Below are 112657 nucleotides of genomic sequence, written 5' to 3' on the forward strand. Positions count from 1 at the left end.
CCATCTAAATGACGCTTGACAAGTTACATCCGCGATTAGTAACCTGTATAAATGCATTTTGCAGGTTACCAAAACAACAGCTGCATTCCATTTCGGGGCCTGAACCGAGCGTTTTCTTCGCTCAAAGGAGCAACAAGATGTCTCTTCGCAACGTGAACGTAGTACTCGTGCATGGCGCATGGGCAGACGGGTCGAGTTGGAGCCGGGTCATCGAGCGGCTCGCCGACCGGCATATCGATGCGGTCGCGGCGCCCTTGCCGCTGACGTCGCTCGGCGACGACACGGCTGCGCTCGAGCGCTCGCTCGCGCGAATCGAGGGACCCGTCGTGCTGGTTGGGCATGCGTACGCGGGCGCGGTGATCGGATCCGTGCGTGCCGCAAACGTGAAGGCGTTGGTGTACGTCGCGGCGTTGGCGCCCGACGAAGGCGAAACCGTGGCCGACGTGTTCTACCGCGGTGAAGCGCATCCGCAAGCGCCAACCCTCGCGCCCGATCGCGACGGCTTGGTCTGGCTCCCACGCGACGCGTTCGCCAGTGCGTTTGCGCATCAAGCGACTGCGCGCGAAGCGAGCGTGCTCGCCGCGATACAGCGTCCGATCGCGGCCGCGTGCATCGGTGAACCCGTTGGACGGCCGCTGTGGAAAGACCTGCCGAGCTGGTTCCTCATCGCCGCGCAGGATCGGATGATCGCGCCCGACACCCAGCGTTCGACCGCCCAGCGCATGGGCGCACGCATCCACACGTTCGACGTCGATCACACGCCGAGCGTCACCGCGCCCGACGCCGTCGTCGAGGTCATCGTCGAGGCGGCGCAGGCGGTCTCGGCCGGCTGAGCCTCGCCATCGCGTGAAACCTGCGTGGTCCCTGCTACCACGTCACGCGTCCGTATGTACCTCCACCATCCGCCACTTTTCGCACGGAGAGTCATCATGACCGCAATCACCTATCGCCATGCCGACGTCGACGGTTTCAAGGTGTTCTATCGTCACGCCGGCCGCGAGGACGCCCCGAAGCTCCTGCTGCTGCACGGTTTTCCAAGTTCGAGCCATATGTTTCGCGAGCTGATCCCGCGGCTCGCCGACCGTTTTCACGTCGTCGCGCCCGATCTGCCCGGCTTCGGGCAGTCCGACATGCCCGCGCGCGAGAACTTTGCCTACACGTTCGCCAACCTGGCGGAAGTGATCAGCCGATTTACCGAGGTGATCGGCTTTGACCGCTTTGCCGTCTATGTTTTCGACTACGGTGCGCCGACTGGCTTCCGGCTGGCGCTCGAGCATCCCGAGCGGATCACCGCGATCGTCTCGCAGAACGGCAACGCCTACGAAGAAGGGCTCAGCGACGGCTGGAACCCGATTCGCGCCTACTGGCGGGACGCGTCGCCGGCCAATCGCGAAGCGTTGCGGGCACTGCTCGCCTATCAGACAACGGTGTGGCAGTACACCCATGGCGTGCCGGACACGGCATCGGTATCGCCGGACGGCTACTCGCTCGACGACTTCTACCTGCGTCGCCCTGGCGCCGACGAGGTCCAGCTCGATCTGTTCCGCGACTATCGCCACAACGTCGAGCTCTACCCGGCGTTTCAGGAGTATTTCCGCACCTACCGACCGCCGCTGCTGGCCGTGTGGGGGAAGAACGATCCGTTCTTTCTGCCGGCGGGCGCCGAGGCATTCAGGCGTGATCTGCCTGATGCGCAGGTGCGTTTTCTCGATACAGGCCACTTCGCGCTTGAAACGCATGCGGCCGAGATCGCGGCGGCGATCCGCGAGTTTCTTGGCCGTTGATTCCGGGAACGCCTGGTGATTTTCACGGCCGTTGCCAACCCAGCCCCCTATCCTTCAGGAGAAGCGAAATGTCGAGCAGAGTTGCTATCGTCACCGGCGCGAGCCAAGGCATCGGACGCGCCACCGCCATCAGATTGGCGCGGGATTTTGATTCGATCGTGCTGGTTGCGCGCAATCGGTCCAACCTCGACGAGACGGCGTCTCACGTCGAGCAGGCGGGCGCGAAAGCGCTCGTCGTCGATCTCGATCTGTCGGAGCCCGATGCCGCTGGGCAAGTCGTCGCGCGCACTCTGGCGGCGTTCGGGAAGATCGACGCGTTGCTCAACATCGCCGGCGCGGTGCCGCAGATCGACATCCTCGAGATGACCGATCAGCAATGGGATCAAGGACTGGCGCTTAAGCTGCATGGCGCGCGCCGGTTAACGGTGGCGGCATGGCCCGCGTTGAAGGCAAGCGCGGGGTCGGTCGTGCTGATGTCCGGCAACTCGGCGCTGTTCCCGAAAGCGCCTTATGCAGCGGTCGGCACGATCAACGCGGCAATCGTAGCGCTCGCCAAGGCCTTTTCAGATCGCGGCATCGCGGATGGCGTACAGGTCAATAGCGTGCTGCCCGGAGCGGTGATGACCGGCCGGCGCCGCTCGTATCTCGAGCATTGGGCGCCGTTGCATGGCATGAGCGTCGAAGAGGCAACCGCGAAGTTTCCCGCCGAAGCAGGCATCTCACGCTATGGCACGGCCGAGGAAATCGCGGAGCTGATGGCTTTCGTCGTGTCGCCCGCGGCACGCTGGATGACCGGCTCGACGCTGCGGATGGACGGCGGCGAGGTCAAATCGATCTAGCTCGGCGGTTCGTACGCCGACAAAAGAAAAACCCCGCCGAAGCGTGTGCTTCGACGGGGTTTTCCAGCATTTCCAGCTACTGCTGATAACGCAATCTGGTGCCGGCTGCAGGACTCGAACCCGCCACCTCATGATTACAAGTCAAGCGCTCTACCTGATGAGCTAAGCCGGCATGAGGCCGTGATTCTACTTCATTTCACGATCTTAAGGCGAGCCCTTCCGCCGCCTTTCGAGCCATCGTCGTCGGGCTGCGGTTTGTCGTCGGCGTCGGCCTCGGTGGACAGCGCCGGGTCGGCCGGCGCGGTCTCGACAGCGTGCGGGGCCGTAGGCGTGTCGGCTTCGTCCGCGGCATCCGCGCCCGAATCCTGCGCCTCACCGCCCGCCGATTCGACCGGGAACGCCATGCCCTGGCCGTTTTCGCGCGCGTAGATCGCGAGAATATTGGCGACCGGCACTTCGATCTTGTGCGACTTGCCGGAAAACCGCGCATTGAACTCGATCCACTCGTTGCCCATCTGCAGCTGGCTGGTCGCCTCGAAGCTGATGTTCAACACGATCTCGTTGTCGCGCACGAACTGACGCGGCACGCGCGTCTGATTGTCGACGCGGACCGCGATGTGCGGTGTGTAGCCGTTATCCGTGCACCACTCGTAGAGCGCGCGCAACAGATAAGGCTTCGTGGAAATCTCTTGCATCAACAGTCCTCTTGCGGGCGCGAGCGCGCATCAGAGCGATGCGGCGCCCGCGCGCCAAAGCCAAACTCAACGGCGCATCACCTTTTCCGACGGCGTCAGCGCTTCGATATAGGCCGGGCGGCTGAAAATGCGCTCGGCGTACTTCATCAGCGGCGCGGCGTTCTTCGACAGCTCGATACCGTAGTGGTCGAGGCGCCACAAGAGCGGTGCGATCGCGACGTCGAGCATCGAAAACTCTTCGCCGAGCATGTACTTGTTCTTCAGGAAGATCGGCGCGAGCTGCGTCAGGCGATCGCGGATCGCGAGGCGCGCCTTCTCGTGATTCTTCTCAGCAGCCTTGCCCTTCTCGTTTTCGAGCGTGCCGACGTGGACGAACAGCTCTTTCTCGAAGTTCAGCAGGAACAGGCGGGCCCGCGCGCGCTGCACCGGATCGGCCGGCATCAGCTGCGGGTGCGGGAAGCGCTCGTCGATGTATTCGTTGATGATGTTCGATTCGTACAGAATCAGGTCCCGTTCGACGAGAATCGGCACCTGACCGTACGGATTCATCACGGCGATGTCTTCCGGCTTGTTGAACAGGTCGACGTCGCGGATCTCGAAGTCCATGCCCTTTTCGAACAACACCAGCCGGCAACGCTGGGAGAACGGGCAAGTAGTGCCGGAATACAGAACCATCATGTTTACGTTTCCTCAAAAAGCTGAAGGGCCAGCGCGCGGAAAAACCGTTCAGCAGGTCTTTCCTGGCGCCGGCCCCACGCCGTGTAGCGGCGTGATTATTTGATATGTTTCCAGTACGCGGCGTTCAGTCGCCAGGCGAAAAAGCTCAGGATACCGAGGAACAACAGCACCCACACGCCAAGTTGCTTGCGGGTTTGCTGCGTCGGTTCGGACATCCATGACAGGTACGACACGAGGTCGGCCACAGCAGAATCATAATCTACCGGCGACACCGTCCCCGGAGTCAGTTGCTGGAAGCCGAGGAATTTGTGTACCGTTTCGCCGGTTTTTTCGTCGGTTTCATCCCCGAATTTCGCCGCCCGCTGCCCCTGAAGCTGCCACAGCACGTGAGGCATGCTCACGTTTTCGTACACCAGATTGTTCCAGCCGGTTGGCCGCGTATCGTCGCGGTAAAAACTGCGCAGATACGTGTACAGCCAGTCCGTGCCGCGCGCCCGCGCCTCCACCGACAGATCCGGCGGCGTCGCGCCGAACCACGCTTTCGCGTCATCCGGGCGCATCGCCACGGTCATCGTGTTGCCGACCTTGTCGGTGGTGAACAGCAGGTTCGCCTGAATTTCAGTCGGCGTAATACCGAGATCGGTCAGGCGGTTGTAGCGCATCAGGTTCGCGCTGTGGCAATTCAGGCAGTAGTTTACAAACAATTGCGCGCCGCGCTGCAAAGAAGCGAAATTGTTCGTGTTGTCCGGCGCGCGGTCGAGCGGGAAATTCTCGTCCGCGTGGACCGGAGCGGCCAACAGTGCGAGCACGGTTGCGCCGACCAGCGCGCACATCGAAAGCAGTTTTTTCATCTTCTGTTCTCCTGGCTCGCGATTAGTGAGGCTTGAACCGCACCCGTTCCGGCGGCTGCTTGAACTTGCCAAGCCGCGTCCAGAAGGGCATCCCGAGGAAAAACGCGAAGTAGATCAGCGCGCAGATCTGGGCGATCAGCGTCGACGCCGGTGATGGCGGTCGAGTGCCGAGGAAGCCGAGGGTCAGGAACGCGATCACGAAGATCCCGAAAAATACCTTGTGGAGGAACGGCCGGTAGCGGATCGACCTGACGGGCGAGCGGTCCAGCCACGGCAGGAAGAACAGCGAAATCACCGCGGTGCCCATCACCACGACGCCCCAGAACTTCGATTCGGTGAACGCCATCGCGACGATCACCAGCACCGCGAGCACCGGCAAACCGAGCTTCCACTTGCCGCGGGCGCGCACCAGCGCGAGCAACCCAAGCAGCGCGATGACGATCATCAGCACGATCTTGAATGGATCGGTAGTGGCGCGCAGCATCGCATAAAAAGCGGTGAAGTACCACACCGGCGCAATTTCAGGCGGCGTCTGCAGCGGGTTCGCGGGAATGAAGTTGTTCGCTTCGAGGAAGTACCCGCCCATTTCCGGCGCGAAGAAGATGATCGCCGCGAAGATCAGCAGGAAGATCGCCACGCCCATGAAGTCGTGCACCGAGTAGTACGGGTGGAACGGAATGCCGTCGAGCGGCACGCCATCCGGACCTTTCTTCGCCTTGATCTCGATGCCGTCCGGGTTGTTCGAGCCGACTTCGTGCAGCGCGACCAGGTGCGCGATCACGAGGCCGACCAGCACCAACGGAATTGCGATGACGTGGAAGGCGAAGAAGCGGTTCAACGTGACGTCGGAGACCACGTAGTCGCCGCGGATCCACAGCGACAGATCCGGCCCGATGAACGGGATCGCCGAGAACAGGTTCACGATCACCTGCGCGCCCCAGAACGACATCTGGCCCCACGGCAGCAGGTAGCCGAAGAATGCCTCGGCCATCAGGCACAGGAAGATCAGGCAGCCGAAAATCCACACGAGTTCGCGCGGCTTACGGTACGAGCCGTACATGAGCCCGCGGAACATGTGCAGATACACGACGACGAAGAACATCGACGCGCCCGTGGAGTGCATGTAGCGGATCAGCCAGCCCCACGGCACCTCGCGCATGATGTACTCGACCGACGAAAACGCGAGCGTCGCGTCGGGCTTGTAGTTCATCGTCAGGAAAATGCCGGTGACGATCTGGTTGACCAGCACCAGCAACGCAAGCGAACCGAAGAAGTACCAGAAGTTGAAGTTCTTCGGCGCGTAGTACTCGGAAACGTGCTTCTTCCACGTGGCAGTCATCGGGAAGCGCTGGTCGATCCAACCAGCCAGTCCGGTCGTCTCTACTTCGTGTTCGCTCGCCATTACGCTTCTCCTTTTTCGTCCTTCCCGATCACAAGGGCCGTCGCCGACGTGAACATGAAGCGCGGGATGTCGAGGTTCTGCGGAGCGGGTTTGTTCTTGAAGACGCGGCCGGCCATGTCGTAGGTCGAGCCGTGACACGGGCACAGGAAGCCACCTGGCCAGTCGTCGGGGAGATTGGGCTGCGGGCCTTCCTGGAAGCGCGGCGTCGGCGTGCAGCCCAGATGCGTGCAAACGGCGACGGCAACCAGCAGATGCTTGTTCTCGGCGCGTGAACGGAATTCGTTGTTGCAATAGTCCGGCAGCGGCATCGAGAACGGATTCAGCGAGTGGGGGTCCGCGAGCTGACTATCGGCTTTTTGAACATCGGCGAGCATGCGGTCGGTGCGGTTGATGATCCACACCGGCTTGCCACGCCAGGCGACCGTCATCATGTCGCCGGGCTTCAGACTACTGATATCGACTTCGACCGGGGCACCTGCTGCCTTGGCCTTTTCGGATGGTGCAAACGAACTAACAAAGGGTACGACAACGGCAACTCCTCCTATGCCGCCTGCTACGGTCGTCGCTACCAGCCAGTTACGGCGGCTGCCATCGACGCGTTCCTCTTCTTTGTCTCGCATCACACGCCCCACTTCTGAGTTGGATTTTTCCTTCACCTCGCTTCTACCGCCGCTAGTTTGCTCGAATGGAGTCGCCATTTACAAGGGCCGATTGCCAAAAACCGTGCGAAGCCCTTGATAACTCAGGGTTTGTCCGTACCGATCGCAAACTTTTTCGCACCTCCTTTTAAGTGCCTTCTGCGGTATTCATGCCTTTTCTTTTGCTAATGCAATTCGCAATTCAAACGGGATTGGGGATATCGATAAAGAGGTGTTCGATATCGAACGATTCGGACAGATGCTTGCCCACCGCCTGCACACCGAAGCGTTCGGTCGCGTGGTGGCCAGCAGCCAGAAACGCGACGCCGCTTTCCGCCGCCGTATGCATCACTGACTCCGATACCTCGCCGGTCACGTAGACGTCGACGCCCGCGTCGATCGCCGCGTCGAACATGCCTTGCGCGGCGCCCGTGCACCAGCCGATGCGGCGTAGCTCCATATCCGGATCGCCGAATACGAGCGGCGTGTGGCCCAGCGTCTGCTCGATTTCCGCGGTCAGGTGCGACAGCGTGATCGGCATCGGCAACGTGGCGAGCCAGCCGAGATCGTTGTCGCCGAAACGCGCGTCGCTGATCCAGCCCATCTTCTCGCCGATCTGCGCGTTGTTGCCGAACTCGGGGTGATCGTCGAGCGGCAGATGGTAGGCGAACAGGTTCAGGTCGTTGGCGAGCAGTAGCTTCAATCGGGCATGTTTGCGGCCGGTGATCTGCGGAGCCTCGTTGCGCCAGAAGTAGCCGTGATGGACCAGCACCGCGTCCGCGCCCCAGTCGAGCGCGGCCTCCAGAAAGGCCACCGATGCGGTCACGCCGGTCGCGAGTTTGTTGATCCGGCGGCGTCCTTCGACCTGCAATCCGTTCGGGCAATAGTCCTTGAAGCGCGCGGTTTCAAGGAGATTGTTCAAGTACAATTCAAGTTCTATCCGATCCATATAGACCTCTAGTCTTCAGATGCTTAGACGCTTCTGGCTGTTATTTGCCCAAGCGGTGACGGTGCTGTTGGCGCTAATGTTCATCATTGCGACCCTCAAACCGCAGTGGCTGCAGCGTCAAGGACAATTCGGCAGACAACTCGCCGAACCGATCGTCGCGCTGCGGGAAGTGGCGCCGGGCATCAGCCATGGCCATGCCGAAACGTCCTACGCCGACGCCGCGCAAAAGGCCATGCCCGCGGTCGTCAACGTGTTCTCCAGCAAGGATGGCTCACTGCCTCCCGACCCGCGCGCCAAAGATCCGCTGTTCCGCTACTTCTTCGGCGACAGGAACAATCGCAAGCAGCAGGAGCAGCCTGCCTCGAATCTAGGCTCAGGCGTGATAGTGAGTTCGGAAGGTTACATTCTAACGAACCAGCACGTCGTCGACGGCGCCGATCAGATCGAAGTCGCGCTCGCCGACGGCCGCACCGCCAGCGCAAAGGTCATCGGCATCGACCCCGAAACCGATCTGGCCGTGCTCAAGGTCAATATGACCAATCTGCCCACCATCACGCTCGGCCGGATGGACCAGACCCGCGTCGGCGACGTCGTGCTCGCGATCGGCAATCCGTTCGGCGTCGGGCAGACCGTGACGATGGGCATCGTCAGCGCGCTGGGCCGCAACCACCTCGGCATCAATACGTTCGAAAACTTCATCCAGACCGACGCGCCGATCAATCCCGGTAACTCGGGCGGTGCACTCGTCGACGTGAACGGCAATCTGCTCGGTATCAACACCGCGATCTACTCGCGCTCGGGCGGCTCGCTCGGCATCGGTTTTGCGATTCCGGTGTCGACCGCGCGCAGCGTGCTCGAGAGCATCATCACGACCGGCACGGTCACGCGCGGCTGGATCGGCGTCGAACCGCAGGACGTGACACCGGAAATCGCGGAATCGTTCGGGCTCGATCAGAAGTCAGGCGCAATCGTCGCGGGCGTGCTGAAGAGCGGTCCGGCCGACCGCGCGGGCATCAAGCCCGGCGACATCCTGACGAGCGTGAACGGCCAGGAAATCACCGATACCACGCGCCTGTTGAACGTGATCGCGCAGATCAAGCCGGGCACGGCGGCGAAAGTGCATCTGGTGCGCAAGGGTCATCAGATCGATCTCGACGTGATGATCGGCAAACGCCCGCCGCCGCCGAAACAGGCGCAAGACGAAAACGGCGGCGATCAGCCGGATGACGAAGGCGGTTGACGCTAAGGCGGCGACGCCACGCAACGAAAAAGGGCAGTCCGCGATGGACTGCCCTTTTCATTTGATCGACGACATCGACTCGCGACACCTCAACTCGACGGCGGACTCGCATCCTCGACGACTACCGGCTGCTTGCCGACGATCAACCGCGCCGCGACGATGCCTGCTTCGTACAGCAGAATCAGCGGAACCGCGAGGATCAGCTGCGAAAACACGTCCGGCGGCGTCACGACAGCCGACACCACGAACGCGCCGACGATCACATACGGCCGGATCTCCTTCAGCTTCTTCAGCGTCACCACGTTCATCCGCACCAGCAGCACGACGATGATCGGCACCTCGAACGTGACGCCGAACGCGATGAACATCGTCAGCACGAAGCTCAGGTAATTGTCGATATCGGTTGTCATCTCCGCGCCGAGCGGCGCGTTGTAGTGCGCCATCACGCGGAAGATGGTCGGAAACACGACGAAGTACGCGAACGCCATGCCGCACAGAAACAGCGTATAGCTGCTCGCGACGAGCGGCGCGACCAGCTTCTTCTCGTGCTGATAGAGCCCCGGTGCGACGAACGCCCAGATCTGGTACAGCACGACCGGCAGCGCGATCACGAAGGCGACCAGCATCGTCACCTTCATCGGCACGAAGAACGAGCCGGTGACGTCGGTGACGATCATCTTGCCGTCCTTCGGCAGATTCATCATCAGCGGACGCGCGAGCAGTCTGAAGATGTCCGGCGCCCAGTACACGAGCCCGATGAACACGACGATGACGGCAAGCCCCGCACGGATGATGCGGTCACGCAGTTCGACGAGGTGGGAAATGAAGGTCTCTTCAGCGCCTTCGTTCTGGGATTGCTGGGGGTCGCTCACACCGGCCCTCGGTTAGAGATTGTCGATCTGAACATCAGAAAAACCGCGTCGGACGACGCAGGTTGACAGGTGTGTGCCGCGCAACGCGCGCGGCGCCCGACTGCACACGCGTGCGGCGCAGGCTCGCTCGCTTGTACCACGTGGGCATGGCGCTCTGCTGGACGCGCCAGTTCTTGCGTTTGGGTGTGGCGGCTGGCGTAGTGACCGGCCAGGAGGTGGCGCCGGTGCTGCCGCTGGCCCCGCCGGCGGCGTCTTCGAGCGCCCCGCCGGCGATGCTCGGCGACACCGACGTACCGCTATTCCATGCTTCGTTCAGTTCATTCTCGTGCTTGCGCAGATTGTCATGAACCGTCGTTTCCACATTGCTCGCGGCCTTCTCGAATTCGGTCTTCATGCGCCGCAATTCGTCGAGCTCGATTTCGCGCGTGACTTCGGCCTTCACGTCGTTGATGTACCGCTGGGCGCGGCCGAACAGCGCGCCGGCCGTGCGGGCGACGCGCGGCAGGCGCTCAGGCCCGAGGACGACCAGCGCGACGACGCCGATCAGCGCCATCTTGGTTAGACCGAGGTCCAGCATGAAGTGGAATGTCCGTCAGAAACGCGGGAACGGCTCGAGGGCCGCGGCTTAGCGGTAGTCGCCCGATTGCGGCGACTTTTCTTTCGCTTCGACGTCCACTGCGCCGTTGCGCGGCAGCTCGCGCTGCTGTTGCGCGTCGGCCGACGGCGAATCGGCTTCCTTCATGCCTTCCTTGAAGCCCTTCACCGCGCCGCCCAGATCGCTGCCGATGTTGCGCAGCTTCTTCGTGCCGAACACGAGGGCGACGATCAACAGAACGATCAACCAATGCCAAATGCTCAACGAACCCATGACTACTCTCCTTAACCCCGACGCCGCATCTCGATGCGGCAATTTTGCATAACCTGAAGCGCGTGCGCTTCGTCTCCATATCTCTCTACGTTACCGCAGCTCGCCCCGCCTCGCTTGCGTCGCGACCGTCGTCTGCACGGCTGCCATTGTGGCTGGACGATCGCGTCGACGTTATTACACAGCGGTAAAAAACAACGGCGGCGCTATTGTCCTCGACCAAAACTCGCGGCGGTGTGCATTCGCGACGCAGCGCGCATGACACGCGAACCCACGCTCACCCCATGCGTTGCCACGGGCGCGGTCCCGCGAGAATGTGCGCGTGCAGGTGATACACCTCCTGACCACCGCCCGGCCCGGTATTGATTACCGTTCGAAAGCCCGTTTGGCCGCCGCTGTACGCGACTCCCAATTGCTCGGCCAGGCGCGCGGCAAGGACAAGCATTCTACCAAGCAGAGGCGCGTCGCTTTCGGTGCAGTTCGACAGCGTTGCAATGTGCTTGCGGGGAATCACCAGCACATGCGTTTCGGCCGCCGGACGGATGTCACGGAAGGCGACGAACTCTTCGTCTTCATGGACCCTGGTCGACGGGATTTCGCCAGCGGCGATTTTGCAGAAAAGACAGTTCGGATCGTGACTCATCGTATTCCTGACGGGGTATGACTTAGGCGAGCGAAACCGCATGCGCCGAAGTTCGACCCGAAAGCCGGCCCGCCCATTCGGACCGGCTGGCGTTCAGACCCAACTGGCCGGATTCGCGAACGGCTTGTTATCGTACAGATACAGCCAGCCTTTGATAATACGGTACAACATCCATATGCTGACGGCCCACAGCACCGGAATGCCGATCACGACGAGCAGCAGCAACGCGCCGATCGCGTACCCGACGAGGCCCAGCCAGAACGTGCGGATCTGCCATTCGAAGTGCGCTTCGTACGGCGTGCCCGCCACGTCCGGCCGCTTGATGTAGTTGATGATGATCGCGATCAGAATGGTGAGCCCGCCGGTCAGCCAGTGGACCGCATACAGCGCGTACAGCACGTGCGTGAGCGTGCGCAGGCTGCGCTCGCGCTCAGGCTCCATCGCGTGGCGGTAGACCGGCGGCGGATAGCTTCCTTGCGGCTGTTCCATGCTTGCGTCCTCCCGAAGGTGAGGTTACCGCTATATAGGTGCCCGCGCGCGCGACTTCAAGCGGAAACGCCTGGTTTCCGCTCCAGCTGCTCAGTCGCCGTTTTCCTCGCGCTCGCGGCTCTTGCGCAGCGCCTTTTCCTCGATGCCCGACAGGCCTTCGCGACGCTCGAGTTCGGCGATCACTTCAGCGGGGCTCAGATCGAAATGCGACAGCATCACGAGGCAGTGGAACCACAGGTCCGCGACCTCGCCGACCAGCGCCTTCGGCGCGCCGCCCTGGCGCACGTCCTTGGCGGCCAGCACGACTTCGGTGGCTTCTTCGCCGATCTTCTTCAGCACCGCGTCGTCGCCCTTGTGGAACAGGCGCGATACGTACGAGAGGTCCGGATCGCCGCCCTTGCGGCTATCGATCACCGCCGCGAGGCGCAACAGCGTATCGAGCGTGGAAGCCTCGGCGGACGACGGGTTTTGCATGGATTGCGTCATTTGTAGATGTGTTCTGGGTCTTTCAGCACGGGATCGACGGCCTGCCAGTCGCCGTCGTCCACCGAGCCTTCGAATTTCTGGAAAAAGCACGAGTGGCGGCCGGTGTGGCATGCGATGCCCGACACCTGCTCGACTTTCAGCAGCACGACGTCTTCGTCGCAATCGAGTCGCACTTCATGCACGTGCTGCACGTGACCCGATTCCTCGCCCTTGAACCACAGGCGCTGGCGCGAGCGCGAGAAGTACACCGCGCGGCCGGTCTCGACGGTCTTCGCCAGGGCCTCGCGGTTCATCCACGCGAACATCAGCACGTCGTTCGTCGACGCTTCCTGCGCGATCACCGGCACGAGGCCGTTCGCGTCCCATTTGACCTTGTCGAGCCAGTTCACTGCCGAGGGATTCGTCACGTCACAACCTCACCGAAATACCCTGATCGGCCATGAAGCGCTTGGCTTCGCCGACCGTGTGTTCGCCATAGTGGAAGATGCTCGCGGCGAGCACCGCGTCAGCGTGACCGCTCTTGATGCCGTCGGCGAGATGCTGCAGATTGCCGACGCCGCCCGAGGCGATCACCGACACCGGCACCGCGTCCGACACCGCGCGCGTCAGCGCGAGATCGAAGCCGCTTTTGGTGCCGTCGCGATCCATGCTGGTCAGCAGGATTTCACCCGCGCCGAGCTCGGCCATCTTGCGCGCCCATTCAACCGCATCAAGGCCGGTGGCCTTGCGGCCGCCGTGCGTGAACACCTCCCAGCGCGGCGTCTCGCCGTCGGCGGACACGCGCTTCGCGTCGATCGCGACGACGATGCACTGCGAGCCGTATTTGTCGGTCGCATCCTTCACGAGCTGCGGATTGGCGACCGCCGACGAGTTCATGCTGATCTTGTCGGCGCCCGCGTTCAGCAGGCGCCGCACGTCTTCGACCGCGCGCACGCCGCCGCCGACCGTCAGCGGAATGAACACCTGCGAGGCGACCGCCTCGATGATCGGCAGGATCAGGTCGCGCTGATCCGAGGTCGCGGTGATGTCGAGGAACGTCAGTTCGTCGGCGCCCTGGTCGTCGTAGCGGCGCGCGATTTCGACCGGGTCGCCCGCGTCGCGCAGTTCGACGAAGTTGACGCCCTTGACCACGCGGCCCGCGGTGACGTCGAGACAGGGGATGATGCGTTTAGCTAGAGCCATGATCGTGCAATTCTGCCAATACCGCTGATGAGGCCGCTCACTTGCAGGCAAGCGGCACGGTGCCGGCGCGAGCGGTTGCGTCGCGCCGCGAGTGGTGTACTGGCCGCAAGCTGACGAGGTTCCGGTTGCGTGATCGTGCGACGCGCGCTACCGGCCAGCCTCGGTCGAGCGAATGCCGCAAGCCGAGGTGAGCGCCGCGCGGCGCACGACGCAAGCCTCCCAGCAAGCGCAGCCGACGCCGCGCTTTAAGCGTCGTCCGCTTCGCGCAGCTTGTCCGCGAGCGTCTGCGCGGCCGCGAAGTCGAGGTCGCCCGAATAGATCGCGCGACCGCAAATCACGCCTTCGATACCCTCGCCTTCGACTTCGCACAGCGATTCGATGTCCGCGAGGTTCGACAGTCCGCCGCTCGCGATCACCGGAATCTTGACCGCGCGCGCGAGGCGCACCGTCGCTTCGATGTTGATACCTTGCAGCATGCCGTCGCGGCCGATGTCGGTATAGATGATCGACTCGCAGCCGTAATCCTCGAACTTGCGCGCGAGGTCGGCCACTTCGTGGCCGGTCAGCTTGCTCCAGCCGTCGGTCGCGACCTTGCCGTCTTTCGCGTCGAGACCGACGATGATGTGGCCGCCGAACGCGGTGCACGCGTCCTGCAGGAAACCGGGGTTCTTCACCGCCGCCGTGCCGATGATCACGTACGACAAACCGTCGTCCAGATAGCGCTCGATCGTGTTCAGGTCGCGGATGCCACCGCCGAGCTGAACCGGAATCTGGCCGCCCACTTCATCGATGATCGCGCGGATCGCGTCGCCGTTCTTCGGCTTGCCGGCGAACGCGCCATTCAGATCGACGAGATGCAGACGACGCGCGCCGCGGTCGACCCAATGTCGGGCCATTGCCGCCGGTTCCTCGGAGAAAATCGTCGCCTGGTCCATATCGCCCTGTTTGAGGCGTACACACTGACCATCTTTCAGGTCGATGGCGGGAATCAGCAGCATAGCAATCGGGTGTTATCTGGGAGTGGATTGAAGGTCGGCGGCAGCGGCTGGCGAGTGATCCCGCCGCAATACCGTCTCGCTAGTTTAGTACAACTCGTTCGGCGCTCCAGTGGAGCGCCGGTCGGATGCGGGACCGCGGCACCGCGCGACGCACGCGCGGCAACGGGTTGAAGAATGGCGTTCACGGGTTCCAGTGCACGAAGTTGCGATACACGCGCAAACCCGCCTCGGCACTCTTTTCAGGGTGGAACTGGGTGGCGAAGATGTTATCCCGCGCTACCGCCGAGGTAAAGGGCACGCCGTAGACCGTCTCGCCCGACGTATGCGCCGGGTTGTCCGGCACCACGTAGTAGCTGTGCACGAAGTAGAAGAACGCGTTGTCGGCGACACCGTCCCACAACGGATGCGGCTGCGCCTGACGCACGCGGTTCCAGCCCATCTGCGGGACCTTGAAGCGCGAGCCGTCGTCCTGCACCTGGCCTTCGAGCTCGAAGCGCACCACCTTGCCGGGCAACAGACCCAGACCCGGCGTGTCGCCCTCGGCGCTCCAGTCGAACAGCATCTGCTCGCCGACGCACACGCCCATCAGCGGCTTGCTGCGCGACGCCTCGACGACCGCTTCCTGCAATCCGGACGCGCCGAGACTGCGCATGCAGTCGGGCATCGCACCCTGGCCCGGCAGCACCACGCGGTCGGCCGAGCGGATCGCTTCCGGACGACCGACGATCGCCACGTCCGCTTCCGGCGCGGCTTTGCGCAGTGCCTGGGCAACCGAGCGCAGGTTGCCCATTCCGTAATCCACAATCGCTATCGAAGTTTTCATTTCAAGTTTGGCCGCTCTGCCCTCGATCCATCGATCCCGCCGCACGGCGTAGAACGACGTGCCGGCAAATTCGGTTCTGCCCGATGAATCGCTTGAAGGTGAGCGGCCTGAAGACGTTGGAGGCGGTGAAACCCGTGTTGAAGCCTGCTATACCTGTTACGTCAGAGGCTGCCCTTGGTCGACGGAATCTGTCCGGCCGCGCGCTCGTCGAGCTCGACGGCCATGCGCAGCGCGCGGCCGAACGCCTTGAACACCGTTTCGAGCTGGTGGTGGGCGTTGATGCCGCGCAGGTTGTCGATGTGCAGCGTCACGCCGGCATGGTTCACGAAGCCGCGGAAGAATTCGATCGACAGGTCGACGTCGAACGTGCCGATGCGCGCGCGCGTGAACGGCACGTGGAATTCGAGACCCGGACGGCCGGAAAAATCGATCACGACGCGCGACAGCGCTTCGTCGAGCGGCACATAGGAATGACCGTAGCGGCGGATGCCCTTGCGATCGCCGATCGCCTTCGCGACGGCCTGGCCGAGCGTGATGCCGGTGTCTTCGACCGTGTGGTGATCGTCGATGTGCAGGTCGCCATGCGCTTCGATCTCGAGGTCGAACAGCCCGTGGCGGGCGATCTGGTCGAGCATGTGGTCCAGGAACGCCACACCGGTGGCCAGCTTCTGCTGACCGGTGCCGTCCAGGTTGATCTTCACACGGATCTGCGTTTCGCTGGTGTTGCGAACGACTTCCGCAAGGCGCATGGCAATTCCTCGAATCTGGCTTAAAAGCGCTAGTAATGTGGGGTGGGCAAACTGGCTGGCTACGCAGGGCAGCCGTTCAATGCGGCGGGTTACCGCAACACGAGTTCAAGGCCGGCGAGCAACTGGGCGTTCTCGTTCGGCGAACCGACGGTCAAACGCACGCAATTGGCGAGCAATGGATGCATTTTACTCACGTTTTTGATCAGAATCCGCGCCGTTAGCAGGGTTTCGAACATCACCGACGCATCGGGCACCCGCACCAGCAGGAAATTGCCCGCGCTAGCGAACACTTCGGCGCCCGGCAGCGCGGCCACAGCCTGCGCGAGTTTCTCGCGTTCGTCGCGCAATTGTGCGGCCTGCGCGTCGAGCACGCCGATGTGGTCGAGCAGGAAATCGGCGGCGGCCTGCGTCAGCACGTTGGTGTTGTACGGTGGACGCACCTTGTCGAACTCGGTCAGCCACGCGGGTTTGCCGACCAGGTAACCGAGGCGGATGCCGGCGAGACCCAGCTTCGACACCGTGCGCATCACGACGACGTTGTCGAACTGGTCGGCGCGCGGCAGCCAGCTCTTCTGCGCGAACGGCTGATACGCCTCGTCGATCACGACGAGGCTCTTGCCCGCCGCGGCGATGATGCGCTCGATTTCGGCGTCATCGAACAGCGTGCCGGTCGGGTTGTTCGGATACGCGAGATAGATGATCGCCGGTTCATGCTCGGCAATCGCCGCGAGCATCGCGTCGGTGTCGAGCGTGAAGTCGGCTTTGAGCGGCACGCCGACGAATTCGAGATGCGCCAGCTTCGCCGACATCTGATACATGACGAAGCCCGGCACCGGCGCGAGCACCGTCGCGCCCGGCTTCGCGCACGCGACCGACATGATGCTGATGATTTCATCCGAACCATTGCCGAGCAGCACGTCGCACCCCGCCGGCACGCCCATCACGTGACGGATGCGCTCGATCAACTGCTCGGGGCGCGGCGCCGGATAACGGTTCAGCGCGACGCCGGCGAGACGTTCGCCAAGATGCGCGGCGAGTTCCGGTGGCAGCGGAAACGGGTTCTCCATCGCGTCGAGCTTGATGAAGCCGGTGGCGTCCGGAACCGGATAGCTCGTCATTGCGAGCACGTCGCTGCGAATGATGTCTTGAGGTGTCGTCATAGCTTCGGGGGCGCAGCCGTGCGAAAAACGCCGGACCGGCGTCGTCGGCGCAGGGCGCTCGGGTTGGTCTCTCTGGTCGTTATTGAACGGGCCGGGTGGGCTCGATCCGTCGCTCGCGCGGGTGGAAGCAGGAAAATATGGAAGCCGGTCGATGCGGCGGCGCTTGCCGCCATCGCCGCTTCTCCTGCTCCCGCTCATGCCTGCTTGAGTTCCGCCGCGCGCCCGCGTGATCGGCAGTCTGCCTCAGCCGCGTTCGTTGTTGTTTTGCCGCATCCGGTATTCGGCGCTGCGTGCGTGCGCCTGCAGACCTTCGCCGTATGCGAGTTCAGCAGCGATCTCGCCGAGCGTCTGCGCACCTTCCGCGCTGACCTCGATCAGGCTCGAACGCTTGAAGAAGTCATAGACGCCGAGCGGCGACGAAAACCGTGCGGTACGCGACGTCGGCAGCACGTGGTTCGGGCCCGCGCAGTAGTCGCCGAGGCTCTCGCTCGTGTAGCGGCCAAGGAAGATCGCGCCCGCGTGACGGATCTGCTGCGCCCATTGATGCGGCTCCAGCGCCGAAATTTCGAGGTGCTCCGGCGCGATGTCGTTGACGATCGCGCAGGCTTCGGCCATGTCGCGGACCTTGATCAGCGCACCGCGGTTTTCGAGCGACGTGCGGATCACTTGCTGGCGCGGCATCGTGGGCAGCAGTTCGTCGATCGCTTCCTGCACGCGCGCGATGAACGCGTCGTCCGGGCACAGCAGGATCGACTGCGCGAGTTCGTCGTGCTCGGCCTGCGAGAACAGGTCCATCGCGACCCAGCGCGGATCGGTGGTGCCATCGCACAGCACGAGGATTTCCGACGGTCCGGCAATCATGTCGATGCCGACCGTGCCGAACACGCGACGCTTCGCCGACGCGACGTACGCGTTGCCGGGGCCGCAGATCTTGTCGACCGCGGGCACGGTCTGCGTGCCGTACGCGAGCGCGCCCACCGCCTGCGCGCCGCCGATCGTGAACACGCGATCGACACCGCCCAGCAGAGCCGCCGCGAGCACGAGCGGATTCTTCACGCCGTCCGGCGTCGGCACGACCATCACGATTTCACGCACGCCGGCCACCCGCGCCGGAATCGCATTCATCAGCACCGACGACGGATACGCGGCCTTGCCGCCCGGCACGTAGATCCCCGCGCGATCGAGCGGCGTGACCTTCTGGCCGAGCACCGTGCCGTCGGCTTCGGTGTACTGCCAGCTATGGCTGCCGCACTCGATCTTCTGCTTCTCGTGATAGCCGCGCACGCGCGCCGCCGCCGCTTCGAGCGAAGCGCGCCGCTTCGGCTCGAGACTTTCGAGCGCCGCTTCGAGCTCCGACATCGGCAGTTCGAGCGCGGCCACGCTTTTCGCATCGATGCGGTCGAAGCGCTTCGTGTACTCGAGCACCGCCTCGTCGCCGCGCGCCTTCACGTCGTTCAGAATCTGCGCGACCGCGCGCTCGATGGCTTCGTCTTCGCTCGCCTCGAACGCGAGCACCGCATGCAGCGACTTTTGAAAGTCGCGAGCGGTGGAATCGAGTTTGCGAATCTTGGTAGACATACAGGTATCCGTTTCGGTAAGGCGCGCTATCAGAGCGACGTCACATCGCCATCGTCAGTCAGGCCGCCGGGGCGCCGGCTGGCGACGACGCATTGGCGAACGCGTCGAGAATCGGCCGCAACGCGGCGCGTTTGAGCTTCAGCGCTGCCTGGTTCACGACGAGGCGCGACGAAATCTGCATGATCTCCTCCACCTCGACCAGATTGTTCGCGCGCAGCGTACTGCCCGAGCTGACCAGGTCGACGATCGCATCGGCGAGACCGACCAGCGGCGCGAGTTCCATCGAACCGTACAACTTGATCAGATCGACGTGAACGCCCTTGGCGGCGAAATGCTCACGTGCAGTTTCAACATACTTGGTCGCGACCCGCAGACGCGCGCCCTGGCGCACCGCGTTCGCATAATCGAAACCCGCCGCGACCGCGACCGACATCCGGCAACGCGCGATGTCGAGGTCGACCGGCTGATACAGACCGCTGCCGCCATGCTCGAGCAGCACGTCCTTGCCGGCCACGCCGAAGTCGGCCGCGCCGTACTCGACATAGGTCGGCACGTCGGTCGCGCGCACGATGATCACGCGCAGGTTCGGGTCGGTGGTCGGCAGGATCAGCTTGCGCGACGTTTCCGGATCTTCCGCGACTTCGATGCCGGCCGCCGCGAGCAGCGGCAGCGTTTCCTCGAAGATACGCCCTTTCGACAACGCGAGCGTGAGCGGCGCGCTCACCGCCGGCGACGACGACGTTTGCGGCATCGAACTCATGCCTCGCTCCCGGAAACGCGGCGCACCTTCGCGCCGATCGCGTTGAGCTTCGCTTCCATGCGGTCGTAGCCGCGATCGAGGTGATAGATGCGGTCGATCAGCGTCTCGCCCTCGGCGCGCAGCGCGGCGATCACGAGACTCGCGGACGCGCGCAGATCGGTGGCCATCACCTTGGCGCCGGACAGTTTCTCGACGCCGTTCACGAGCGCGGTGTTGCCGTCGATCGTGATGCTCGCGCCGAGACGGTTCAGCTCCTGCACGTGCATGAAGCGGTTTTCGAAGATCGTCTCGACGACCTGCGACGTACCGTCCGCGATCGTGTTGAGCGCCATGAACTGCGCTTGCATGTCGGTCGGGAACGCCGGGTATTCGGAGGTGCGGAACGTGACCGCGCTCGGCCGCTTGTCCATGCGCACGCGCATCCAGTCGTCGCCTTCCTCGACCGTGACGCCCGCTTCGCGCAGCTTTTCGGTGACGGCTTCGAGCAGAAGCGGACGCATCTTGCGCAGCGTGACGTCGCCGCCGGCGGCCGCGACCGCGCACAGGAACGTGCCCGCTTCGATGCGGTCCGGAATCACCGCGTGCTGCGCGCCGTGCAGCTTGTCGACGCCGTGGATCACGAGGCGATCGGTGCCGATGCCGTCGATCTTCGCGCCCATCGCGACGAGCAGATGCGCGAGGTCGACCACTTCGGGTTCGCGCGCCGCGTTCTCGATGACCGTCTCGCCTTCGGCGAGCACCGCCGCCATCAGCAGGTTCTCGGTGCCGGTCACGGTGATCATGTCGGTGACGATGCGCGCGCCCTTCAGACGCTTCGCGCGCGCTTCGATGAAGCCGTGCTCGATCGTGATCTCGGCGCCCATCGCCTGCAGACCCTTGATGTGCTGATCGACCGGACGCGCGCCGATCGCGCAGCCGCCCGGCAGCGACACGCGCGCATGACCGAAGCGCGCGACGAGCGGACCGAGCACGAGAATCGATGCGCGCATCGTCTTCACCATCTCGTACGGCGCAACGAGGTTGTCGACCTTCGACGCGTCGAGCGCGACGCGCCCTTCGCCTGCTTCGATACGCACGCCCATCTGGCCGAGTAGCTTGAGCATCGTGCGCACATCCTGCAGATCGGGCACGTTCTCCAGATGCACCGGATCGGCGCTCAGCAGACCCGCGCACAGGATCGGCAATGCCGCGTTCTTCGCACCCGAGACGACAACTTCACCGGAGAGCGGGTAGCCACCTTCAATGATGAGTTTATCCATGCCTGTCGGTTCCTGATCGGCCCGGTTCACGCCCGGACCTGCTTTGTCTGTGTTCGGCGCGCCGCTAGCGGTGTCGCGCCCTTCCTGAGTGATTCGCACTAAATTTCCAGATTACGCGTTCTGCCATTCGGCGGGCGTCAGCGTCTTCATGCTGAGCGCGTGGATTTCTTCGCGCATGCGGTCGCCGAGCGCCGCATACACGAGTTGGTGACGCTGGATCAGGCGCTTGCCTTCGAAGTTCGGCGAAACGATCGTCGCAAAGAAATGCTGACCGTCGCCTTCGACTTCGAGATGCTCGCACGCGAGTCCAGCCGCAATGTACTGTTTGACCTGTTCGGGAGTCGGCAGCATGAGAGAAGCTCCTCGTCAGTGGCGCAGCTTGTAGCCGGTGGCGAGCATGCGCATCGCCACGGCAGCCAGCACCACGAAGAAACCGGCGACGATCGCGAGGCTCACCAGCGGGTCGATATCCGACACGCCGAAAAAGCCATAGCGAAAGCCGTCGATCATGTAGAAAAACGGATTGAGCCGCGATACTTCGCGCCACACGGGCGGCAGCGTATGCGTCGAGTAGAACACGCCCGACAGGAACGTGAGCGGCATGATCAGAAAGTTCTGAAACGCGGCGAGCTGGTCGAACTTCTCGGCCCAGATGCCGGCGATCAGACCCAGCGTGCCGAGAATCGCCGCGCCGAACATCGCGAACACGATGATGTAGAGCGGCGCGGTGAAGGCGAGCGGCACGAACCAGATCGTCACGATGAACACGCCGAAGCCGACACACAGCCCGCGCGCCACGGCCGCGAGCACGTAGGCCGCGAACATCTCGTAGTGCGATAGCGGCGGCAGCAGCACGAACACGAGGTTGCCGGTGATCTTCGATTGAATCAGCGAAGAAGAACTGTTCGCGAACGCGTTCTGCAGCACGCTCATCATCACGAGGCCCGGAATCAGGAAGCTCGTGTATTCGACGCCCGGATAGACCTGCACGTGGCCGCGCAGCGCGTGGCCGAAGATGGTCAGGTAAAGCAGCGCGGTGATGACCGGCGCGAGCACGGTCTGGAACGACACCTTCCAGAAACGCAGCAGTTCTTTATAAAACAGCGTGCTGAATCCACTGTAGCCGCTCATGCGAGCCCCTCGATCACTTCCGGACCGTTCATCACCTGAACGAATACGTCTTCGAGGTCGGCCTTGCGGACCTCGATTTCTTCGAATGTACAACCGGCCGCGCGGCATTGCGCGAGGATGCGCTCGACGTCGTCGTAGCTCGTCAGGCGCAGCAGATGCTGGCGGCCACTGCCGTTGCCCGCGCCGCTTTCCGCTTCGAGCGGCCGCAGCTCGGCGGGCAATACACCCTGCGCGAAGCGCACGAACAGCTGCATGCCGGCGAAGCGCTGCAGCAGCGTGCTGGTGCGATCGAGCGCAACCACCTCGCCACGGCGCAGCATCGCGATGCGGTCGCACAGCGATTCGGCTTCTTCCAGGTAGTGCGTGGTCAGCACGATCGTGTGGCCTTCGCGATTCAGGCGCGAGATGAATTTCCACAGCGTCTGGCGCAACTCGACGTCGACGCCCGCGGTCGGCTCGTCGAGCACGATCACCGGCGGACGGTGCACGAGCGCCTGCGCGACCAGCACGCGGCGCTTCATGCCGCCCGACAGCGCGCGCATGTTGGCATCGGCTTTTTCGGTGAGATCGAGATTGGCCATGATCTCGTCGATCCACGCGTCGTTGTTGCGCAGCCCGTAGTAGCCCGACTGGATGCGCAAGGTTTCGCGAACCGTGAAGAACGGATCGAACACGAGTTCTTGCGGCACCACGCCGAGCGCGCGGCGCGCGTTGCGGAAATCGTCGACGACGTCGTGACCGCGCACCGCGATGCTGCCTTCGTCGGCGCGCGCGAGACCCGCGAGTATGCTGATGAGCGTCGTCTTGCCCGCGCCGTTCGGACCGAGCAGTCCGAAGAACTCGCCTTCTTCGACCGTGAGGCTGACGCCCTTGAGCGCCTGCAAGTCCTTGTAGCGCTTCTTGACGTTACGAATTTCTATGGCTGACATGACTATGGGCCGCGTGCGTTGCGGCGCCTGAAGTAGCCCCGATGGAGCCTGGGGACGAGCAAATGCTGGAAGAAACGGAACTTGGGCCGATTACGGGGCCAGTTCAACGCCCCAAAAAAACGTTTGATTATAGGGCAAAAACTGAGACCCCCGGCCTCGCCGGAAGGAGGGAGACGACGCTAGAGCAGCGTCAATGTCGCGCTGACGCAACCATGCTGGAGGCGCCGGAAGTGAGAAGCGTATCGACGCCGTAGGCCTGCGCGAGGCTGGCGAGACCAGCCGGCAGATTGATGATTTCGAACTTGCCGCCACGCGCCGCCGCGGCCCGCACCCACGCGAGCAATACCGCGAGCGCCGACGAATCGAACTGCGTGAGCGGCGCGCAATCGACGCCGCCCGCGCCCGCCGCGATGCGTTGCAGACCCGCCGCGAGCGCGGCCTTCGCGCTCCCATGGGTCAGTGTCGCACCGCTGTCGAAGCGGTTCGCGACCGGTTTTCGCGCGTCGTTCACGACTGCTTGCCCGCGGCGAGTTGCTGATTGCGCTGCGTGAGGAACTGGATCAGTCCGTCCACGCCCTTCTGCTGGATCTGCTCGTTGAACTGCTGCTGATATGCCTGGATCAGCCAGGCGCCGAGCACGTTGATGTCATACACGCGCCAGCCTTGCGGCGTCTTGTACAGGCGGTAGTCGAGTTCGATCGGCTGGCCGTTGTTCATCACGACCGAGCGCACCACCGTGTCGGTGTCGTCCGGGTTCATGCGGAACGGCTTGTACTGGATCTGCTGGTCGCGCACCTGCGCGAGCGCGCCCGAGTACGTGCGGATCAGCAGCATCTTGAACTGCTCGACCACCTGGTTCTGCTGCTCGGGCGACGCCGTGCGCCAGTTGCGGCCCATCGCGAGCTGCGTGGTGCGGCGGAAATCGGTGTACGGCAGGATCTTTTCGTTGACGAGCGCCGTGATGTGCGTGATGTCGCCCTGCTGGATCGACTTGTCGCCGCGAATCGAGTCCATCACCTGCTGGGTGACGGTCTTGATCAGCGCGTCGGGTGCGTTGGAATCGACAGTTTGCGCCGATGCGCCGACGCTGACGAATGAAAACAACGCGGCAAACAAAGGAATCAGGAAGAATTTTTTCATATCGAGCTCTGCCTCAAAAATAGTGCAACAGTGTGAGCGACCTTATCACGCGAGTTTGACGGCAATCCATGCGCAAACTGCGAGAGTCGTATCGATCTGTTACGGCTGCACGTTCAATGCAATCTGAAGGACGGAAAGTTGAAGCGCGTGGGCGGCACCAACTGACCGGCCGGAATCTGGGTTTCAGGGCCGCCGTTGATGTCGAGCGGCGGGGTTGCGGTGCCCGAGGCCGCCTCGGGTGCCGACGCGCCTAGCGGCGTAGCCGCCGCGCCAGATGCGGGAGCCGTCGTGGCCGCGGTACCCTGCGTGCCCGCGGCGGCCCCGGCCGCGCCAGTCGCTGCACCGGCCGGCGCCGCGGCCGCGCCAGTCGCTGCGCCCGCCGCCCCCGTCTCGCCTTCGTCGTACTTCGGCAGCGGCGCTTCCTCGTCGTAGCTCGGCAACTCCTGCGGACGCCGGCGGTTATCCGACAGCAGATACTGGCGGCGCTGCAGATACGCACTGCGCACGAACGAGTATTTGTCGAGCGCCGCGGTTTCCAGCAGGTTGCTCGCGCCGAGCAGGTTCGCGCGCGTACTGATGATGTTCAGGCCCCACAGGCCCCAGCTCAGGCCCGACGGACTGATGTAGCTGATCGGGTTCACGTAGTAGTTGCCGAGCGAGCCGAATGCGTCGCGCACCGTGCTCGGCCCGAACAGCGGCAGCACCAGATAAGGGCCCGACGGCACGCCGTAGTGGCCGAGCGTCAGACCGAGGTCGTTGTCGTGCTTGGGCAGCTTCGCGAGCGTCGCGACGTCGAACAAGCCGCCGACGCCGAACAACGTGTTGATCACGATCCGCATGATGTCGGACACGCCGTCCGCGATACGCAACTGCAGCAGATTGTTCGCCGCGATATAGATGTCGCCGATGTTCGAGAAGAAGTTCGTCACGCTGTCCCGCACCGGCTGCGGCGTCACGAACACGTAGCCCTGCGCGACAGGCTTGATCGCGTACTGGTCGATCTTGTCGTTGACGGTGAAGATCGTGCGGTTCAGCCCTTCGAACGGGTCGCCCTTGGTAGGCGTCTGCACGGTCGTGCAACCGGCCAGCAGCGCAGCCGCCACGGCGACCTTGCCGAACTGTAGGACGCGCGCACCGCTGTGCGAGGTCTGCAGTGTGGTCTGCATCGTTGTTCTCCTTGTTGGCCTCATTGGCCGGCAGCGCCGGAGGCCGGCGCGCCCGGCGCGGGGGCCGATGCAGCGGGCTTCGCCGCACCGGAATCCGCGGCCTTGCTATACAGGAACTGGCCGATCAGATTTTCCAGCACGATCGCCGATTGCGTCATCGAGATGGTATCGCCCGCCTTCAGCATTTCCGAGTCGCCGCCCGGCTCGAGCCCGATGTACTGCTCGCCGAGCAGACCCGAGGTCAGGATCTTCGCCGAGGTGTCCCTCGGAAACTGGTACTGCTTGTCGATATCGATCGTGACGAGCGCCTGGTAGGTGTTGCTATCGAAGCCGATCGACGCGACCCGGCCGACCGTCACGCCCGCGCTCTTCACCGGCGCGCGAGGCTTCAGTCCGCCGATGTTGTCGAACTTGAGCTTGACCGGGTAGGTTGCCTGGAACGACAACGAGCTCATGTTGCCGGCCTTCAGCGCCAGAAACAGCAACGCCACGAAACCCAGCACCACGAACAGGCCGACCCAGAAGTCGAGAACATTCTTTTTCATCGTCATCCCAAAGTGAATCCGCCGCGCCGCCGCCACATACCGCCGTGCAACGCGCATCATGCGCCGCCGGCAGCCGGCACGCTGCGCGGTCTTAGCTGAACATCAGTGCGGTCAGCAGGAAATCGAGCCCCAGCACCGCCAGCGACGCGTACACGACCGTGCGGGTCGTCGCGCGCGACACGCCTTCCGGCGTCGGCTTCGCCTCATAGCCCTGAAACAGCGCGACGAAGGTCACCGCGAGGCCGAACACCACGCTCTTGACGACCCCGGCGCCGACATCGCGCCACACGTCGACGCCGCTTTGCATCTGCGACCAGAACGCGCCGGCATCGACGCCGATCAGCAGCACGCCCACCACGTAACCGCCCAGCACGCCGACGGCGCTGAAGATCGCGGCGAGGATCGGCATCGACACAATGCCCGCCCACAGGCGCGGCGCGATCACGACCTTGACCGGATCGACGGCCATCATTTCCATCGCGGTGAGCTGCTCGCCCGCCTTCATCAGGCCGATTTCGGCCGTGAGCGACGTGCCCGCGCGCCCGGCGAACAGCAGCGCGGTCACGACCGGCCCGAGCTCGCGCACGAGCGACAGCGCGACCAGCAACCCGAGCGCCTGCTCGGAGCCGTAACGGTTCAGCGTGTAATAGCCCTGCAGCCCGAGCACGAAGCCGACGAACAGCCCCGACACCGCGATGATCACGAGCGAATAATTACCGACGAAGTGGATCTGCTTCGTGACAAGACGCGGTCTGCGCAGCAGCGGAAAAAATTCGAGCAAAAGGCGCAGGAAGAAGCGCGTCGCGTAGCCGGCGGTGCCGAGCCCGGTGATGACCGAGCGACCGAGCGTACTGATCATGACTGGCCCCCGCCGATGCCGAAGTCCGCCGCGAGCGGAGCTTTCGCCGGATAGTGGAATCTGAACGGGCCGTCCGGCGCGCCGTCGATGAATTGCCGCACGGTCGGATCGGTCGACGCGCGCAGCTGGTTCGGCGTGCCCTCCGCGTGCACGCCGCCGTTGGCGAGGAAATACACGTAGTCGGCGATCGCGAACGATTCCGGCACGTCGTGCGTGACCAGAATCGACGTCGCGCCGAGCGCCTGGTTCAGCGTGCGGATCAGATTCGCGGTGATGCCGAGCGAGATCGGGTCGAGGCCGGCGAACGGCTCGTCGTACATCATCAGTTCGGGGTCGAGCGCGATCGCGCGAGCGAGCGCCACGCGCCGCGCCATGCCGCCCGAAATCTCTGACGGCAGCAGGTCGCGCGCACCGCGCAGGCCGACCGCGTTGAGCTTCATCAGCACGAGGTCGCGCAGCAGTTCTTCGGGGAGATCGGTATGCTCGCGCAGCGAGAAAGCGACGTTTTCGAACACCGACATGTCGGTGAACAGCGCGCCGAACTGGAACAGCATGCCCATCTTGCGGCGCAGCGCGTAAAGGCCTTCGCGCGTCTGCGCGCCGATGTCCTGGCCATGGAACAGCACCTGGCCGCGCTGCGCGCGCACGAGGCCGCCGATCAGCCGCAGCACCGTGGTCTTGCCGCAACCCGAGCCGCCCATGACCGCGACGACCTGACCGCGACGAAAGCGCAGATTCAGATTCGACAGGACGAGCCGGTCGCCGTAACCGAAGTCGACGTCGCGCAGCTCGAGTAAGGACTCGGGGGAGGAAGGCACCAAACTGACAATCCTTTTACAGGGAAGGCCGAATTATAGGGCCATCATGCAAAAGCTGCCTTGAGGTGCCCCGTCCCTTTACTATGCCTGACGATTATCGCGTAAACCCGTGTTGCAGCGCAGAAACGGCGGCGGCCGGATCGGCCGCTTCGGTCACCGCGCGCACCACGGCCGCGCAGCCGACGCCGGTCGCGAGCACGTCGGGCAGCACCTGCAGATCGATCCCGCCGATCGCGACGAGCGGCACTACGCCGTCGAGTAGCCGCACGTAGCGTGCGAGGCGCCGCAAGCCCTGCGGAGCGGTCGGCATGACCTTCGTCGTGGTCGGGAACACCGCCCCCAACGCAATGTAACTCGGACGAAAATGCAGCGCCCTCAGCATTTCGTAGAAGCCGTGAGTCGACAGCCCAAGGCGGATGCCCGCGTCCGCCAGCGCCGACAGATCCGCGGTATGCACGTCTTCCTGGCCGAGGTGTACGCCGTACGCGCCCGCCTCGAGCGCCGCCTGCCAGTGATCGTTGATGAACACCTGGGCGTCGTGCGCGCGGCCGGCCGCCACGCAGCGGGCGATTTCACGCTTCAGCTCGTCGGCGGGTTCGGCCGATTTGCGGCGCAATTGCACCGTCTTCACGCCGAAGCCGACCACCCGTTCGACCCAGTCCGCGGTCGGCAGCACCGGGTACAGGCCGAGCTTGTCCGGGCAGCGCGGGAACGCCCTGGCGGGCGCCGGTGGCAGGCCGGTAAGGCGCGGAAACCGGCCGAGGTCGGCCGGGAACGCGTCGTCGGCGCCGGTCTCGTCGCCGTCGCGCCACGCGAGCGCGAGCACCAGCGCGTCGTGCGGATCGAAACCGCAGTCGAGGAACGCGGCCAGCGCGGGGATCCAGTCTTCCGCCAGATGGCCTTCGAGGCCGTACTTCTCGCCGCCCAGATGCAGCGTCGCGCGATTTTCCGCGGCGACGATCACGCCCGCGCCCTGCGTCAGCCAGCGAGCGATCTGCTCGCCGTGCTGCTGCGCGTCGGCGATCACGATCAGGTCGCCACCATTCGGTTCGTCCGGCGCAGTCAGGCAGATGCGCCACGGCGCGTGCGTCGGCGGCCAGTCGCCGAGCCGCGCGCGAATGCGTTCGGCGGCTTCGATGAGTTCGTCGGCTGTCGGCCAGAACAGATCGCGGTCCTTTAGCGTCAACGACTGAGTCATACGGCACCTCCATCCTGATGCCAGAACGGCATGCCGACCACAGGCGTGCTCGCGTGCGCACTCTCGCGCTCGGCCATCGGGCCCGCGAGATAGGCTTGCCGGCCCGCCTCGACGCCCAGCGCGAACGCGCGCGCCATCGCGTCGGGGTGCGTCGCCTGCGACACCGCCGTGTTCAGCAGCACGCCGTCGAAGCCCCACTCCATCACCTGGGCCGCATGCGACGGCACGCCGAGCCCGGCATCGACGATCAGCGGCACGTCCGGCAGCCGCTCGCGCAAGACGCGCAGGCCGTACGGATTGATCACACCCTTGCCGGTGCCGATCGGCGCGCCCCACGGCATCAGCGCCTCGCAGCCGGCATCGAGCAGACGACGGCCGATCACCAGATCTTCGGTGCAGTACGGCAGCACCTTGAAGCCGTCCTTGACGAGCCGTGCGGCCGCCTCGATCAGGCCGACCGGGTCGGGTTGCAGCGTGTAATCGTCGCCGATCAGTTCGAGCTTGATCCACTCGGTCTCGAAGATTTCGCGCGCCATGTGCGCGGTCGTCACTGCTTCACCGACGGTGAGGCAGCCCGCCGTGTTCGGCAGGAGCGGCACGCCGTGGCGCTTGAGCAGATCGAAGAAGCCGGCTTCGGCGTTGCCCTCGTTCATCTGCCGGCGCAGCGCGACGGTCACCATGCCGGGACGCGCGGCGTCGATCGAATCGGACAGCGATTGCAGCGACGGGTAGCGCGACGTGCCGAGCAGCACGCGGCTTGCGAAAGTTTGACCGTATAGGGTCAGCGCGTCGGCGCTCTCGTGAGAAGTCATTTGCATCATCCTGGTTTGCCGTCGCGGCGTGGATCCGACCGCGCTGGGGCAATGGGTTTTCGGCGACGGTTGTTGCGTTCGGTAAGCGACGGGCTGGCGCGAGCGCGCTCAGCCACCCGCAACCGGCTGCACGACGTCGAGCCGGTCGCCCGTTTGCAACGCGCGCGCCGCATGCTGCGTACGCGCGACGAAATCGCCATTGAGCGCGACCGCGAACGGTGGACGCGCGCCAAAGGCGGCGAGCGCATCGGCGACGGTCGCGCCCTCGGGCAGCGATAACGGCTTCTGATTGATTTGAATGTTCATGGTGTTCGAATACGGTTCAATCGATGGCGAAAGCGGCATCGCGCGCGGCACGTTGGCCGCTACGCTCAGGCCAGCTCTCGCGCGAAATGCTGCTGGAACAGCTCGCTCCAGCGTGCGTCGCGCCGCCAGCCGGCGAATGCGTCGGCATCACCGACGCGGCCGTCGAGCAGCGCGCTCGCGAAGCGCACGGCTTCATCGGCGACTTCGGGCGCGATCATATAGCCGTGCCGGTACAGGCCGTTCACGCGCAGCGTGCGCGCGCCGTCCCACAGCAGCGCGGGACGGTGATCGGGCAAGGTCGGCCGGCACTGCGAATTCAGCTCGAGGATGCGCGCCTCGCCGAAGCCCGGATGCACCGAAAACGCAGCGCTCAGCAACTCGAGCGCCGAGCGCACGCTGACGGGCGACATGTCCTCGCCCTCCACCTCGGTCGCACCGATCACGTAGAGGCCGTTCTGCTTCGGCGCGATATACAGCGGGTAGCGCGGATGCAGCAGCCGCACCGGGCGCGTCAGTTGCAGATGAGGCGCATGCACGCGCGCAACTTCGCCGCGGATGCCGCGCAGCGTCGGCAGCACCGGCTTCGCGCCGAGCCCGCGGCAATCGATCGTGATTCCGGCGTCGGGCAGCGACGCTTCGTCGATCGATGTGTTCCAGTGCGTGTCGACGCCGCGCTCGGCAAGGCCCGCCGCGAGCGCGGACAGCACCTGACGGTTGTCGAGTTGCCCTTCGCGCGGCAGCAGCCAGCCCTGGTTGAAGCGACCGGCCAATGCGGGTTCGGTGGCGCCGAGTTGCGCGCCCGAAAGCGCGATGAAGCCGCCGTCGAGCAACTCGGCTGGCGCGTTCGCACGCACGCGGCGCTCGAACAACGGCGCCTCGGTGCGATCCGCGTGATGCCAGACGACGAGCGTGCCGTTGCGCTGGAAAAACACCGGCTCCGGCAGTTCGGCGAGCACGCGCGGCCAGCTTTCGAGCGAACTCGCGCCGAGCCGCGTGATCAGCAGTTCGGCGCTCGCGGCTTCAGCCAGCGGCGCGAGCATCGCCGCGGCGACCCATGCGGCAGCCTTCGAACCGGCGGCATCGCCGCGCTCGTAGAGCGCCACGCGATGCCCGTCGCCCGCCAGGCGCCACGCGACCAGCCGGCCGCACAAACCGCCGCCGAGCACGGCGAAATCAGGTCGAGCGGAACGGTTCATCGCACACGCTCCGTTTGAATGCGGCGAGCAAAACCGGGGCGGCACGGCGCGCCCGAGGCGGCGTGACGAAGAGAAAAATACATGTCTGAAGAATAGGCGGTCATCGAGTCCTTTCCGTACGGCCAAAAACGCACGTACCCAGGACGAAACCGGCGGGTGAAGCCGGCCGGTCACGACGTGCGCATGTGAGTTGCGCTCGCCGCCCGGCGGGGAATGGAAGACGGTTGCTTCCGGAAACTTCCCGCGCCGGTATTACCCGGATCGGGTGCAAAGGGTCTCTCTCAGCCTCGCCGCCCCGGCATGAAAGTCATGCCGCTTGTGGGCGAAGCACCCCTGTTTCGTCGCAGGTCATTAGACCATAAAAGGCGCGGCGCCCGCAAACCAGCGGTCCGTCGTCGTTGCCGCGATTTTGATCTGGCACCGTCTGTCGAGATGCCGCTGCGAAGCGACCCTACGCTCTGGCACAATGCCGTGACAGGTGCCGCAAAAACGCGGCGCGCGCGGCGCTCGAGGCCGCATGCGTGGCGGCGACACCCCAGCGGACGCCGGCCCCGAAAATTAATTTTCGCTTAAGGGCGTCACGCCAGAATCGGGCGCCCGTCCGGACTCGCGTTCATCGATCGCGATGGCGCGATGCCCGGCCAGATATCGCAGACCCGCCGCAGCGGCGCCCCCGCAAAAGGGCCGGCTGTTCGGGATCGCCCGACATGGGTCAACCAGATCGGACCCGTACGCCGGAATGGCACTTCGGGTCAGCACTTCATCAGGACGCTCATGACATCACATACTTCTGCCAGCCCCGCGCTGCCACCCGACGACAAGGTCTCCGCCTGGAGCCTGATCAAGCCTTACTGGGTTTCCGAGGAACGAGGCACCGCGTGGGGGCTGCTCGTCGCGATCATCGTGATGAACCTGCTCGTCGTCTGGATCAACGTGCGCCTGAACCGCTGGAGCGCGGACTTCTACAACGCGCTGCAAGCGAAGAACGTCCACGACTTCCCGCACCTGCTGATGATATTCACCGGGCTCGCGTTCGGTTTCATCATCCTCGCCGTGTATGGACGCTATCTCCGCCAGATGCTCGGCTTCCGCTGGCGCCAGTGGCTGACCACCCGCTACCTGAACGAGTGGCTCGACGACAGCGCGTTCTACCGCATCGAGCGCGACCGCCTCGCCGACAACCCCGACCAGCGGATCAGCGACGACCTGCAGTCGTTCGCGACCACGACGCTTTCGCTGACGCTCGATCTGCTGTCGACCGTCGTCACGCTCGTGTCGTTCATCACGATCCTGTGGTCGCTCGCGGGCGCGCTGAGCATTTCGCTCGGCGGCATGCCGCTGCATATCCCGGGCTATATGGTGTGGGCCGCCGCGTTGTATGCGGTGGTCGGCTCGCTCGTTACGCAGAAGGTCGGCCATCCGCTCGTGTCGATCAACTATCAGGCGCAGAAAGTCGAGGCGGATTTCCGTTTCGGTCTGATCCGGCTGCGTGAGAACGCCGAGCAGATCGCGTTCTACAACGGCATGGAAACCGAGAAGACGAACGCGCGCACGCTGTTCGGCCGCATCCGCGACAACTGGTGGCAGGTGATGAAGTACACGAAGCGCCTGACCTTCGTGCTGAGCTTTTACGGCCAGATCGCGATCATTTTCCCGATCGTCGTCGCCGCGCCGCGCTATTTCGCGGGCGCGTTCACGTTCGGTGTGCTGATGCAGATCTCGAGCGCGTTCGGCACCGTCAGCGATTCGTTCTCGTGGTTCATCAACAGTTATACGAGCCTCGTCGAATGGCGCGCGACCGTGAACCGGTTGCGCGAATTCAAGCGTGTCGTGCATTCGCCGCGCCTGAAGGAATCGGTGTCGCCGGCCACGGAACACGGCGGCATCAACCTGCATTTCGTCGACAGCAACACGCTGACCACCGACAGCCTCAAGCTCGCGCTGCCGAATGGCAACCCGCTGTCGCGCATTCGCGATATCGCGATCCTGCCGGGCTCGCGCTGGTTGGTGCGCGGTCCTTCGGGCGCGGGCAAGAGCACGCTGATGCGCGCGCTCGCAGGTCTGTGGCCGTTCGGCGACGGCTCGATCGACGCACCGGTCAACGCGCGCATGATGTTCATCCCGCAGGTCAGCTACATGCCGATCGGCACGCTGAAGGCGGCGCTCGCGTACCCGTCGGCGGCGAACACCTATAGCGACGACGAATGCCACGACGCGCTCGTTACCTGCCATCTGTCGGAATACGCGGACCGGCTGCAGGAAACCGCGCACTGGACCCGTGTGCTGTCGCCTGGCGAGCAGCAACGCTTCGCAGCCGCACGCGTGCTGCTGCACAAGCCCGACTACCTGTTCCTCGACGAAGCGACCAGCGCGCTCGACGCGGAAAACGAGGCGCGGCTCTATCGGTTGTTCACGGAGCGGCTGCCGAAGGCGGCAATCGTCAGCGTCGCGCATCGCGAATCGCTTGCGGCGTTCCATGACGAAACGCTCGACGTCGAGCGTTCGGCCGAAGCGGTAGCGGCGTGAGCGACGCGAGCGGCGCTCACATCGGCGAAGCGCACGGCGCCGCCCCTCGCGTGGTGCTGATCACCGGCGCCGGTTCCGGCATCGGCGCGGCGCTGGCGCGGCGCCTCGCGGCGCCGCATACGTCGTTGATGCTGCACGCTCGCGGCGCCGACGACACCTCCCGTCGACGGCTCGTGCAGGTTGCCGCCGACTGCACGGCAAGCGGCGCACGCTGCGCGACCGTGTTCGGCGACCTCGCCGAGCGCGGCGCGGCGGAGCACCTGATCCATCAGACGCTCGCGAGCTTCGGCGCGCTCGATCAGCTGGTCGCGAACGCCGGCCATGCGCAGCGTCAAACGCTAGCCGCACTCGATCCCGATACGTTTAGCGCAGCCTTCGCCGCGATGCCGGCCGCCTTCGCCGCGCTAGTGCGGCGCGCGATGCCCGCGCTCGAAACATCGAAGCGCGGTCGCGTGGTCGCGCTGAGCTCGTTCGTCGCGCATCGCTATCGCGCGGATGCCCCGTTCGCCGCGACAGCAGCCGCCAAAGCGGCACTCGAAGCGCTCGCGAAAACGGCGGCCGCGGAGCTCGCGCCACTCGGCGTGACCGTCAATTGCGTGGCGCCGGGCTACACGCGCAAGGATCGCGGCCCAAGCGCCGACAACGCGGCGGTATGGGCGCACGCGGCCGAAGCGACGCCGCTCGGCCACGTCGCCGAGCCGGACGACGTCGCAGCGCTGATTGCATTCCTGCTGTCCGACGCGGCACGCCACATCACCGGCCAGGTGATTCACATCGACGGCGGCTTGACGCTCGGTTAAGCCTCGCCTGCGCGCCGGGGACGAGCCGGCGCAACATCCGGAAAGACACGAGAAGAGTTCGAAAGCACTTGCGAAGCGGGCAAGCTGTTCCGCGCTTTGAAAATGCCCGTGGGCAGCGACGATAGTCGTACCGGCCGCGCCATGCGTCGGCCTTCGTTGATGTCAGACACGCCTTTCATCGCAACCGCTCTTCGGACTCCTCGCCCATGTCATTCGCCCGCCGTGTTTCACCTTTGCTCCCGTCCTTGCTCTCAAGCATCGCGCTCGCCTGCGGCGCGGCGCTGCTGCTCACGAACGCCGCCGAAGCCGCGCAAACGGCCGAGCCGAACCAGCCCGCCGATGTTTGCGCGGCGCTCACGCACATCGTCGATGCGAGCGATTTCCGGCAACTGCCGAACGAGACCGCAGCACAGCTGCCGGGCGTCTCCGCTACTGACGATTGCCGCGCCAGCCCACACGCGTACGACTGCCATTGGCGCGCGCACTGGCAAGCCGACGGCGTCATCAACGATCCGCTCGAAGAACTCGGCGCGGATATCGCCGCCTGCTTTCCGCGCGTCGTGCACGACGTCAATACGCCGGTGCGCCAGCATTTCGTCGTAACCACCGACGCGCGCCGCGTGAACGTCACCGCGAGCGTGCAAGGTCCGAACGAACTACGACTGCGCGTGACGCGCTGAGCGCGCGGCCGTCGTTGCTTGTGACTGATCGCATGCTCTTGCGACCGCTATCGGGCGCTGCCTCATGACCTCGTCGCCGATCGTGCGCGCGCCAGCGGCATCCAGGCACTCGCGCACATGTCTGATTGCTTCGGTGATATCCCGGCGTCGTTGCGCGCGAGCTGCCCTCGCCGCCTGCGCCGCGACGCTGACGCTCGCGCTCGACGGCTGCGCGTGGACGCTGATCCAGGCAGCCGACGCGACCGGCTCGGTGATCCAGGCCGGCTACGCGATCGCGTCGAACTACTCGTCGCCGACCTTCGTCAACGGCCGTCCCGCGGATGTGCAGCACGTCTGCATCGAAGTGAATCCGACGGTGTCGGTCGGCGATTTCGTGCCGGCGCTGCAGCTCGCGCTCGAGCGGCGCGGCATTCGTTCGGACGTCTACAATCCGGGCACCTCGCCGGCCGGCTGCGAGGCGCGGCTCGTCTACAACGCCGCGATCGACTACGGTCGTCGCACGTTCAGCGACGAATCGATCCAGTACCTGTCGATCATCGATCTGACGTTGATCCAGAGCGGCCGCATTCTCGTCACCGCGCGCTATCAGACCGGCGGCCTGAACACCGATCGCTTCTCGTCGGCCTCGGTGAAGCTCGGCGGTCTGATCGAGCGGATGGTCGTCGATCGAACCGACTTTGCGCGGCAAGCGCAGCAACAGCAGACCCTGCAAACCTCGCAGGCCTTCCCGCCAACCCACTGAGTCCCAGCGGCTTTGTTCTTGCTTGCAGCGCCTTACAGGGGAAAGGATTGGAAAGCGGTATGCGCTTTGCGCGGCCCGTGCGCATCACTAAGATGACCTGAATGAACCAGACCATCCTGATCGTCGATGACGATCCCGTCGTACGCGAACTCGTCAGCGAATATCTGCACGGGCGCGGCTTCAACGTCGCCACGCTCGAAAATGGCTTGGCGTTGCAGCGCAGATTACAGCAGGAACGTCCCGCGCTCGTCGTGCTCGACATCATGATGCCGGAGCTCGACGGCATCAGCGCGCTGCGCGCCTTGCGGGTCGCCGGCGACGACATTCCCGTGATCCTGCTGACCGCGCGCGCCGATCCGATCGATCGCGTGATCGGCCTCGAACTCGGTGCCGACGACTATCTCGGCAAGCCTTTTGAACCGAGCGAGCTCGTCGCGCGGATTCGCACGGTGCTGCGGCGTCGCGGCTCGATCGCGCCGGGTGCGCCCGAGCAGCGCGCGCCCTATCATTTCGGCCGCTTCGAAGTGAACTTCCCCGCTCGCGAACTGCGCCGCGACGGCGAACGCATCACGCTGCGTTCGAGCGAATTCGCGATGCTGAAGGTCTTCGTCACGCACGCGATGACGGTGCTCACACGCGCGCAGCTGCTCGAAAAACTGCACGGCAATAGCGAAGCGCATCGCAATCGCAGCCTCGACGTGTCGATCTGGCGCTTGCGCCGGCTGATCGAAGTGGACCCGTCGGAACCGCGCTACGTGCAAACGGTGTGGGGACGCGGCTATGTGTTCGTGCCGGACGGCGAGATCGGTGCGGCCGAACGCGGGCTTGCTCCGCCGCTCGGCTAGCGGCGCACTGCCGGTCGAAGCCGAGCCATGCTTCGCATGTAACGCGCCGCGCGGCGCCGTGCGCACCGCGCTGACGCGGCTGACGGTCAAAACGTCAGCACGCTAAGAAACATTCTTTGCAGCCAGCCCATCGTCGTCGCATCGTTCACCATGCCGAGGCCCGCCTGTTCGATGCGCGCGTTCGCGACTTTGCTCGACGCAACGTAATTGCCCGCTTCGATATCCTTGGGATTGACGATGCCCGACAGCCGAAGACGGTCGCGGGTACCGCTCATCGCGATCACCTTCTCGCCCGACACGACGAGATTGCCGCCCGACACCGTGCCGATCACGGTTACGGCCAGCGTGCCCGTCATGTCGCTGATGTCGCTCAGATTGCCCTGCCCTTTGTAATCGGTGCTGGCCGAGCCGATGTTGAACAGTTTCGCGAGTCGCGCGGCGGCGTTCGTCGATTGGTCCGCCGCGGTCGCGGTGATGCTGCTCGCGCGGTTCGCCGACGCGCTCGCGCTGTTGTTGCCGCTATACGATTCCGACAGCCGGATCGTCAGTACGTCGCCAATGTGCTGCGCGCGCGGCGTCTCATACAGCAGCAGCGGCGCGCCAGCCTGATAGATCGCGCCTTGCGTGTTCACGTTCAAAGGCACGGACGCGAGCGGCGGCGCCATCGGCGTTTCGACGATCGACTGTGTCCGCGTGCTCGAACACGCCGCGAGACAGCTTGCGGCACCGAGCACGAGAGTGAGACGTAGCGCGGTCATGCTGGCTCCGTGACGAGAAAGATGAAATGGAGTTGGAGCGGGCGGCGTTAGCCGGCGCCGCCCGGTTTCGGCGTTGGGCTCGCATTGCTCAGGCATGCCAGGCAGTCGTCAGCCCGCGTCGGCGCCGCTCGCCTGCCACTGCCGCACGACCGCTTTCATCCACGCATCCGAGCCCTTCAGCAGATACGTGAGCGTGCCGTTGCGGCTGCCCGGCAGAAAGCACAGCGTGATCGAACTGACTGAGTTCTCCCAGACGTACATCGGCAGTGCGCCCGGCGCCGCGGCGTTGCGTGTCGCCAGACGCGGCGGCCCGTAACGCTCTTCGAGCGCGTCGCGCAGATCCTCGGCGGTCAGCTCGTCGATCACGAACGACATCTCGTAGAGACGCAGCGCGCCCTGCCCGTCGATGCGCGTGAAGCGCATCACGTGTTCGAGCGCCGGCGCGCCATCGACCACGGCCTGCGACACGGCCCAGCGCTCATCATCGCGATGCGCCCAGCGGCACGCGACGCTCAGGCTATCGCGCGACTTCAGCCGCATGCCGAGCGCTCCGGCCTGCACGTCCGTCTCGCAGATCGGCACGCTGCCGACCGGCGTCGCGCGTACGGCCGAGCCCGCGCGGAATTCGTCGATCGTGATGCCGAGCGCGACGCCGCGAAAGGAAAACGGCGCGTCCGGCGAGCGCCGGTGCGTGTCGGTGACAACGCCAGTCGATGCCGCACTGGCCGCCTTCGCACCGCGCGCGACGGGCTGCGCATGCGCGGCGCACGTCAGCACACCGCCGAGCAGCATCAATGCACCAACCATCGGTGTGAGCGTCATGATTCAATCGATCGCGGAAGCGCACATGTCGAACGGCGTCGCCGCCGCATGGCCGACGACCGGCAGCACTTTCAGGGTCGCCGCGGTGACCCGGCACGGCAGCGCCGCGACGCCGCAGCCGCCGAGCGGCAACAGTAGTGCGCCGGCAACGAGCCACGCCACGGCACGCCGCCGTTGCTCAGTAGTTCTTGATAAAGACACGCGGACCTCGTCAGCTCACGCAGTCGTGTTGACCAGATGGCCGACGAGCCCAGTGCCGGCTGCCGGTTGCGCGGGCTGTGCGAGCGCGGCGGCCGGCTGCGATTTCGCCGCGGCGCCGCTGGAGTTCGAACTGGCGGCCTTCTCCGTGGCAGGCGTCTTCGCCAGCGAGGAGAAAGGTGTGGAACTCAGCGTATTGTGAATCGTCATGATGGGCCTCGCGAAGGCGCGCACTGCGCACCGGGGTCGGTTGAACGCCGCGCGCCGTCGTCCGAGGCAGCGGACCTCGTTCGGGGCGGCGCGACGTGCTGCGGAACGAATCATCGCGCCGCGCGGGTGCCGACGATGGGCGAAGCAAAGCACGCTTTCGCGCGGTTGTTACGAACCGTTCCGCGCGCTTGCGAGTGCTTTCGAGTGCTTGCGAACTGTTGTTCTCGCGTGCAAGTCGTTGCGGAGAACCGGATCAGGCAGTGCTAAAGTAAGCGCTGAACCTTCTTTGATCCGCCCCCGGCGCGAACCCGCCAGCGCCACTCGGCGCACAGTAAGCGTTGGTAAGGAAATGCCCGGTCGCGCGTCGGGCGCGCCAGTCTAGAATTTCGCCATGAATCCACAGGTCCTTATCGTCGACGACGATCCGGTCGTACGCGATCTGCTTTGCAAGTTTCTGCAGTCGAACGGCTTCGATGCGTCCGTGCTGCATGACGGCACCCATTTGCAGCGTCGTCTCGAGCGTGAGCGGCCGTCGGTCGTCGTGCTCGACATCATGATGCCGAACACCGACGGCCTGCGCGCGCTCACCGCGTTGCGCGCCGCCGGCGACGACATCCCGGTGATCTTCGTGACCGCGCGCGGCACGGTGGCCGACCGCATCGTCGGCCTGTCGCTCGGCGCGGACGACTACCTGACCAAGCCATTCGATCCGCGCGAACTGCTCGTGCGCATCCAGACCGTACTGCGCCGGCGCGGGCCGTCCACCACGAGCGCGCCCGAAGCACGCAAGCGCTACCGCTTCGGTCCGTTCGAACTCGACTTCGCCACGCGCTCGCTGACCCGCGACGACGCCAAGCTGCCGCTGCGCGACAGCGAATTCGCGCTGCTGAAGATCTTCGTCAACAATCCGTACAAGGTGCTGTCGCGCGTGCTGATTCACGATCTCGTGCATCGCGACAATCTGGCGTTCCGCGACCGTAGCCTCGACGTGCCGATCTGGCGCCTGCGCCGCGTGATCGAGGACGATCCGTCGAATCCATGCTACGTGCAAACGGTGCGCGGCAAGGGCTACGTGTTCGTGCCCGACGCCAACGGCACGCCCTTCGAGGACGGGGCCGCCCCGAGCGCATGAGAAATCCGCTGAACACGCTATTCGGCAGAATGGCGTTGCTGTCGGCGGCGGTGCTGTTCGCGATTCAGGCGAGCTGGTTCGTGCTCGTGACGATGCAGCCGCCGCGCCATGAAATCGACGGCTTCGCGCGCGGCATTCTGCTCGTGCTGCAGGCGATCAACGGCGAGCCGATCAAGGGCGCCGCGCTCGCGCCCGCGATGCGCGTGCATCTGGTGCCCACCTGGAACATGCCGACCAGCGTGCATCTGCGCGAGCCGCACGAGCATATGCTGGTCGAACTGAGCCGGCATCTGCGCGAGAACCTGCCGGCTGGCACACAGATCGCCGTCGACGATCTGCGTCCGCCGCAACTGTGGGTATTGTTCCCTGGCAAATCGAACTGGGTCGTCGTGCCGGTCGACGTTCCGCCGCCGCCGCGCTTTCTGCTCGAATCGGTCTCGATGCTGCTCGCCGGGCTGATCCTGTCGTTGTTCGCGGTGTGGCAGATGCAACGGCCGTTGTCGCGCGTCGCCGATGCGTCGCGCGCGTTCGGCTCGGGCGGCCGGCCCGAACCCGTGCCGGTGCAGGGCCCGCGCGAGCTGCGCGATCTGATCGGCTCGTTCAACGACATGATGCGGCGCCTGAACGAAGCCGGCGACGACCAGGCGGTGATGCTCGCCGGCGTCGCGCACGATCTGAAGGCGCCGCTCACGCGCCTGAAGCTGCGCGCAAGCGTGCTGGTCGATGAAAACGAGCGCGCGGGCCTGATCCGCGACGTCGATTCGCTGACCAACATCGTCCAGCAGTTCCTCGAATTCGCGGGCCAATCGGCGGACGCCGGACCGCCCGTCGAAGTCGACGAGTTTCTGCGCGAACAGTTTTCCTCGGGCGATTACGCGGAGGCCGCTGAAACCGCAGACGCCGCGGACACCGCCGAAACCCCGCTATTCGCGCTCGACTTGCGCGCCGGCCCCGCGTTCACGCTGCCGCGCACGCTGCTCGACCGGCTCGTGACGAACCTCGTCGACAACGCGCTCGAACACGGCATGCCGCCGGTGGAAATCTCAACTACGTGCAACGACCGTCATTGGACGATCAGCGTGCGCGACCATGGCGCCGGCATTCCCGACGACCGCATCGCCGCGGCGATGAAGCCGTTCGTGCGGCTCGACGCGGCGCGCGGTGGCGAAGGCCATTGCGGGCTCGGGCTCGCGATCGTCGCGCGGCTCGCGCACGATCGCGGCGGACGCTGCCTCGTGCGCAACCACGCGCAGGGCGGGCTCGAAGTACGGATCGAATTGCCGGTGAACCCGGCGCTGTCGTAGGTATGCTCGCAGGCAAAGAGGCGCGGACCGGGGCACTTACCTGCCCTTACCGCATCGACTGGCGCGCGGGTTGCGGCCTTATAGTCGCCCCCGGCAACCTCGATGCCGCCCTTCTCGGTCCGCCCGCACCTCTGGGGCGGACTTTTTTTGCGCTGTCGCCGGACTTGCGGAGCGCGACCACGAAACGCGTCAATGCACGAGCCGATTGCGCAGCGCGTCGACCGTCGCGGTGGAAAGACCGAGGCCTTGCGTCAGGTAGCTCGCCATCGTGCCGTAGCTCGCCTGCACCTGGTCGAAGCCCGCCTGCAGATAATTTTCGTCGACGTCGAACAACGGCGCTCTCGCCGTCGCGATGGCCGCGCCTTCCTGCGCACGCAGCGTGGTGGTTTGCGCGGCGATTGATGGCGCGAGATAGACGTTGCTCAGCAGGTAGTCCTGCATGATCACGTCGAGCGGGACGTTGGCGATGCTGAGCAGCAGCGCCGCGACCCAGCCCGCGCGATCCTTGCCCGCGTTCGAATGGAATAGCTGCGCGCCCGTGCCGCTGGCGAGCGCGCTCAGCAACGCGCCATAGGCGGCTCGCTGCGGGGCGCCCGTCACATACGCGCGCGCCTGCGCCTGCATGAACGCGACGGCGTCGACGGGCGAATTGACCGGGGGCGCGCTGAAGTCGTTCGTGCCGAGCACGTTCAGTGTGGAAGATGTCGCGCCGTTCGGCAGCACGTCGGCGCTACGCGCGATTTCGGCGGGCGTGCGCAGGTCGTAGACCGACACGATGCCGAGCTTGTCGAGCGTCGCGGCGTCCGTGCCGCTCAGCGTCAGCGCGTTCGCGCGATAGAACACGCCGCGCCGCATCTGTTTGCCGTCGACGGTCAGATAGCCGGCACCCGCGCCGCCGACATCGCGGAAATTGCTGACCGACACGAGGCGCGGCGTAGCCGGCTGATCGGCTTCGAGACTGCCGCCGCACGCGGATAGCAGCGTGCTGCCGAAGCCCGCCGCCAGCATCGCACTCGCCGAGCCCTTCAGAAAGCGCCGCCGCGCCGCCGACGCCTCGCCAGGCATGCCGCGCTCCACGGGCACGGTCGTGCTCGCAAGGGCGCGGAAAGGCGAACGGTTTTTCGCGGTAACGGACATCGGGAGCGACAGGTGTATTGGAGGAGTAAGTGGGGCAGCCCCGGCTGCAGACGCAGTTTAACGTTGACCAATAAGTTTTGCGTTACATCGTAGTGGTTAGTAAGAAAAAAAGAGGGACGGTTGAGCACCAATGAAAGTCGCGCGGATCGCGTCGCACGGGCGCACCAGCAAGCGACGCATCCGCTTCGTCACGCCACATGCTTGCGTCACTTATTTCCGTTCGCTTGCGTTGCCTTATCGGCCGCGTTGCCTTATCGGCCGCTTTGCCTTATCGGCCGTTGTCGCAGCGATGCCATTTTTGACCCCAACTGCCCTCATCACGCCGCATCCCCGTAGAATACGGACACCCTCCCATCCAGCCCCGCAGGCAAAAGAAACCTGGAGACCACAACAAAATATGTCTTCTCTCCAATGGTTCGCCGAGCTGACCCCGCGCGAGCGCCGCACCCTGTACGCCGGTTTCGGCGGCTACGCCGTCGACGCGTTCGACTTCATGATCTACTCGTTCCTGATTCCGACGCTGATCGCGACGTGGGGCATGAGCAAAAGCGAAGCCGGCATGATCGCCACCAGCTCGCTGATATCGTCGGCGATCGGCGGCTGGCTCGCCGGGATTCTCGCCGATCGCCATGGCCGCATCCGTGTATTGCAATGGACGATCGCCACCTTCGCGATCTTCACGTTCCTGTCCGGCTTCACGCAGTCGTTCTGGCAGTTGCTGACCACCCGCACGCTGCAGGGCATCGGCTTCGGCGGTGAGTGGTCGGTCGTGACGATCATGATGGCCGAGACGATCCGCTCGCCACAGCATCGCGCGAAGGCGGTCGGCACCGTGCAAAGCAGCTGGTCGTTCGGCTGGGCGGCCGCGGCGATCGTCTACTGGGCGGCCTTCGCGTTGCTGCCGGAACAATACGCGTGGCGCGCGTGCTTCTGGGTTGGCCTGCTGCCCGCCGCATGGATCATCTATATCCGGCGCAACGTCAGCGACCCCGACATCTTTCTCGCGACGCGTCGCGCGCGCGAAAGCGGTATCAATACATCGCATTTCATGCAGATCTTCTCGGCCGCGCATCTGAAGACGACGCTGCTCGGCAGCGCGCTGTGCACCGGCATGCTCGGCGGCTACTACGCGATCACGACGTGGCTGCCCACTTATCTGAAGACGGAGCGCCATCTGTCGGTGTTCAACACGAGCGGCTATCTGATCGTGCTGATCGTCGGTTCGTTCGCCGGCTATATCGTCGGCGCGATTCTATGCGACAGGATCGGCCGGCGCGCGTCGTTCGTGCTGTTCGCGGTCGGCTCGTTCGTGCTCGGCATGGTCTACACGATGCTGCCGATCACCGACACGATGATGCTAGCGCTCGGCTTCCCGCTCGGCATCGTCGTGCAGGGCATTTTCGCGGGCATCGGCGCGTATCTGTCGGAGCTGTATCCGAACGAGATTCGCGGCTCGGGACAAGGCTTCTGCTACAACCTCGGGCGCGGACTCGGCTCGTTCTTCCCGATACTCGTCGGCACCTTCGCGCAGACGATGACGCTCGTGAAGGCAATGGGCATCGTCGCGGGCTCGGGATATCTGCTCGTGATCGTCGCCGCGTTGTGCCTGCCGGAAACGAAGGGCAAGGTGCTCGGGGCGGCCGGCTCCGCCGCTTGAGATCGTCTGAAACCGCAGTTCCCAATCATGAAAACGATCGTACTCGGCGGCGGCGTCATCGGCGTCGCCACTGCTTTCTATCTGTGCCAGCAAGGCTGCGACGTGACGGTGATCGAGCGCGAACCCGACGTCGCCCTGTCCACGAGTTTCGGCAACGCCGGCGTGATCGCGCCGGGCTACGTGACGCCGTGGGCCGCGCCCGGCATGCCGGCAAAAATCCTCAAGTACCTGTTCAAGCCCGCCTCGCCGCTGATCTTCCGGCCGACACTCGATCCGGCCCAATGGCGCTGGATCGCGCGCTGGCTGCGCGAGTGCGAGCTCGAACGCTTTCGCGTGAACAAGCAGCGGATGCAGCGCATCGCGTACTACAGCCGCGCGTGCCTGCACGAATTCCGCGGCCGTCATCCGTTCGACTACGGCCGCAGCCAGGGTTATCTGCAACTGTTTCGCAGCGAGTACGACGTCGAGCTCGCGCAGCCGGCGCTCGCGGTGCTGCGTGATGCGGGCATCACGCATCGGGAAGTCAGCGCCGCGCAGTGCGTGGAGATCGAGCCGGGTTTGCGCTGGGCACAGCAGGCGCCGTTCTCCGGCCTCTATCTGCCCGACGATGAAGCCGGCGACTGCGCGCGCTTCACCCGCGAGCTGCGCGCGATCTGCGAGCGCAATGGCGTGAGCTTTCGCTTCGACACTCGGGTGACGTCACTCGATATCGAGGGCGCGACGGTGCGCGGCGTGCGTATTCAAAGCGAGCGCGGCGCAGAGACACTGCCGGCCGACGCGGTGGTCGTCGCGCTCGGCGTCGATAGCGCGGCGCTGCTCGCGCCGCTCGGCGTGAAGGTGCCGCTCTATCCGGTGAAGGGCTATTCGGCCACGCTGCCCGTAACCGACGACGAAAAAGCGCCGCGCGCGGCGCTGATGGACGAATCTCTGAAGACGGCGATCACGCGCTTCGGCAACAACCTGCGCATCGCGGGTACGGCCGAACTCGGCAATCGCCAGACGACGCTGCGCGAACAGGCGCTGCAAACCTTGCTCACGGTGCTGCGCGACTGGTTCCCGCACGCGGCCAATCCGACTTCTGCGCATTTCTGGGTCGGCCGCCGGCCGATGACGCCCGATGGCGCGCCGCTGCTCGGTCCGTGCAACCTCGACAACTTATGGCTGAACCTTGGGCATGGCTCGACGGGCTGGGCGATGTCGATGGGCTCGGGGCGCGTGGTCGCGGATCTGATTACGCAACGCAAGCCGGAGATCGATCTCGATGGCCTGACGCTCGCGCGTTATCGCAAATGAGACGAGCATAACGCGCCGCGACGACGCAAAAGAAAACCGGGCTCCCCCTTTCAGGCGAGCCCGGTTTCTCTTTTACTGCATCGCTTTACCGCTACAGGTGCCCTTCATGGGGCGCCTTGTCGTCTCCACGCCTTCCTGCAAATCGTGGCCGGCGTGCGCGGTCTGGAACAACCCGCGCATACCAGCTGAAGACGCTTAGCGCGGCAGTTCCGAATGCCCCATCAGGAACGAGTCGACCGAACGCGCGCACTGACGGCCTTCGCGGATCGCCCACACGACGAGCGACTGGCCGCGGCGCATGTCGCCCGCCGTGAACACCTTGTCCACCGACGTGTAATACGCCTTGTCACCCTCGGTCGCGGCGCGCACGTTGCCGCGCGCATCCTTGTCGACGCCGAACGCTTCGAGCACCGGCGACACCGGCTGCGTGAAGCCCATTGCGAGCAGCACGAGGTCGGCCTTCATTTCGAACTCGGAGTTCGGCACTTCGACCATCTTGCCTTCCTTCCATTCGACGCGCGCGGCGATCAGCTTCTCGACCTTGCCGTTCTTGCCTTCGAGACGCTTGGTCGCGACCGCCCAATCGCGCTCGCAGCCTTCCTCGTGCGACGACGACGTGCGCAGCTTGATCGGCCAGTACGGCCACACGAGCGGCTTGTTCTCTTCTTCCGGCGGCTGCGGCAACAGTTCGAACTGCGTGACGCTCTTCGCGCCATGACGGTTCGACGTGCCGACGCAGTCCGAACCGGTATCGCCGCCGCCGATCACGACGACGTGCTTACCCTTCGCGACCAGCTGGTTCGGCACCTTGTCGCCAGCGTTGACCTTGTTCTGCTGCGGCAGGAATTCCATCGCGTAGTACACGCCTTCGAGCTCGCGGCCCGGCACCGGCAGATCACGCGGCGTTTCCGAACCACCGGCGATCACGACCGCGTCGAACTGCTCGTTCAGGTCGGCCGGCGTGATGGTTTCCTTCGCGGTGTTGCCGATGTGCACCGGCAGCGTGTCCGGCTTGCCGATGAACACGTTGGTGCGGAACGTCACGCCTTCGGCTTCCATCTGGCGCATGCGGCGGTCGATCTGCCACTTTTCCAGCTTGAAGTCGGGGATGCCATAACGCAGCAGGCCGCCGATGCGGTCGTTCTTCTCGAACACGGTCACGTCATGACCGGCGCGCGCGAGCTGCTGCGCAGCCGCGAGACCCGCGGGGCCCGAGCCGACCACGGCGACCTTCTTGCCGGTCTTGTGCTTCGGCGTTTGCGGGGCGACCCAGCCTTCGGTCCAGGCTTTGTCGATGATCGCGTGCTCGATCGACTTGATGCCGACCGGGTCGTCGTTGATGCCGAGCGTGCACGCTGCTTCGCACGGCGCCGGGCAGATGCGGCCCGTGAACTCGGGGAAGTTGTTGGTCGAATGCAGCACTTCGATCGCGTTCTTCCAGTCCTGACGAAACACCAGGTCGTTGAAGTCCGGGATGATGTTGTTGACCGGGCAGCCGTTGTTGCAAAACGGAATGCCGCAGTCCATGCAACGCGCGCCTTGAATCTTCGCTTCGTCGTCGGTCAGTGCCGCGACGAATTCCTTGTAGTGCTTCACACGCGTGAGCGGAGCCTCGTACGTCTCGTGGCGACGTTCGAACTCGAGAAAACCGGTTGCCTTGCCCATGTGGTTCTCTTCTCTATCTGTATCTAGGGGTAATCTGGACCCGCCGCGCGTCGATCGATCGGAACGCGGCGGGTACGTCTGAATGTGGCTTCGGTGAAGTCAGCTCAGGCGGCGAGCACTTCGCTGTTCGCCTTCTTCGCGGCGAGTTCGCCGAGCGCGCGCTTGTATTCGGTCGGGAACACTTTCACGAACTGACGGCGCGCCGCGTCCCAGTTTTCGAGCAGCGCCTTCGCGCGCGGCGAGCCGGTGAACTGGAAGTGACGCTCGATGAGCCCCTTGAGCAGCACTTCGTCGGTCGTGGCGCGATGCCACACGCCCTGGTCGACCGTGCGCTCCTGCTCGGCCTGTTGCAGCACCGGGTCGAGCGAAACCATCGACTTGTTGCACTTGCTCGCGAACGTGCCGTCCGGATCGAACACGTACGCGATACCGCCCGACATGCCGGCCGCGAAGTTGCGGCCCGTCTCGCCGAGCACGACCACCGTGCCGCCCGTCATGTATTCGCAACCGTGATCGCCCGTGCCTTCGACGACCGCCGTCGCGCCCGAGTTACGCACGCAGAAACGCTCGCCGGCCACGCCGCGGAAGAAGGCTTCACCTTCGATCGCGCCGTACATCACCGTGTTGCCGCAGATGATGTTCTCTTCCGACTTGCCGCGGAAATCGTTGGTCGGACGGATGATGATGCGGCCGCCCGACAGACCCTTGCCGACGTAGTCGTTGCCGTCGCCGACCAGATCCAGCGTGACGCCCTTCGCGAGGAACGCGCCGAAGCTCTGACCCGCGGTGCCCTTCAGCTGGATGTGGATCGCGTCGTCCGCGAGACCTTCGTGCCCGTACTTCTTCGCGATCGTGCCCGACAGCATTGCGCCGACCGTGCGGTTCACGTTGCGCACCGGCTGGATGAACGACACGTGCTCACCCTTCTCGATCGCGGCCTTCGCCTTCTCGATCAGCGTGTGATCGAGTGCGCGGTCGAGGCCGTGATCCTGCACGTCGACGTGCTTGCGCGCGACTTCGGCCGGCACTTGCGGCTGATAGAACACGCGCGAGAAGTCGAGGCCCTTCGCCTTCCAGTGCTCGATGCCCTTCTTCGTATCGAGCAGTTCCGCGCGGCCGATCAGGTCGTCGAACTTGCGGATGCCGAGTTGCGCCATGATTTCGCGCGCTTCTTCCGCAACGAAGAAGAAGAAGTTCACGACGTGTTCCGGCTGGCCCTGGAACTTCGCACGCAGCACCGGATCTTGCGTCGCGACGCCGACCGGGCACGTGTTCAGATGGCACTTGCGCATCATGATGCAGCCTTCGACGACGAGCGGCGCCGTCGCGAAGCCGAATTCGTCAGCGCCGAGCAGCGCGCCGATCACGACGTCGCGGCCGGTCTTCATCTGACCGTCGGCCTGCACGCGGATACGGCCGCGCAGCTGGTTCAGCACCAGGGTCTGCTGCGTTTCGGCGAGACCCAGTTCCCACGGCGTGCCCGCATGCTTGATCGACGACAGCGGCGACGCACCCGTGCCACCGTCATGACCAGCGATCACGACGTGATCGGCCTTCGCCTTCGCGACACCCGCTGCAACCGTACCGACGCCCGACTCCGACACGAGCTTGACCGAAATGCTCGACGATGCGTTCACGTTCTTCAGATCGTGAATCAGCTGCGCCAGGTCTTCGATCGAGTAGATGTCGTGGTGCGGCGGCGGCGAAATCAGGCCGACGCCCGGCACCGAGTAACGCAGCTTGCCGATGTAGTCCGACACCTTGTGGCCCGGCAGCTGACCGCCTTCGCCCGGCTTCGCGCCCTGCGCCATCTTGATCTGGATCTGATCGGCCGACGCGAGGTACTCCGCCGTCACGCCGAAACGGCCCGACGCGACCTGCTTGATGCGCGAGCGCAGCGAATCGCCGTCCTTGAGCGGAATGTCGACGATCACTTCGTCGCCGATCACCGACTTCATCGTGTCGCCGTTCTTGATCGGAATGCCGCGCAGTTCGTTGCGATAACGGTTCGCGTCTTCACCGCCTTCACCGGTGTTCGACTTGCCGCCGATGCGGTTCATCGCGACGGCGAGCGTGGCGTGCGCTTCGGTGCTGATCGAGCCCATCGACATCGCGCCGGTCGCGAAACGCTTGACGATGTCCTTCGCCGGTTCGACTTCGTCGAGCGGGATCGCTTTGGTCGGATCGAACTTGAACTCGAACAGGCCGCGGAAGGTCATGTGACGCCTGGTCTGATCGTTGATCAGATGCGCGTATTCCTTGTACGTCTGGTACGAGTTGCTGCGCGCCGAGTGCTGCAGCTTGGCGATCGCATCCGGCGTCCACATGTGTTCTTCGCCGCGCACGCGGTACGCGTACTCGCCGCCCGCGTCGAGCATGTTCGCGAGGACCGGGTTGTCGCCGAATGCTTCGCGATGCAGACGGATCGCTTCTTCCGCGACGTCAAAGAGACCAATGCCGCCGACCTTCGACGAGGTGCCGTGGAAGTACTTCGACACCAGATCCGAGGCAAGCCCGACCGCTTCGAAAATCTGCGCGCCGGTGTACGACATGTAGGTCGAAATGCCCATCTTCGACATGACCTTCTGCAGGCCCTTGCCGACTGCCTTCGTGAAGTTGTAGACCGCCTTCTCCGCCGACAGGTCGCCCTTCAGGCCGGCCGCGAGCTGGCTCAGCGTTTCCATCGCGAGGTACGGGTGCACGGCTTCCGCGCCGTAGCCCGCGAGCAGCGCGAAGTGGTGCGTTTCACGCGCCGAACCCGTTTCGACGACGAGACCCGTGCTCGTGCGCAGACCCTGCTGCACGAGATGCGTGTGGATCGCGGCGGTGGCGAGCAGTGCCGGAATCGCGACGTTGTCGCGGTCGGTCTTGCGGTCCGACACGATCAGCATGTTGTAGCCGGACTTGACCGCATCAACGGCTTCCGCGCACAGCGATGCGAGACGCGCTTCGATGCCTTCCTTGCCCCACGCGACCGGATAGCAGATGTTCAGCTCGTACGAGCTGAATTTGCCGCCAGTGTACTGATCGATCGCGCGGATCTTCGCGATGTCCTTGAAGTCGAGCACCGGCTGCGACACTTCGAGACGCATCGGCGGGTTGATGTTGTTCGTGTCGAGCAGGTTCGGCTTCGGGCCGATGAACGAGACGAGCGACATCACCATGTTTTCACGGATCGGGTCGATCGGCGGGTTCGTGACCTGTGCGAACAGCTGCTTGAAGTAGTGGTACAGCGTCTTGTTCTTGTTGGACATGACCGCGAGCGGCGAGTCGTTGCCCATCGAGCCCACGGCTTCCTCGCCCGCTTGCGCCATCGGCGCCATCAGGAACTTCAGATCTTCCTGGGTATAGCCGAACGCCTGCTGGCGATCCAGCAGCGCAGCGGCTTCGCGGCGTTCCGTTGCAACGTCTTCGGCCTTCGGCTCGATCTCGTCGAGCTTGATGCGCACGGCGTCGATCCAGCTCTTGTACGGCTTGGCGTTCGCGAGGTTGTCCTTCAGTTCCTTGTCGTCGATGATGCGGCCGTGCTCCATGTCGATCAGGAACATCTTGCCCGGCTGCAGACGCCACTTCTTGACGATCTTCGATTCGGGAATAGGCAGCGTGCCGGCTTCCGACGCCATGATGACGAGGTCGTCGTCGGTGACGATGTAGCGCGCCGGACGCAGACCGTTACGGTCGAGCGTCGCGCCGATCTGGCGGCCGTCGGTGAACGCGATCGCGGCGGGGCCGTCCCACGGCTCCATCATCGCGGCGTGGTATTCGTAGAACGCCTTGCGGTTCTCGTCCATCAGCGTGTGCTGTTCCCAGGCTTCCGGGATCATCATCATCATCGCGTGGACGAGCGGGTAGCCGGCCATCACCAGCAGTTCGAGACAGTTGTCGAACGATGCCGTATCCGATTGGCCCGGATAGATCAGCGGCCACAGCTTCGGCAGGTCGTCGCCGAGCACGTGCGAGGCGATCGCGCCGGTACGCGCGTTCAGCCAGTTGACGTTGCCCTTCACCGTGTTGATTTCGCCGTTGTGGGCGATCATGCGGTACGGGTGAGCCAGTTCCCACGCCGGGAACGTGTTGGTCGAGAAGCGCTGGTGCACGAGAGCGAGCGCCGAGATGGTGCGGTCGTCCTGCAGGTCGCGGTAGTACACGCCGACCTGGCCCGCGAGCAGCAGACCCTTGTAGACGACCGTGCGCGCCGACATCGACGGCACGAAGTATTCCTTGCCGTGCTTGAGCTTCAGCGCCTGGATGCGGTGGCTCGCGGTCTTGCGGATGATGTACAGCTTCCGCTCGAGCGCATCGGTCACCATGATGTCTTTGCCGCGGCCGATGAAGATCTGGCGGATCAGCGGCTCGCTCGCCTTGACGGTCGGCGAAATCGGCATGGCGTGGTCGACCGGCACGTCGCGCCAGCCGAGCACGACCTGACCTTCGGCCTTCACCGTGCGCTCGAGCTCCTGTTCGCAGGCGATGCGCGACGCGTGCTCCTTCGGCAGAAAGATCATGCCGACGCCGTATTCGCCGGCCGGCGGCAGCGTCACGCCCTGGCGGGCCATCTCCTCGCGATAGAAGCCGTCCGGAATCTGGATCAGGATGCCCGCGCCGTCGCCCATCAGCGGATCGGCGCCGACGGCGCCCCGATGGTCGAGGTTCTCGAGAATCTTCAGGCCCTGCTGGATGATTTCGTGACTCTTCTGGCCCTTGATGTGGGCGACGAAGCCGACGCCGCAGGCATCATGCTCGTTTTGCGGGTCGTACAGACCTTGGGCGGCGGGAACCGGGTGAATCGGTTGCTGGTGGTCGTTCATGGGGACACCGTCTGTGAGGAGGCCGGACAGGCCGTTAAACCATTGTTTTTTTGCCGCAGTGCGCTTCGCGACCACGACGGCGCTCTTCTCGCAGCAGGACTGCGCGGGATGAAAAGCGTCGGAAATCGGAATATACGCGACGAATCAAGGAAATAGCAAATAAAACGTGATGATCCGCCCCCGATTATCAAATTGGTGCATTGCGGCTATTTTTTATTGGTGCCATATCAAATTGGGGCAAAAGAAAACGGCATATGAAATGCCGTCTTCATGCAGCCCATTGATGCAAAACACTTTCTTCGGATTTAAGGCGGCTATATCGAGCGCGCCAAGGTGTCGCCTTCCCGCCGCCTCACTGCGTATGCGGTGTCTCGCGCACCTTGCGCGGCCGGCCGCGCGGTAGAGGAGACACACGTCGGTTCGCGGCGCGCGCAGCCCATTCGCGGTAAGTGTCGCTGCCGAGCACCCAGCCCTTCAACGTGGCTTGCTGGAGCTGACTTGCCTCGCGCTCGTCGAGCGGCTGCTCGCACAGTTCGCGGTAGGCGCGCTGTCGCTCGAATGGCGTATTGCCGAGCGACCAGTAGAGGGGGTGATCCGTGATCAGGCTGTCAAGGGTGAGGCCGATGTGATGACGATAGCTCGACCAGCGATAGTCCTCGGCCGCGTTGACCAGTTGCAAGCGCACCGGACACATTTCGACGACCCGGCTCGCAAGCAGGAAGTAGCGCTCACCCTCGATCACCGTGGCCCGATAACGGCCTTCCCACAAAGTGCCGCGACGCGCGTAGCGCCGGTTGAAGTGCGCGACGTAGCGCCGCCCGACGGCCTGCATCGCCTTGGGCAGGCTCGACTCCTCGGTGGGCGTGACGAGCAGTTGCACGGCGCCCGGCATCAAGGCGTAAGCGTGGATGGAAAGGTGATGGTCCCGGGAAGCCGCCTTCAGACAGTCGATGAAAAGCTCGTAGTCCTGGTCGTCGACGAAAGCGGGCTGCTGATCGAGCCCGCGGAGGATGACGTGCTGCGGCTGGTCGGGGACATAAAGACGTGCAAGCCGTGCCATGCTGGAGTGTCCAATAGTCGCGTTGGTATATACCCGAAGGTCCGAAGATCCGCATGCGCGCAAGGTTCGGCGCCATACGGCGAAGCCAGAAACCACGCGGCGCTTAGGGAGAAAACTCTAACCGCCGCGTATGGTTTGTTTCAAACGTTGTAGTCATAATGAGCGGGCCTTTTTTGGAGGAGCACATATGAAATTAAAACAGGCCGTAACGGGGATGGCAGTGCTTGCCTGCATGAGCACGGCAGCGCACGCACAATCGGCCGGCAGCATTTACGTCACGACGGGCTGGTTCCATCTGGCGCCCCAATCGAGCAGCGACCCGCTCACCATAACCAGCATTGGCGGTAGCCCAACCAACATCACCGAACCCAACACCGGCGCCTCGCTGAGTTCCGCCGACACCATCGGTTTCACCGCCGGCTATTTCATCACCGACCACATCGCGACTGAATTCGTCATTGGCGTCCCCCCTACGTTCGACCTTTCCGGCACGGGCAGCCTTGCGCAGTTCGGCAAGATCGGGGAGGCCAAACAGTGGAGCCCGACTCTGCTGTTCAAGTACTACTTCAACGAGCCGACCGCTGCGTTCCGTCCGTATCTGGGTGTCGGTGTGAGCCGCATCTGGTTCACCGGCGAGCAGATTACCAACAGCGCATTCGAAGCCAACGTTCTGCATGGTCCGACCAGTGTGTCGACGGATAGTTCGTGGGAACCTGTGTTTAATGCGGGCTTCCATTACTCCTTCAATCAGCACTGGTTCGCCGGCGTGTCGGTCTCGTACCTGCCGCTCAGCACGACCGCGAAGCTCAGTTCGGCATCGACCACCCCGGTCGGCACGCTGACCGTGCAATCGCAGACCAAGATCAAGCTGAACCCGATCGTCACCTACGTCAACATCGGTTACCGTTTCTAACGCTTCGCGAGAGCGGGTGGCTTGAATTAGGGTAGTCGAATTTTCGCGCCCTGGGGAACGCCGTCATCGAGCCGATGACGGCGTTTTCGTTTGGCATCTCCGTTGCATCGGGATGGCAGCGTCAACCGGCATCGGCGTTTGTAAATTTGACGCGGATTGCGCGCGCCGGTGTGCAATATCGGGCGACGAGACGGGCACGTTCATCCTGTCGCGAGCCGCGCGCATGGTACGTCGCGGGCGATGCGGCGCTTGGCATCGAAGTTGCGTTCAGATGGCGTTTCCTACGCTGCGACGTGATACTACGTCTGCGCTTAGCGTGTCCGCGCGACGATGCGCGGAGCCTTTCAACTCATCGACGGAGCGACCATGACAGCACTTCCAAATACGCGAGACGCCCTCGGCGAATCCTGGACCAGCGCGAGTCGCCGTGCGCGGCGCATCGCTCGCCATAGCCGCCATGCGGCTGAAGATATCGCGGTCGAGTTGCGCACCCTGCTGTCGGAACTCGAATCGACTTTGGCCGACGGCACGCAGGCCGACGCCGTGGCATTGCGCGGCAGGCTGCGCAAACAATTGGACGCCGCGCGAGAGCGGCTGAACGAAACGCGCGACGCGATGCGCGACCGCGCGGGCGTCGCGATCTCAGACGCCGATCACTACGTGCATGAAAATCCGTGGCAGACGATTGCGATCGTCGGCGGGCTTGCGCTGGTGGCGGGAGCGCTGTTCGCGTCGCGTTCGCGGTGACGCGCGCCTGCGCGGTTTGATGGTGCTGGCAAGGGGACGCGACGGCAGCTTCGATACGGCAACGTTGAACGTCACACTCCTTGCCGCACGCCCAGCCGCCGCTAGCGCCTAGTTGTCGTCGATCACGAACAGGCGCCGATACTCCTTCAGCGCGTAGCGATCGGTCATCCCGGCGATGTAATGCGCGATCAGACGCGGCTGGCGCGTCGCATCGGTCGACTGATAGTCCGGCGGCAGCAGCCGCGGGTCGTCGGTGAACGCGTCGAACAGACCGACCACGACGCGGCGTGCCTTGTTGGCCATACGCATCACGCGATAGTGGCGGTACATGTTTCTGAACAGAAAGCGCTTGAGCGCCGCGGCCTGCGCGGCGACCGCATCGCTGTGCGCGACGAGCGGGGGCGCCGAGCGAACGTCGTCCAGTGACGCCGGCGCATAGCGCGCGAGATTGGCCCGCGTCGTCTCGATCAGATCGACGATCAGCGTATTGATCACACGCCGCACCGTCTCGTGAATCAGCCGACGCCCTTCGATCTGCGGGTAGTCGCTGCGCGCCGCCTCGCAGTGCGTCTGCCAGAGTTCTACTTCGGCGAGCTGCTCGAGTGACAGCAGCCCGGAGCGCAGACCGTCGTCGACATCATGATTGTTGTACGCGATTTCGTCGGCGACGTTGGCGATCTGCGCTTCGAGCGACGGCTGACGCCCTTCGAGAAACCGCTCGCCCAATTCGCCGAGCCGGCGCGCATTGTCGCGCGAACAATGCTTGAGAATGCCCTCGCGCGTCTCGAAGCACAGGTTCAGGCCATTGAAAGCTCCGTAGTGCTCCTCAAGTTCGTCGACGACCGCAAGACTCTGCAGGTTGTGCTCGAAGCCGCCATGCTCGCGCATGCATTCGTTCAACGCATCCTGCCCGGCATGGCCGAACGGCGTGTGGCCGAGATCGTGCGCCAGCGAAATCGCTTCGACGAGATCTTCGTTGACGCGCAGATTGCGCGCGACCGAGCGCGCGATCTGCGCAACTTCGAGGCTATGGGTGAGCCGAGTGCGAAACAGGTCGCCCTCGTGATTGACGAATACCTGAGTCTTGTATTCGAGTCGCCGGAATGCGGTGGAGTGGACGATGCGGTCGCGGTCGCGCTGAAACTCGGTGCGCGCGCTCGGCGCGGTTTCCGGATAGCGACGCCCGCGCGATTGGCTCGAATGCGCCGCGTACGGCGCGAGATGCGCTTCGAGCGCCTGCTGGGTCGGCGCGGGGACGGCCGGTGTGTCGACGGCGGCTGCGCGCGCGCTCGTCGAGTCATGCTGGATATCGTCGCTGCGCCTGTCGGTCACCGGGTTCTCCGAAACATGGGCGGCGCCTCGTGACGTGGTACGTAAAGCGTGGCTGCAGGGCCGTGATCGATCTAGACGGCGGCGGCCAGCGTAGCATGCACGTCGGCGTCGGGCGCCCGGGTGATCAGTGTCTCACCGAAACGCTTCAGCAGAATGAACTTGATCGCGCCGGCCTCCGCCTTCTTGTCGATCTGCATCAGCTCGACGTAGCGGTCCGCGCCGAGCGCGGGAGCGCGAGTGGGCAGATGCGCGGCAAGCACGACGTCGACGAGCCGCTTGCGCGACGCTTCATCGAGATGGCCAAGCCTCACCGACAGATCCGCCGCCATCACCATTCCGCAGCCGACCGCCTCGCCGTGCAGCCACTCGCCATAGCCGAGTCCGGCTTCGATCGCGTGGCCGAACGTGTGGCCGAAGTTGAGAATCGCGCGCAGACCACCTTCGCGCTCGTCCTGCGCCACGACGGAGGCCTTGATCTCGCACGAGCGCTTGACCGCCTCGGTCAATGCTTCCGGTTCGCAGCGGTTCAAAGCCTCGATATTGGCCTCGATCCAGGTAAAGAAACCGGCGTCGGCGATCGCGCCAGTCTTGATGACCTCGGCGATGCCTGCGGCGAGTTCGCGCTCGGGCAGCGTACGCAACGCGCCGATGTCGGCGATCACCGCCTGCGGCTGGTAGAACGCGCCGATCATGTTCTTGCCGAGCGGATGATTGATGCCGGTCTTGCCGCCGACCGACGAATCCACCTGCGACAGCAACGTGGTCGGCACCTGGATGAATGGCACGCCGCGCATGTAGCAGGCCGCGGCAAACCCGGTCATGTCGCCGATCACGCCGCCGCCGAGCGCGATCAGCGTGGTCTTGCGGTCGGCGCGCGAGCCGAGCAGCGCGTCGAAGATCTGGTTCAGCGTCTGCAGATTCTTGTGCGCTTCGCCGTCCGGCAGAACGACCGTCGACACCTGCTTGTGCAGCGGCGCGAGCGCCGCGCGCAGCTTGTCGCCGTAGAGCGGATCGACGGTGGAATTGGTGACGATCGTGACCGAGTTGCCGGCGATGTGCGGCGCGAACAGCTCGGTCTGGCCGATCAGGTCGGCACCGATATGGATGGGGTAGGCGCGCTCGCCCAGTTCGACGTTGACGGTAATCATACGATCCATTATGACGCAGGATGTTTGGCGACGCCGGCCATCTCGAGCTGCATCAGAACCATGTTGACGAGTCCGTTGACCGACGGCCGGCCGGTTTCAATCACGAAGTGCGCGCATTCGCGGTATAGCGGATCGCGCACTTCGTAGAGCGCTTCGAGGCGCGCCTTGGGGTCTTCCGTTTGCAGCAGCGGTCGATTCTTGTCGCGCCGTGTGCGCAACCACAGATCATGCGGATTGGCGCGCAGATAGATCACGAGGCCGCGGCTTTTCAGCGCTTCGCGGTTTTCCGGCCGCAGCACCGCGCCGCCGCCGGTCGCGAGCACGATATTGTCGCGCCCGGTCAGATCGGAGATCACGCTCGCTTCGCGTTCGCGAAAGCCCGCTTCGCCCTCGAGCTCGAAGATCACAGGAATGCGCGCGCCCGTGCGCGCCTCGATTTCATGGTCGGAATCGAAGAACGGGCGCTCGAGACGGCGCGCAACCGCCCGACCCACAGTGGTTTTTCCTGCCCCCATGAGCCCTACGAAAAAAACATTGGCGTGTGCGTCCCGCGCTTGCAACGGTGTCCTCTGGCTAATCCGGTGTAGTTCGTGCCGCAGCTTACTGGCAAAGCGGCTGCCTTGTCGAGCCTGCGCGCCGCCGGCGGACGGCGGCGCAAGCGTGCTCAATATGCCCTAATTTTCCCGCACCACCCGCGGCGTGATGAAAACAGCCAGTTCGCTGCGCGTGTCGCGATGAGTCCGATTGCGGAACAAAGCGCCCAGAACCGGTATTTTGCCAAGGATGGGCACCCGCTCGACGTCGTCGCGGTCGTCGGTCTCGTAAATTCCGCCGATTGACACCGTACCACCATCCTCGACCTCGACGCGCGTTTGCACGTGCTTGGTGTTGATCGCGGGCCCGGCGTCGGTCTGCTCGCCGACGCTGTCTTTCGCGACGTCGAGATCGAGCACCACCCGGCCATCCGGCATGATCTGCGGCTCGACCTCCAGTTTGAGCGTCGCGCGGCGAAACTGCACGCCCGATACGCCCTGGCCGACCTTCGCCTGATACGGCAGCTCGGTGCCCTGCTCGACGATCGCCTTCATCCGGTCCGCGGTGACGACCCGCGGGCTCGACACGATTTTCCCATGTCCCTCGGATTCGAGCGCCGAGAGCTCGATGTTCAGCAGTCGCGTCGCGCGCGCCGCGAACAGCGTGAGGCCGGCGGTCGCGGCGTCGAACCCGGAGATCGGCCGGGCCGACAGATCGTACACGGAGCCGTCCGTTCCTGCCGTCAGCCCCCTCGACGTACCGTCCGCGCTCGTGCCGGCGAGCGACAGCCGCACCCCGAGATTGCGCGAAAAACCCTGATCGCCTTCGACGATCTGCGCCTCGATCAGCACCTGGCGAGTCGGCCGGTCGACGGAAGCGATCAGCGCCGCGATCTGCTCGAGCCTCCCCGCGAGGTCGGTGACGAACAGCAGGTTGGTGCGCGGATCGGCGGTGACGGCGCCGCGTTTGGACAGCACACGCTGGGTACCGGAACCGGTCAGCAGGCGCCGCACGTCCTCGGCGTGCGCGTAGTGCAGCTCGAACGTACGGCTCGCGAGCGGCTCGAGGTCCGCCGCGTGGGCGTGAGCTTCGAAGCGCTGACGTTCGCGCGCAGCGAGTTCGGCGGCAGGCGCGACCCAGATTACGTTGCCGTGGCGCTCCATCGCCAGATTGTTGACGTCGAGCAGCGTATCGAACGCGGTGCGCCACGGCACCTTGTCGAGCCGTATCGACACGGCGCCGCGCACTTTGTCGCTAGCGACGATGTTCAGGCCGGTGAACTCGGCGAACGCTTTCAGGACCGCACCGAGTTGCGCGCGCTGAAAGTTCAGCGAGATCGGCTTGTTGCCCGCAGGCAGGCCCGAGTCGGCACTGGCCGGTGCGTCTGCGAGGCGCAGCCGCGCCGGCAGCGGGACCGGCGGCCCTTCGAGACTGGGCGCGCCGGCGCTGTCGTCGCGAGCCGAAGTGTCAGGTTGTTTTGGCGACGGCGGCTGTACCGGGCCGTTGGCGACGTCGTCCGGAGAAGCGTCGGGCGTTATCGCGGAACGCGGGGTCGCTTGCAGGGCGTCCCGGTCCTGGGCCGCGTTTGGCGCAGAAGCATCGCCGAACGGATTCAAGAATTGGGCGACGCCGCCGCCTGGCAGCGGCGCTAGCTCGTAGGCGGTATTGGCCGATGCGGCCGGGTCGCCGAGCGCCGCGTAAGTCGGCAACGGCGGTAGCAGCGGTGGCGTCGACGCCTGCGCGACGCCAGCACCCAGCATCGCAGCGACGTAGAGCCCGAAACACAACCCGATATCGACGCGGCTCTCGCGTCCGGCCCCCAACGTCGCCACGCTCCATCGCTCGAGCGCGCGCTTCATGACGCCTCCGTCAGCGTCAGCGTGCGCGTCGCGCCGCCGTTCGCGAGCGTGATGCCGAGCTCGTCGAGCTGCGTGACCCGCTCGACGCCCAGTTGCTGCCCGGCCGCGACCGTCGTCGTGCCATCTGGCGTGTCGAGCAGGGCGAGCCCGCGGGTGCGATCGCGCAGCAAACCGACGAGGCGCAACTCGGAAGCATCGCCCGGCTCGCCGCTCGCGGAGATCTGCGGCTTCGCAAACGGATCGAAGAACACCAGGTCTTCGTCGTCATCGTTGGCGGCCTCGTCGGCGTCAGGGCTCGCCTCGGCGCTCGCCGCCGCAGTCTCGGGAGCAGGCCGCAATGCGTCGTACACCTGCAGCGTCGCGGCCACAGCGAGCCCTTTGCCGTCCTGCTTGACGGTCACGTCGACGGGAACGATCAGCACCGGCAGTTGCGCGAGCCCATGGAAAAACGCCATCAGATGAACGAACTCCGTGCGCGCGGTGAGCTGCAGCGCGCGCATCCGCTCGACGCCCTCACCGCTCGCCGCGCCGGGTTCGATCGCGAGCAACGCGACGCCGCTCTGCGTCGCCAGCTCGGAGACGATGCGCACGTCGTCGGCGGAATTCCACGACACAGCGCTCGACGCCGTGGCCGGCATCGCCGCGACGGCCCGGCGCAACGACGGCAGCTGCGCGAGCGCGTGCCGCGCGTCCGCGAGACGCTGCGTGCTGACCACGAGCGCCGCGCGGCTCGCCTCCAGTCCGGCGAGATCGGTCGCGTTCCAGCCGTATGCGCCGAGGCCGAACACGAGCGCGGCAAGCATCGCCGCGACGAGCCAGCGACGGCGCCGGCTCCACGCGTCGAGCGGCACGCGCGCCCGCTTGACCCAGCGCGAAAAAATCGCGGCCCCGTGCGCAGCACCGCCCGGCTCGAAAAAAGTCGTGCTCATCGGGCACCTCCCGTTCGTGCGGCCTGCGAGGCGCGCGTCGCTTTCGGCGGCGGATCGCCCCAGCGAAGGCGCGCATCGAACTCCACCGGTCCGCCAATCACCGGTTCTGTCGACGCGCCGCCCTTCCCCGTCGGCCGGCGCAGATCGCGCATCTCCGCGCCCTGCACGCCGTGGATCGCGCCGAGGCCCTTGAGCCACTCGGCCGACGCGAGATGGCCGCTCGACGTCGCCAGCAATTCGGTCTCGTACTCGCGCTGGCGCAACTGCCGCAACACGACGCGATCGCCGGGCTCGAAGCTCAGCGCGTCGAGCAGATCGCGCAGATGCGCGAGCGGGGTCGCGAGGCTCGCGGCGCGCGCCGCGGCGTTGCGCTGCTGCTGCCCAACCTGCGCCAGCTTCGCGTGCTCCGCGAGCGGCGCGGCGAGCCGCGTCAGCGCTTGCCCGGCCGCCGCGCGCCGCGCTTCGAGCCGCGCTGCGGCGAAAGTCTGCCAACCGGCGACGAGCAACACCCCCGCGGCGCCGACACAAGCCGCCACAGCCCAGTCGCGCATACAGCGGCGCCGCGCGAGTCGCGCGTTGCGTTGGCGGTACGGCAGCAGATTGAAGCCGCCCAGCCACGGCACGGCGACGCGCTGATCACACCGATCGGGACTCACGGTCACGCCAGACGAAAACGACAGAACGCCCCTCATTCCAGCACCCCGCGCAACGCGAGCCCGAACGCGACCGCGCCGGCAGGCTCGTGCAACAACGCGTCGTCGAGCTCCCGTGCGTGGCTGCCGAGCAGCGCGCACTCGAACGGCAACGCCGAGCAGCCGAGCACGTCGCCAATATCGGCGAGCGAAAAGCCGACGCCGTCGAGCAGATCGATTTCACCGCCGATCAACGCGCAGTCGAACTCCGGCCCTTGCAGCAGATCGCGCAACGCGTCGGCGAGATCGGCATGCTCGGGCGCCGGGTATCGCATCTCGCCGACGTTCGAGCCATCGACGACGCTCCAGCCGTACACGCCGTCCGTACCGACCCACACCGCCGCGTACGGCTCGTTCGGGTCGAGCTCGCGACTCGCTGCATGGCGCAGTGCGCGCAACGCCGCGTGCGGTTCGCCGTCGATCGCGGACAGCGATATTCCCGCGGTTGCCGCGCATTCGATCCGCGCTTCGAGATGCTGACGCGCGGTCGCGGCGATCTTCACCGAGCGCACCGGCGACGGCATCTCGTCGACGTACCAATCGACCGCGAGCGCATGACGCTCGAGCCCGGCGATGCGCTCCGCCTCGCCCATCACCGCGGGCGCGAGTCCGGCGAGCGCAACGCCGCCGTCCTCCGCCTCGCAGTCGCTCTGCGCGGCGAGCCGCGCGAGCGGCACCGTGGTCGTCAGCGTGGCCGACGAGGGCACGGCCATCGCGCAGCGCAGCGCGTGCGTCGCGCATACGCGCGGCAAACCGGCGAACGCATCGCGCAACGCCCGCGCGACGGCCTGCCGGTCGACGATCTCGGCGCCCGCCATTGCGCCGGCCGCGAGCGGCACCGTACTCATATGTTCGAGATGCAGCGCACCCCGTGCCCGTTGACTCACCACGACGAGACGCACGTGTTGCGAACCGATGTCGATGCCGGCGGCGAAACGCTGCCGGCCCTCCCGCACCGCCTGAAGCCACGAATTTTTATAGGCCATAACGCCCTCCCTCTGACTCACGCGACGAACCATTCGAACGCGAGTAACGAGGGATCATTGTCGGCAGATGCGCGTCCTAACGACATTCAGCCGAATGGCTAACGCGGACGCGAAGCCGCCCCGAGCGACATCAAAGCGACTACAGTTGGGACTACAGCGAAGTCATTCCCGCGCCACCCGGCGTGTGCTGATTGCACGCTATTCGTAAGCTTGTCGAAAGCAGAAAAACCCTGGCGGCTATAATCGCGGGACTGTTTTTCCGGTACTCCTATGCAAGCCACGTCTCCTACGTCCCCGCCGCCCGCGCCGAAAAAGCGCAAACGTCCGTTGTGGCTGAAGCTGATCCTCGGCTTCGTCGGGTTGATCGTGGCGGGCATCGTGTGCGTGGCGCTGGTGCTCGGCTATGCGCTCGTCGTCGCAACGCCGAACCTGCCGTCGCTCGAAGCATTGACCGACTATCAGCCCAAAGTGCCGCTGCGAATCTATACGGCCGACCACGTGCTGATCGGCGAATTCGGCGAGGAGCGGCGCGACATCGTGCACATCCAGGACGTGCCCGACAGCCTGAAGAAAGCGATCCTCGCGATCGAGGACGCGCGCTTCTACGAGCACGGGGGCGTCGACCTCACCGGCATCGCGCGAGCCGGCATCGTCGCGCTGACCAACGGCCATGCGACACAAGGCGCGAGCACGATCACGATGCAGGTCGCGCGCAACTTCTTTCTGTCCAGCGAGAAGACCTACACGCGCAAGATCTACGAGATGCTGCTCGCGTACAAAATCGAATCGAAGCTGAGCAAGGATCAGATTCTCGAGGTGTACATGAATCAGATCTATCTCGGTCAGCGCGCATACGGCTTCGCGAGCGCGGCGCGCGTGTACTTCGGCAAGGATCTGAAGGACCTGACGCTCGCCGAATCGGCGATGCTCGCCGGTCTGCCGAAGGCGCCGTCCGCGTATAACCCGGTCGTCAATCCGAAGCGCGCGAAGGTGCGCCAGGAGTACATCCTGCAGCGCATGTACGAATTGCACTACATCACTCAGGAACAGTACGACGAGGCGAGCCGGCAGAGGCTCGTCGTGAAGGGCATGGGCAAGGAGTACAGCGTGCACGCGGAATACGTCGCGGAAATGGTGCGACAGATGATGTACGCGCAGTATCGCGAAGAAGCCTACACGCGCGGCCTGAACGTCGTGACCACGATCGACTCGGCCGATCAGGACGTCGCCTATCGCGCGGTGCGCAAAGGCTTGATGGACTACGAGCGCCGTCACGGCTATCGCGGCCCGGAGGCGTTCATCGATCTGCCGGCCGACGCCGACGAGCGCGAGCAGGCCATCGACGACGCGCTGCTGGAGCACCCCGACAACGGCGAAATCATCGCGGCTGTCGTCACGGCGGCGAGCCCGAAACAGGTGCAGGCGGCCTTCATCGACGGCAATGTCGCAACGATTCAGGGTGACGGCCTGCGCTATGCACAGTTCGCGCTCGGCCCGCGCGCGCAGCCTAATCAGCGCATCCGGCCCGGCGCGATCGTGCGCCTCGTGAAGAACGACGACGGCGACTGGTCGATCACGCAATTGCCGCAGGTGGAAGGCGCGTTCATCTCGGTGGTGCCGCAGGACGGCGCGATCCGTTCGCTGGTCGGCGGCTTCGACTTCAACAAGAACAAGTTCAATCACGTGACGCAGGCGTGGCGTCAGCCTGGCTCGAGCTTCAAGCCGTTCATCTACTCGGCGTCGCTCGAAAAGGGCCTTGGGCCCGCCACGATCATCAACGACGCGCCGCTCTTTTTCAGTGCCGCGGAGACCGGTGGCCAGGCGTGGGAGCCGAAAAACTACGGCGGCGGTTTCGACGGTCCGATGACGATGCGCACCGCGCTGCAGAAGTCGAAGAATCTCGTGTCGATCCGCATCCTGAACCAGATCGGCCCGAAGTACGCGCAGCAATACATCACGCGCTTCGGCTTCGACGCGGACCGCCACCCCGCCTATCTGCCGATGGCGCTCGGCGCGGGCCTCGTGACGCCGCTGCAGATGGCGGGCGCGTTCTCGGTGTTCGCGAACGGCGGCTACCGGATCAATCCATATCTGATTGCCGAGGTCACCGATCAGCGCGGCATGGTCGTGTCGCGCGCACAGCCGCTCGTGGCCGGGCAGAACGCACCGTTCGCGATCCAGCCGCGCAACGCCTACGTGATGAACAGCCTGCTGCAAAGCGTCGCGCAGCGCGGCACCGGAGCGAAGAGCAACGTACTCAAGCGCACCGATCTCGCCGGCAAGACCGGCACGACCAACGATTCCCGCGACGCGTGGTTCGCCGGCTACCAGCACACTCTCACCGCGATCGCGTGGATCGGCTACGACAATCCGCGCAGCCTCGGCGACAAGGAAACCGGCGGCGGCCTCGCGCTGCCAGTGTGGATCGAGTACATGGGACGCGCGCTGAAGGGTGTGCCCGAGTACAAGATGGGCCGCCCCGACGACGTCAGCGAAATCGGCTCGGAGCTTTATTTCGACGACTTCACGCCCGGGCACGGCTTCATCGCGACGGTCGGCGTCAGTCAGGCAACGCTCGATGCCGAGGCGAGCGCCGCCGCCGCCGCGGCAGCACCGGAGCAGGTCGGCGAGCAGGAAAAGCAGAACATCATGAACCTGTTCCGCGGGCACTGAGGCCGCGTCGAGGTCCGGTTAGAAATGAAAAACCGCCGCGTTCGATACGCGGCGGTTTTGTTTTGAGCATGCCTCGAGCTTCGCGCTCGTCAGGCCACGCTCATTGCGCGGCGATATGCACCGGCTCCCCGGCCTGCTGCGTCGCATACTGCGACAGCGCGGCGAAAAACTCCGAGCCACTGCGCGTATCGCGCCATTCGCCGTCGACGAAACGGAAGTGGAAACCACCGGCCTTCGCCGCGATCCAGATCTCGCTCATCGGCGGCTGAAGGTTGACGATGATCTTCGTGCGGTTCTCGAATTCGAGCGTCAGAACGTTGCCGCTGCGCTCGAGTTCGATGTCCGCGTCGATGTCGTCGAGCGCGCGCTCGATGGCGGCCAGCACGGCTTCCGCACGGGTCAGGTAATCACTATCGGACATGCTAAACTCCATCGATTATTCATTCAGGGACAGTCATGCGAGTCGTAACTCGGATGCGCGCGGCAGCGCCCGGCCGCGCGATTGTAGCGGTTTTAGCCATTCTCGCAGGTTGTGCGCTCACCGGCTGCGGCCAACGCGGCTCGCTCTATCTGCCAACCGTACCGCCGATGCCTGCCCCGCCGGCTCACCGCACGCAAACGCCGTCGACCGATCAAACGCAACCGGCTAGCGGCAGCGCCGCCGACATGGGCTCGATCCCGGACACCTCAGGCACGCCGCTCACGCTTGCTCCCGAAGACCAGCTCACGACGCCGCCCGCATCCGCGGCATCGGCTCCCGCAGTGCCGCTGCCCGCCTCTGCCGTCCCTTCCGTTCAATAAGACTTTCGCATGACTCGATCCGCATTTGACTACGTCGACGGCGTATTGCACGCCGAAGGCGTGTCCGCCGTTTCCCTCGCCGAGCAGTTCGGCACGCCGCTCTACGTCTATTCGCGCGCCGCGCTGACCGCCGCGTGGAACGCCTATGCGGGCGCCTGCACCGGGCGTCGCGCGAGCGTGCACGTGGCCGTCAAGGCCAATAGCAATCTCGCGGTGCTGAACGTGTTCGCACGCCTCGGCGCGGGCTTCGACATCGTGTCGGGCGGCGAACTCGCACGCGTGCTCGCGGCCGGCGGCAAAGCGGAAAACACCGTGTTTTCGGGCGTCGGCAAGCAGGCGAGCGAAATGCGCGACGCACTCGCGGCGGGCGTCAAATGCTTCAACGTCGAATCGATTCCCGAACTCGATCGCCTGAACGCGGTGGCGGGCGAGATGGGCAAGAAGGCGCCGGTGTCATTGCGCGTGAATCCCGACGTCGATGCGAAAACGCATCCGTACATTTCTACCGGCCTGAAGACGAACAAGTTCGGTGTTGCGTTCGACGATGCGCGTGCCACATATCAGGCCGCCGCGGCGATGGCGAATCTCGAGGTGGTCGGAATCGACTGCCATATCGGCTCGCAAATCACCGAAGTCGCGCCCTATCTCGACGCGATCGACAAGGTGCTGGAACTCGTCGAGCAGATCGAGCAGGACGGCGTGACGATTCGCCATATCGACGTCGGCGGCGGTCTCGGCATCACCTACGACGACGAAACGCCGCCGGAAATCGGCGAGTTCGTGCGCACGGTGCTCGATCGCATCGAGGCGCGCGGCCACGGTCACCGCGAAGTCTATTTCGAGCCGGGGCGTTCGCTAGTCGGCAACGCGGGCATTCTGCTCACGCGTCTCGAGTTTCTGAAGCCGGGCGAGGACAAGAACTTCGCGATCGTCGACGCGGCGATGACCGATCTCGCGCGCCCGGCGATGTACGACGCGTATCACGCAATCGAGCCGGTCGTGAAGCGCAACGTCCCCTCGCACATCTATGACGTGGTCGGGCCCGTCTGCGAAAGCGGCGACTGGCTCGGCCGCGAACGGCTGCTTGCGGTCGAACCCGGCGACCTGCTCGCGATCCGCTCGGCCGGCGCTTACGGCTTCGTGATGAGCTCGAACTACAACACCCGTGCGCGCGCCGCCGAGGTGATGGTGGATGGTACACAGGCGCAGGTGGTTCGTGCGCGCGAAGACGTCAAGCAGCTGTTTGCGGGCGAAACGATTCTGCCGGCGTAAACATCGGAACCGGCTGCAGAGCCAACGGTAAAGCGCAGCAAAGAAAAATGGCGATGCCAAGGTGGCATCGCCATTTTTCTTTGCATCTGCGTGTGTGACGCGTGGACTGCTCGCCGTCACCGTCGGCGAGTTCTCATATTCCGCTCACGCAACCACACCACCAGCCGCCAACCCAGCAGCGCGATCATCACCGCGCCGTAAATCTTCGGCAGCAGCAGATCGTGCTTGCCCGCCTTCATCCACCAGAAATGCAGGATCGCGAGCGCGCCGATCACGTAGATCGCGCGATGCAGCGTCTGCCAGCGACGCCCGAGCTTGCGCACCATCGCGCGCGGCGACGTCACCGCCAGCGCGATCAGCAGCACGAACGCGGCGAAGCCCACCGTGATGAATGGCCGCTTGCCGATGTCCTTCAGAATCTCCGCAACATCGAACCACTTGTCGAACCACAGGTAAGTGGTGAAATGCAGCGTCGCGTAGAAGAACGTGTAGAGCCCCAGCATGCGCCGGAAACGCACGAACGCGGCGACGCCGGTCAGACGGCGCAGCGGCGTCACCGCAAGCGTGATGCACAGGAACACGAGCGTCCACAGGCCCGTCGAGCGCGTGATGAATTCGATCGGGTTCGCGCCGAGCCGGTCGGTCAGGCCGAACAGCACGAGGCGCGCGAGCGGATAGAGCGCCGCGACGAAGACCGCGACTTTCGCGGGCACGACCCAGCTCGAGCCGCCCGCTGGACGAGGTTTCGCCGCCGACAGCGGCGCCGTGCGCCGCGTCACGGGCTCGTTGCGGGTAACAGATTGCGTATCGGAAGCCATCGTGCTCGCTCTAGAAGTTCTTCTTCAGGTCCATGCCCTGATAGAGCGACGCGACCTGATCGCCGTAACCGTTGAACATCAGCGTTTTGCGTTTCGGCGTGAAAAAGCCGTCTTCGCCGATGCGCCGTTCGGTGGCCTGGCTCCAGCGCGGGTGATCGACATTCGGATTCACGTTCGAATAGAACCCATATTCGTTCGACGCGTACGTGTTCCAGCTGGTCGGCGGCTGCTTTTCGATGAAGCGGATTTTCACGAGCGACTTCGCGCTCTTGAAGCCGTACTTCCACGGCACCACGACACGCACCGGCGCGCCGTTCTGATTCGGCAGCACCTGGCCGTAGAGGCCCATCGTCAGCAGCGTCAGCGGATGCATCGCTTCGTCCATGCGCAGGCCTTCGGAGTAGGGCCAGTCGAGTATGGGCTCCGACAGTCCGGGCATCTGCGACGGATCGGCGAGCGTGATGAACTGGACGTACTTCGCGTTGCCGGTCGGCTCGACGCGCTTGATCAACTCGGACAGCGACACGCCGATCCACGGCACCACGATCGACCACCCTTCGACGCAACGATGCCGGTACACACGTTCCTCGAGCGGCGCGAGCTTCAGCAGGTCGTCGATGTCGTACACCTTCGGATTCTTGATCTCGCCCTCGACGCTCACCTTCCACGGATGCGGCCGCAACGTGCCCGCGTGCTGCGCGGGGTCGGATTTGTCGGTGCCGAACTCGTAGAAATTGTTGTAGGTGGTGATGTCCTTGTACGGCGTGAGCTTGTCGAGCGCGACGAACCTTGTGTTGGTTTTCGCCGCGAGCTTCTGCGCCTTCGGATCGGGCGACGAGTAGGTGGCAAGCGCCTCGCCGCTCACGCCGATCAGGCTGCCGAGCGCCATCGCGCCCGCTGCCTGCAGGATGCGTCGACGGTTCTCGAACACGTGCCGCGGCGCGATTTCGCTGCGCGCGATGTCATCGCCGGTCAGTTGAATTCTGTCGCTTCGCTTGATCCACATCGTGCTGCTCCTTGCCGGCCCGCCGCGTCGCGCGTTGCGGAGCCATATTGATGATCGCCCGTTTGGGGGCGTCTGTCATCCACGGGTCGTTGCTCAGGTGCTTGACTGGTGAACACCGGGGCGCAATGAATATTCCATCGGCCATAAAAAAACCGCCGGTGCGAAAGCACGCGGCGGTTCTTAGTCGGTTCAGCGCGGCGGATCTTACAGCTTGCCGTAGCTATGCAAGCCCGACAGAAACATGTTCACGCCGAGGAACGCGAAGCTCGTGACCAGCAGGCCGGTCAGCGCCCACCATGCGGCGAGCGCACCGCGCAGGCCCTTCATCAGACGCATGTGCAGCCAGGCCGCGTAGTTCAGCCACACGATCAGCGCCCACGTCTCCTTCGGGTCCCAGCTCCAGTAGCCGCCCCACGCTTCGGCGGCCCACAGCGCGCCGAGAATCGTCGCGATCGTGAAGAACGCGAAGCCGACCGCGATCGACTTGTACATCAGGTCGTCGAGCACGTCGAGCGCCGGCAGACGATCCGCGAGCACGCCGCGTTCCTTCGCCAGATACGCGACGCCGACCATCGCCGACAGCGCGAAGCTGCCGTAGCCGATGAAGTTCGCCGGCACGTGAATCTTCATCCACCAGCTTTGCAGCGCCGGCACGAGCGGCTGGATCTGCTGCGCGTCGCGCGAGACCGAGTACCACATCAGGAAGCCGACGGCCGCGCTGATCACGAGCAGTACGAACGCGCCGAGCGCGCGCGTGTTGTAGTGCTGCTCGTAGTACAGGTAGAACAGCGCGGTGATCAGGCTGAACAGCACGAACACTTCATACAGGTTCGAAATCGGAATATGGCCGACGTCCGAGCCGATCAGGTACGACTCGTACCAACGCACCATCATGCCGACGAAGCCCATCAGCACCGCCGCCCAGGTCATCTTCGAGCCGATCGCGGCGCCGGTCGGCGAGCGCGACAGTAGCGCGATCCAGTAGAACACGGTCGCGAACACGAACAACGCGCTCATCCACAGGATCGCGGACTGGCTCGACAGGAAATACTTGAGGAAGAACGCGTTGTCGGCGCGGCTCAGATCGCCGTGGTAAATCTGGATCGCAAGCAGCGACAGCGCAGCGATACCCACCATCAGCGGACGCACCGGCTTCCAGCGCCAGCCAAGCACGACGAAAACCGGCACCGAGCACACCAGCACCAGCTTGTCGTAGTAATTCATGAACGGGTAATAGCGCGACAGCGCAAACCCGGCGCCCCCGACGAGCGCGAGCGCGAAAAGCCAATCGAGAATACCGAGCCGTTTCAGGAACGGCCGTTCGTCGAAGTGCGAGAGTTCGGGCGTGCTGCTCGCAAACGCCTTGTCGGCGCGCGAAGCAGAAGAGGAGGAGGAAACCTGAGTCAAGTCCATGATCTTACCGGGTCGAATCCTGTGAGCTTGCCGACGCTGCGGCGGCCTGAGCGGCCGGGGTGGCATCGGCTGCTTCGATGAGCTTCGCGCCCAGCGCGGCGCTCACGGCATCACGCGTCTGGACGAACTCCTTCTCGAAGTCTAGCGTCTTACGCGCGCTCGACATCGCCATCACGACGCTCGTGCCATGGTCCGTATCCTTGAGCCAGAACCACAAACGACGTTCGCGGACGTAGAACATCGAAAAGATGCCCAATACGAGAAGCAGGCTGCCAAGATACACGACTTTTTTGCCCGGCGCGCGCGTCAACTGAAATACCGAAGCTTGCACCTGCTTGAATGAGTCAAGCTGCAAATAGACCGGCGATCCATACAGAAAGCTGTCGGATATCGCATTAAGCGAACTCTGGATGAAGCGGCTCGTCTCCGCGTTGGCCGCCGCCGCGGGCTCGCCGAGCTGCTGGCGTGACAGTTGCCACAAGTCCCACGTCACGCCTTCGAGCATGCGCAGCAGCAGACCCGCGGCTTTTTCCTGCTCACCCTTCGGTACCGACTGGTCGATGAAACCAGCGATTGCCTGGAAGCCGCCGAGCCTTTCTCCATTCGGCAGCTTCAAGTTGCTGTCGGCGCCTGCAAAAAGGGTCAGCACCCGCAAGGCGCTTTCCTCCAGATGCTGCTGCAATTCCGCATTCGAGCCCGGCACCGAGCGCTGCGCGAACTGATGAGCGGCCATGGCGCGTTGGTTCGGGTCTTCGAGCGTGGCGCGCAGATTCATCCATTCCTTGAGCGTGCCGCCGCTGTCGGCGGGAATGCGCAGGTAGCGGAACGGATCGTCGGGATTCACGCGCATGCCGGCGAGGAACATCTTCTCGCCGTTCACGTCGACCGGCAGCATGTAGTTGTTGTACTCGCGCGCCTGGCCGTCCTTGCCGCGAATCTTGTACTGCACCGACGGACCGACGTTGTGCAGATCGAGCGGCTTCGAGGTCTTCGCGCCGGAGCCGAGGCGCTCGTCGAACGCTTCCTTCAGCGAGTGTTGCGCGGCGACCCCGCGCGCGTCGTGCTGACCATTGCCGTTCGAGATGTTTTCGACGTTGATCGCGCGGAAGTCGGTGAATTCGACGGTCTGGCCGTCGGCGAGCGGCGTAGCTGTGCTCAACGGAGCGCTGCCGCCGATCGTGCCGCCAAACGGTGCGGGCTTCGCGCTCGGGCCGGACATCGGGAAGGCCGTCATCTGCATCTGCGAGCCGCCGTCCTGGAAGCTCGATTGATAAATCGATACGCCGTCGTATTCGAACGGCTTGTTGACCTCGACGCGCGCCGGCACGCGCGCGCCGGTCTTGTGATCGATCACGACGATGTCGCTCGCGAACAGCTTCGGCATGCCGGTCGAGTAGTAATCGACGATGAACTTGTTGAGCTCGATGGAAAACGGCAGGTCCTGGATCAGCGAGCCGTTGGGCTGATTCAGGATCGCGGTCGACACGTGCTGACCTTCGGGTACCCACGCATAGCCGCGAAATGTCGGGTTCGATTGCGACAGACGATGCTCGGGCGGAATCTCGTTGATCACCGTGTTCGAGTTGATCGGCGACTTGTCGAACAGCCACATTTGCAGCTTGATCGGCAGATTGCTGTCGAGCAGGCCGCCCAGGCAGATCACGACGATCGCGACATGCGCGGAGATGTAGCCGAACTTCGTCAGCGCGCCGCGCTTCGCGGCGATCAGCGTCGCGCCGTCCGACTCGCGCGTGACGAACTTGTAGCCGAGCTTCGCTGACAGTTTGGCGAGCACCGCCGTCGACTGCGCGCGCGAGCCATGCACCGCGAACTCGCCCTTGTGATGGAACGCGCGCAGGCTGCCTTCGCGAACCTTGTCCTTCCAGCTCTTGGCGTCCGCGACCATCTTCGGCGCATTGCGGATCACGCACAGCGACACCGACACCATCAGGAAGCCGAGGATCAGCATGAACCACCACGAGCTGTACACCGTGTAGAGGCTCAGCGCGCGGAAGATGTCCGCCCAGAACGGACCAAACTGGTTGACGTAGTTGGGATACGGATCGTCCTGCGTGAGGACGGTACCGATGATGCTGGCGATCGACAGAATCACGAGCAGCGCGATGGCGAAACGCATCGAACTCAGGAGCTCGATGGTGCTGCGCATGACGCGATTGCCCGACTTCGACTGCAGACCCGATGTGGTGACGCTCATTCAAACTCCGACTGAACAGCAAAAAAGGGTGAAGGGCTGTCGTAGCTACGACACCCTCACCCTTTTCTTGTTTTCACCGGCCTCGCCGGGCCGGTTGGATTCGCGCGGGCGAGCCGCTTAATGCAGGCCCGCGATGTAGTCGGCAACCGCCTTGATCTCGTTGTCCGACAGACGCGATGCTATCGCATGCATCGCGTCGTTGTTATTACGAGCGCCCGGCCCTTGCGTGAACGCGGTCAACTGCGTCACCGAGTACTCGGCCCACTGCCCCGACAGGCGGGGATACTGGATCGGAATGCCCTGCCCCGTGGGCCCGTGGCAGGCGGCACAGGCCGGCACGCCGCGGTCGGCAATCCCACCGCGATAGATCTGCTGACCCTGCGCGACGGTGTTCTTGTTATGCGCATAGCCTGGCTTGGGCGTCTGCGTCGAGAAGTAAGCCGCGACGTTGATCATGTCCTGATCGGAAAGCGCGGCAGCCATGCCCGCCATGATCGCATTGTTGCGCGCGGCCTGTTTGGCGCCCGGCTGAGTCTTGAAATCTCTAAGCTGCTTGACGAGATACTCAGGATGCTGGCCCGCCAGCTTCGGGTATGCGCCGCCGGCACTGTTGCCGTCTGCGCCGTGACATGACGCACATACCTGTACCGCGATTGCCTGTCCCCGATTGATGTCCGGCTTTGCCGGATCTGCTGCTCGTGCCTGAATTGCCAAACCTGAAAGACCTGCCGTTACATGAAGCACCATCAGCGTCTTGCACAGTCGATTCATTCGCACACCCTGTCTCGTCTTGTGGGATTTTAGAGGTTCTGCAAAGTACGACGACGGCGACCGAGTGACCGCCAGGAGCCGCCAAGGCACGTGGGGCGGCCTCCTAAGGTTTTCAGTAAACCATCGTATTGTACAATAACTCGCTAATCGCTTAGACGCCAGTCGGGCTTGACCCCGTTCTCCCTGCGGGCTCCGCAGCGTCTTCAATCTGGCTTCCACCATGCACTTCCTGCTCCACGAATCCCGCTTCTATACCACCGTCAATCATCTGCGTGATCTGCCGGCCACCGCGCAGCCCGAGATCGCTTTTGCGGGACGCTCGAACGCGGGCAAGTCGACCGCGATCAACGTGCTCTGCAATCAGAAGCGACTTGCGTTTGCGAGTAAGACCCCCGGCCGCACGCAGCACATCAATTATTTTTCGGTCGGCAAGGCGGATGAGCCCGCCGCCTATCTGGTCGACCTGCCGGGCTACGGTTATGCGGAAGTGCCGGGCGCGGCAAAGGCACACTGGGAGGCGCTGCTGTCCACGTATCTGCAATCGCGCTCACAACTGCGCGGCATGATCCTGATGATGGATTCGCGCCGTCCGCTGACGGAGCTCGATCGACGCATGATCGAGTGGTTCGCGCCGACCGGCAAGCCGATCCACACGCTGCTCACCAAATGCGACAAATTGACGCGCCAGGAAAGCACGAACGCATTGCGCACCGCTCAGAAGGGACTGGCCGAATATCGGGCCGCGGGATATCGCGGCGAGTTGACCGCGCAGCTCTTTTCGGCGCTCAAGCGAACGGGGCTCGATGAAGCGCATGAGCTGATCGAGAGCTGGCTGATCCCGGATGCAGCGGGCGAAACAGGCGAAACGCCGGCCGCAGGCTGAACGCATATCGATCCCGAAATTCCGCAGCGCGTGACATGGCTGGAAAACCCTCATCGGAGCACGTTTGCGCTCGCACATAAAAAAACCCGCCGCTTGAACGGCGGGTCAAACAGCCTAATCGAAAAACGACAGGCACCCGCTCAGGGAGGAGAAGCGGGGAGGTCAGCGCTAGGCGCCTTGCTCGATCGGTATGATATACCATTGTCTCGAAAAGTTTCCGGGAGCGGAGCCAGGCGCGATTGGTCCACTCCACCTATCCACGATCTTCGATTCGATATGAGCTTCTACCCGCACTACCGCCCGCGCCGCATGCGCCGTGACGACTTCTCGCGTCGCATGATGCGCGAAAACATCCTCACCACCAACGATCTGATTTACCCCGTATTCATCGTCGAAGGCACGAACGTGCGACAGGCCGTGCCGTCGATGCCGGGCGTCGATCGCGTGTCGGTCGATCTGCTGATGGGCGTCGCCGAGCAGTGCGTCGAACTGGGCGTGCCGGTTTTGTCACTGTTTCCCGCGATCGAGCCCTCGCTGAAAACGCCCGATGGCCGCGAAGCGGCCAACCCGGCCGGCCTGATCCCGCGCGCAGTGCGTGAATTGAAGAAGAATTTCCCGGAGCTCGGCGTGCTCACCGACGTCGCACTCGATCCCTACACGAGTCACGGTCAGGACGGCGTGCTCGACGAAACCGGTTACGTGATCAACGACGAAACCGTCGAGATCCTCGTCGAGCAGGCGCGTGCGCAGGCGGAAGCCGGCGTCGATATCGTCGCGCCGTCGGACATGATGGACGGCCGCATCGGCGCGATCCGCGAAATGCTCGAGAGTGAGGACCACATTCATACGCGCATCATGGCGTACGCAGCGAAGTACGCTTCGGCGTTCTACGGCCCGTTCCGCGATGCCGTCGGTTCCGCGACGAATCTCGGCAAGAGCAACAAGATGACCTACCAGATGGACCCCGCCAATTCTTACGAGGCGTTGCGCGAGGTGCAGGCCGACATCAACGAAGGCGCGGACATGGTAATGGTCAAGCCGGGCATGCCGTATCTGGACATCGTGCGCCGCGTGAAAGACGAGTTCCAGTTCCCCACCTACGTGTACCAGGTGAGCGGCGAATACGCGATGCTGAAGGCCGCCGCGCAGAACGGCTGGCTCGATCACGACAAGGTCATGATGGAATCGTTGCTCGCGTTCAAGCGTGCCGGTGCGGACGGCGTGCTGACGTATTTCGCACTGGATGCCGCAAAGATCCTGCGTTTGCAGAAGTAAGTCGGGCGCGGTTTAGCGCGCGGCGGTCGAGAAAAAACGGAGGCGAACCTTAGGGTTTCGCCTCCGTTTTTTCATGCTGCTCGCTTGTACCGCCTTGGCCAGGCAATGCGTCGCGGCGTTCGATTACACTCCCGATGCCCTGACGCGATCCAGCGTGCGCAGGAATTTATCCGCCGATTCGTAGCCGACCACCCGCAGCACTTCCTTGCCACCCTGATCGAAGAAAATAATCCCCGGGGGCCCGAACAGGTTGAAGCGCTTGAGCAGCGCCTGGTCGTCGGTATTGTTCGCGGTGACGTCGGCGCGCAGCAGATTCATCTGCTTCAGCTTCGCCTGAACGCGCGGGTCGCTGAAGGTGAATTTCTCCATCTCCCTGCAGCTCACGCACCAGTCCGCGTAAAAATCCAGCATGGCAGGTTGTGCGACCGTTCTGACGGCCTGGTCGAGCTGATCCGATGAACGTACCGGCGCGAACGTCAAATCGCTTTGCGACGCCGACGCTGCCGCGCTGGAGCCATTTTTCGCGACGCTCGACTGATTGCCGGCGCGAGCCGCGAGCACCGCCAGCGGTCGCAGCGGATCCGACGATCCCGCCGCGAGGCCAACCAGAAGCGCGGCCGCCCAGACCGCCATCACGACGCCGACCGCCCGGCCGAGCCGGTGCCATATCGAGCCGCCCGCAACCGACTTGGCAAACAGGCCCAGCGCAACCGCGGCGATCAGCAGCCAGAGCGCGCTCAACAGCATCGACGCCGCGCCGCCGAGCACGGGCCAAACGATCCACAGGGCCGCGGCGAGCAGAACGACGCCGAAAAACACTTTTACGCTGTCCATCCACTTGCCCGCGCGCGGCAGCAGCGTACCCGCGCCGAGGCCAATGATCAGCAGCGGCACCCCTAGCCCGATGCCCATTGAGAACAACGCCGCGCCGCCGAGCACGGCATTGCCGGTATGCGCAATGAACGCGAGCACCGCAAAAAGCGGCGCCGTCATGCAAGCGCCGACGACCAGCGCCGACAGCGCGCCCATCGCGGCGACCGCGGTAAATTTGCCGCCCGAGCGCCCTGCCGAAGCGCTCGACATGCGGTCGCGCCAACGCGGCGGCAGTTCGAGATCCACGCCTGCGATTAGCAGCAGCGCGAAAATCGTCAGAAGCACACCGAACGCGCCGAGCACCCACGGATTTTGCAGCCATGCGCCGAGACTCTGTCCGACGAGCGCCGCCGCAACCCCCAGCACCGTGTACACGAGCGCCATGCCGATCACATACGCGAGCGACAGCGCGAAACCACGCCCGCGCGTGACGCGCGCCCCCTCTCCGATGATGATCGCCGACAGAATTGGAATCATCGGATACGAGCACGGCAGCAGGCTCAGAATCGCGCCCGCAACGAAATAAAGCCCAACGATCGCAAAGAAGCCACCACGCTGCAGCAGCGACTGCGCGTAGTCGGCACTGGTCGCGCGTTCGTACCAGGGTTCGTCGTCAGTGAGGGCCGATTGTTGCGCGGTTGGGGGCGCTGCACCGCTGCCCGCCGGCTGCAGCGCCGCTCCGCTCACGTGGTACACGCGTTCCATCGGGGGATAGCAGATGCCTGCGTCGGCACAGCCCTGCGACGTCACCGCAACATCGAACGGTCCGGCAGCCTGCTTGACCGGAACACGAATCGTCAGCTCGTTGCGATATGTCTCGACATTCTTGTTGAACGTCTGATCAAACTTCACGTGACCCGCCGGGAGTTGAGGCTCACCAAGCGTCGCTGTGCCGTTGCGGGTCGCGAATGCGAAGCGCTCCCGGTACATGTAGTAGCCGTCCGCAATCTTGTACGTGACGACCACTTCGCCGGGCTGTTCGGTCGCGCTAAACCGGAATGCGACCGACGGGTCGAGGAAGTCATCCGCGGCGCGCGCGAAGGTGACGACTTGCGCGAGGAACACGAAGCCGAGCAGAAAGAATACGGTGCGCAGCGCAGCGCGCGCGTGCCGGTCGGGACCGTTAAACATGAAGAGGGCGTTCGGTTTCAGCAGTGATCCACTGGCCGTAGGCGGCGGAGGCCGTCGCTTGCCATGAGAGGATTTCCGGCGTGTCGTAAGGATGGTGAGCCTGAATATATTGCTCCAGTTCGAGCGCGCGAGCGGCGCTGGTCTTGAACAGCAACTGGAACTCCTGCGCGGTTTCGATCGTGCCCTGCCAGTGATAGCTCGACTGCACGCTACCTAGCTGCGTCACGCACGCGCAAAGGCGCGCGGCGAGCGCGTCGCCCGCGAGCTTTTGAGCGACTGCCGCATCCGGCACCGTTGTCAGCATCAAGGTCACATTCATACTCACACCAAGCTCCGCCGGCGCAGGATTTCGATCCCAATATCGTATCACCTAGCCCTATGGCCCCGCAGAGCGCCATACGGCGCGGCCGCGGCATTTGGTCACTGCGACACGGCCTTCGACATCGATGAAAAATCTGCCGCCAAAAAAACAAAAAAGCCAGGCGATGGCCTGGCTTTTTGTCGAAGCTAAGTAACTTACTCGGCTTCCTGCACTTCCGTTTCTTCAACTTCCGGACGGTCGAGCAATTCGACCAGTGCCATCGGTGCGTTGTCGCCAACGCGGAAGCCGAACTTCAGCACGCGCAGGTAGCCGCCCGGACGGGTTGCATAGCGCGGGCCAAGCACTTCGAACAGCTTGGTGACCGAGTCACGATCGCGCAGGCGGTTGAACGCCAGACGACGGTTTGCCAGCGACGGCTTCTTGCCGAGCGTGATCAGCGGCTCGACGACTTTACGGAGTTCCTTGGCCTTCGGCAGCGTGGTCTTGATGACTTCGTGCTCGATCAGCGAGTTGGACATGTTACGGAGCATTGCCAGACGGTGGCTGCTCGTGCGGTTCAGTTTCCGCAGACCATGACGGTGACGCATGTTAATTCCTTCGGTTCAAAGTTTTGGTCCAGCTCTTCTATCGCACTCGTTCTGCCCAATCGGCAGCAGAAAGTGAGTGCACGGGCCGGTAGTGAAAAAAGACAAGACGCGGATTTTAAAGGAAAATCCGCGTCTTTGCCAGTACGGTACAGGGGTGCAACTCGCGGGGTTACACCCGAACGACTCGTCGGCTTACTTGTCGAGACCAGCCGGCGGCCAGTTTTCGAGCTTCATGCCGAGCGTCAGGCCGCGCGACGCCAAAACTTCCTTGATCTCGTTCAGCGACTTGCGACCCAGATTCGGTGTCTTGAGCAGCTCGTTTTCCGTACGCTGGATAAGGTCGCCGATGTAATAGATGTTCTCGGCCTTCAGGCAGTTCGCGGATCGAACCGTCAGTTCGAGATCGTCGACCGGGCGTAGCAGGATCGGATCGATCTGCGGTGCGCGCGAAGGTGCTTCCGCTGCTGCTTCAGTGCCTTCCAGCGCCGCGAACACCGACAGCTGATCGACCAGAATCCGTGCCGATTGACGGATCGCTTCTTCCGGCGAGATCACACCGTTGGTCTCGATGTTCATCACGAGCTTGTCGAGGTCGGTGCGCTGCTCGACACGAGCGCTTTCGACCGCGTAGCTGACGCGACGAACCGGCGAGAACGACGCGTCAAGTACGATCCGGCCAATGATCTTGGCTGACTCTTCACCGTAGCGACGCACATTGCCCGGCACATAGCCACGGCCCTTTTCCACCTTGATCTGCACGTCGAGCTTGCCGCCCTTTGACAGATGCGCAATCACATGATCCGGGTTGATGACTTCGCAATCGTGTGCGAGTTCGATATCGCCGGCCGTGACCACGCCTTCGCCTTCCTTACGCAGCGCAACCGTCACTTCGTCGCGGTTATGCAGCTTGAAGACGACACCCTTCAGGTTCAACAACAGGTTGACCACATCCTCTTGCACACCGTCGAGCGTCGAATACTCATGCACGACGCCTGCGATCGTCACTTCGGTCGGCGCATAGCCTACCATCGACGACAACAGCACGCGCCGAAGCGCGTTACCCAAGGTGTGGCCATAACCGCGTTCAAACGGTTCCATGACCACTTTCGCGTGGCTCTCGCCAAGCGATTCAACTGCGATGATCTTGGGCTTCAACAAACTGGTTTGCATAGGTTTTCCTTTTCAATACCCTCGGCTCGTTACACCGATAAGGCTGACCGGTAACAACCTGAAAATAAACAGCCGAGACGCCCCCTTGCGCAACGCAATCAGGGCGCCCCGGCCGTCAATCCGATTACCGCGAATACAATTCGACGATCAGGCTTTCGTTGATGTCGCCAGCGATGTCGCTGCGCTCCGGCTTCTGCTTGAAGGTACCTTCGAACTTCTTCGCGTCGACCGCGACCCAGCTCGGCATGCCGCCTTGTTCAGCGAGCGACAGGGCTTCGATGATACGAGCCTGCTTGCGCTTCTGTTCGCGCACGGCGACGACGTCGCCAGCCTTCACTTGCATCGACGGGATGTTCGTCACGACGCCGTTCACCGTGATTGCCTTGTGGCCCACGAGCTGACGCGCTTCAGCGCGCGTCGAGCCGAAGCCCATGCGATACACGACGTTGTCCAGACGCGATTCGAGCAGTTGCAGCAGGTTTTCACCCGTGTTGCCCTTCAGGCGGTCTGCTTCAGCGAAGTAGCGACGGAACTGGCGCTCGAGGACGCCGTAGATACGCTTTACTTTTTGCTTTTCACGCAGCTGCGTGCCATAGTCGGACGTACGTGCTCCCGATGTGCGGCCGTGCTGGCCGGGCTTGCTGTCAAGTTTGCACTTGTCAGCGAGCGAACGGCGCGCGCTCTTCAGGAAGAGGTCGGTGCCTTCACGGCGGGACAGCTTGGCCTTAGGGCCGATATAACGTGCCACGTTGATTCCTTCTGTAATTTATCACGCGAATGCTTCCACTCGCGCTAGTCCGAACCCTTTGGGTCGAACGGTGGGCTTAGTCAATTCAACAATGCGCGCAGCCCGCCGCCGCGCAAGGCGGCAACAGGCGCTCGCAAAACCAGCGTCTTAGATACGACGACGCTTCGGCGGACGGCAGCCGTTGTGCGGGACCGGCGTCACGTCGGAGATCGCGGTGATCTTGATGCCAAGACCATGCAGCGCGCGCACCGCCGATTCACGGCCAGGACCGGGGCCCTTGATCCGCACTTCGAGGTTCTTCACGCCGTATTCCATCGCCACTCGGCCAGCCGATTCGGCTGCAACCTGAGCTGCAAACGGGGTCGACTTACGCGAACCCTTGAAGCCCTGGCCACCCGACGTTGCCCAGGCAAGCGCGTTGCCTTGACGGTCGGTGATCGTGATGATGGTGTTGTTGAACGACGCGTGAACGTGAACCACGCCCTCGGCGACGTTCTTCTTGACCTTCTTGCGAACGCGTTGCGCCGCGGAGTTGTTCGAAGCCTTAGCCATTACGTTTTCCTGTAACTGTCAGTTCCGCTTACTTCTTCAGCGATTGCGCTGCACGACGCGGACCCTTGCGCGTACGGGCATTCGTACGCGTACGCTGGCCGCGCAGGGGAAGCCCCTTACGATGCCGCACGCCACGATAGCAGCCGAGATCCATCAGGCGCTTGATGTTCATCGTCGTTTCACGGCGCAGATCGCCTTCAACGATGAACTTGCCGACTTCTTCACGCAGCTTTTCGAGGTCTGCGTCAGTCAGGTCTTTGACCTTCTTCGAAAATGCCACACCAGCAGCGACGCAAATGTCGCGCGAGCGCGTGCGACCGACACCGTAAATAGCCGTCAGGCCGATTTCAGTATGCTGGTGATTCGGGATGTTAACCCCTGCGATACGAGCCATTGTTTTTCCTCAAACAAAAAGCGCAAGCAAAAGCGCGGCGTTCAGCCTTGACGCTGTTTGTGGCGCGGATCAGAGCTGCAAATCACGCGCACAACGCCTTTGCGCTTGATGATCTTGCAATTGCGGCAAATGCGCTTAACCGATGCCATCACTTTCATGATATTACCCTTTTTTCAAATCACTTCGCCCGGAACACGATCCGCGCACGCGACAGATCGTAAGGCGTCAATTCAACCGTCACCTTGTCGCCCGGCAAAATCCGGATGTAGTGCATCCGCATCTTGCCGGATATGTGTCCCAAAACGACATGGCCGTTTTCCAGCTTCACCCTGAAGGTAGCGTTAGGCAGGTTCTCGATTACTTCGCCCTGCATCTGGATAACATCGTCTTTGGCCATAAGTCCTTTCAACGCATCGGGACGCCGCCGCCTTTGAAATTAGCTTTCTTCAGCAGCGATTCATACTGTTGCGACATAACGTACGACTGCACCTGCGCCATGAAATCCATTGTGACGACGACAATGATCAGCAGCGACGTTCCACCAAAATAAAACGGCACGTTCCAGCGCAGCACCAGAAATTCGGGCAGCAGGCAAACGAACACGATGTAGATCGCACCGGCCAGCGTCAGACGCGTGAGGATGCGGTCAATATATCGCGCCGTCTGATCGCCCGGGCGGATGCCAGGGACGAAAGCGCCGCTCTTTTTCAGGTTGTCGGCCGTTTCCCTGCTGTTGAACACCAGTGCGGTGTAGAAAAAGCAGAAGAAGACGATCGCCAACGCGTACAGCAACACGTACACGGGTTGACCGGGCTTCAGGGCTTCGGCTACGTTGTGCAACGTGTCTGCGAACCAGCTGGTACGCGAACCCGAACTAAACCAGTTCAGGATGGTTGCCGGGAAGAGAATGATCGACGATGCGAAGATCGGCGGAATCACGCCCGACATGTTCAGCTTCAGCGGCAAATGCGAAGACTGGCCGCCGTAAATCTTGTTGCCCACCTGCCGCTTTGCGTAGTTCACAAGAATCTTGCGCTGGCCGCGTTCGATGAACACCACCAGATACGTCACAGCAGCAATCAGCGCGACGACGATGATCGCCGAGATGATGCTCATCGAGCCGGTTCGCACCAGTTCAAAGAGACCACCGATTGCGTTCGGGAAACCCGCCGCAATACCACCGAAAATGATGATCGAGATACCGTTACCGAGCCCACGCTCCGTGATCTGCTCACCCAGCCACATCAGGAACATCGTGCCGGTCACCAGCGTCACGACCGTCGTCAAGCGGAATACCATCCCCGGATCGATCACAAGGCCCGGCTGATTCTCAAGCGCGACGGCGATGCCGAACGCCTGAAACGTCGCCAGCACGACCGTGAAGATCCGCGTGTACTGCGTAATCTTCCGCTGACCTGCCTGCCCTTCCTTTTTCAGCGCCTCGAGCTGCGGCGAGACGATCGCCAGCAACTGCATGATGATCGACGCCGAAATGTAGGGCATGATGCCCAGCGCGAAAATCGTGAACCGCGAAAGTGCGCCACCCGAGAACATGTTGAACATGCCAAGGATGCCGCCCGACTGGCTTTGGAACAACTTTGCCAGTTGGTCCGGGTCGATACCCGGCACCGGAATATGCGCGCCGATACGGTAGACGACCAGCGCCAGCAGCAGGAACACTGCTCGACGACGCAGATCGCCAAACTTCGCCGCGCCGCGACCGGGTTTTGCGAGACTCGGGCTGTTAGCCAAGTACCTTCTCCGATGCAAATGCTAGTGACGGCAAATAACTTGCGCGTTACTCGGCAAAAGAGCCACCGGCTGCTTCGATAGCAGCGCGTGCACCCTTCGTCGCACCCAGACCCTTCACAACGACCTTGCGCTTGAGCTCGCCCGTTGCAATGATCTTGGCGCTACGGATCAGCTCGCCGACCAGGCCGGCTTGCTTGAGAGCCAGCAGATCGATTTCGTCGACCGGCAGCTTCTCGAGATCCGACAGACGCACTTCACCGACGAATTCCTTCGTCAGCGAGGTGAAGCCGCGCTTCGGCAGGCGACGTTGGAGCGGCATCTGACCGCCTTCGAAGCCAACCTTGTGAAAGCCGCCCGAACGCGACTTCTGACCCTTGTGACCACGGCCAGCGGTCTTGCCGAGGCCGGAGCCGATGCCGCGACCAACGCGACGCTTGGCGTGCTTCGCGCCTTCAGCCGGCTTCAGGTTATTCAATTCCATTATCAACTCCTTGAGTCCTGGTCAGCCGCTTAGCCGATGACCTTAACGAGGTACGAAACCTTGTTGATCATGCCGCGCACAGCCGGCGTGTCCTGCAACTCGCTAACCGAGTTGACTCGGCGCAGGCCCAGGCCACGCACCGTTGCACGGTGCGATTCACGGGTGCCGATCAGGCTCTTGACGAGCTGGATCTTGACAGTTTTATCAGACATGGTGTCCACCTTTAGCCCAGAATGTCTTCGACGGACTTGCCACGCTTCGCAGCGATATCGGCCGGCGTGGACTGCTTGCGCAGACCGTCGAGCGTCGCACGAACGAGGTTGTACGGGTTCGTCGAACCGTGGCTCTTGGCCACGACGTTCTGCACGCCCATCACGTCGAACACTGCGCGCATCGGGCCGCCAGCGATCACGCCGGTACCGTCCTTCGCCGGAGCGAGGAGGACCGTCGATGCGCCGTGCTTACCGTGCACTTCGTGTTGCAGGGTACCGTTCTTCAGCGGCACCTTGAACATGTTGCGGCGAGCCTGCTCCATTGCCTTCTGGACGGCAACCGGCACTTCCTTCGCCTTGCCCTTGCCCATACCGACGCGGCCATCACCGTCGCCAACCACGGTCAGTGCAGCGAAGCCGAGAATACGGCCACCCTTCACGACCTTGGTCACGCGGTTGACCGCGATCATCTTTTCACGAAGGCCGTCGTCGCGTTCGTCAGCCTGAACTTTAGCTTGCATCTTTGCCATGACGAATTCTTCCCTTAGAACTTGAGTCCGGCTTCGCGCGCCGCATCAGCCAGCGCTTTCACGCGGCCGTGGTAACGGAAACCCGAACGGTCGAAGGCGACGGATTCGATGCCGGCAGCCTTAGCCTTTTCTGCAATGCGCTTGCCGATCAGGGTCGCAGCAGCAACGTTGCCGCCCTTGCCCGATTGATCAGCCAGTTGAGCACGCACTTCGGCTTCGAGCGTCGACGCGCTGGCCAGCACCTTGGTGCCGCACGGCGAGAACACTTGCGCATAGATGTGCGTGTTCGTGCGATGCACGGCGAGACGCGCGACCTGCAATTCAGCGATCTTGATACGCGTCTGACGAGCGCGGCGCAGGCGAGATTGAGTCTTATCCATGATTGCGCACCCTTACTTCTTCTTCGTTTCTTTGAGGATCACAACCTCATCAGCGTAACGCACGCCCTTGCCCTTGTAGGGCTCCGGCGGACGGTAGCCGCGCACTTCTGCCGCGACTTGGCCGACTTGTTGCTTGTTGATCCCCTTGATCAGAATTTCGGTTTGCGACGGGGTTTCAGCCTTAACGCCTTGCGGCATCTGGTGCACCACCGGGTGCGAGAAACCCAGCGACAGATTCAGCTTGTCGCCTTGCGCCTGTGCGCGGTAACCGACGCCAACCAGCGTCAGCTTGCGCTCGAAACCCTTCGTCACGCCGTGCACCATGTTCGCAACCAGTGCGCGCATCGTGCCCGACATCGCATTCGCTTCGCGGCTTTCGTCGACCGGCTCGAACTTCAGCGTGCCGTTGTCGTTCACCACTTTCACGAGGCTGTTAGCAGCCTGCGAAATCGTACCCAGCGGGCCCTTGACCGTGATGCTGTCGCCGCTCAGGGCCACTTCCGCGCCCTGCAGCGCGATCGGGCTTTTACCTACTCGAGACATGTTTCTCTCCTTTCGGCCTTAAGCGACGTAGCAGATGACTTCGCCGCCAACGCCCGTTGCACGTGCCTTGCGGTCGGTCATCACGCCCTTCGGCGTCGACACGATTGCCACGCCGAGGCCATTCATGACCACGGGAATGTCGTTACGGCCGCGGTACACACGCAGACCAGGCTTCGAGACGCGTTCGATGCGCTCGATGACCGGACGGCCAGCGTAATACTTCAACACGATGTTCAATTCCGACTTCGCACCTTCAGACTTCACTGCGAAATCGTCGATATAACCTTCGTCCTTCAGGACCTGCGCAATCGCAACCTTGACTTTCGACGAGGGCATAGTCACCGAAACTTTCTCAACCATCTGCGCATTGCGGATGCGAGTCAGCATATCGGCGATAGGATCACTCATGCTCATTTATGTTTCTCCTATTACCAGCTCGCCTTGGTCAGGCCAGGGATCTCGCCGCGGAACGCGATTTCACGAATCTTGTTACGCGCCAGCCCGAATTTACGGAACGTACCGCGCGGACGACCGGTAATTGCGCAACGGTTGCGCTTACGGGTCGGATTGGAGTTACGCGGCAGTTGTTGCAGTTCCAGACGTGCGGCGTAGTGCTCTTCATCCGACTTGCTCATATCACCAATGATCGCCTTCAGTTCAGCACGCTTGGGAGCGTACTTAGCAGCGAGGCGAGCACGCTTCTTTTCACGTTCGATCAGTGCCAGTTTAGCCACGGTAACCTCAGTTTCTGAACGGGAACTTGAAGCTGGCGAGCAGAGCCTTTGCTTCGTCGTCGGTCTTCGCAGTCGTCGTGATGCTGATGTTCAGCCCACGCAGTGCGTCGATCTTGTCGTAATCGATTTCGGGGAAAATGATCTGCTCTTTCACACCGATGTTGTAGTTGCCGCGACCGTCGAACGCCTTGCCCGACACGCCACGGAAGTCACGCACCCGCGGGAGCGCAACCGTCACGAAACGATCGAGGAATTCGTACATAGCCTGGCCACGCAGGGTGACCATTGCACCGATCGGATAGCCTTGACGGATCTTGAAGCCAGCAATTGCCTTGCGTGCCTTCGTGATCACCGGCTTCTGACCTGCGATCTTCGTCAGATCGCCAACAGCGTTTTCGATGATCTTCTTGTCAGCAACCGCTTCGCCAAGGCCCATGTTCAGGGTGATCTTGGTGATGCGCGGCACTTCCATCACGGACTTGTAACCGAACTTCTCGATGAGGCCGGGTACAACCTTTTCTTTGTAAAACTCTTGCAAACGAGCCATTTTTTACTCCGCAGCGTCAGGCGCTCAGCACGGCACCGGTCGTCTTAAGGAAACGGACTTTCTTGTCTCCTTCGACCTTGATGCCTACACGCGATGGCTTGCCATTCGCGTCGACCAATGCGACGTTCGAAATTTGCAGCGGCATCGTCTTGGCTTCCACACCGCCCGTCGTACCCTTCATCGGGTTCGGCTTGACGTGTTTCTTGACGAGGTTAATACCCTCGACAGTCACCGTCTCGCCGTGGACGGCCAGCACGACACCACGCTTGCCCTTATCTTTGCCGGTGATGACGATAACTTCGTCACCCTTGCGAATCTTGTTCATCGCGACTCCTTACAGCACTTCTGGCGCCAGCGAAACGATCTTCATGAATCGTTCGCTACGCAACTCGCGCGTGACAGGCCCGAAAATACGGGTACCGATCGGTTCGAGCTTGGCATTGAGCAGCACAGCTGCGTTGCCGTCGAACTTGATCAGCGAGCCGTCCTGACGGCGAACACCCTTGGCGGTGCGAACCACCACGGCGTTGTAGATTTCGCCTTTCTTCACGCGCCCGCGCGGCGTTGCCTCTTTGACAGTCACCTTGATGATGTCGCCAATGCTGGCATAACGACGCTTCGAGCCGCCGAGCACCTTGATGCACATGACTTCACGTGCACCCGTGTTGTCGGCCACTTCAAGCCGAGTTTCGGTCTGGATCATGGTTTATCTTTCCCAACTTAATCCGGTCACACCACCATGGTGCTTCCCGGTCAGTCTTGGTCCCGTCAGCCGATCGGCTGCTTGGGTTAGAACAGCAGCGACGGCAAACGAAACCCGCCATCGCAATCCGGTGAATCCTTCGGCACAGGCTGGCGCCCGAACCGCTCCCCCCACCAACTTCGCCCGCGACGGGGCTCCCATAAAGAGGGAAGACCGAGATTATATCAAATAATCCCGGCCTTGCAAGCGAAACTTACTGCGATTTCAACTACTTCTACAGCTTTGCGGCATTAGATGACGCGAGCAGCCTCGACCAGGCGAGCAACAACCCAAGCCTTCGTCTTTGAAATCGGACGAGTTTCCTGGATTTCAACGAGGTCGCCCTCGTTGTACGTGTTCGCGTCGTCATGTGCGTGGTACTTCTTCGACCGCACCACGTACTTGCCGTAGATCGGGTGCTTCACGCGGTGCTCGACCAGCACGGTAACCGTCTTGTCCATCTTGTTGCTGACGACCTTGCCGACCAGCGTCCGCTTGAGCGAGGTTTTTACGCTATCGTTCATTTCTGGTTCGCCTTCTCAGTCAGGACGGTCCGCACACGTGCGATGTCGCGACGGACCTTCTTCAGCTGACTCGTGTTCGTGAGTTGCTGGGTCGCGAGTTGCATGCGCAGGCCGAATTGCGCCTTCAACAGGTCCGACAGCTCCTTGTTGAGCGCGGCCTGATCTTTCTGGTGAAGTTCGGAAGCCTTCATCATTTGCTCCTTAGGCGCCGAGCTGACGCACGATAAACGTCGTCTTCAGCGGCAGCTTCGCTGCAGCCAGACGGAACGCTTCGCGCGCCAGTTCTTCGGTTACGCCGTCCATTTCGTACAGCATCTTGCCCGGTTGAATCTCAGCGACGTAGTACTCCGGGTTACCCTTACCGTTACCCATACGCACTTCCGCCGGCTTGGTCGAGATCGGCTTGTCCGGGAAGATCCGGATCCAGATGCGGCCACCGCGCTTGATGTGACGCGTCATTGCACGACGCGCCGCTTCGATCTGGCGCGCGGTCAGACGGCCACGACCGACAGCCTTCAGGCCGAACTCACCGAACGACACCGCGTTGCCGCGGGTAGCAACGCCGGTGTTACGACCTTTCTGCTCTTTGCGATACTTTCTGCGTTTCGGTTGCAGCATCGTTATTCTCCAGTCTTCCCGTCGCCGCCGGCACCGCCAGCACGACGAGGAGCGCCACGGCGTGCACCTGCCGGGCCACCACCTTCACCATCACGACGCGGACGGCGATCGCCACCCGGACGTGCGTTGCGGCGCGGACGCTTTTCTTCGGCGACTTCTTCGACCACCGGTGCGTCGTTGCGGCCGAGCGTGTCGCCCTTATAGACCCACACCTTCACGCCGATGATGCCGTACGTCGTCTTTGCTTCCGACGTTGCGTAGTCGATATCAGCACGCAGCGTATGAAGCGGCACGCGACCTTCGCGATACCATTCCGTACGAGCGATTTCGATACCGTTCAGACGGCCAGCGCTCATGATCTTGATGCCTTGAGCACCCAGACGCATCGCGTTCTGCATCGCACGTTTCATCGCGCGGCGGAACATGATCCGGCGCTCGAGCTGTTGCGTGATCGAATCAGCGATCAGTTGCGCATCAGTTTCCGGCTTGCGGATTTCTTCGATGTTGACGTGAACCGGAACGCCCATACGCTTTTGCAGCTCGGACTTCAGCAGTTCAATGTCTTCACCCTTCTTGCCGATCACAACACCCGGACGCGAGCTGAAAATCGTGATACGCGCGTTCTTTGCAGGACGCTCGATCACAACGCGGCCGACAGACGCGTTCTTCAGTTTCTTCTTCAGGTATTCACGAACACCGATGTCTTCCTGCAACATCGCCGCGAAATTGTTGTTGTTCGCGTACCAACGCGAAGCCCAATTGCGGCTGACGGCCAAACGGAAGCCAGTCGGATGAATTTTCTGTCCCATCGTATGACCCCTTAATTCCCGACCGTCACAGTGATGTGACAGGATTGCTTCTCGATGCGGTTACCGCGGCCTTTAGCGCGCGCGGTAAAACGCTTGAGCGATGCAGCCTTGTCGACGTAGATGCTCGTGATCTTGAGCTCGTCGATATCGGCGCCTTCGTTGTGCTCCGCATTCGCGATCGCCGACAGCACGACCTTTTTCACGATTCCCGCAGCCTTCTTCGGCGAGAACGTCAGAACGTTCAGCGCCTTGTCGACCGGCAAACCGCGGATCTGGTCAGCCACAAGGCGCGTTTTCTGCGCCGAGATGCGGGCACCGCGATGAATTGCTTTCACTTCCATCTTGATAGCCCCTTATTTCTTGGCCTTCTTGTCGGCCGCGTGACCCTTGAACGTACGGGTCAGTGCGAACTCGCCAAGCTTGTGGCCGACCATGTTTTCCGTGACATACACCGGAACGTGTTGACGGCCGTTGTGAACGGCGATCGTCAGACCGATGAAGTCCGGCAGGATCGTCGAACGACGCGACCAGGTCTTGATCGGTTTCTTATCGCGCGTAGCTGCAGCCGCCTCAACCTTCTTCAGCAAATGGGCGTCGCAGAACGGACCTTTCTTAATAGAACGTGCCATTGCCTACTCCTTAACGCTTGTGACGGCGCTGGACGATCATGCTCGTCGTGCGCTTGTTGCTGCGGGTGCGATAGCCCTTCGTCGGCGTGCCCCACGGGCTCACCGGATCGCGGCCTGCCGCAGTCTTGCCTTCGCCACCACCGTGCGGGTGGTCGACCGGGTTCATTGCAACGCCACGCACCGTCGGGCGGATGCCGCGCCAGCGGTTCGCGCCAGCCTTACCGATTTGACGGAGGCTGTGCTCTTCGTTGCCCACTTCACCGATCGTTGCGCGGCATTCAACGTGGACGCGGCGGATTTCGCCCGAACGCAGACGAACCTGCGCGTAGACGCCTTCGCGAGCCAGCAGCATCGCCGACGTACCAGCCGAACGCGCCATTTGCGCGCCCTTACCCGGCAGCATTTCGATGCAGTGAATCGTCGTACCGACCGGAATGTTGCGGATCGGCAGCGTGTTGCCTGCGCGGATCGGCGCTTCCGAACCCGACATCAGTTGCTGACCGACGGTGACACCCTTCGGAGCGATGATGTAACGGCGCTCGCCGTCTGCGTACAGAACCAGCGCGATGTTTGCGCTACGGTTCGGGTCGTATTCGAGACGCTCGACCTTTGCCGGAATACCGTCCTTCGTGCGACGGAAATCGACGACACGATAGTGATGCTTGTGACCACCACCCTTGTGGCGCGTGGTGATGTGACCGTTGTTGTTACGGCCGGCGGTCGACGACTGCGTGTCGAGCAGTGCCGCGAACGGCTTGCCCTTGTGCAATTCTTTGTTGACCACCTTGACCATCGCACGGCGACCCGGCGAAGTCGGCTTAACTTTCACGATTGCCATGATTACTTGGCCTCCGCTTCAAAGTTGATTTCCTGGCCTGGCTTCAGGCAGACGTACGCCTTCTTCACGTCCTTGCGCTTGCCCATGAAGCGACCAAAGCGCTTGGCTTTGCCCTTCGCGACCAGCACGTTGACGGAATCGACTTCCACCTTGAACAACAGCTCGACTGCAGCCTTTACTTCCTGCTTCGTGGCATCCGGCGCGACTTCGAACACAACCTGCTCGTTCTTGTCGGCAACCAGCGTCGCCTTTTCGGAGACCACCGGCGCGAGCAGGACCTGCATCAAACGATGATCGTTCTTGCGAATCTCGCTCATGACAGCAACTCCTCGATCTGGGCGACCGCAGCCTTCGTGATCAGGATCTTCTTGAAGTAGATCAGCGACAGCGGGTCGGCGTAACGCGGCTCGACAACCGCCACGTGGGCGAGGTTGCGCGACGCGAGGTACAGGTTTTCGTCAACCGTGTCGGTAATCACCAGCACGGAGTCGAGACCCATCGCCTTGAATTTTTCGGCCAGCAGCTTCGTCTTCGGTGCTTCGAGCGTCAGCTCGTCGACCACCGAGATACGGCCTTCGCGGGCCAGTTGCGAGAAGATCGAGCAGAGACCTGCGCGATGCATCTTCTTGTTGACCTTGTGCGAAAAGTTTTCTTCCGGCGAATTCGGGAAGATACGGCCACCGCCGCGCCACAGCGGGCTCGACGACATACCGGCACGGGCGCGGCCCGTACCCTTCTGGCGCCACGGCTTCTTGGTCGTGTGCTTGACCTGCTCACGATCCTTCTGCGCGCGGTTGCCACTACGGGCATTCGCCTGGTACGCAACCACCACCTGGTGAATCAGGGCTTCGTTGTAATCGCGGCCGAACACTACGTCCGACGCGCTAACGCCTGCACCTTCCTGACCATTGGCATTCAGGAGCTTAAGTTCCATTATTTCGCTCCTTTCACAGCACGCGTCTTCACGGCCGGCGTAACGAATACCTTGCCACCCTTCGCACCCGGAACGGCGCCCTTGACCAGCAGCAGCTTGCGGTCAGCGTCGATACGAGCGATTTCGAGGTTTTGCACCGTTACCTTCTCGTCACCCATGTGACCGGTCATGCGCTTACCCGGGAAAACACGACCCGGATCCTGCGCCATACCGATCGAGCCCGGCACGTTGTGCGAGCGCGAGTTACCGTGCGATGCACGGCCCGACGAGAAGTTGTAACGCTTGATGGTACCGGCGTAGCCCTTACCGATCGACACGCCTTGCACGTCGACCTTCTGGCCCACTTCGAACAGCTCGGGACCAACCACGGTGCCGCTCGACAGCTCGGCAGCCATAGCGGCATCGATCTGGAATTCTTTGAGGATTTCACCGGCTTGAACGCCGGCTTTGGCGAGATGACCTGCCAACGGCTTCGTCACGCGCGACGCGCGGCGCGTACCGAAGGTAACCTGCACAGCCGTGTAGCCGTCGGTTTCAACAGTCTTGATCTGCGTCACACGGTTGTCGGACACGTCCAGCACGGTGACGGGAATCGAATCCCCTTCAGCCGTGAAGATACGGGTCATGCCAACCTTGCGACCTACGAGTCCAAGGCTCATCGTTTTCTCCATTCCCGACTGCGATTGGTCGGGGCTAATTTACAAAATGCCGGCGCCGCTTCGGGCATGAAACCATGCTGCAGCACGCCGACTTTTTTGCGCAAATGCGCGAAAAGCCCACTATTATAGCGAGCCTTTACGTTTTTCGCAAGCAATCAATGACTTAGCGCTGTCCGGCTTACCGGACAAGGGCTGGAGCCTTACTGCAGCTTGATTTCAACGTCCACGCCAGCCGGCAGATCCAGCTTCATCAGTGCGTCAACGGTCTTGTCCGTCGGGTCGACGATGTCCATCAGACGCTGGTGCGTGCGAATTTCGAGCTGGTCACGCGACGTCTTGTTGACGTGCGGCGAACGCAGGATGTCGAAACGTTGAATGCGGGTCGGCAGGGGCACCGGACCACGAACGATTGCGCCAGTCCGCTTTGCCGTGTCGACGATTTCAGCTGCCGATTGGTCGATCAGACGATAGTCGAAAGCCTTCAGGCGAATGCGGATTTTCTGGTTCTGCATGACAAATTCCTTGAAAAGAGCGAAGCGGTATTGCACCGCCGATTGGTAAAAGAACGTAGTCCCGGACGCTCGCGGAGAGCGAGTGCCCGGACCCGGGCACTGCCTACTGCTACAGCAATCTTCGATTTTACTCGATGATCTTGGCGACGACACCAGCGCCGACCGTACGGCCACCTTCGCGAATTGCGAAACGCAGGCCTTCTTCCATCGCGATCGGGTTGATCAGCTTCACCGTGATCGACACGTTGTCGCCCGGCATCACCATTTCCTTGTCCTTCGGCAGCTCGATCGAGCCCGTCACGTCCGTCGTACGGAAGTAGAACTGCGGACGGTAGTTGTTGAAGAACGGCGTGTGACGGCCGCCCTCGTCCTTGCTCAGCACGTACACTTCAGCCGTGAAGTGCGTGTGCGGGTTGATCGAACCCGGCTTGGCCAGCACCTGACCACGCTCCACGTCTTCACGCTTCGTGCCGCGCAGCAGGATACCCACGTTGTCGCCTGCCTGACCCTGGTCGAGCAGCTTGCGGAACATTTCCACGCCCGTGCAGGTCGTCTTGGCCGTTGCGCGGATGCCGACGATCTCGATTTCCTCGCCGACCTTGACGACGCCACGCTCGACGCGGCCCGTCACCACCGTGCCGCGACCCGAGATCGAGAACACGTCTTCCACCGGCATCAGGAACGCACCGTCAACCGCGCGCTCCGGCGTCGGGATGTACGTGTCCAGCGCATCGGCCAGGTTCATGATCGCCACTTCGCCCAGCTCGCCCTTGTCGCCTTCCAGCGCCAGCTTGGCCGAACCCTTGATGATCGGCGTGTCGTCGCCCGGGAAGTCGTACTTCGACAGAAGTTCGCGAACTTCCATCTCGACGAGCTCCAGCAACTCGGCGTCGTCCACCATGTCGCACTTGTTCAGGAACACGATGATGTACGGAACGCCAACCTGACGCGCCAGCAGGATGTGCTCACGCGTTTGCGGCATCGGGCCGTCAGCAGCCGAGCACACCAGAATTGCGCCGTCCATCTGTGCCGCGCCCGTGATCATGTTCTTCACGTAGTCAGCGTGGCCCGGGCAGTCGACGTGTGCGTAGTGGCGGTTAGCCGTTTCGTACTCGACGTGCGCGGTGTTGATGGTAATGCCGCGCGCCTTCTCTTCCGGCGCTGCGTCGATCTGGTCGTACGCCTTCGCTTCGCCGCCGAACTTCTGCGTCAGAACCGTCGTGATCGCTGCCGTCAGCGTGGTCTTGCCGTGGTCAACGTGACCGATCGTGCCCACGTTCACGTGCGGCTTGGTCCGTTCGAATTTACCTTTAGCCATGTTTCTCTTCTTTCAGAAAGTTAATCGTTGAATGACTTTGCCGCGCGATTACTTCGACTTCGCGTTGATGATCGCTTCCGACACGTTGCGCGGAGCTTCAGCGTAGTGCTTGAACTCCATCGTGTACGTTGCGCGACCTTGCGTCAGCGAACGCAGCGACGTCGAGTAGCCGAACATTTCCGACAGCGGCACTTCGGCGCGAACGATCTTGCCGCCGCCTACCATGTCGTCCATGCCCTGAACAATACCGCGACGGCCGGACAGATCGCCCATCACGTTGCCCATGTAGTCTTCCGGCGTTTCGACTTCCACAGCCATCATCGGTTCGAGGATGACCGGGCTTGCCTTGCGCATCGCTTCCTTGAATGCCATCGAACCAGCCATGCGGAACGCATTTTCGTTCGAGTCGACGTCGTGGTACGAACCGAACGTCAGATGAACCTTCACGTCAACGACCGGGAAGCCCGCCAGCACGCCTGCCTTCAGCGTTTCCTGGATACCCTTGTCGACTGCCGGGATATATTCACGCGGAATCACACCGCCCTTGATCTCGTCCAGGAACTCGTAGCCCTTGCCCTGCTCGTTTGGCTCAAGCGTGATCACCGCGTGACCGTACTGGCCGCGACCGCCCGACTGCTTGACGAACTTGCCGTCAACGTCTTCCGCCTTGCCGCGAATGGTTTCGCGGTAAGCCACTTGCGGCTTGCCAACCGTTGCTTCAACGCCGAACTCACGCTTCATCCGATCGACCAGAATTTCCAGGTGGAGCTCGCCCATACCCGAAATAATGGTTTGACCCGATTCTTCGTCCGTTTGGACGCGGAACGACGGATCTTCCTGCGCCAGACGGTTCAGCGCCAGACCCATCTTTTCCTGGTCCGGCTTCGTCTTCGGCTCAACAGCCTGCGAAATCACGGGTTCCGGGAAAATCATCCGCTCGAGCACGATCGGACTTGTCGGGTCGCACAGCGTGTCGCCCGTGGTCGCATCCTTCAGACCGACCGCAGCAGCGATGTCGCCTGCACGCACTTCCTTGATTTCTTCGCGCTGGTTCGCGTGCATCTGCAGAATACGGCCCAGACGTTCCTTCTTGTCCTTGGTCGCGTTCAGCAACGTGTCGCCCGAATTCACCACGCCGGAGTACACACGGAAGAAGATTAGTTGACCAACGAACGGGTCGGTCATGATCTTGAACGCGAGTGCCGAGAACTTTTCGTCGTCAGCAGCACGGCGCTCGCCCTTTTCACCGTTCTCGAGCTCGCCGGTAACCGGCGGAATATCGATCGGCGACGGCAGGAAGTCGAGCACGGCGTCCAGCATGCGCTGCACACCCTTGTTCTTGAACGCGGTACCGCACAGCATCGGCTGGATTTCGCACGCGATCGTACGGTCGCGCAAGCCCTTGATGATTTCCGCTTCGGAGAGCTCGCCCTCTTCCAGGTACTTGTTCATCAGCTCTTCGCTCGACTCAGCGGCGGCTTCGATCATCTTTTCGCGCCATTCGTTGCACGAGTCGACGAGTTCCGCCGGGATCTCTTCGTACGAGAACTTGGTACCCTGGGACGCGTCGTCCCAAATGATCGCCTTCATCTTCATCAGATCGACGACGCCCGTGAAGTTCTCTTCCGCGCCGATAGGCACGACGACCGGAACCGGGTTCGCCTTCAGACGCAGCTTGAGCTGATCGTAGACCTTGAAGAAGTTCGCGCCGGTACGGTCCATCTTGTTGATGAACGCGAGACGGGGAACCTTGTACTTGTTAGCCTGACGCCACACGGTTTCCGACTGGGGCTGCACGCCGCCCACAGCGCAGTACACCATGCACGCGCCGTCGAGCACGCGCATCGAGCGCTCGACTTCAATCGTGAAGTCGACGTGGCCCGGGGTGTCGATGATGTTGATCCGGTGCTCGGCGCGGTCGCCCGCCATACCCTTCCAGAATGCCGTGGTAGCAGCGGAAGTAATCGTGATGCCGCGTTCCTGTTCCTGCTCCATCCAGTCCATGGTGGCAGCGCCGTCGTGAACTTCACCAATCTTGTGGTTCACGCCCGTGTAGAACAGAATGCGCTCGGTCGTCGTCGTTTTGCCGGCGTCGATGTGAGCGCTGATACCGATGTTACGGTAGCGCTCGATAGGAGTCTTGCGAGCCACTTTGATCCTCTATTGGGATGACGCGATGCGAGAGATACCCATCGCGCTGTAACACAAACGGGCGAGGCGCCTTTAAAGCGCACCCGCCCAGAATTTCTTTCCGCTTTTCCGCTAAACCCGAGGCCGGGAAGCTTAGAAACGGAAGTGCGAGAACGCCTTGTTGGCTTCTGCCATCCGGTGAACTTCGTCGCGCTTCTTCATCGCGCCGCCACGGCCTTCGGCCGCTTCGGAGAGTTCACCTGCCAGACGCAGGGCCATCGACTTCTCGCTACGCTTCTTCGCGGCTTCACGCAGCCAACGCATCGCCAATGCCATACGACGCGACGGGCGCACTTCTACCGGAACCTGATAGTTCGCACCACCAACGCGGCGGCTCTTAACTTCGACCACCGGCTTGACGTTGTTGAGCGCCACCGTAAACACTTCCAGCGGGTCCTTGCCACCCTTGGTCTGGATCTGTTCGAAAGCGCCGTACACGATACGCTCGGCAACCGACTTCTTGCCGGAGAGCATCAGCACGTTCATGAATTTTGCTACATCAACGTTGCCGAACTTCGGATCCGGCAACACTTCCCGCTTGGGGACTTCGCGACGACGCGGCATGTTTCTTCCTTTACCTTTTCAGTTGGAGCTGTTTGCAGCCCCGCGGCCACCAACTAACCCGATTCATCCGTAAGACTAACCAGCCTGGTCGGGTGACCACTTACTCGATAGCACCGGCGACTCCGGCACCATCGCTATTACCGCCTTCGCAGGCGACCTGAAACTACGATTGACCGGCTAATTACTTGCCAGCCTTGGCACGCTTCGCACCGTACTTCGAGCGAGCCTGCTTACGATCCTTGACGCCCTGGGTATCCAGCGAGCCGCGAACCATGTGGTAACGCACACCCGGCAAGTCCTTCACACGGCCGCCGCGAATCAGCACCACCGAGTGTTCCTGCAGGTTGTGGCCTTCACCACCGATGTACGAAATGACTTCGAAGCCGTTCGTCAGACGAACCTTGGCGACCTTACGGAGTGCCGAGTTCGGCTTCTTCGGCGTCGTGGTGTACACACGGGTGCACACGCCGCGACGCTGGGGGCAGTCCTGCAAGGCCGGGCTCTTGCTCTTCGTCGTTTCCGACGTGCGGCCTTTGCGAACCAGTTGATTGATGGTTGGCATTGTTTATTCCTGAAATTGAACAAAATCGACGCATCTGTTTCCGGGCAAAGCGAAAACGCCTGCGCATCGAACTTCCGCTCGGCTTACTCGCGCACGAACTGAAGCCGCGCGCAAGCATTCCAAGAACCGGAACCTAGCATAATATTCCGAAAATACTAAGGGAGTCAATAGGTTGCGATGTTCCGCACCCCTGTCGATCCTGCAAAACAGCCAGATGACGTCAGTCTGCCGCCACGACATTCAGCAATTCGTAGCCGAAACGATCTAGTTTACGCGCTCCCATGCCCGGAATACTGCGCAAATCGTCGATAGAATCGGGCCCGAGACGGGCGATTTCCGCGAGCGTCGCGTCATGGAAAATCACGTAAGCCGGCACGCCGTCGCTCTTCGCGGTTTCGGTGCGCCACATGCGCAGACGCTCCCAGCGGGCGCGCTCTCGAGGACCCATGCCGATCGTCGGATCTGCGCGCTCGCTCGTACGCCCCGACGATTGACGCGTGCGTGTCGGCTTCACGTAGCGGCGCATCGTCACCTTCTGCTCGCCCTTGAGCACCGGCTTGCTCGCCTCCGTCAGCACGAGGGAACCGAAGCCCTCGTGGTCGACCGTGAGGTAGCCGAATGCGACGAGCTGGCGGAACACCGCGCGCCACTCCGGCTCACCGAGTGCCGCGCCGATACCGAATGTAGTCAGCTTCTCGTGGCCGCGCTGCATGATTTTCTCGCTGCGGTTGCCGCGCAAAATATCGATCAGGTGTCCGGCGCCAAAATGAAAGCCGCTGGCCCGCTGCGCGCGAAAGACGCACGACAGCGCCATTTGAGCCTCGCGCGTCGCATCCCAGGTTGGCGGCGGCTCCAGGCAGTTGTCGCAGTTGCCGCACGGCTGGCTCGTTTCGCCGAAGTACGCGAGCAAGCGCACCCGCCGGCAGGTCGCCGTTTCGCACAAACCGAGCAAAGCGTCGAGCTTGCCGGTCTGGACGCGCTTGTGCGCGTCGTCAGCCTCCGATTCGTCGATCATCTTGCGCTGCTGCACGACATCGCCGAGCCCGTAGGCCATCCACGCGTTCGACGGCAACCCGTCGCGGCCCGCGCGGCCGGTCTCCTGGTAGTAGCCTTCGACGCTCTTCGGCAAATCCAGATGCGCGACGAACCGCACGTCGGGTTTGTCGATGCCCATGCCGAAGGCGATCGTCGCGCACATCACCACACCCTCCTCGCGCTGGAACATCTCCTGATGCTTCTGGCGCACCTCGAACTCCATGCCGGCGTGGTACGGCAGCGCCCGCATGCCCTTTTCCTTCAGCCACTCCGCGGTTTCTTCGACCTTGCGGCGGGACAGGCAATAGACGACGCCCGCGTCGGTCGTACCGTCGGGTTTCGTATGCTCGGCACGGATGAAATCGAGCAGCTGCGTGCGCGCATTGTCTTTCTCGGCGATGCGATAGCGGATGTTCGGCCGGTCGAAACTCGACACGAACACGCGTGCATCCTCGAGCGCGAGACGGTGGATGATTTCGTCGCGCGTGATTGCGTCGGCGGTGGCCGTTAGCGCGATGCGCGGCACATTCGGAAAGCGCTCGTGCAGCACCGACAGCTGAATATACTCGGGCCGGAAATCGTGCCCCCATTGCGACACGCAATGCGCTTCGTCGATCGCGAAAAGGCCGATGCGCGTACGCTCGAGCAGTTCCTGGAAGCGCGGTGTCATCAGCCGTTCCGGCGCGACGTAGAGCAGATCGATGTCGCCGTCGCGCAGCGCGCGCTCGGTGGCAATCGCCTCAGCGCTCGAGAGCGTCGAGTTCAGGTACGCGGCGCGCACGCCTACTTCGGTCAGCGCAGCTACCTGATCCTGCATCAGCGCGATCAGCGGCGACACCACGATGCCCGCACCGAAGCCGCGTTCGCGCCGAACTAGCGACGGAATCTGATAGCACAGCGATTTGCCGCCACCCGTCGGCATCAGCACGAGGCAATCCCCGCCGTCGGCGACGTGCTCGACAATTTCGCCCTGCTGCCCCCTGAACGCGGGATAACCGAAGACTTCGTTGAGGATTTCGAGCGGACGGGACATGTATTTGAGAGACGGCGAAGGGAACGGCGCGCAGGCGGTGAGACGAATTTTACCAACGCATTCGGGCCGCGCCCGCGCTTTGCGACAACGTTAGCCATCGAGCCTAGGACTGCGCCGGTGCATGGCCCCGACGCACGCGGAAAAATAGAGCATAAAAAAAGCCGCTCAGTCGAAACTGAGCGGCTTTCGTGGCTCGTCAGGTGAGGCGGCTTACGCCGCCCGCACTTACTCGCCCGAGTGCTGCTGTTCGGCGGCCGGGGCTTCCGGCGTACCGAATTCGAACGACTCTTCCGCTGCGATCTGATCGAAACGCTCGCGGTCGGCCAATTCCTTGCTCTTGCGCGCCTTGTGGAACGCGAGACCCGTACCGGCCGGAATCAGACGGCCGACGATCACGTTTTCCTTCAGGCCACGCAGGTCGTCGCGCTTGCCCATGATCGCCGCTTCGGTCAGCACGCGGGTCGTTTCCTGGAACGACGCCGCGGAGATGAACGAATCGGTCGAAAGCGACGCCTTCGTGATACCGAGCAGCACGTTTTCGTACGTGGCCGGACGCTTGTCTTCCGCGATCATACGGTCGTTCTCGTCGAGCATGTCCGACCGCTCGACCTGTTCGCCCGGGATGAATCGCGTATCGCCGTTGTCCGAAATCTGCACGCGGCGCAGCATCTGACGCACGATCACTTCGATGTGCTTGTCGTTGATCTTCACGCCCTGCAGACGGTACACGTCCTGCACTTCGTCCACGATGTAACGCGACAGCGCCTCGACGCCCTGCAGACGCAGGATGTCGTGCGGATCCGCCGGCCCGTCGACGATCATTTCGCCCTTGTTGACGACCTGACCATCGTGCACCAGAACCTGCTTTTCCTTCGCGATCAGGAACTCGTGCTGATTGCCCTCGAGGTCCGTGATAACGAGACGCTGCTTGCCCTTCGTGTCCTTACCGAACGACGTCGTACCCGTGACTTCCGCCAGGATACCCGCGTCCTTCGGCGAACGTGCTTCGAACAGTTCCGCCACACGCGGCAAACCGCCGGTAATGTCACGCGTCTTCTGCGATTCGGTCGGAATACGTGCGAGCACTTCACCGACCTGCACCTGCTGACCGTCCTTCACGGTGATCAGCGCGCCGACCTGGAAGCCGATCTGCACCGAGTGCTCGGTGTTCGGGATCTTCACTTCCTCGCCGTTCGCATCGAGAAGCTTGACCTGCGGACGCACCGTCTTCGAGGCCTGCGAACCACGACGCTTCACGTCGATCACGACGAGCGTTGACAGACCCGTCACGTCGTCGATCTGCTTCGCGACCGTCACGCCTTCCTCGACGTTCTCGAACTTCACCGTACCACCGTACTCGGTGATGATCGGACGCGTCATCGGATCCCACGTGGCCAGTTGCGTGCCGGCCTTGATCTGCGCACCGTCGAGCTGCAGCAGCGTGGCGCCGTACGGCACCTTGTGACGCTCGCGCTCGCGGCCGTGATCGTCGGTGATCATCGCTTCGCCCGAACGCGAGATGACGATCTGCTCGCCCTTCGCATTCGTGACGTAACGCATCGTCGACGTGAAACGCACCGTACCGTTCGACTTCGCTTCGACCGACGAAGCCACCGCCGCACGCGACGCCGCACCACCGATGTGGAACGTACGCATCGTGAGCTGAGTGCCCGGTTCGCCGATCGACTGCGCAGCGATCACGCCGACTGCCTCACCGACGTTGACCGACGAGCCGCGGCCCAGGTCGCGGCCGTAGCAGGCTGCGCACAGACCGTAGCGCGTTTCGCAAGTCAGCGGCGTACGCACGCGCACTTCGTCGATGCCGAGGCGTTCGATTTCTTCGACCGCGTCTTCGTCGAGCAACGTGCCCGTTTCGTACAGCGTTTCCTGCGATTCCGGATTGACGACGTCAGCCACCGTCACGCGACCGAGGATACGGTCACGCAGCGCTTCGACCACTTCACCGCCTTCGACCAACGCCTTCATGGCGACGCCGTTGGACGTACCGCAATCGTCCTCGACCACCACCAGATCCTGCGTCACGTCGACCAGACGCCGTGTCAGGTAGCCCGAGTTTGCCGTCTTCAGTGCCGTATCAGCCAGACCCTTACGTGCGCCGTGGGTCGAGATGAAGTACTGCAACACGTTCAGGCCTTCACGGAAGTTCGCCGTAATCGGCGTCTCGATGATCGAGCCGTCCGGCTTCGCCATCAGGCCACGCATACCGGCCAGCTGACGAATCTGAACCGCGGAACCACGAGCACCCGAGTCCGCCATCATGTAGATGGAGTTGAACGACTCCTGACGCGTCTGGTTACCGTCGCGATCCACCACCGGTTCCGTCGACAGCTGTTCCATCATCGCCTTGCCGACCGCTTCCGACGTCGCCGACCAGATGTCGACCACGTTGTTGTAGCGTTCTTGCGACGTGACGAGACCCGACATGTACTGACGGTCGTATTCCTTCACCTTCTTCGCGGCATCGCCAACGATGGTTTCCTTCTGCGGCGGCACGAGCATGTCGTCGACGCAGATCGAAATACCGGCGCGCGTTGCCAGACGGAAGCCCGACTGCATCAGCTGGTCAGCGAAAATCACCGTCTCACGCAGACCGCACTTGCGGAACGCGGTGTTGATCAGACGCGAGATTTCCTTCTTCTTCAGCGGCTTGTTCAGCACCGAGAACGGCAGGCCCGGCGGCAGGATTTCCGACAGGATCGAGCGGCCAACCGTGGTTGCGTACAGCGTGATCTTCGGCACGAACGCCGGCGCGCCTTCCGACTTGTCTTCGTTGTGGACCATTTCGGTGATCCGCACGTTGACTCGCGAGGCCAGCTCGACTTCCTTGTTCTCGTACGCGCGCAGCACTTCCGACACGCCCGTGAACGTCAGGCCTTCGCCCTTGCCGTTCACGGCTTCGCGCGTCGCGTAGTACAGGCCGAGCACGATATCCTGCGACGGCACGATCGACGGATCGCCGTTGGCCGGGAACAGCACGTTGTTCGACGCGAGCATCAGCGTGCGCGCTTCCATCTGCGCTTCGAGCGACAGCGGCACGTGAACAGCCATCTGGTCACCGTCGAAGTCGGCGTTGAACGCCGCGCAAACGAGCGGGTGCAGCTGGATTGCCTTACCTTCGATCAGCACCGGCTCGAAAGCCTGGATGCCGAGACGGTGCAGCGTCGGCGCACGGTTCAGCATGACCGGGTGCTCGCGGATCACCTCTTCGAGGATGTCCCACACGACCGGTGTCTGGTTCTCGACTTCCTTCTTCGCTGCCTTGATGGTGGTAGCGACACCCATCACTTCGAGCTTGTTGAAGATGAACGGCTTGAACAGTTCGAGCGCCATCAGCTTCGGCAGACCGCACTGATGCAGCTTCAGCGTCGGGCCGACCACGATCACCGAACGGCCCGAGTAGTCGACACGCTTACCGAGCAGGTTCTGACGGAAACGACCGCCCTTACCCTTGATCATGTCGGCGAGCGACTTCAGCGGACGCTTGTTCGCGCCGGTCATCGCCTTGCCGCGACGGCCGTTGTCGAGCAGCGAGTCGACCGCTTCCTGCAACATCCGCTTTTCGTTACGGACGATGATTTCAGGTGCCTTCAGCTCGAGCAGACGCTTCAACCGGTTGTTACGGTTGATCACGCGGCGATACAGGTCGTTCAGGTCCGACGTCGCGAAACGGCCGCCGTCGAGCGGCACCAGCGGACGCAGTTCCGGCGGCAGCACCGGCAGCACTTCGAGGACCATCCAGTCCGGCTTGATGCCCGAACGCTGGAACGCCTCGAGCACCTTCAGGCGCTTCGCGTACTTCTTGATCTTCGCTTCCGAGCCGGTGTTCTTGAGCTCCGTGCGCAGCAGTTCGACCTGTTCGTCGATGTTGATCGCGCGCAGCAGTTCGCGAATACCTTCCGCACCCATTTCGGCACGGAATTCGTCGCCGTATTCCTCGACCTTGTTGTAGTAATCCTCTTCGGTCATGATCTGCCGCGCTTTGAGCGGCGTCATGCCCGGATCGATCACCACGTATGCTTCGAAGTACAGCACGCGCTCGATGTCGCGCAGCGTCATGTCGAGCACCATGCCCAGACGCGACGGCAGCGACTTCAGGAACCAGATGTGCGCGACCGGCGAGGCCAGCTCAATGTGGCCCATCCGCTCACGACGCACCTTCGCGAGCGTCACTTCGACGCCGCACTTCTCACAGATCACGCCACGGTGCTTCAGGCGCTTGTATTTACCGCAAAGGCATTCGTAGTCCTTGATCGGCCCGAAAATCTTCGCGCAGAACAGACCATCGCGTTCCGGCTTGAACGTGCGGTAATTGATGGTTTCCGGCTTCTTGACTTCACCGAACGACCACGAACGGATCTTGTCCGGCGAGGCCAGACCGATCTTGATCGCGTCAAAAACTTCAGGTTGTTGGACTTGCTTGAATAGATCGAGCAAAGCTTTCATCGCTTCTCTCCAGTAGTCCGATTAGTTCCGGTCCAGGTCGATGTCGATACCCAGCGACCGGATTTCCTTCACCAACACGTTGAACGACTCAGGCATGCCGGCATCGATCACGTGATCGCCCTTGACCAGGTTCTCGTAAACCTTGGTCCGGCCCGTCACGTCGTCCGACTTCACCGTCAGCATTTCCTGCAGCACGTACGATGCGCCGTACGCTTCGAGCGCCCACACTTCCATTTCACCGAAACGCTGGCCACCGAACTGCGCCTTACCGCCCAACGGCTGCTGCGTCACGAGCGAGTACGGGCCCGTGGAACGCGCGTGCATCTTGTCGTCGACCAGGTGGTGCAGCTTCAGATAGTGCATGTAGCCGACCGTCACCGTACGTTCGAACATCTCGCCCGTGCGGCCGTCGAACAGACGCACCTGGTTCTTCGACGGCGTCATGCCGAGGTTTTCAGCGATGTCGTCCGGGAACGCCAGATCCAGCGCGCGCGACATTTCCTCTTCCGTCGCACCGTCGAACACCGGCGTCGCGAACGGCACGCCTTCGCGCAGGTTCTTCGCCAGCTCGAGGATTTCGTCGTCGCTGAAGGTGTCCAGCTCTTCGGCGCGGCCCGATTCGTTGTAGATCTTGATCAGGAATTCGCGCAGTTCAGCGATCTTCGCCTGACGCTGCAGCATTTCGCCGATACGCCAGCCGAGGCCCTTCGCGGCCCAACCCAGATGTACTTCGAGAACCTGACCCACGTTCATCCGCGACGGCACGCCGAGCGGGTTCAGAACGACGTCAGCCGGACGGCCGTCGGCCATGTACGGCATGTCTTCGATCGGCACGATCTTCGACACGACACCCTTGTTACCGTGACGGCCGGCCATCTTGTCGCCAGGCTGCAGACGGCGCTTCACCGCCAGATACACTTTGACCATCTTCAGCACGCCCGGCGGCAGTTCGTCGCCTTGCGTGAGCTTCTTGCGCTTCTCTTCGAACGCGAGGTCAAACTGGTGACGCTTCTCTTCGATCGAGTTCTTGATCGCTTCGAGCTGGGCCGCTGCTTCTTCATCCGCGAGGCGGATGTCGAACCAGTGATAGTGGTCCAGATCTTCGAGGTAAGCGCGCTCGATCTTCGTGCCCTTCGCGAGCTTCTTCGGACCGCCGTTCGCCACCTTGCCTTCGAGCATACGCGCAAGACGCTGGAACGCATCGCCTTCCACGATACGCAGCTGGTCGTTCAGGTCGAGGCGATAGCGCTTCAGTTCATCGTCGATGATCTGTTGCGCGCGCTTGTCGCGCTGGATACCTTCACGCGTGAACACCTGCACGTCGATCACGGTGCCGCTCATGCCGGAGGGCACGCGCAGCGACGTGTCCTTCACGTCCGACGCCTTCTCACCGAAGATCGCGCGCAGCAGCTTTTCTTCAGGCGTCAGCTGGGTTTCGCCCTTCGGCGTGACCTTGCCGACCAGCACGTCGCCCGCTTCGACTTCCGCGCCGATGTACACGATGCCCGACTCGTCGAGACGGCCAAGCTGCACTTCCGCGAGGTTCGAGATGTCGCGCGTGATTTCTTCCGGTCCGAGCTTCGTGTCGCGTGCAACGACGTTCAGTTCTTCGATGTGGATCGACGTGTAACGGTCGTCCGCAACGACCTTCTCCGAGATCAGGATCGAGTCTTCGAAGTTGTAGCCGTTCCACGGCATGAACGCGATCAGCATGTTCTGGCCGAGCGCGAGCTCGCCCAGATCGGTCGATGCGCCGTCAGCCAGCACGTCGCCACGCGCAACCTTGTCGCCCATCTTCACGATCGGACGCTGGTTGATGTTCGTGTTCTGGTTCGAACGCGTGTACTTGATCAGGTTGTAGATGTCGACACCGACTTCACCCGCGACCGCTTCGTCGTCGTTCACGCGAATCACGATACGGCCAGCGTCGACGTAATCGACCACACCGCCACGCAGTGCCTGAACCGTCGTGCCCGAGTCGACCGCCACGGTGCGCTCGATGCCCGTACCGACGACCGGCTTTTCCGGACGCAGACACGGCACAGCCTGACGCTGCATGTTCGAGCCCATCAATGCGCGGTTCGCGTCGTCGTGCTCGAGGAACGGAATCAGCGAAGCTGCGACCGACACGATCTGCGACGGCGCCACGTCCATGTACTGGATGCGGTCCGGCGTGACCATCAGGGTTTCGCCCGCTTCACGCGACGACACGAGTTCGTCGGTCAGCGTGCCGTCGTCGGCCACCGCCGCGTTCGCCTGAGCGATCACGTAACGGCCTTCTTCGATCGCCGACAGGTAGTCGATCTGGTCGGTCACCTTGCCGTCCGCCACCTTGCGATACGGCGTCTCGAGGAAGCCGTATTCGTTCAGGTGCGCGTACAGAGCGAGCGAGTTGATCAGACCGATGTTCGGACCTTCCGGCGTTTCAATCGGGCACACACGGCCGTAGTGAGTCGGGTGCACGTCGCGAACTTCGAAGCCTGCACGCTCGCGCGTCAGACCGCCCGGGCCCAGTGCGGAAACACGACGCTTGTGCGTGATTTCCGACAGCGGGTTGGTCTGGTCCATGAACTGCGACAGCTGCGACGAACCGAAGAACTCGCGGATCGCCGATGAGATCGGCTTCGAGTTGATCAGGTCGTGCGGCATCAGGTTTTCGCTTTCGGCCTGGCCGAGGCGTTCCTTCACAGCACGTTCGACACGCACAAGCCCCGCGCGGAACTGATTCTCCGCGAGTTCACCAACGCAACGCACACGACGGTTGCCGAGGTGGTCGATGTCGTCCACTTCGCCCTTGCCGTTGCGCAGCTCGACAAGAATCTTGATCGTCGCGAGGATGTCGTCGTCCTGCAGCGTCATCGGGCCGATGATTTCGTCACGGCCGACGCGGCGGTTGAACTTCATACGACCCACCTTCGACAGGTCATACGCTTCTTCGCTGTAGAACAGGCGGTTGAACAGTGCCTCGACCGCTTCTTCGGTCGGCGGCTCGCCAGGACGCATCATGCGGTAGATCGCGATGCGCGCGGCCATCTTGTCGACCGTTTCGTCGATTCGCAGCGTCGACGAGATATACGGGCCCTGGTCCAGATCGTTCGTGTAGAGCGTCTGGATGTCCTTAATCTTCGCTTCGCGCAGCTTCTCGAGCACGGATTCGGTGATTTCGTCGTTCGCGTTCGCGATGACTTCACCCGTATCGCCGTCGATCACGTTCTTCGCGAGTACGCGGCCGAGCAGATAGTCTTCCGGCACCGAGATGAACTTGGTCTTCGCGTTATCAAGGTCGCGAATGTGCTTGGCGTTGATCCGTTTGTCCTTCTGGACGATCACGTTGCCGTCGCGGTCCGTGATATCGAAGCGCGCAACTTCACCGCGCAGACGCTCCGGCACGAATTCCATCTGCGCGCCTTCCGGCATCAGCGTGAAATTGTCGAACACGAAGAAGTTTGCGAGGATCTGCTCCGGCGTCAGGCCGATTGCCTTCAGCAGAATCGTAACCGGCATCTTGCGGCGCCGGTCGACGCGGAAGTACAGCACGTCCTTCGGGTCGAACTCGAAGTCGAGCCACGAGCCACGGTAAGGAATGATACGTGCCGAAAACAGCAACTTGCCCGAGCTGTGCGTCTTGCCCTTGTCGTGTTCGAAGAACACGCCCGGCGAACGGTGCAACTGCGAAACGATCACACGTTCCGTGCCGTTGATAACGAACGAACCGGTCGGCGTCATGAGCGGAATTTCGCCCATGTACACTTCCTGCTCTTTCACTTCCTTCACGACAGGTTTGCTCGGCGATTCCTTGTCGAGCAACACCAGACGCACCTTGGCGCGCAGCGCCGAGCAGTACGTCAGACCGCGCTGCTGGCATTCCTTAATGTTGAATGCCGGCGGCGACAGCATGTAGCTGACGAACTCGAGACGCGCGAAGCCGTTGTGCGAAACGATCGGGAAAACGGAAGTAAACGCTGCCTGCAGGCCTTCCGGCTTGCGTTGCGTAGACGACGTATCTGCTTGCAGAAACGTGCTGAATGATTCAAGCTGGGTAGCCAGCAGGAAAGGTACTTGGTGAACGATGGGGCGCTTCGCAAAACTCTTGCGAATGCGCTTCTTCTCGGTGAAGGAATATTGCATACGATCTCCGAATCACGGCGGGCATAGTTGTCGAGGCAGGATACCTTGATGAGACAACCCGAGTGTTCACCGACTGAGACCCGATGGCTGTCCGATGGCTTGAACGAGCCTAGAAGCTTGGTGGTTGGCCGCTACCAACCGCTGGCTGACGGCAGCGGATGCCTGTGTTGCCCGCTACCCGACCAAACTTGCCTTCTGCAGTCGCTTCAGAAGACAAAGAGAAGCGCCGGTCAATAGTGCCGATTGGCGATTTTCTTTGGCTTCTTGGGATCACGCCCTTGCCGGAATACACCCGCAAAACCGCTGCCCCCACAAAGCACAAAAAGGCCGGCGGTGAAAAACCGCCAGCCTTCGCACAGCGCGTTGAAACTTACTTGATTTCAGCCTTCGCGCCGGCTTCTTCCAGCTTCTTCTTGGCTTCTTCAGCTGCAGCCTTGGGCACCGCTTCCTTAACGGGCTTCGGTGCGCCGTCGACCAGATCCTTCGCTTCCTTCAGGCCGAGACCCGTCAGTTCGCGAACAGCCTTAATGACCGAAACCTTGTTTGCACCGACTTCAGCCAGGATGACCGTGAATTCCGTCTGCTCTTCAGCAGCAGCAGCGCCACCGCCAGCACCTGCCGGGCCTGCCACTGCGACAGCAGCTGCCGACACGCCAAACTTTTCTTCGAACGCCTTAACCAGCTCGTTCAGTTCCAGAACGGACATCGAGCCTACGGCTTCGAGGATGTCTTCTTTTGCGATTGCCATTTGAAATACTCCTAAATTGAATTCGGATACAGCCAGCGATCAATTACGCTCGACTGAAGTGCATTACGCAGCGGTTTCTTCGCCTTGTTTCTTGTCTGCCAGCGCGGCCAGAGCGCGCGCGAAGCCAGAAACAGGTGCCTGCATAACGTACAACAGCTTGGAGAGCAGCTCTTCGCGGCTCGGGATGTTCGCCAGCGCTTGCACGCCAGCCTTGTCCATCACCTTGCCTTCGTAGGAACCAGCCTTGATGACCAACTTGTCATTGCTCTTGCTGAAGTCATTGACGACCTTAGCAGCAGCAATTGCATCTTCCGAGATGCCGTAGATCAGGGGACCAGTCATCTGCTCTGCCAGCGGAGCAAACGGGGTACCTTCGACGGCGCGACGCGCCAACGTGTTCTTCAACACACGAAGGTAAACCTGTTGCTCACGCGCTTTCGCGCGCAGCTTGGTCAGATCGCCAACCGCGATTCCACGATACTCAGCCAGAACCACGGTCTGAGCTTTCGCGACTTGCGCGGCAACCTCAGCGACGACGGCCTGCTTGCTTTCTTTGTTGAGTGGCACGGTTAACCTCCAGATTCGATACACGCAGCGTGCGCCTTGTGTACCGCGTTCAATAACGGCGTCCGACCAGTCAGGAGTATTTCGACCGTCAAAAATCCATATCGCTACGGACATCCAACGGCTTCATCACTACAAAACCTTTTCGGGTTCGCCATCTGCGTTGGCTTTACATTAAGGACCCGCCTGCCTGCTGCGTGCCCACCAACGGTCTTTGACAACCGGTCGCGAAATGCAGTCTGCCACCTCGCAACCGCCCAAAGCCCTTAAAAACCGCTCCGGCTCGCGCCGGTGCGGCCAAATTCATTACTGTGCAGCGATCGACGTCTGGTCGACGCGAACGCCGACACCCATCGTGCTCGACAGAGCGACTTTGCGCAGATACACGCCCTTGCTCGTTGCCGGCTTCGCCTTCTGCAGCGCTTCGATCAGCGCGTTCAGGTTGGTGCGCAGAGCTGCCGGTTCGAACGAGGCGCGGCCGATCGTTGCGTGGATGATACCCGCCTTGTCGACACGGAATTGCACCTGGCCAGCCTTGGCATTCTTGACAGCGGTCGCGACGTCCGGCGTGACCGTGCCGACCTTCGGGTTCGGCATCAGGCCGCGCGGCCCGAGGATCTGACCGAGCGTACCGACGACACGCATCGTATCCGGCGAAGCGATCACGATGTCGAAGTTCAGGTTGCCTGCCTTGACCTGCTCGGCCAGGTCTTCCATACCGACCACTTCGGCGCCAGCCGCACGAGCCTGTTCAGCCTTTTCGCCCTGTGCGAACACAGCGACGCGAACCGATTTACCGGTACCGGCCGGGAGCACGACAGAGCCGCGAACCACTTGATCCGATTTCTTTGCGTCGATGCCGAGTTGCACGGCGACGTCGATCGACTCGTCGAACTTCGCGCTCGCGCACCCCTTCACGAGCGACAGAGCGTCCTCGATCGGATACAGTTTCTGACGATCAACTTTTGCTGCAAATGCTTGCAGACGCTTCGAAAGCTTAGCCATTTACACGCCCTCCACGGTGATGCCCATCGAGCGGGCGCTACCAGCGATCGTACGAACCGCTGCATCCAGATCGGCAGCCGTCAGATCGGGCATCTTGGTCTTGGCGATATCTTCAGCTTGAGCGCGGGTGATCTTGCCGACCTTGTCGGTATGCGGCTTGCTCGAACCCTTGTCGAGCTTCGCTGCCTTCTTGATCAGAACCGTTGCGGGCGGCGTCTTCAGAACGAACGTAAAGCTCTTGTCTGCGAATGCCGTGATCACGACAGGAATCGGCAGACCCGGTTCCATTGCTTGAGTCTGCGCGTTGAACGCCTTGCAGAACTCCATGATATTCAGGCCGCGTTGGCCCAGTGCCGGACCGACCGGCGGCGAAGGGTTGGCTTTACCTGCAGGAATCTGCAGCTTGATAAAGCCGATAATTTTCTTTGCCATTTCGAGAACCTCTTTGGAACGCCGACTTACTTCCGGACGCTCAGTGAGTAGTAGCGCGTGTTCGCCGGCACAGCTGGCTAGTTACGCTCCTCAACGGCCATTTATGCGGGCCGTAAGCGCGAAATACGGAACGCACCCATCGGTGCGTTCCGTAAACTCTGGATTACAACTTTTCGACTTGGCCGAATTCCAATTCGACCGGAGTTGCGCGGCCGAAGATCGTAACGGAAACACGGACTCGCGATTTTTCGTAGTTCACTTCTTCGACGCTGCCGTTGAAATCTGTGAACGGGCCTTCCTTCACCCGGACCATCTCGCCCACCTCGAACAGGGTCTTTGGACGCGGCTTCTCCACGCCCTCCTGCATCTGCGACATGATTTTTTCAACTTCCCGCGGGGAAATCGGGCTCGGCCGATTACGCGCTCCGCCGACAAAACCGGTAACCTTCGCCGTGTTCTTCACGAGATGCCAAGTTTCGTCTGTCATTTCCATTTCGACTAAGACGTAGCCGGGAAAGAAACGACGCTCTGTCACTGATTTGTGACCGCCCTTCACCTCAACGACTTCTTCTGTCGGAACGAGAATCTGGCCAAACTGATCCTGCATGCCAGCCCGTTCGATGCGCTCTTGAAGCGCTCGCTGCACGCTCTTCTCCATACCGGAATAGGCGTGCACCACGTACCAACGCTTAGCACTCGGGGATGCCGGAGTATCACTCATATCATTTCCAACCCAGAATCGCCGAGAAAATCGCCCACTCAATGGATTTATCACAAACCCAGAGGAAGATGGCCATCACGACTACGAAGCCGAACACCACGAGTGTTGTTTGTGTCGCCTCTTTGCGAGTCGGCCAAACAACCTTACGGACTTCTTTGTACGAGTCTTTGGCGAAAGCGATGAAACCCTTGCCAGGCGCTGAGAGAAGACCGACTGCGACACCCGCGATCGCACCAACAGCCAAGGCGGCTCCGCGGATGTACCATTCCTGGCCGTTGAGCCAGAAGAACCCCACGAACCCGGCCAAGACCAGCAACACACCTGCGATCAACACCAACTTGTCGCCGGATGTATTTACAGTTTCGACGGAAGGATTCGCCATAACACCTTAACGAAGCACCACTACGGCGCGATAGTTGGCAGGGGCAGAGGGAATCGAACCCCCAACCTTCGGTTTTGGAGACCGACGCTCTGCCAGTTGAGCTATACCCCTAAACCATTTGGGGTTGACGCAACCGCCAACCCCGATACAACTGATTATCGAGAACTTTCTGGCGTTACTCGATGATCTTGGCGACGACACCAGCGCCGACCGTACGGCCACCTTCGCGAATTGCGAAACGCAGGCCTTCTTCCATCGCGATCGGGTTGATCAGCTTCACCGTGATCGACACGTTGTCGCCCGGCATCACCATTTCCTTGTCCTTCGGCAGCTCGATCGAGCCCGTCACGTCCGTCGTACGGAAGTAGAACTGCGGACGGTAGTTGTTGAAGAACGGCGTGTGACGGCCGCCCTCGTCCTTGCTCAGCACGTACACTTCAGCCGTGAAGTGCGTGTGCGGGTTGATCGAACCCGGCTTGGCCAGCACCTGACCACGCTCCACGTCTTCACGCTTCGTGCCGCGCAGCAGGATACCCACGTTGTCGCCTGCCTGACCCTGGTCGAGCAGCTTGCGGAACATTTCCACGCCCGTGCAGGTCGTCTTGGCCGTTGCGCGGATGCCGACGATCTCGATTTCCTCGCCGACCTTGACGACGCCACGCTCGACGCGGCCCGTCACCACCGTGCCGCGACCCGAGATCGAGAACACGTCTTCCACCGGCATCAGGAACGCACCGTCAACCGCGCGCTCCGGCGTCGGGATGTACGTGTCCAGCGCATCGGCCAGGTTCATGATCGCCACTTCGCCCAGCTCGCCCTTGTCGCCTTCCAGCGCCAGCTTGGCCGAACCCTTGATGATCGGCGTGTCGTCGCCCGGGAAGTCGTACTTCGACAGAAGTTCGCGAACTTCCATCTCGACGAGCTCCAGCAACTCGGCGTCGTCCACCATGTCGCACTTGTTCAGGAACACGATGATGTACGGAACGCCAACCTGACGCGCCAGCAGGATGTGCTCACGCGTTTGCGGCATCGGGCCGTCAGCAGCCGAGCACACCAGAATTGCGCCGTCCATCTGTGCCGCGCCCGTGATCATGTTCTTCACGTAGTCAGCGTGGCCCGGGCAGTCGACGTGTGCGTAGTGGCGGTTAGCCGTTTCGTACTCGACGTGCGCGGTGTTGATGGTAATGCCGCGCGCCTTCTCTTCCGGCGCTGCGTCGATCTGGTCGTACGCCTTCGCTTCGCCGCCGAACTTCTGCGTCAGAACCGTCGTGATCGCTGCCGTCAGCGTGGTCTTGCCGTGGTCAACGTGACCGATCGTGCCCACGTTCACGTGCGGCTTGGTCCGC

120 protein-coding genes, 2 tRNA genes and 1 riboswitch (1 of these 123 cut by a window edge) are annotated in these 112657 nt (G+C 62.9%); of the genes, 20 read left to right on the plus strand and 102 right to left on the minus strand.

Annotated features, from left to right (window positions below):
- Positions 1-137 precede the first annotated feature (137 nt).
- From L0U84_RS17875 to L0U84_RS17885, 3 genes are all read left to right on the plus strand, one after another.
- The gene (locus L0U84_RS17875; protein WP_233851506.1) at positions 138-833 is read left to right on the plus strand and encodes an alpha/beta fold hydrolase; all 696 of its coding nucleotides are present in this window, start codon (positions 138-140) and stop codon (positions 831-833) included.
- Between the two features lie 96 nt (positions 834-929).
- The gene (locus tag L0U84_RS17880) at positions 930-1784 is read left to right on the plus strand and encodes an alpha/beta fold hydrolase (protein WP_233851508.1); all 855 of its coding nucleotides are present in this window, start codon (positions 930-932) and stop codon (positions 1782-1784) included.
- A gap of 68 nt (positions 1785-1852) precedes the next feature.
- The gene (locus L0U84_RS17885; protein WP_233851509.1) at positions 1853-2623 is read left to right on the plus strand and encodes an SDR family oxidoreductase; all 771 of its coding nucleotides are present in this window, start codon (positions 1853-1855) and stop codon (positions 2621-2623) included.
- 96 nt (positions 2624-2719) lie between these two features.
- Here the strand turns inward: L0U84_RS17885 and L0U84_RS17890 are convergent.
- The 7 genes from L0U84_RS17890 to L0U84_RS17920 all read right to left on the minus strand — a co-directional run bounded on the left by L0U84_RS17890 (position 2720) and on the right by L0U84_RS17920 (position 7836).
- Positions 2720-2795, minus strand: a tRNA-Thr gene (locus tag L0U84_RS17890).
- 19 nt (positions 2796-2814) lie between these two features.
- Complete coding sequence (locus tag L0U84_RS17895) at positions 2815-3318, minus strand: ClpXP protease specificity-enhancing factor (RefSeq protein ID WP_233851510.1); 504 nt, start codon at positions 3316-3318, stop codon at positions 2815-2817.
- A gap of 66 nt (positions 3319-3384) precedes the next feature.
- Complete coding sequence (locus tag L0U84_RS17900; protein ID WP_006052302.1) at positions 3385-3996, minus strand: glutathione S-transferase N-terminal domain-containing protein; 612 nt, start codon at positions 3994-3996, stop codon at positions 3385-3387.
- A gap of 95 nt (positions 3997-4091) precedes the next feature.
- Complete coding sequence (locus tag L0U84_RS17905; protein WP_129958976.1) at positions 4092-4847, minus strand: cytochrome c1; 756 nt, start codon at positions 4845-4847, stop codon at positions 4092-4094.
- Between the two features lie 22 nt (positions 4848-4869).
- On the minus strand, positions 4870-6249 hold the full coding sequence (locus L0U84_RS17910) for a cytochrome b (protein WP_233851511.1): 1380 nt from the start codon (positions 6247-6249) through the stop codon (positions 4870-4872).
- Entirely contained in the window at positions 6249-6869 is a 621-nt protein-coding gene (gene petA / locus L0U84_RS17915; RefSeq protein WP_062128460.1) for a ubiquinol-cytochrome c reductase iron-sulfur subunit, read from the minus strand. The genes L0U84_RS17910 and petA overlap by 1 nt, the downstream gene beginning before the upstream one ends.
- Positions 6870-7089: 220 nt before the next feature.
- Positions 7090-7836, minus strand: a complete 747-nt coding sequence (locus L0U84_RS17920) for a Nif3-like dinuclear metal center hexameric protein (protein ID WP_129958974.1) — start codon at positions 7834-7836, stop codon at positions 7090-7092.
- Positions 7837-7855: 19 nt separating this feature from the next.
- Here L0U84_RS17920 and L0U84_RS17925 point away from each other — a divergent pair, with 19 nt between their 5' ends.
- Positions 7856-9076: a Do family serine endopeptidase gene (locus L0U84_RS17925; protein ID WP_233851512.1), complete on the plus strand. Its 1221-nt coding sequence runs from the start codon at positions 7856-7858 to the stop codon at positions 9074-9076.
- An 89-nt stretch (positions 9077-9165) separates the two neighbouring features.
- On the opposite strand, the gene tatC is transcribed toward L0U84_RS17925, so the two are convergent.
- The 28 genes from tatC to L0U84_RS18065 form a co-directional block, all read right to left on the minus strand.
- Positions 9166-9948, minus strand: coding sequence for a twin-arginine translocase subunit TatC (gene tatC / locus L0U84_RS17930; protein WP_129958972.1), 783 nt, complete (start codon positions 9946-9948; stop codon positions 9166-9168).
- Positions 9949-9982: 34 nt separating this feature from the next.
- Positions 9983-10525, minus strand: coding sequence for a Sec-independent protein translocase protein TatB (gene tatB, locus L0U84_RS17935; RefSeq protein ID WP_233851513.1), 543 nt, complete (start codon positions 10523-10525; stop codon positions 9983-9985).
- A gap of 48 nt (positions 10526-10573) precedes the next feature.
- Positions 10574-10816, minus strand: coding sequence for a Sec-independent protein translocase subunit TatA (gene tatA, locus L0U84_RS17940; RefSeq protein ID WP_233851514.1), 243 nt, complete (start codon positions 10814-10816; stop codon positions 10574-10576).
- Between the two features lie 274 nt (positions 10817-11090).
- Entirely contained in the window at positions 11091-11456 is a 366-nt protein-coding gene (locus tag L0U84_RS17945; protein ID WP_233851515.1) for a histidine triad nucleotide-binding protein, read from the minus strand.
- Between the two features lie 93 nt (positions 11457-11549).
- On the minus strand, positions 11550-11945 hold the full coding sequence (locus tag L0U84_RS17950) for a DUF4870 family protein (RefSeq protein WP_233851516.1): 396 nt from the start codon (positions 11943-11945) through the stop codon (positions 11550-11552).
- A 90-nt stretch (positions 11946-12035) separates the two neighbouring features.
- Entirely contained in the window at positions 12036-12431 is a 396-nt protein-coding gene (locus L0U84_RS17955; RefSeq protein WP_233851517.1) for a phosphoribosyl-ATP diphosphatase, read from the minus strand.
- Positions 12428-12838, minus strand: coding sequence for a phosphoribosyl-AMP cyclohydrolase (gene hisI, locus L0U84_RS17960; protein WP_090802086.1), 411 nt, complete (start codon positions 12836-12838; stop codon positions 12428-12430). Before hisI ends, L0U84_RS17955 begins: the two co-directional genes overlap by 4 nt.
- A 1-nt stretch (position 12839) precedes the next feature.
- Positions 12840-13613, minus strand: a complete 774-nt coding sequence (hisF, locus tag L0U84_RS17965; protein ID WP_062128440.1) for an imidazole glycerol phosphate synthase subunit HisF — start codon at positions 13611-13613, stop codon at positions 12840-12842.
- A 245-nt stretch (positions 13614-13858) separates the two neighbouring features.
- Positions 13859-14611: a 1-(5-phosphoribosyl)-5-[(5-phosphoribosylamino)methylideneamino]imidazole-4-carboxamide isomerase gene (hisA, locus tag L0U84_RS17970; protein ID WP_233851518.1), complete on the minus strand. Its 753-nt coding sequence runs from the start codon at positions 14609-14611 to the stop codon at positions 13859-13861.
- Between the two features lie 181 nt (positions 14612-14792).
- Entirely contained in the window at positions 14793-15434 is a 642-nt protein-coding gene (gene hisH / locus L0U84_RS17975; protein WP_233851519.1) for an imidazole glycerol phosphate synthase subunit HisH, read from the minus strand.
- A 161-nt stretch (positions 15435-15595) separates the two neighbouring features.
- Positions 15596-16183, minus strand: coding sequence for an imidazoleglycerol-phosphate dehydratase HisB (gene hisB, locus L0U84_RS17980; RefSeq protein WP_233851520.1), 588 nt, complete (start codon positions 16181-16183; stop codon positions 15596-15598).
- Positions 16184-16272: 89 nt separating this feature from the next.
- Complete coding sequence (gene hisC / locus L0U84_RS17985) at positions 16273-17343, minus strand: histidinol-phosphate transaminase (RefSeq protein ID WP_233851521.1); 1071 nt, start codon at positions 17341-17343, stop codon at positions 16273-16275.
- Positions 17344-17586: 243 nt separating this feature from the next.
- Positions 17587-18921, minus strand: a complete 1335-nt coding sequence (gene hisD, locus L0U84_RS17990; protein WP_233851522.1) for a histidinol dehydrogenase — start codon at positions 18919-18921, stop codon at positions 17587-17589.
- A 58-nt stretch (positions 18922-18979) separates the two neighbouring features.
- A complete protein-coding gene (hisG, locus tag L0U84_RS17995) occupies positions 18980-19681 on the minus strand; it encodes an ATP phosphoribosyltransferase (RefSeq protein ID WP_233851523.1) in 702 nt (233 codons plus the stop codon).
- Positions 19678-20940 carry a UDP-N-acetylglucosamine 1-carboxyvinyltransferase gene (gene murA, locus L0U84_RS18000; RefSeq protein ID WP_233851524.1) on the minus strand — a complete coding sequence of 421 codons (1263 nt, stop codon included), beginning with the start codon at positions 20938-20940 and terminating at the stop codon, positions 19678-19680. Before murA ends, hisG begins: the two co-directional genes overlap by 4 nt.
- Positions 20941-21051: 111 nt before the next feature.
- Complete coding sequence (locus L0U84_RS18005) at positions 21052-21291, minus strand: BolA family protein (RefSeq protein WP_008918725.1); 240 nt, start codon at positions 21289-21291, stop codon at positions 21052-21054.
- 15 nt (positions 21292-21306) lie between these two features.
- Positions 21307-22071 (minus strand): ABC transporter permease, encoded by a 765-nt coding sequence (locus L0U84_RS18010; RefSeq protein WP_233851525.1) that lies wholly within the window; start codon positions 22069-22071, stop codon positions 21307-21309.
- Entirely contained in the window at positions 22068-23000 is a 933-nt protein-coding gene (locus L0U84_RS18015) for an ABC transporter ATP-binding protein (protein ID WP_233851526.1), read from the minus strand. Before L0U84_RS18015 ends, L0U84_RS18010 begins: the two co-directional genes overlap by 4 nt.
- Before the next feature lie 190 nt (positions 23001-23190).
- Entirely contained in the window at positions 23191-23511 is a 321-nt protein-coding gene (locus L0U84_RS18020; RefSeq protein ID WP_233851527.1) for an STAS domain-containing protein, read from the minus strand.
- Positions 23508-24140, minus strand: a complete 633-nt coding sequence (locus L0U84_RS18025; protein ID WP_233851529.1) for an MlaC/ttg2D family ABC transporter substrate-binding protein — start codon at positions 24138-24140, stop codon at positions 23508-23510. The genes L0U84_RS18020 and L0U84_RS18025 overlap by 4 nt, the downstream gene beginning before the upstream one ends.
- Before the next feature lie 113 nt (positions 24141-24253).
- On the minus strand, positions 24254-25306 hold the full coding sequence (locus L0U84_RS18030) for an MlaA family lipoprotein (RefSeq protein ID WP_233851531.1): 1053 nt from the start codon (positions 25304-25306) through the stop codon (positions 24254-24256).
- Positions 25307-25326: 20 nt separating this feature from the next.
- Positions 25327-25851 (minus strand): outer membrane lipid asymmetry maintenance protein MlaD, encoded by a 525-nt coding sequence (gene mlaD, locus L0U84_RS18035; protein ID WP_233851532.1) that lies wholly within the window; start codon positions 25849-25851, stop codon positions 25327-25329.
- Positions 25852-25942: 91 nt separating this feature from the next.
- On the minus strand, positions 25943-26710 hold the full coding sequence (gene mlaE, locus L0U84_RS18040) for a lipid asymmetry maintenance ABC transporter permease subunit MlaE (RefSeq protein WP_062128416.1): 768 nt from the start codon (positions 26708-26710) through the stop codon (positions 25943-25945).
- Positions 26707-27528: an ABC transporter ATP-binding protein gene (locus L0U84_RS18045; RefSeq protein ID WP_233851533.1), complete on the minus strand. Its 822-nt coding sequence runs from the start codon at positions 27526-27528 to the stop codon at positions 26707-26709. Before L0U84_RS18045 ends, mlaE begins: the two co-directional genes overlap by 4 nt.
- A gap of 94 nt (positions 27529-27622) precedes the next feature.
- Positions 27623-28726, minus strand: a complete 1104-nt coding sequence (gene thiE, locus L0U84_RS18050) for a thiamine phosphate synthase (protein ID WP_233851534.1) — start codon at positions 28724-28726, stop codon at positions 27623-27625.
- A complete protein-coding gene (locus L0U84_RS18055) occupies positions 28723-29538 on the minus strand; it encodes a thiazole synthase (RefSeq protein ID WP_233851535.1) in 816 nt (271 codons plus the stop codon). The genes thiE and L0U84_RS18055 overlap by 4 nt, the downstream gene beginning before the upstream one ends.
- 108 nt (positions 29539-29646) lie before the next feature.
- Positions 29647-29844, minus strand: coding sequence for a sulfur carrier protein ThiS (thiS, locus tag L0U84_RS18060; RefSeq protein WP_233851536.1), 198 nt, complete (start codon positions 29842-29844; stop codon positions 29647-29649).
- A 65-nt stretch (positions 29845-29909) separates the two neighbouring features.
- Positions 29910-31040 (minus strand): FAD-dependent oxidoreductase, encoded by a 1131-nt coding sequence (locus L0U84_RS18065; protein WP_233851537.1) that lies wholly within the window; start codon positions 31038-31040, stop codon positions 29910-29912.
- Between the two features lie 221 nt (positions 31041-31261).
- A riboswitch (TPP riboswitch) is annotated at positions 31262-31385 on the minus strand.
- A gap of 429 nt (positions 31386-31814) precedes the next feature.
- On the opposite strand from L0U84_RS18065, the gene L0U84_RS18070 reads away from it, so the two are divergent.
- The 5 genes from L0U84_RS18070 to L0U84_RS18090 all read left to right on the plus strand — a co-directional run bounded on the left by L0U84_RS18070 (position 31815) and on the right by L0U84_RS18090 (position 36633).
- A complete protein-coding gene (locus L0U84_RS18070; RefSeq protein ID WP_233851539.1) occupies positions 31815-33566 on the plus strand; it encodes an ABC transporter ATP-binding protein/permease in 1752 nt (583 codons plus the stop codon).
- Positions 33563-34366, plus strand: a complete 804-nt coding sequence (locus L0U84_RS18075; RefSeq protein ID WP_233851541.1) for an SDR family NAD(P)-dependent oxidoreductase — start codon at positions 33563-33565, stop codon at positions 34364-34366. The genes L0U84_RS18070 and L0U84_RS18075 overlap by 4 nt, the downstream gene beginning before the upstream one ends.
- A gap of 206 nt (positions 34367-34572) precedes the next feature.
- Positions 34573-35046 (plus strand): hypothetical protein, encoded by a 474-nt coding sequence (locus L0U84_RS18080; RefSeq protein WP_233851543.1) that lies wholly within the window; start codon positions 34573-34575, stop codon positions 35044-35046.
- 64 nt (positions 35047-35110) lie between these two features.
- Positions 35111-35788 (plus strand): hypothetical protein, encoded by a 678-nt coding sequence (locus tag L0U84_RS18085; RefSeq protein WP_233851545.1) that lies wholly within the window; start codon positions 35111-35113, stop codon positions 35786-35788.
- A 101-nt stretch (positions 35789-35889) separates the two neighbouring features.
- Complete coding sequence (locus tag L0U84_RS18090; protein WP_013090717.1) at positions 35890-36633, plus strand: response regulator; 744 nt, start codon at positions 35890-35892, stop codon at positions 36631-36633.
- An 86-nt stretch (positions 36634-36719) separates the two neighbouring features.
- Here the strand turns inward: L0U84_RS18090 and L0U84_RS18095 are convergent, their stop codons facing one another.
- The 4 genes from L0U84_RS18095 to L0U84_RS18110 all read right to left on the minus strand — a co-directional run bounded on the left by L0U84_RS18095 (position 36720) and on the right by L0U84_RS18110 (position 38621).
- Positions 36720-37391: a flagellar basal body L-ring protein FlgH gene (locus tag L0U84_RS18095; protein ID WP_233851547.1), complete on the minus strand. Its 672-nt coding sequence runs from the start codon at positions 37389-37391 to the stop codon at positions 36720-36722.
- A 108-nt stretch (positions 37392-37499) separates the two neighbouring features.
- Positions 37500-38213, minus strand: coding sequence for a hypothetical protein (locus L0U84_RS18100; RefSeq protein ID WP_233851549.1), 714 nt, complete (start codon positions 38211-38213; stop codon positions 37500-37502).
- A gap of 3 nt (positions 38214-38216) precedes the next feature.
- Positions 38217-38375: a DUF6726 family protein gene (locus L0U84_RS18105; RefSeq protein WP_233851551.1), complete on the minus strand. Its 159-nt coding sequence runs from the start codon at positions 38373-38375 to the stop codon at positions 38217-38219.
- 54 nt (positions 38376-38429) lie between these two features.
- Positions 38430-38621, minus strand: a complete 192-nt coding sequence (locus L0U84_RS18110) for a hypothetical protein (protein ID WP_233851553.1) — start codon at positions 38619-38621, stop codon at positions 38430-38432.
- 391 nt (positions 38622-39012) lie between these two features.
- Here L0U84_RS18110 and L0U84_RS18115 point away from each other — a divergent pair, with 391 nt between their 5' ends.
- Positions 39013-39753, plus strand: coding sequence for a response regulator (locus tag L0U84_RS18115; protein WP_176110122.1), 741 nt, complete (start codon positions 39013-39015; stop codon positions 39751-39753).
- Positions 39750-41057, plus strand: coding sequence for an ATP-binding protein (locus L0U84_RS18120; protein ID WP_233851555.1), 1308 nt, complete (start codon positions 39750-39752; stop codon positions 41055-41057). The genes L0U84_RS18115 and L0U84_RS18120 overlap by 4 nt, the downstream gene beginning before the upstream one ends.
- Positions 41058-41246: 189 nt before the next feature.
- Here the strand turns inward: L0U84_RS18120 and L0U84_RS18125 are convergent, their stop codons facing one another.
- The gene (locus tag L0U84_RS18125; RefSeq protein WP_233851557.1) at positions 41247-42122 is read right to left on the minus strand and encodes a tyrosine-protein phosphatase; all 876 of its coding nucleotides are present in this window, start codon (positions 42120-42122) and stop codon (positions 41247-41249) included.
- A 469-nt stretch (positions 42123-42591) separates the two neighbouring features.
- Between L0U84_RS18125 and L0U84_RS18130 the strand changes: the two genes are divergently transcribed.
- On the plus strand, positions 42592-43851 hold the full coding sequence (locus L0U84_RS18130; protein WP_233851558.1) for an MFS transporter: 1260 nt from the start codon (positions 42592-42594) through the stop codon (positions 43849-43851).
- 27 nt (positions 43852-43878) lie between these two features.
- Positions 43879-45144: a D-amino acid dehydrogenase gene (locus L0U84_RS18135; RefSeq protein WP_233851559.1), complete on the plus strand. Its 1266-nt coding sequence runs from the start codon at positions 43879-43881 to the stop codon at positions 45142-45144.
- Positions 45145-45339: 195 nt separating this feature from the next.
- On the opposite strand, the gene L0U84_RS18140 is transcribed toward L0U84_RS18135, so the two are convergent.
- From L0U84_RS18140 to L0U84_RS18150, 3 genes are all read right to left on the minus strand, one after another.
- Complete coding sequence (locus tag L0U84_RS18140; protein WP_233851560.1) at positions 45340-46809, minus strand: glutamate synthase subunit beta; 1470 nt, start codon at positions 46807-46809, stop codon at positions 45340-45342.
- Positions 46810-46913: 104 nt separating this feature from the next.
- Positions 46914-51617, minus strand: a complete 4704-nt coding sequence (locus L0U84_RS18145) for a glutamate synthase-related protein (protein WP_233851561.1) — start codon at positions 51615-51617, stop codon at positions 46914-46916.
- 352 nt (positions 51618-51969) lie between these two features.
- Positions 51970-52677 carry a transposase gene (locus L0U84_RS18150; RefSeq protein WP_013090727.1) on the minus strand — a complete coding sequence of 236 codons (708 nt, stop codon included), beginning with the start codon at positions 52675-52677 and terminating at the stop codon, positions 51970-51972.
- Positions 52678-52864: 187 nt separating this feature from the next.
- Here L0U84_RS18150 and L0U84_RS18155 point away from each other — a divergent pair, with 187 nt between their 5' ends.
- Together L0U84_RS18155 and L0U84_RS18160 are read left to right on the plus strand one after the other, a co-directional pair.
- A complete protein-coding gene (locus tag L0U84_RS18155) occupies positions 52865-53590 on the plus strand; it encodes an OmpW/AlkL family protein (RefSeq protein WP_233851562.1) in 726 nt (241 codons plus the stop codon).
- Positions 53591-53956: 366 nt separating this feature from the next.
- Positions 53957-54337 carry a DUF883 family protein gene (locus L0U84_RS18160; RefSeq protein ID WP_233851563.1) on the plus strand — a complete coding sequence of 127 codons (381 nt, stop codon included), beginning with the start codon at positions 53957-53959 and terminating at the stop codon, positions 54335-54337.
- 108 nt (positions 54338-54445) lie between these two features.
- On the opposite strand, the gene L0U84_RS18165 is transcribed toward L0U84_RS18160, so the two are convergent.
- The 7 genes from L0U84_RS18165 to pilM all read right to left on the minus strand — a co-directional run bounded on the left by L0U84_RS18165 (position 54446) and on the right by pilM (position 61817).
- Positions 54446-55669: a deoxyguanosinetriphosphate triphosphohydrolase gene (locus L0U84_RS18165; RefSeq protein ID WP_442794014.1), complete on the minus strand. Its 1224-nt coding sequence runs from the start codon at positions 55667-55669 to the stop codon at positions 54446-54448.
- Positions 55670-55740: 71 nt separating this feature from the next.
- Positions 55741-56826: a 3-dehydroquinate synthase gene (aroB, locus tag L0U84_RS18170; RefSeq protein ID WP_233851564.1), complete on the minus strand. Its 1086-nt coding sequence runs from the start codon at positions 56824-56826 to the stop codon at positions 55741-55743.
- Complete coding sequence (locus tag L0U84_RS18175) at positions 56826-57377, minus strand: shikimate kinase (protein WP_233851565.1); 552 nt, start codon at positions 57375-57377, stop codon at positions 56826-56828. The genes aroB and L0U84_RS18175 overlap by 1 nt, the downstream gene beginning before the upstream one ends.
- A 114-nt stretch (positions 57378-57491) precedes the next feature.
- Entirely contained in the window at positions 57492-59210 is a 1719-nt protein-coding gene (gene pilQ, locus L0U84_RS18180; RefSeq protein ID WP_233851566.1) for a type IV pilus secretin PilQ, read from the minus strand.
- Positions 59207-60139, minus strand: coding sequence for a hypothetical protein (locus L0U84_RS18185; RefSeq protein WP_233851567.1), 933 nt, complete (start codon positions 60137-60139; stop codon positions 59207-59209). Before L0U84_RS18185 ends, pilQ begins: the two co-directional genes overlap by 4 nt.
- On the minus strand, positions 60136-60831 hold the full coding sequence (locus tag L0U84_RS18190; protein WP_233851568.1) for a fimbrial assembly protein: 696 nt from the start codon (positions 60829-60831) through the stop codon (positions 60136-60138). The genes L0U84_RS18185 and L0U84_RS18190 overlap by 4 nt, the downstream gene beginning before the upstream one ends.
- Positions 60828-61817 (minus strand): type IV pilus biogenesis protein PilM, encoded by a 990-nt coding sequence (gene pilM, locus L0U84_RS18195; protein ID WP_233851569.1) that lies wholly within the window; start codon positions 61815-61817, stop codon positions 60828-60830. Before pilM ends, L0U84_RS18190 begins: the two co-directional genes overlap by 4 nt.
- A 270-nt stretch (positions 61818-62087) precedes the next feature.
- On the opposite strand from pilM, the gene L0U84_RS18200 reads away from it, so the two are divergent.
- Positions 62088-64490, plus strand: coding sequence for a penicillin-binding protein 1A (locus tag L0U84_RS18200; RefSeq protein ID WP_233851570.1), 2403 nt, complete (start codon positions 62088-62090; stop codon positions 64488-64490).
- 100 nt (positions 64491-64590) lie between these two features.
- Here the strand turns inward: L0U84_RS18200 and cyaY are convergent, their stop codons facing one another.
- Positions 64591-64911: an iron donor protein CyaY gene (cyaY, locus tag L0U84_RS18205; RefSeq protein ID WP_233851571.1), complete on the minus strand. Its 321-nt coding sequence runs from the start codon at positions 64909-64911 to the stop codon at positions 64591-64593.
- A gap of 35 nt (positions 64912-64946) precedes the next feature.
- On the opposite strand from cyaY, the gene lptM reads away from it, so the two are divergent.
- Positions 64947-65291, plus strand: coding sequence for an LPS translocon maturation chaperone LptM (lptM, locus tag L0U84_RS18210; RefSeq protein WP_233851572.1), 345 nt, complete (start codon positions 64947-64949; stop codon positions 65289-65291).
- A gap of 9 nt (positions 65292-65300) precedes the next feature.
- Complete coding sequence (gene lysA / locus L0U84_RS18215; RefSeq protein WP_233851574.1) at positions 65301-66563, plus strand: diaminopimelate decarboxylase; 1263 nt, start codon at positions 65301-65303, stop codon at positions 66561-66563.
- A 116-nt stretch (positions 66564-66679) separates the two neighbouring features.
- On the opposite strand, the gene msrQ is transcribed toward lysA, so the two are convergent.
- The 5 genes from msrQ to L0U84_RS18240 form a co-directional block, all read right to left on the minus strand.
- Complete coding sequence (gene msrQ / locus L0U84_RS18220; protein ID WP_233851575.1) at positions 66680-67381, minus strand: protein-methionine-sulfoxide reductase heme-binding subunit MsrQ; 702 nt, start codon at positions 67379-67381, stop codon at positions 66680-66682.
- Between the two features lie 10 nt (positions 67382-67391).
- On the minus strand, positions 67392-68387 hold the full coding sequence (gene msrP, locus L0U84_RS18225; RefSeq protein ID WP_233851576.1) for a protein-methionine-sulfoxide reductase catalytic subunit MsrP: 996 nt from the start codon (positions 68385-68387) through the stop codon (positions 67392-67394).
- A 204-nt stretch (positions 68388-68591) separates the two neighbouring features.
- A complete protein-coding gene (gene ccsB / locus L0U84_RS18230) occupies positions 68592-69800 on the minus strand; it encodes a c-type cytochrome biogenesis protein CcsB (protein WP_233851577.1) in 1209 nt (402 codons plus the stop codon).
- A gap of 4 nt (positions 69801-69804) precedes the next feature.
- Entirely contained in the window at positions 69805-72015 is a 2211-nt protein-coding gene (locus L0U84_RS18235; protein WP_233851578.1) for a cytochrome c biogenesis protein ResB, read from the minus strand.
- 117 nt (positions 72016-72132) lie between these two features.
- A complete protein-coding gene (locus L0U84_RS18240) occupies positions 72133-72786 on the minus strand; it encodes a c-type cytochrome (protein ID WP_233852061.1) in 654 nt (217 codons plus the stop codon).
- A 220-nt stretch (positions 72787-73006) separates the two neighbouring features.
- On the opposite strand from L0U84_RS18240, the gene yihA reads away from it, so the two are divergent.
- Both yihA and hemB read left to right on the plus strand, forming a co-directional pair.
- Positions 73007-73669 (plus strand): ribosome biogenesis GTP-binding protein YihA/YsxC, encoded by a 663-nt coding sequence (gene yihA / locus L0U84_RS18245; RefSeq protein ID WP_129958919.1) that lies wholly within the window; start codon positions 73007-73009, stop codon positions 73667-73669.
- Between the two features lie 276 nt (positions 73670-73945).
- Complete coding sequence (hemB, locus tag L0U84_RS18250; protein ID WP_233851579.1) at positions 73946-74944, plus strand: porphobilinogen synthase; 999 nt, start codon at positions 73946-73948, stop codon at positions 74942-74944.
- Positions 74945-75067: 123 nt separating this feature from the next.
- Here hemB and dsbD read toward each other — a convergent pair whose 3' ends face one another.
- The 46 genes from dsbD to tuf (L0U84_RS18480) form a co-directional block, all read right to left on the minus strand.
- The gene (gene dsbD, locus L0U84_RS18255; RefSeq protein WP_233851580.1) at positions 75068-76948 is read right to left on the minus strand and encodes a protein-disulfide reductase DsbD; all 1881 of its coding nucleotides are present in this window, start codon (positions 76946-76948) and stop codon (positions 75068-75070) included.
- The gene (gene cutA, locus L0U84_RS18260) at positions 76941-77267 is read right to left on the minus strand and encodes a divalent-cation tolerance protein CutA (RefSeq protein WP_233852062.1); all 327 of its coding nucleotides are present in this window, start codon (positions 77265-77267) and stop codon (positions 76941-76943) included. Before cutA ends, dsbD begins: the two co-directional genes overlap by 8 nt.
- Positions 77268-77464: 197 nt before the next feature.
- On the minus strand, positions 77465-77857 hold the full coding sequence (rplQ, locus tag L0U84_RS18265; RefSeq protein ID WP_008923330.1) for a 50S ribosomal protein L17: 393 nt from the start codon (positions 77855-77857) through the stop codon (positions 77465-77467).
- 192 nt (positions 77858-78049) lie between these two features.
- On the minus strand, positions 78050-79027 hold the full coding sequence (locus tag L0U84_RS18270) for a DNA-directed RNA polymerase subunit alpha (RefSeq protein ID WP_233851582.1): 978 nt from the start codon (positions 79025-79027) through the stop codon (positions 78050-78052).
- 124 nt (positions 79028-79151) lie between these two features.
- Positions 79152-79775: a 30S ribosomal protein S4 gene (rpsD, locus tag L0U84_RS18275; RefSeq protein ID WP_013090752.1), complete on the minus strand. Its 624-nt coding sequence runs from the start codon at positions 79773-79775 to the stop codon at positions 79152-79154.
- A gap of 147 nt (positions 79776-79922) precedes the next feature.
- Positions 79923-80327, minus strand: a complete 405-nt coding sequence (gene rpsK / locus L0U84_RS18280; RefSeq protein ID WP_006052224.1) for a 30S ribosomal protein S11 — start codon at positions 80325-80327, stop codon at positions 79923-79925.
- Between the two features lie 28 nt (positions 80328-80355).
- On the minus strand, positions 80356-80721 hold the full coding sequence (gene rpsM, locus L0U84_RS18285) for a 30S ribosomal protein S13 (RefSeq protein ID WP_013589830.1): 366 nt from the start codon (positions 80719-80721) through the stop codon (positions 80356-80358).
- Positions 80722-80762: 41 nt separating this feature from the next.
- Complete coding sequence (rpmJ, locus tag L0U84_RS18290; RefSeq protein ID WP_004199844.1) at positions 80763-80879, minus strand: 50S ribosomal protein L36; 117 nt, start codon at positions 80877-80879, stop codon at positions 80763-80765.
- A gap of 20 nt (positions 80880-80899) precedes the next feature.
- The gene (infA, locus tag L0U84_RS18295) at positions 80900-81118 is read right to left on the minus strand and encodes a translation initiation factor IF-1 (RefSeq protein ID WP_004521905.1); all 219 of its coding nucleotides are present in this window, start codon (positions 81116-81118) and stop codon (positions 80900-80902) included.
- Between the two features lie 8 nt (positions 81119-81126).
- Entirely contained in the window at positions 81127-82473 is a 1347-nt protein-coding gene (gene secY, locus L0U84_RS18300) for a preprotein translocase subunit SecY (protein ID WP_075303260.1), read from the minus strand.
- Between the two features lie 46 nt (positions 82474-82519).
- Entirely contained in the window at positions 82520-82954 is a 435-nt protein-coding gene (rplO, locus tag L0U84_RS18305; protein WP_075303261.1) for a 50S ribosomal protein L15, read from the minus strand.
- A 29-nt stretch (positions 82955-82983) separates the two neighbouring features.
- Complete coding sequence (gene rpmD / locus L0U84_RS18310; protein WP_233851583.1) at positions 82984-83166, minus strand: 50S ribosomal protein L30; 183 nt, start codon at positions 83164-83166, stop codon at positions 82984-82986.
- An 11-nt stretch (positions 83167-83177) separates the two neighbouring features.
- Positions 83178-83696, minus strand: coding sequence for a 30S ribosomal protein S5 (gene rpsE / locus L0U84_RS18315; protein ID WP_233851584.1), 519 nt, complete (start codon positions 83694-83696; stop codon positions 83178-83180).
- A 14-nt stretch (positions 83697-83710) separates the two neighbouring features.
- Positions 83711-84076: a 50S ribosomal protein L18 gene (gene rplR, locus L0U84_RS18320; protein ID WP_008923336.1), complete on the minus strand. Its 366-nt coding sequence runs from the start codon at positions 84074-84076 to the stop codon at positions 83711-83713.
- 12 nt (positions 84077-84088) lie between these two features.
- The gene (gene rplF, locus L0U84_RS18325; protein ID WP_233851585.1) at positions 84089-84619 is read right to left on the minus strand and encodes a 50S ribosomal protein L6; all 531 of its coding nucleotides are present in this window, start codon (positions 84617-84619) and stop codon (positions 84089-84091) included.
- Positions 84620-84637: 18 nt separating this feature from the next.
- Positions 84638-85033, minus strand: coding sequence for a 30S ribosomal protein S8 (gene rpsH / locus L0U84_RS18330; protein WP_006052216.1), 396 nt, complete (start codon positions 85031-85033; stop codon positions 84638-84640).
- Between the two features lie 14 nt (positions 85034-85047).
- The gene (gene rpsN / locus L0U84_RS18335; protein ID WP_006052215.1) at positions 85048-85353 is read right to left on the minus strand and encodes a 30S ribosomal protein S14; all 306 of its coding nucleotides are present in this window, start codon (positions 85351-85353) and stop codon (positions 85048-85050) included.
- A 7-nt stretch (positions 85354-85360) separates the two neighbouring features.
- On the minus strand, positions 85361-85900 hold the full coding sequence (rplE, locus tag L0U84_RS18340; protein ID WP_008923339.1) for a 50S ribosomal protein L5: 540 nt from the start codon (positions 85898-85900) through the stop codon (positions 85361-85363).
- A gap of 16 nt (positions 85901-85916) precedes the next feature.
- A complete protein-coding gene (gene rplX / locus L0U84_RS18345) occupies positions 85917-86225 on the minus strand; it encodes a 50S ribosomal protein L24 (protein ID WP_008923340.1) in 309 nt (102 codons plus the stop codon).
- A gap of 9 nt (positions 86226-86234) precedes the next feature.
- Positions 86235-86603, minus strand: a complete 369-nt coding sequence (gene rplN / locus L0U84_RS18350; RefSeq protein WP_006052212.1) for a 50S ribosomal protein L14 — start codon at positions 86601-86603, stop codon at positions 86235-86237.
- Between the two features lie 290 nt (positions 86604-86893).
- A complete protein-coding gene (gene rpsQ, locus L0U84_RS18355; RefSeq protein ID WP_007180129.1) occupies positions 86894-87166 on the minus strand; it encodes a 30S ribosomal protein S17 in 273 nt (90 codons plus the stop codon).
- Entirely contained in the window at positions 87163-87357 is a 195-nt protein-coding gene (gene rpmC / locus L0U84_RS18360; protein WP_007180130.1) for a 50S ribosomal protein L29, read from the minus strand. Before rpmC ends, rpsQ begins: the two co-directional genes overlap by 4 nt.
- A 10-nt stretch (positions 87358-87367) precedes the next feature.
- Complete coding sequence (rplP, locus tag L0U84_RS18365; RefSeq protein WP_008923342.1) at positions 87368-87784, minus strand: 50S ribosomal protein L16; 417 nt, start codon at positions 87782-87784, stop codon at positions 87368-87370.
- Positions 87785-87786: 2 nt separating this feature from the next.
- Positions 87787-88593 carry a 30S ribosomal protein S3 gene (gene rpsC, locus L0U84_RS18370; RefSeq protein ID WP_012434570.1) on the minus strand — a complete coding sequence of 269 codons (807 nt, stop codon included), beginning with the start codon at positions 88591-88593 and terminating at the stop codon, positions 87787-87789.
- A gap of 11 nt (positions 88594-88604) precedes the next feature.
- A complete protein-coding gene (rplV, locus tag L0U84_RS18375; protein WP_007730533.1) occupies positions 88605-88934 on the minus strand; it encodes a 50S ribosomal protein L22 in 330 nt (109 codons plus the stop codon).
- A gap of 12 nt (positions 88935-88946) precedes the next feature.
- Positions 88947-89222, minus strand: a complete 276-nt coding sequence (rpsS, locus tag L0U84_RS18380; protein ID WP_027797286.1) for a 30S ribosomal protein S19 — start codon at positions 89220-89222, stop codon at positions 88947-88949.
- Positions 89223-89232: 10 nt separating this feature from the next.
- Positions 89233-90060: a 50S ribosomal protein L2 gene (gene rplB, locus L0U84_RS18385; protein WP_008923344.1), complete on the minus strand. Its 828-nt coding sequence runs from the start codon at positions 90058-90060 to the stop codon at positions 89233-89235.
- A gap of 2 nt (positions 90061-90062) precedes the next feature.
- Entirely contained in the window at positions 90063-90377 is a 315-nt protein-coding gene (gene rplW, locus L0U84_RS18390) for a 50S ribosomal protein L23 (protein ID WP_008923345.1), read from the minus strand.
- Positions 90374-90994 carry a 50S ribosomal protein L4 gene (gene rplD / locus L0U84_RS18395; protein WP_007180136.1) on the minus strand — a complete coding sequence of 207 codons (621 nt, stop codon included), beginning with the start codon at positions 90992-90994 and terminating at the stop codon, positions 90374-90376. The genes rplW and rplD overlap by 4 nt, the downstream gene beginning before the upstream one ends.
- Positions 90994-91653, minus strand: coding sequence for a 50S ribosomal protein L3 (gene rplC / locus L0U84_RS18400; RefSeq protein WP_233851586.1), 660 nt, complete (start codon positions 91651-91653; stop codon positions 90994-90996). The genes rplD and rplC overlap by 1 nt, the downstream gene beginning before the upstream one ends.
- 200 nt (positions 91654-91853) lie before the next feature.
- A complete protein-coding gene (gene rpsJ / locus L0U84_RS18405) occupies positions 91854-92165 on the minus strand; it encodes a 30S ribosomal protein S10 (RefSeq protein ID WP_006998489.1) in 312 nt (103 codons plus the stop codon).
- Between the two features lie 127 nt (positions 92166-92292).
- The gene (gene tuf, locus L0U84_RS18410; protein ID WP_018420138.1) at positions 92293-93483 is read right to left on the minus strand and encodes an elongation factor Tu; all 1191 of its coding nucleotides are present in this window, start codon (positions 93481-93483) and stop codon (positions 92293-92295) included.
- Between the two features lie 48 nt (positions 93484-93531).
- Positions 93532-95634, minus strand: coding sequence for an elongation factor G (gene fusA / locus L0U84_RS18415; RefSeq protein ID WP_233851587.1), 2103 nt, complete (start codon positions 95632-95634; stop codon positions 93532-93534).
- Between the two features lie 132 nt (positions 95635-95766).
- Complete coding sequence (gene rpsG, locus L0U84_RS18420) at positions 95767-96237, minus strand: 30S ribosomal protein S7 (protein WP_006053291.1); 471 nt, start codon at positions 96235-96237, stop codon at positions 95767-95769.
- A gap of 181 nt (positions 96238-96418) precedes the next feature.
- A complete protein-coding gene (gene rpsL, locus L0U84_RS18425; protein ID WP_006053290.1) occupies positions 96419-96799 on the minus strand; it encodes a 30S ribosomal protein S12 in 381 nt (126 codons plus the stop codon).
- Between the two features lie 220 nt (positions 96800-97019).
- On the minus strand, positions 97020-98867 hold the full coding sequence (recQ, locus tag L0U84_RS18430) for a DNA helicase RecQ (protein WP_233851588.1): 1848 nt from the start codon (positions 98865-98867) through the stop codon (positions 97020-97022).
- A 225-nt stretch (positions 98868-99092) separates the two neighbouring features.
- Complete coding sequence (gene rpoC, locus L0U84_RS18435) at positions 99093-103331, minus strand: DNA-directed RNA polymerase subunit beta' (protein WP_233851589.1); 4239 nt, start codon at positions 103329-103331, stop codon at positions 99093-99095.
- 21 nt (positions 103332-103352) lie between these two features.
- Positions 103353-107459, minus strand: a complete 4107-nt coding sequence (gene rpoB / locus L0U84_RS18440; RefSeq protein WP_233851591.1) for a DNA-directed RNA polymerase subunit beta — start codon at positions 107457-107459, stop codon at positions 103353-103355.
- Between the two features lie 370 nt (positions 107460-107829).
- Positions 107830-108207 (minus strand): 50S ribosomal protein L7/L12, encoded by a 378-nt coding sequence (gene rplL / locus L0U84_RS18445; RefSeq protein WP_008922979.1) that lies wholly within the window; start codon positions 108205-108207, stop codon positions 107830-107832.
- Between the two features lie 63 nt (positions 108208-108270).
- The gene (rplJ, locus tag L0U84_RS18450) at positions 108271-108774 is read right to left on the minus strand and encodes a 50S ribosomal protein L10 (RefSeq protein WP_233851593.1); all 504 of its coding nucleotides are present in this window, start codon (positions 108772-108774) and stop codon (positions 108271-108273) included.
- Between the two features lie 303 nt (positions 108775-109077).
- Positions 109078-109776 carry a 50S ribosomal protein L1 gene (gene rplA, locus L0U84_RS18455; RefSeq protein WP_233851595.1) on the minus strand — a complete coding sequence of 233 codons (699 nt, stop codon included), beginning with the start codon at positions 109774-109776 and terminating at the stop codon, positions 109078-109080.
- Positions 109777-110208, minus strand: coding sequence for a 50S ribosomal protein L11 (gene rplK / locus L0U84_RS18460; protein WP_008922976.1), 432 nt, complete (start codon positions 110206-110208; stop codon positions 109777-109779).
- A gap of 163 nt (positions 110209-110371) precedes the next feature.
- Entirely contained in the window at positions 110372-110929 is a 558-nt protein-coding gene (gene nusG / locus L0U84_RS18465; protein ID WP_233851596.1) for a transcription termination/antitermination protein NusG, read from the minus strand.
- Between the two features lies 1 nt (position 110930).
- Positions 110931-111311: a preprotein translocase subunit SecE gene (gene secE / locus L0U84_RS18470; RefSeq protein ID WP_233851597.1), complete on the minus strand. Its 381-nt coding sequence runs from the start codon at positions 111309-111311 to the stop codon at positions 110931-110933.
- 35 nt (positions 111312-111346) lie between these two features.
- A tRNA-Trp gene (locus tag L0U84_RS18475) sits at positions 111347-111422 on the minus strand.
- 64 nt (positions 111423-111486) lie between these two features.
- Positions 111487-112657, minus strand: partial view of an elongation factor Tu gene (tuf, locus tag L0U84_RS18480; protein WP_018420138.1) — the 3' portion only. 20 nt of this gene lie beyond the right edge of the window; 1171 of the gene's 1191 nt are visible here — the last part of the coding sequence; the start codon falls outside the window, past its right edge; the stop codon is at positions 111487-111489.

Source organism: Paraburkholderia sp. HD33-4 (genome assembly GCF_021390635.1).
GTDB lineage: Bacteria > Pseudomonadota > Gammaproteobacteria > Burkholderiales > Burkholderiaceae > Paraburkholderia.

Bases quoted from the DNA above. Each gene is read 5' to 3' on its own strand.
- L0U84_RS18080 (WP_233851543.1), top strand. From the start codon at position 34,573: ATGTCATTCGCCCGCCGTGTTTCACCTTTGCTCCCGTCCTTGCTCTCA.
- L0U84_RS18090 (WP_013090717.1), top strand. From the start codon at position 35,890: ATGAACCAGACCATCCTGATCGTCGATGACGATCCCGTCGTACGCGAA.
- L0U84_RS17920 (WP_129958974.1), bottom strand. From the start codon at position 7,836: ATGGATCGGATAGAACTTGAATTGTACTTGAACAATCTCCTTGAAACC.
- hemB (WP_233851579.1), top strand. From the start codon at position 73,946: ATGAGCTTCTACCCGCACTACCGCCCGCGCCGCATGCGCCGTGACGAC.
- L0U84_RS18005 (WP_008918725.1), bottom strand. From the start codon at position 21,291: ATGCTGCCGACTCCCGAACAGGTCAAACAGTACATTGCGGCTGGACTC.
- rpsJ (WP_006998489.1), bottom strand. From the start codon at position 92,165: ATGCAGAACCAGAAAATCCGCATTCGCCTGAAGGCTTTCGACTATCGT.
- rpsE (WP_233851584.1), bottom strand. From the start codon at position 83,696: ATGGCAAAGATGCAAGCTAAAGTTCAGGCTGACGAACGCGACGACGGC.
- L0U84_RS17905 (WP_129958976.1), bottom strand. From the start codon at position 4,847: ATGAAAAAACTGCTTTCGATGTGCGCGCTGGTCGGCGCAACCGTGCTC.
- L0U84_RS17900 (WP_006052302.1), bottom strand. From the start codon at position 3,996: ATGATGGTTCTGTATTCCGGCACTACTTGCCCGTTCTCCCAGCGTTGC.
- rpsG (WP_006053291.1), bottom strand. From the start codon at position 96,237: ATGCCGCGTCGTCGCGAAGTCCCCAAGCGGGAAGTGTTGCCGGATCCG.
- L0U84_RS17895 (WP_233851510.1), bottom strand. From the start codon at position 3,318: ATGCAAGAGATTTCCACGAAGCCTTATCTGTTGCGCGCGCTCTACGAG.
- thiE (WP_233851534.1), bottom strand. From the start codon at position 28,726: ATGACTCAGTCGTTGACGCTAAAGGACCGCGATCTGTTCTGGCCGACA.
- lysA (WP_233851574.1), top strand. From the start codon at position 65,301: ATGACTCGATCCGCATTTGACTACGTCGACGGCGTATTGCACGCCGAA.
- secE (WP_233851597.1), bottom strand. From the start codon at position 111,311: ATGGCGAATCCTTCCGTCGAAACTGTAAATACATCCGGCGACAAGTTG.
- L0U84_RS18055 (WP_233851535.1), bottom strand. From the start codon at position 29,538: ATGACTTCTCACGAGAGCGCCGACGCGCTGACCCTATACGGTCAAACT.
- hisD (WP_233851522.1), bottom strand. From the start codon at position 18,921: ATGTCTACCAAGATTCGCAAACTCGATTCCACCGCTCGCGACTTTCAA.
- L0U84_RS18065 (WP_233851537.1), bottom strand. From the start codon at position 31,040: ATGAACCGTTCCGCTCGACCTGATTTCGCCGTGCTCGGCGGCGGTTTG.
- rplR (WP_008923336.1), bottom strand. From the start codon at position 84,076: ATGGATAAGACTCAATCTCGCCTGCGCCGCGCTCGTCAGACGCGTATC.
- petA (WP_062128460.1), bottom strand. From the start codon at position 6,869: ATGCGAGACAAAGAAGAGGAACGCGTCGATGGCAGCCGCCGTAACTGG.
- rpoB (WP_233851591.1), bottom strand. From the start codon at position 107,459: ATGCAATATTCCTTCACCGAGAAGAAGCGCATTCGCAAGAGTTTTGCG.
- rplL (WP_008922979.1), bottom strand. From the start codon at position 108,207: ATGGCAATCGCAAAAGAAGACATCCTCGAAGCCGTAGGCTCGATGTCC.
- L0U84_RS18120 (WP_233851555.1), top strand. From the start codon at position 39,750: ATGAGAAATCCGCTGAACACGCTATTCGGCAGAATGGCGTTGCTGTCG.
- rplF (WP_233851585.1), bottom strand. From the start codon at position 84,619: ATGTCTCGAGTAGGTAAAAGCCCGATCGCGCTGCAGGGCGCGGAAGTG.
- hisA (WP_233851518.1), bottom strand. From the start codon at position 14,611: ATGCTGCTGATTCCCGCCATCGACCTGAAAGATGGTCAGTGTGTACGC.
- L0U84_RS18030 (WP_233851531.1), bottom strand. From the start codon at position 25,306: ATGCAGACCACACTGCAGACCTCGCACAGCGGTGCGCGCGTCCTACAG.
- L0U84_RS18145 (WP_233851561.1), bottom strand. From the start codon at position 51,617: ATGAACGACCACCAGCAACCGATTCACCCGGTTCCCGCCGCCCAAGGT.
- rplP (WP_008923342.1), bottom strand. From the start codon at position 87,784: ATGCTGCAACCGAAACGCAGAAAGTATCGCAAAGAGCAGAAAGGTCGT.
- L0U84_RS17945 (WP_233851515.1), bottom strand. From the start codon at position 11,456: ATGAGTCACGATCCGAACTGTCTTTTCTGCAAAATCGCCGCTGGCGAA.
- rplD (WP_007180136.1), bottom strand. From the start codon at position 90,994: ATGGAACTTAAGCTCCTGAATGCCAATGGTCAGGAAGGTGCAGGCGTT.
- msrQ (WP_233851575.1), bottom strand. From the start codon at position 67,381: ATGGCTTCCGATACGCAATCTGTTACCCGCAACGAGCCCGTGACGCGG.
- L0U84_RS17880 (WP_233851508.1), top strand. From the start codon at position 930: ATGACCGCAATCACCTATCGCCATGCCGACGTCGACGGTTTCAAGGTG.
- L0U84_RS18240 (WP_233852061.1), bottom strand. From the start codon at position 72,786: ATGAATCGACTGTGCAAGACGCTGATGGTGCTTCATGTAACGGCAGGT.
- hisF (WP_062128440.1), bottom strand. From the start codon at position 13,613: ATGGCTCTAGCTAAACGCATCATCCCCTGTCTCGACGTCACCGCGGGC.
- murA (WP_233851524.1), bottom strand. From the start codon at position 20,940: ATGGATAAACTCATCATTGAAGGTGGCTACCCGCTCTCCGGTGAAGTT.
- L0U84_RS18155 (WP_233851562.1), top strand. From the start codon at position 52,865: ATGAAATTAAAACAGGCCGTAACGGGGATGGCAGTGCTTGCCTGCATG.
- L0U84_RS18095 (WP_233851547.1), bottom strand. From the start codon at position 37,391: ATGACCGCGCTACGTCTCACTCTCGTGCTCGGTGCCGCAAGCTGTCTC.
- tatA (WP_233851514.1), bottom strand. From the start codon at position 10,816: ATGGGTTCGTTGAGCATTTGGCATTGGTTGATCGTTCTGTTGATCGTC.
- infA (WP_004521905.1), bottom strand. From the start codon at position 81,118: ATGGCCAAAGACGATGTTATCCAGATGCAGGGCGAAGTAATCGAGAAC.
- L0U84_RS17875 (WP_233851506.1), top strand. From the start codon at position 138: ATGTCTCTTCGCAACGTGAACGTAGTACTCGTGCATGGCGCATGGGCA.
- L0U84_RS18135 (WP_233851559.1), top strand. From the start codon at position 43,879: ATGAAAACGATCGTACTCGGCGGCGGCGTCATCGGCGTCGCCACTGCT.
- L0U84_RS18100 (WP_233851549.1), bottom strand. From the start codon at position 38,213: ATGACGCTCACACCGATGGTTGGTGCATTGATGCTGCTCGGCGGTGTG.
- L0U84_RS18190 (WP_233851568.1), bottom strand. From the start codon at position 60,831: ATGAGGGGCGTTCTGTCGTTTTCGTCTGGCGTGACCGTGAGTCCCGAT.
- rplA (WP_233851595.1), bottom strand. From the start codon at position 109,776: ATGGCTAAGCTTTCGAAGCGTCTGCAAGCATTTGCAGCAAAAGTTGAT.
- thiS (WP_233851536.1), bottom strand. From the start codon at position 29,844: ATGAACATTCAAATCAATCAGAAGCCGTTATCGCTGCCCGAGGGCGCG.
- L0U84_RS18085 (WP_233851545.1), top strand. From the start codon at position 35,111: ATGACCTCGTCGCCGATCGTGCGCGCGCCAGCGGCATCCAGGCACTCG.
- rpsM (WP_013589830.1), bottom strand. From the start codon at position 80,721: ATGGCTCGTATCGCAGGGGTTAACATCCCGAATCACCAGCATACTGAA.
- L0U84_RS18200 (WP_233851570.1), top strand. From the start codon at position 62,088: ATGCAAGCCACGTCTCCTACGTCCCCGCCGCCCGCGCCGAAAAAGCGC.
- rpmJ (WP_004199844.1), bottom strand. From the start codon at position 80,879: ATGAAAGTGATGGCATCGGTTAAGCGCATTTGCCGCAATTGCAAGATC.
- L0U84_RS18185 (WP_233851567.1), bottom strand. From the start codon at position 60,139: ATGAGCACGACTTTTTTCGAGCCGGGCGGTGCTGCGCACGGGGCCGCG.
- ccsB (WP_233851577.1), bottom strand. From the start codon at position 69,800: ATGGACTTGACTCAGGTTTCCTCCTCCTCTTCTGCTTCGCGCGCCGAC.
- mlaE (WP_062128416.1), bottom strand. From the start codon at position 26,710: ATGATCAGTACGCTCGGTCGCTCGGTCATCACCGGGCTCGGCACCGCC.
- L0U84_RS17925 (WP_233851512.1), top strand. From the start codon at position 7,856: ATGCTTAGACGCTTCTGGCTGTTATTTGCCCAAGCGGTGACGGTGCTG.
- rpsK (WP_006052224.1), bottom strand. From the start codon at position 80,327: ATGGCTAAGGCTTCGAACAACTCCGCGGCGCAACGCGTTCGCAAGAAG.
- L0U84_RS18070 (WP_233851539.1), top strand. From the start codon at position 31,815: ATGACATCACATACTTCTGCCAGCCCCGCGCTGCCACCCGACGACAAG.
- L0U84_RS18150 (WP_013090727.1), bottom strand. From the start codon at position 52,677: ATGGCACGGCTTGCACGTCTTTATGTCCCCGACCAGCCGCAGCACGTC.
- L0U84_RS18130 (WP_233851558.1), top strand. From the start codon at position 42,592: ATGTCTTCTCTCCAATGGTTCGCCGAGCTGACCCCGCGCGAGCGCCGC.
- rplC (WP_233851586.1), bottom strand. From the start codon at position 91,653: ATGAGCCTTGGACTCGTAGGTCGCAAGGTTGGCATGACCCGTATCTTC.
- hisB (WP_233851520.1), bottom strand. From the start codon at position 16,183: ATGCGCCTTGCGGAAGTCGTTCGCAACACCAGCGAAACGCAGATCCGT.
- mlaD (WP_233851532.1), bottom strand. From the start codon at position 25,851: ATGAAAAAGAATGTTCTCGACTTCTGGGTCGGCCTGTTCGTGGTGCTG.
- dsbD (WP_233851580.1), bottom strand. From the start codon at position 76,948: ATGTTTAACGGTCCCGACCGGCACGCGCGCGCTGCGCTGCGCACCGTA.
- rpmC (WP_007180130.1), bottom strand. From the start codon at position 87,357: ATGAAGGCTTCCGAACTTCACCAGAAAGATCAGGCCGCGCTCAACAAG.
- L0U84_RS18015 (WP_233851526.1), bottom strand. From the start codon at position 23,000: ATGTCAGCCATAGAAATTCGTAACGTCAAGAAGCGCTACAAGGACTTG.
- yihA (WP_129958919.1), top strand. From the start codon at position 73,007: ATGCACTTCCTGCTCCACGAATCCCGCTTCTATACCACCGTCAATCAT.
- msrP (WP_233851576.1), bottom strand. From the start codon at position 68,387: ATGTGGATCAAGCGAAGCGACAGAATTCAACTGACCGGCGATGACATC.
- rplW (WP_008923345.1), bottom strand. From the start codon at position 90,377: ATGAGCGAGATTCGCAAGAACGATCATCGTTTGATGCAGGTCCTGCTC.
- cutA (WP_233852062.1), bottom strand. From the start codon at position 77,267: ATGAATGTGACCTTGATGCTGACAACGGTGCCGGATGCGGCAGTCGCT.
- L0U84_RS17955 (WP_233851517.1), bottom strand. From the start codon at position 12,431: ATGACGCAATCCATGCAAAACCCGTCGTCCGCCGAGGCTTCCACGCTC.
- pilM (WP_233851569.1), bottom strand. From the start codon at position 61,817: ATGGCCTATAAAAATTCGTGGCTTCAGGCGGTGCGGGAGGGCCGGCAG.
- rpsL (WP_006053290.1), bottom strand. From the start codon at position 96,799: ATGCCAACCATCAATCAACTGGTTCGCAAAGGCCGCACGTCGGAAACG.
- rplK (WP_008922976.1), bottom strand. From the start codon at position 110,208: ATGGCAAAGAAAATTATCGGCTTTATCAAGCTGCAGATTCCTGCAGGT.
- rplE (WP_008923339.1), bottom strand. From the start codon at position 85,900: ATGGCTCGTTTGCAAGAGTTTTACAAAGAAAAGGTTGTACCCGGCCTC.
- L0U84_RS18125 (WP_233851557.1), bottom strand. From the start codon at position 42,122: ATGCCTGGCGAGGCGTCGGCGGCGCGGCGGCGCTTTCTGAAGGGCTCG.
- rpsS (WP_027797286.1), bottom strand. From the start codon at position 89,222: ATGGCACGTTCTATTAAGAAAGGTCCGTTCTGCGACGCCCATTTGCTG.
- L0U84_RS18025 (WP_233851529.1), bottom strand. From the start codon at position 24,140: ATGAAAAAATTCTTCCTGATTCCTTTGTTTGCCGCGTTGTTTTCATTC.
- hisH (WP_233851519.1), bottom strand. From the start codon at position 15,434: ATGAAAACTTCGATAGCGATTGTGGATTACGGAATGGGCAACCTGCGC.
- L0U84_RS18110 (WP_233851553.1), bottom strand. From the start codon at position 38,621: ATGACGATTCACAATACGCTGAGTTCCACACCTTTCTCCTCGCTGGCG.
- L0U84_RS18235 (WP_233851578.1), bottom strand. From the start codon at position 72,015: ATGAGCGTCACCACATCGGGTCTGCAGTCGAAGTCGGGCAATCGCGTC.
- L0U84_RS18010 (WP_233851525.1), bottom strand. From the start codon at position 22,071: ATGAGCGGCTACAGTGGATTCAGCACGCTGTTTTATAAAGAACTGCTG.
- aroB (WP_233851564.1), bottom strand. From the start codon at position 56,826: ATGGATCGTATGATTACCGTCAACGTCGAACTGGGCGAGCGCGCCTAC.
- L0U84_RS18270 (WP_233851582.1), bottom strand. From the start codon at position 79,027: ATGCAAACCAGTTTGTTGAAGCCCAAGATCATCGCAGTTGAATCGCTT.
- rpmD (WP_233851583.1), bottom strand. From the start codon at position 83,166: ATGTCTGATAAAACTGTCAAGATCCAGCTCGTCAAGAGCCTGATCGGC.
- rplQ (WP_008923330.1), bottom strand. From the start codon at position 77,857: ATGCGTCACCGTCATGGTCTGCGGAAACTGAACCGCACGAGCAGCCAC.
- L0U84_RS17950 (WP_233851516.1), bottom strand. From the start codon at position 11,945: ATGGAACAGCCGCAAGGAAGCTATCCGCCGCCGGTCTACCGCCACGCG.
- lptM (WP_233851572.1), top strand. From the start codon at position 64,947: ATGCGAGTCGTAACTCGGATGCGCGCGGCAGCGCCCGGCCGCGCGATT.
- rplX (WP_008923340.1), bottom strand. From the start codon at position 86,225: ATGAACAAGATTCGCAAGGGTGACGAAGTTATCGTCATCACCGGCAAA.
- tuf (WP_018420138.1), bottom strand. From the start codon at position 93,483: ATGGCTAAAGGTAAATTCGAACGGACCAAGCCGCACGTGAACGTGGGC.
- hisC (WP_233851521.1), bottom strand. From the start codon at position 17,343: ATGACGACACCTCAAGACATCATTCGCAGCGACGTGCTCGCAATGACG.
- cyaY (WP_233851571.1), bottom strand. From the start codon at position 64,911: ATGTCCGATAGTGATTACCTGACCCGTGCGGAAGCCGTGCTGGCCGCC.
- rplV (WP_007730533.1), bottom strand. From the start codon at position 88,934: ATGGAAGTGAAAGCAATTCATCGCGGTGCCCGCATCTCGGCGCAGAAA.
- rpsC (WP_012434570.1), bottom strand. From the start codon at position 88,593: ATGGGACAGAAAATTCATCCGACTGGCTTCCGTTTGGCCGTCAGCCGC.
- rpsQ (WP_007180129.1), bottom strand. From the start codon at position 87,166: ATGAACGATAGCGTAAAAACCTCGCTCAAGCGGACGCTGGTCGGCAAG.
- rplB (WP_008923344.1), bottom strand. From the start codon at position 90,060: ATGGCAATCGTGAAAGTTAAGCCGACTTCGCCGGGTCGCCGTGCGATG.
- rplN (WP_006052212.1), bottom strand. From the start codon at position 86,603: ATGATCCAGACCGAAACTCGGCTTGAAGTGGCCGACAACACGGGTGCA.
- rpoC (WP_233851589.1), bottom strand. From the start codon at position 103,331: ATGAAAGCTTTGCTCGATCTATTCAAGCAAGTCCAACAACCTGAAGTT.
- L0U84_RS17885 (WP_233851509.1), top strand. From the start codon at position 1,853: ATGTCGAGCAGAGTTGCTATCGTCACCGGCGCGAGCCAAGGCATCGGA.
- recQ (WP_233851588.1), bottom strand. From the start codon at position 98,867: ATGTCCCGTCCGCTCGAAATCCTCAACGAAGTCTTCGGTTATCCCGCG.
- rplO (WP_075303261.1), bottom strand. From the start codon at position 82,954: ATGGAATTGAATAACCTGAAGCCGGCTGAAGGCGCGAAGCACGCCAAG.
- rpsH (WP_006052216.1), bottom strand. From the start codon at position 85,033: ATGAGCATGAGTGATCCTATCGCCGATATGCTGACTCGCATCCGCAAT.
- hisG (WP_233851523.1), bottom strand. From the start codon at position 19,681: ATGAGTTCGATGCCGCAAACGTCGTCGTCGCCGGCGGTGAGCGCGCCG.
- L0U84_RS17910 (WP_233851511.1), bottom strand. From the start codon at position 6,249: ATGGCGAGCGAACACGAAGTAGAGACGACCGGACTGGCTGGTTGGATC.
- pilQ (WP_233851566.1), bottom strand. From the start codon at position 59,210: ATGAAGCGCGCGCTCGAGCGATGGAGCGTGGCGACGTTGGGGGCCGGA.
- tatB (WP_233851513.1), bottom strand. From the start codon at position 10,525: ATGCTGGACCTCGGTCTAACCAAGATGGCGCTGATCGGCGTCGTCGCG.
- L0U84_RS18140 (WP_233851560.1), bottom strand. From the start codon at position 46,809: ATGGGCAAGGCAACCGGTTTTCTCGAGTTCGAACGTCGCCACGAGACG.
- L0U84_RS18115 (WP_176110122.1), top strand. From the start codon at position 39,013: ATGAATCCACAGGTCCTTATCGTCGACGACGATCCGGTCGTACGCGAT.
- L0U84_RS18160 (WP_233851563.1), top strand. From the start codon at position 53,957: ATGACAGCACTTCCAAATACGCGAGACGCCCTCGGCGAATCCTGGACC.
- nusG (WP_233851596.1), bottom strand. From the start codon at position 110,929: ATGAGTGATACTCCGGCATCCCCGAGTGCTAAGCGTTGGTACGTGGTG.